The sequence below is a fragment of the Acidovorax sp. ACV02 genome (genome assembly GCF_014851475.1).
Lineage (GTDB): Bacteria > Pseudomonadota > Gammaproteobacteria > Burkholderiales > Burkholderiaceae_C > Acidovorax > Acidovorax delafieldii.
Map to the genome: position 1 here is coordinate 1 of NZ_JACUZU010000002.1, position 113,773 is coordinate 113,773.

The 113,773-nt window shown below is 65.8% G+C and carries 104 protein-coding genes and 1 pseudogene (1 of these 105 cut by a window edge); 41 read left to right on the forward strand and 64 right to left on the reverse strand.

Translation table 11 applies throughout. From position 1 onward, the window contains the following. Positions 1-214: 214 nt before the first annotated feature. From gshB to IB236_RS03950, 7 genes are all read right to left on the reverse strand, one after another. Positions 215-1,171 (reverse strand): glutathione synthase, encoded by a 957-nt coding sequence (gshB, locus tag IB236_RS03920; protein ID WP_192418988.1) that lies wholly within the window; start codon positions 1,169-1,171, stop codon positions 215-217. A gap of 52 nt (positions 1,172-1,223) precedes the next feature. Beyond that, the gene (locus tag IB236_RS03925; protein ID WP_192418990.1) at positions 1,224-2,411 is read right to left on the reverse strand and encodes a benzoate/H(+) symporter BenE family transporter; all 1,188 of its coding nucleotides are present in this window, start codon (positions 2,409-2,411) and stop codon (positions 1,224-1,226) included. A gap of 172 nt (positions 2,412-2,583) precedes the next feature. Further along, positions 2,584-4,452, reverse strand: a complete 1,869-nt coding sequence (locus IB236_RS03930; RefSeq protein WP_056068096.1) for a potassium transporter Kup — start codon at positions 4,450-4,452, stop codon at positions 2,584-2,586. 256 nt (positions 4,453-4,708) lie between these two features. Next, on the reverse strand, positions 4,709-6,004 hold the full coding sequence (gshA, locus tag IB236_RS03935) for a glutamate--cysteine ligase (RefSeq protein ID WP_015016114.1): 1,296 nt from the start codon (positions 6,002-6,004) through the stop codon (positions 4,709-4,711). A gap of 96 nt (positions 6,005-6,100) precedes the next feature. Beyond that, a complete protein-coding gene (locus IB236_RS03940; RefSeq protein WP_121941250.1) occupies positions 6,101-7,567 on the reverse strand; it encodes a TrkH family potassium uptake protein in 1,467 nt (488 codons plus the stop codon). A 27-nt stretch (positions 7,568-7,594) separates the two neighbouring features. Beyond that, positions 7,595-9,058: a Trk system potassium transporter TrkA gene (gene trkA, locus IB236_RS03945; protein WP_192418992.1), complete on the reverse strand. Its 1,464-nt coding sequence runs from the start codon at positions 9,056-9,058 to the stop codon at positions 7,595-7,597. A gap of 60 nt (positions 9,059-9,118) precedes the next feature. Next, positions 9,119-10,399, reverse strand: coding sequence for a glutamate-5-semialdehyde dehydrogenase (locus tag IB236_RS03950; protein ID WP_192418994.1), 1,281 nt, complete (start codon positions 10,397-10,399; stop codon positions 9,119-9,121). Between the two features lie 100 nt (positions 10,400-10,499). Between IB236_RS03950 and IB236_RS03955 the strand changes: the two genes are divergently transcribed. Continuing rightward, on the forward strand, positions 10,500-10,784 hold the full coding sequence (locus IB236_RS03955) for a hypothetical protein (RefSeq protein ID WP_192418996.1): 285 nt from the start codon (positions 10,500-10,502) through the stop codon (positions 10,782-10,784). 411 nt (positions 10,785-11,195) lie between these two features. On the opposite strand, the gene IB236_RS03960 is transcribed toward IB236_RS03955, so the two are convergent. Together IB236_RS03960 and holA are read right to left on the reverse strand one after the other, a co-directional pair. After that, a complete protein-coding gene (locus IB236_RS03960) occupies positions 11,196-12,569 on the reverse strand; it encodes an NAD(P)/FAD-dependent oxidoreductase (protein WP_370539878.1) in 1,374 nt (457 codons plus the stop codon). Then, positions 12,542-13,597, reverse strand: coding sequence for a DNA polymerase III subunit delta (gene holA / locus IB236_RS03965; RefSeq protein ID WP_192418998.1), 1,056 nt, complete (start codon positions 13,595-13,597; stop codon positions 12,542-12,544). The genes IB236_RS03960 and holA overlap by 28 nt, the downstream gene beginning before the upstream one ends. Positions 13,598-13,785: 188 nt before the next feature. Here holA and rocF point away from each other — a divergent pair, with 188 nt between their 5' ends. Then, positions 13,786-14,763 (forward strand): arginase, encoded by a 978-nt coding sequence (rocF, locus tag IB236_RS03970; protein ID WP_056743083.1) that lies wholly within the window; start codon positions 13,786-13,788, stop codon positions 14,761-14,763. Positions 14,764-14,898: 135 nt separating this feature from the next. On the opposite strand, the gene lptE is transcribed toward rocF, so the two are convergent. The 6 genes from lptE to IB236_RS04000 form a co-directional block, all read right to left on the reverse strand. After that, entirely contained in the window at positions 14,899-15,396 is a 498-nt protein-coding gene (gene lptE / locus IB236_RS03975; protein WP_056068079.1) for an LPS assembly lipoprotein LptE, read from the reverse strand. A 4-nt stretch (positions 15,397-15,400) separates the two neighbouring features. Beyond that, positions 15,401-18,094, reverse strand: a complete 2,694-nt coding sequence (gene leuS, locus IB236_RS03980) for a leucine--tRNA ligase (protein ID WP_192419000.1) — start codon at positions 18,092-18,094, stop codon at positions 15,401-15,403. Positions 18,095-18,193: 99 nt separating this feature from the next. Beyond that, on the reverse strand, positions 18,194-18,646 hold the full coding sequence (locus IB236_RS03985; protein ID WP_056068075.1) for a biopolymer transporter ExbD: 453 nt from the start codon (positions 18,644-18,646) through the stop codon (positions 18,194-18,196). A gap of 82 nt (positions 18,647-18,728) precedes the next feature. Further along, positions 18,729-19,517, reverse strand: coding sequence for a MotA/TolQ/ExbB proton channel family protein (locus tag IB236_RS03990; RefSeq protein WP_370539879.1), 789 nt, complete (start codon positions 19,515-19,517; stop codon positions 18,729-18,731). Between the two features lie 13 nt (positions 19,518-19,530). After that, positions 19,531-20,370: a 4-hydroxy-tetrahydrodipicolinate reductase gene (dapB, locus tag IB236_RS03995; RefSeq protein WP_146870695.1), complete on the reverse strand. Its 840-nt coding sequence runs from the start codon at positions 20,368-20,370 to the stop codon at positions 19,531-19,533. A gap of 63 nt (positions 20,371-20,433) precedes the next feature. After that, entirely contained in the window at positions 20,434-20,997 is a 564-nt protein-coding gene (locus IB236_RS04000; RefSeq protein WP_192419002.1) for an outer membrane protein assembly factor BamE, read from the reverse strand. Positions 20,998-21,086: 89 nt separating this feature from the next. On the opposite strand from IB236_RS04000, the gene fur reads away from it, so the two are divergent. After that, entirely contained in the window at positions 21,087-21,503 is a 417-nt protein-coding gene (fur, locus tag IB236_RS04005; protein WP_056068069.1) for a ferric iron uptake transcriptional regulator, read from the forward strand. Between the two features lie 118 nt (positions 21,504-21,621). Here fur and hprK read toward each other — a convergent pair whose 3' ends face one another. From hprK to IB236_RS04025, 4 genes are all read right to left on the reverse strand, one after another. Then, entirely contained in the window at positions 21,622-22,578 is a 957-nt protein-coding gene (gene hprK, locus IB236_RS04010) for an HPr(Ser) kinase/phosphatase (protein WP_056068067.1), read from the reverse strand. A gap of 44 nt (positions 22,579-22,622) precedes the next feature. Then, entirely contained in the window at positions 22,623-23,090 is a 468-nt protein-coding gene (locus tag IB236_RS04015) for a PTS sugar transporter subunit IIA (RefSeq protein ID WP_056068066.1), read from the reverse strand. Between the two features lie 113 nt (positions 23,091-23,203). Beyond that, positions 23,204-23,539: a ribosome hibernation-promoting factor, HPF/YfiA family gene (hpf, locus tag IB236_RS04020; RefSeq protein WP_015016131.1), complete on the reverse strand. Its 336-nt coding sequence runs from the start codon at positions 23,537-23,539 to the stop codon at positions 23,204-23,206. Positions 23,540-23,782: 243 nt separating this feature from the next. Continuing rightward, entirely contained in the window at positions 23,783-25,012 is a 1,230-nt protein-coding gene (locus IB236_RS04025; protein WP_192419004.1) for an MFS transporter, read from the reverse strand. Between the two features lie 220 nt (positions 25,013-25,232). Here IB236_RS04025 and IB236_RS04030 point away from each other — a divergent pair, with 220 nt between their 5' ends. Further along, positions 25,233-26,156: a phosphoribosylaminoimidazolesuccinocarboxamide synthase gene (locus IB236_RS04030; protein ID WP_192419005.1), complete on the forward strand. Its 924-nt coding sequence runs from the start codon at positions 25,233-25,235 to the stop codon at positions 26,154-26,156. Positions 26,157-26,198: 42 nt separating this feature from the next. Here the strand turns inward: IB236_RS04030 and IB236_RS04035 are convergent, their stop codons facing one another. Both IB236_RS04035 and trxA read right to left on the reverse strand, forming a co-directional pair. Then, entirely contained in the window at positions 26,199-26,873 is a 675-nt protein-coding gene (locus IB236_RS04035; RefSeq protein WP_192419006.1) for an META domain-containing protein, read from the reverse strand. Between the two features lie 209 nt (positions 26,874-27,082). After that, a complete protein-coding gene (gene trxA, locus IB236_RS04040) occupies positions 27,083-27,991 on the reverse strand; it encodes a thioredoxin (protein WP_192419007.1) in 909 nt (302 codons plus the stop codon). A 156-nt stretch (positions 27,992-28,147) separates the two neighbouring features. Here trxA and purE point away from each other — a divergent pair, with 156 nt between their 5' ends. The 4 genes from purE (at position 28,148) to IB236_RS04060 (ending at position 31,868) form a co-directional block, all read left to right on the forward strand. Continuing rightward, on the forward strand, positions 28,148-28,642 hold the full coding sequence (gene purE / locus IB236_RS04045; RefSeq protein WP_086913670.1) for a 5-(carboxyamino)imidazole ribonucleotide mutase: 495 nt from the start codon (positions 28,148-28,150) through the stop codon (positions 28,640-28,642). Next, complete coding sequence (locus tag IB236_RS04050; protein ID WP_192419008.1) at positions 28,639-29,808, forward strand: 5-(carboxyamino)imidazole ribonucleotide synthase; 1,170 nt, start codon at positions 28,639-28,641, stop codon at positions 29,806-29,808. Before purE ends, IB236_RS04050 begins: the two co-directional genes overlap by 4 nt. A 14-nt stretch (positions 29,809-29,822) precedes the next feature. Continuing rightward, positions 29,823-30,839 (forward strand): L-threonylcarbamoyladenylate synthase, encoded by a 1,017-nt coding sequence (locus IB236_RS04055; RefSeq protein ID WP_192419009.1) that lies wholly within the window; start codon positions 29,823-29,825, stop codon positions 30,837-30,839. A 75-nt stretch (positions 30,840-30,914) separates the two neighbouring features. Continuing rightward, on the forward strand, positions 30,915-31,868 hold the full coding sequence (locus tag IB236_RS04060; RefSeq protein ID WP_192419010.1) for an SGNH/GDSL hydrolase family protein: 954 nt from the start codon (positions 30,915-30,917) through the stop codon (positions 31,866-31,868). 88 nt (positions 31,869-31,956) lie between these two features. Here IB236_RS04060 and IB236_RS04065 read toward each other — a convergent pair whose 3' ends face one another. The 5 genes from IB236_RS04065 to dacB all read right to left on the reverse strand — a co-directional run bounded on the left by IB236_RS04065 (position 31,957) and on the right by dacB (position 37,185). After that, the gene (locus tag IB236_RS04065; protein ID WP_192419013.1) at positions 31,957-32,643 is read right to left on the reverse strand and encodes an OmpW family protein; all 687 of its coding nucleotides are present in this window, start codon (positions 32,641-32,643) and stop codon (positions 31,957-31,959) included. Positions 32,644-32,668: 25 nt separating this feature from the next. Further along, positions 32,669-33,811 (reverse strand): SGNH/GDSL hydrolase family protein, encoded by a 1,143-nt coding sequence (locus IB236_RS04070; protein WP_192419015.1) that lies wholly within the window; start codon positions 33,809-33,811, stop codon positions 32,669-32,671. Between the two features lie 165 nt (positions 33,812-33,976). Beyond that, positions 33,977-35,275: a lipase family protein gene (locus IB236_RS04075; protein WP_192419016.1), complete on the reverse strand. Its 1,299-nt coding sequence runs from the start codon at positions 35,273-35,275 to the stop codon at positions 33,977-33,979. Between the two features lie 133 nt (positions 35,276-35,408). Continuing rightward, complete coding sequence (locus tag IB236_RS04080) at positions 35,409-35,678, reverse strand: SemiSWEET transporter (protein ID WP_015016142.1); 270 nt, start codon at positions 35,676-35,678, stop codon at positions 35,409-35,411. 31 nt (positions 35,679-35,709) lie between these two features. Further along, a complete protein-coding gene (gene dacB, locus IB236_RS04085; RefSeq protein WP_192419018.1) occupies positions 35,710-37,185 on the reverse strand; it encodes a D-alanyl-D-alanine carboxypeptidase/D-alanyl-D-alanine-endopeptidase in 1,476 nt (491 codons plus the stop codon). 78 nt (positions 37,186-37,263) lie between these two features. Here dacB and IB236_RS04090 point away from each other — a divergent pair, with 78 nt between their 5' ends. From IB236_RS04090 to corA, 5 genes are all read left to right on the forward strand, one after another. Further along, entirely contained in the window at positions 37,264-38,244 is a 981-nt protein-coding gene (locus IB236_RS04090) for a DMT family transporter (protein ID WP_192419020.1), read from the forward strand. A gap of 46 nt (positions 38,245-38,290) precedes the next feature. Further along, positions 38,291-39,004 carry a tRNA (adenosine(37)-N6)-threonylcarbamoyltransferase complex dimerization subunit type 1 TsaB gene (tsaB, locus tag IB236_RS04095; protein WP_192419022.1) on the forward strand — a complete coding sequence of 238 codons (714 nt, stop codon included), beginning with the start codon at positions 38,291-38,293 and terminating at the stop codon, positions 39,002-39,004. 22 nt (positions 39,005-39,026) lie between these two features. After that, a complete protein-coding gene (gene rimI, locus IB236_RS04100) occupies positions 39,027-39,527 on the forward strand; it encodes a ribosomal protein S18-alanine N-acetyltransferase (protein WP_056068154.1) in 501 nt (166 codons plus the stop codon). 54 nt (positions 39,528-39,581) lie between these two features. Beyond that, the gene (locus IB236_RS04105) at positions 39,582-40,382 is read left to right on the forward strand and encodes a uracil-DNA glycosylase family protein (RefSeq protein WP_225580968.1); all 801 of its coding nucleotides are present in this window, start codon (positions 39,582-39,584) and stop codon (positions 40,380-40,382) included. Positions 40,383-40,604: 222 nt separating this feature from the next. Beyond that, positions 40,605-41,591 (forward strand): magnesium/cobalt transporter CorA, encoded by a 987-nt coding sequence (gene corA / locus IB236_RS04110; RefSeq protein WP_015016148.1) that lies wholly within the window; start codon positions 40,605-40,607, stop codon positions 41,589-41,591. Positions 41,592-41,793: 202 nt separating this feature from the next. Here the strand turns inward: corA and IB236_RS04115 are convergent, their stop codons facing one another. The 8 genes from IB236_RS04115 to IB236_RS04150 form a co-directional block, all read right to left on the reverse strand. Beyond that, entirely contained in the window at positions 41,794-42,546 is a 753-nt protein-coding gene (locus IB236_RS04115) for a 5'-methylthioadenosine/adenosylhomocysteine nucleosidase (protein WP_110960882.1), read from the reverse strand. 118 nt (positions 42,547-42,664) lie between these two features. Continuing rightward, positions 42,665-44,344: a long-chain-fatty-acid--CoA ligase gene (locus IB236_RS04120; protein WP_056068036.1), complete on the reverse strand. Its 1,680-nt coding sequence runs from the start codon at positions 44,342-44,344 to the stop codon at positions 42,665-42,667. Positions 44,345-44,438: 94 nt separating this feature from the next. Next, positions 44,439-45,851 carry a Re/Si-specific NAD(P)(+) transhydrogenase subunit beta gene (pntB, locus tag IB236_RS04125; protein ID WP_099731870.1) on the reverse strand — a complete coding sequence of 471 codons (1,413 nt, stop codon included), beginning with the start codon at positions 45,849-45,851 and terminating at the stop codon, positions 44,439-44,441. Between the two features lie 35 nt (positions 45,852-45,886). After that, on the reverse strand, positions 45,887-47,485 hold the full coding sequence (locus IB236_RS04130) for a Re/Si-specific NAD(P)(+) transhydrogenase subunit alpha (RefSeq protein WP_192419024.1): 1,599 nt from the start codon (positions 47,483-47,485) through the stop codon (positions 45,887-45,889). Positions 47,486-47,548: 63 nt separating this feature from the next. Beyond that, entirely contained in the window at positions 47,549-48,274 is a 726-nt protein-coding gene (locus IB236_RS04135) for a hypothetical protein (RefSeq protein WP_192419026.1), read from the reverse strand. Between the two features lie 317 nt (positions 48,275-48,591). Further along, positions 48,592-49,656, reverse strand: coding sequence for a class II fructose-bisphosphate aldolase (gene fba, locus IB236_RS04140; protein ID WP_192419028.1), 1,065 nt, complete (start codon positions 49,654-49,656; stop codon positions 48,592-48,594). A gap of 91 nt (positions 49,657-49,747) precedes the next feature. After that, positions 49,748-51,139, reverse strand: coding sequence for a histidine kinase dimerization/phospho-acceptor domain-containing protein (locus tag IB236_RS04145; RefSeq protein ID WP_192419030.1), 1,392 nt, complete (start codon positions 51,137-51,139; stop codon positions 49,748-49,750). Continuing rightward, a complete protein-coding gene (locus tag IB236_RS04150) occupies positions 51,136-51,840 on the reverse strand; it encodes a response regulator transcription factor (RefSeq protein WP_056743258.1) in 705 nt (234 codons plus the stop codon). The genes IB236_RS04145 and IB236_RS04150 overlap by 4 nt, the downstream gene beginning before the upstream one ends. 92 nt (positions 51,841-51,932) lie before the next feature. Between IB236_RS04150 and IB236_RS04155 the strand changes: the two genes are divergently transcribed. Together IB236_RS04155 and IB236_RS04160 are read left to right on the forward strand one after the other, a co-directional pair. Next, positions 51,933-52,694, forward strand: coding sequence for a phosphatase PAP2 family protein (locus tag IB236_RS04155; RefSeq protein WP_192419032.1), 762 nt, complete (start codon positions 51,933-51,935; stop codon positions 52,692-52,694). Beyond that, a complete protein-coding gene (locus IB236_RS04160) occupies positions 52,687-53,250 on the forward strand; it encodes a phosphatase PAP2 family protein (RefSeq protein ID WP_192419034.1) in 564 nt (187 codons plus the stop codon). The genes IB236_RS04155 and IB236_RS04160 overlap by 8 nt, the downstream gene beginning before the upstream one ends. A 73-nt stretch (positions 53,251-53,323) precedes the next feature. Here IB236_RS04160 and pyk read toward each other — a convergent pair whose 3' ends face one another. The 3 genes from pyk to IB236_RS04175 all read right to left on the reverse strand — a co-directional run bounded on the left by pyk (position 53,324) and on the right by IB236_RS04175 (position 57,066). Then, positions 53,324-54,760, reverse strand: a complete 1,437-nt coding sequence (pyk, locus tag IB236_RS04165; RefSeq protein ID WP_056743254.1) for a pyruvate kinase — start codon at positions 54,758-54,760, stop codon at positions 53,324-53,326. Positions 54,761-54,868: 108 nt separating this feature from the next. Next, positions 54,869-55,666: a type II CAAX prenyl endopeptidase Rce1 family protein gene (locus IB236_RS04170; RefSeq protein WP_370539880.1), complete on the reverse strand. Its 798-nt coding sequence runs from the start codon at positions 55,664-55,666 to the stop codon at positions 54,869-54,871. Between the two features lie 2 nt (positions 55,667-55,668). Further along, complete coding sequence (locus IB236_RS04175) at positions 55,669-57,066, reverse strand: aminopeptidase P N-terminal domain-containing protein (protein ID WP_192419038.1); 1,398 nt, start codon at positions 57,064-57,066, stop codon at positions 55,669-55,671. 148 nt (positions 57,067-57,214) lie between these two features. Here IB236_RS04175 and IB236_RS04180 point away from each other — a divergent pair, with 148 nt between their 5' ends. Genes IB236_RS04180 through IB236_RS04195 form a run of 4 tightly spaced genes read left to right on the forward strand, consistent with a single transcriptional unit; the run spans position 57,215 to position 60,794 of the window. Then, positions 57,215-57,724, forward strand: a complete 510-nt coding sequence (locus IB236_RS04180) for a hypothetical protein (RefSeq protein ID WP_192419039.1) — start codon at positions 57,215-57,217, stop codon at positions 57,722-57,724. 1 nt (position 57,725) lies between these two features. Then, on the forward strand, positions 57,726-58,397 hold the full coding sequence (locus IB236_RS04185) for a PspA/IM30 family protein (protein WP_192419041.1): 672 nt from the start codon (positions 57,726-57,728) through the stop codon (positions 58,395-58,397). Next, positions 58,394-59,026 carry a YqiJ family protein gene (locus IB236_RS04190; RefSeq protein ID WP_192419043.1) on the forward strand — a complete coding sequence of 211 codons (633 nt, stop codon included), beginning with the start codon at positions 58,394-58,396 and terminating at the stop codon, positions 59,024-59,026. Before IB236_RS04185 ends, IB236_RS04190 begins: the two co-directional genes overlap by 4 nt. Positions 59,027-59,081: 55 nt before the next feature. Continuing rightward, entirely contained in the window at positions 59,082-60,794 is a 1,713-nt protein-coding gene (locus tag IB236_RS04195) for a flotillin family protein (RefSeq protein ID WP_192419045.1), read from the forward strand. 25 nt (positions 60,795-60,819) lie between these two features. Here the strand turns inward: IB236_RS04195 and IB236_RS04200 are convergent, their stop codons facing one another. Then, positions 60,820-61,593, reverse strand: coding sequence for a nucleotidyltransferase family protein (locus tag IB236_RS04200; protein ID WP_192419046.1), 774 nt, complete (start codon positions 61,591-61,593; stop codon positions 60,820-60,822). Next, complete coding sequence (locus tag IB236_RS04205) at positions 61,590-61,982, reverse strand: S-adenosylmethionine decarboxylase family protein (protein WP_192419048.1); 393 nt, start codon at positions 61,980-61,982, stop codon at positions 61,590-61,592. The genes IB236_RS04200 and IB236_RS04205 overlap by 4 nt, the downstream gene beginning before the upstream one ends. Positions 61,983-62,138: 156 nt before the next feature. Here IB236_RS04205 and IB236_RS04210 point away from each other — a divergent pair, with 156 nt between their 5' ends. From IB236_RS04210 to gap, 6 genes are all read left to right on the forward strand, one after another. Further along, complete coding sequence (locus IB236_RS04210; protein WP_192419050.1) at positions 62,139-63,227, forward strand: hypothetical protein; 1,089 nt, start codon at positions 62,139-62,141, stop codon at positions 63,225-63,227. A 118-nt stretch (positions 63,228-63,345) separates the two neighbouring features. Then, the gene (locus IB236_RS04215; RefSeq protein WP_225580969.1) at positions 63,346-64,407 is read left to right on the forward strand and encodes an AraC family transcriptional regulator; all 1,062 of its coding nucleotides are present in this window, start codon (positions 63,346-63,348) and stop codon (positions 64,405-64,407) included. A gap of 396 nt (positions 64,408-64,803) precedes the next feature. Then, positions 64,804-67,425 (forward strand): IPTL-CTERM sorting domain-containing protein, encoded by a 2,622-nt coding sequence (locus tag IB236_RS04220; RefSeq protein WP_192419052.1) that lies wholly within the window; start codon positions 64,804-64,806, stop codon positions 67,423-67,425. A 151-nt stretch (positions 67,426-67,576) separates the two neighbouring features. Then, positions 67,577-69,955, forward strand: coding sequence for a glycosyl hydrolase family 18 protein (locus IB236_RS04225; protein ID WP_225580970.1), 2,379 nt, complete (start codon positions 67,577-67,579; stop codon positions 69,953-69,955). A 231-nt stretch (positions 69,956-70,186) separates the two neighbouring features. Next, on the forward strand, positions 70,187-72,268 hold the full coding sequence (gene tkt, locus IB236_RS04230; RefSeq protein ID WP_192419054.1) for a transketolase: 2,082 nt from the start codon (positions 70,187-70,189) through the stop codon (positions 72,266-72,268). Between the two features lie 88 nt (positions 72,269-72,356). Next, on the forward strand, positions 72,357-73,355 hold the full coding sequence (gene gap, locus IB236_RS04235; RefSeq protein WP_192419056.1) for a type I glyceraldehyde-3-phosphate dehydrogenase: 999 nt from the start codon (positions 72,357-72,359) through the stop codon (positions 73,353-73,355). 113 nt (positions 73,356-73,468) lie between these two features. Here gap and IB236_RS04240 read toward each other — a convergent pair whose 3' ends face one another. Then, entirely contained in the window at positions 73,469-74,572 is a 1,104-nt protein-coding gene (locus tag IB236_RS04240) for a mechanosensitive ion channel family protein (RefSeq protein WP_192419756.1), read from the reverse strand. A gap of 374 nt (positions 74,573-74,946) precedes the next feature. Here IB236_RS04240 and IB236_RS04245 point away from each other — a divergent pair, with 374 nt between their 5' ends. Beyond that, positions 74,947-75,324, forward strand: coding sequence for a DUF4398 domain-containing protein (locus IB236_RS04245; protein ID WP_056743014.1), 378 nt, complete (start codon positions 74,947-74,949; stop codon positions 75,322-75,324). A gap of 104 nt (positions 75,325-75,428) precedes the next feature. Continuing rightward, a complete protein-coding gene (locus tag IB236_RS04250) occupies positions 75,429-76,349 on the forward strand; it encodes an OmpA family protein (RefSeq protein ID WP_056743012.1) in 921 nt (306 codons plus the stop codon). 79 nt (positions 76,350-76,428) lie between these two features. Here the strand turns inward: IB236_RS04250 and IB236_RS04255 are convergent, their stop codons facing one another. From IB236_RS04255 to IB236_RS04265, 3 genes are all read right to left on the reverse strand, one after another. Then, positions 76,429-77,448, reverse strand: a complete 1,020-nt coding sequence (locus IB236_RS04255; protein WP_192419058.1) for an aldo/keto reductase — start codon at positions 77,446-77,448, stop codon at positions 76,429-76,431. Positions 77,449-77,506: 58 nt separating this feature from the next. Then, on the reverse strand, positions 77,507-78,115 hold the full coding sequence (locus tag IB236_RS04260; RefSeq protein ID WP_056743009.1) for a YdeI family protein: 609 nt from the start codon (positions 78,113-78,115) through the stop codon (positions 77,507-77,509). A 62-nt stretch (positions 78,116-78,177) separates the two neighbouring features. Next, positions 78,178-78,975, reverse strand: a complete 798-nt coding sequence (locus IB236_RS04265; RefSeq protein ID WP_370539881.1) for an RNA polymerase sigma factor — start codon at positions 78,973-78,975, stop codon at positions 78,178-78,180. A 78-nt stretch (positions 78,976-79,053) separates the two neighbouring features. On the opposite strand from IB236_RS04265, the gene IB236_RS24455 reads away from it, so the two are divergent. Both IB236_RS24455 and IB236_RS04270 read left to right on the forward strand, forming a co-directional pair. Continuing rightward, positions 79,054-79,176 (forward strand): hypothetical protein, encoded by a 123-nt coding sequence (locus IB236_RS24455; protein ID WP_255505327.1) that lies wholly within the window; start codon positions 79,054-79,056, stop codon positions 79,174-79,176. A 160-nt stretch (positions 79,177-79,336) separates the two neighbouring features. Continuing rightward, entirely contained in the window at positions 79,337-79,960 is a 624-nt protein-coding gene (locus tag IB236_RS04270) for a hypothetical protein (RefSeq protein WP_192419062.1), read from the forward strand. A 164-nt stretch (positions 79,961-80,124) separates the two neighbouring features. Here IB236_RS04270 and IB236_RS24275 read toward each other — a convergent pair whose 3' ends face one another. Continuing rightward, the gene (locus IB236_RS24275; protein ID WP_225580971.1) at positions 80,125-80,430 is read right to left on the reverse strand and encodes a hypothetical protein; all 306 of its coding nucleotides are present in this window, start codon (positions 80,428-80,430) and stop codon (positions 80,125-80,127) included. Between the two features lie 244 nt (positions 80,431-80,674). On the opposite strand from IB236_RS24275, the gene IB236_RS04275 reads away from it, so the two are divergent. Together IB236_RS04275 and IB236_RS04280 are read left to right on the forward strand one after the other, a co-directional pair. Next, on the forward strand, positions 80,675-81,994 hold the full coding sequence (locus IB236_RS04275; RefSeq protein ID WP_192419064.1) for a flavin-dependent oxidoreductase: 1,320 nt from the start codon (positions 80,675-80,677) through the stop codon (positions 81,992-81,994). A 134-nt stretch (positions 81,995-82,128) separates the two neighbouring features. Further along, positions 82,129-82,734 carry an ATP-dependent Clp protease proteolytic subunit gene (locus IB236_RS04280; protein ID WP_192419066.1) on the forward strand — a complete coding sequence of 202 codons (606 nt, stop codon included), beginning with the start codon at positions 82,129-82,131 and terminating at the stop codon, positions 82,732-82,734. Positions 82,735-82,812: 78 nt separating this feature from the next. On the opposite strand, the gene IB236_RS04285 is transcribed toward IB236_RS04280, so the two are convergent. The 8 genes from IB236_RS04285 to IB236_RS04320 all read right to left on the reverse strand — a co-directional run bounded on the left by IB236_RS04285 (position 82,813) and on the right by IB236_RS04320 (position 89,606). Further along, positions 82,813-83,766 carry a Gfo/Idh/MocA family oxidoreductase gene (locus IB236_RS04285; RefSeq protein ID WP_108498508.1) on the reverse strand — a complete coding sequence of 318 codons (954 nt, stop codon included), beginning with the start codon at positions 83,764-83,766 and terminating at the stop codon, positions 82,813-82,815. A gap of 24 nt (positions 83,767-83,790) precedes the next feature. Then, positions 83,791-84,657, reverse strand: coding sequence for a class III extradiol dioxygenase subunit beta (locus IB236_RS04290; RefSeq protein ID WP_192419067.1), 867 nt, complete (start codon positions 84,655-84,657; stop codon positions 83,791-83,793). Between the two features lie 2 nt (positions 84,658-84,659). Continuing rightward, positions 84,660-85,100, reverse strand: a complete 441-nt coding sequence (gene ligA / locus IB236_RS04295; RefSeq protein ID WP_056067994.1) for a protocatechuate 4,5-dioxygenase subunit alpha — start codon at positions 85,098-85,100, stop codon at positions 84,660-84,662. A 4-nt stretch (positions 85,101-85,104) separates the two neighbouring features. Next, the gene (locus tag IB236_RS04300) at positions 85,105-86,034 is read right to left on the reverse strand and encodes an amidohydrolase family protein (RefSeq protein ID WP_108498511.1); all 930 of its coding nucleotides are present in this window, start codon (positions 86,032-86,034) and stop codon (positions 85,105-85,107) included. Between the two features lie 33 nt (positions 86,035-86,067). Further along, complete coding sequence (locus IB236_RS04305) at positions 86,068-87,072, reverse strand: tripartite tricarboxylate transporter substrate binding protein (protein ID WP_192419069.1); 1,005 nt, start codon at positions 87,070-87,072, stop codon at positions 86,068-86,070. Positions 87,073-87,158: 86 nt separating this feature from the next. Then, the gene (gene ligK / locus IB236_RS04310; RefSeq protein ID WP_056067987.1) at positions 87,159-87,842 is read right to left on the reverse strand and encodes a 4-carboxy-4-hydroxy-2-oxoadipate aldolase/oxaloacetate decarboxylase; all 684 of its coding nucleotides are present in this window, start codon (positions 87,840-87,842) and stop codon (positions 87,159-87,161) included. A 1-nt stretch (position 87,843) separates the two neighbouring features. After that, positions 87,844-88,878: an amidohydrolase family protein gene (locus tag IB236_RS04315; protein ID WP_192419071.1), complete on the reverse strand. Its 1,035-nt coding sequence runs from the start codon at positions 88,876-88,878 to the stop codon at positions 87,844-87,846. Positions 88,879-88,913: 35 nt separating this feature from the next. Further along, positions 88,914-89,606, reverse strand: coding sequence for a substrate-binding domain-containing protein (locus IB236_RS04320; protein ID WP_192419073.1), 693 nt, complete (start codon positions 89,604-89,606; stop codon positions 88,914-88,916). A 163-nt stretch (positions 89,607-89,769) separates the two neighbouring features. On the opposite strand from IB236_RS04320, the gene IB236_RS04325 reads away from it, so the two are divergent. Continuing rightward, a complete protein-coding gene (locus tag IB236_RS04325; RefSeq protein ID WP_056067984.1) occupies positions 89,770-90,735 on the forward strand; it encodes a LysR substrate-binding domain-containing protein in 966 nt (321 codons plus the stop codon). A gap of 116 nt (positions 90,736-90,851) precedes the next feature. On the opposite strand, the gene IB236_RS04330 is transcribed toward IB236_RS04325, so the two are convergent. The 8 genes and pseudogenes from IB236_RS04330 to IB236_RS04365 all read right to left on the reverse strand — a co-directional run bounded on the left by IB236_RS04330 (position 90,852) and on the right by IB236_RS04365 (position 98,512). Further along, on the reverse strand, positions 90,852-91,766 hold the full coding sequence (locus tag IB236_RS04330) for an NAD(P)-dependent oxidoreductase (RefSeq protein WP_192419075.1): 915 nt from the start codon (positions 91,764-91,766) through the stop codon (positions 90,852-90,854). 42 nt (positions 91,767-91,808) lie between these two features. Beyond that, complete coding sequence (locus tag IB236_RS04335) at positions 91,809-92,786, reverse strand: tripartite tricarboxylate transporter substrate binding protein (protein WP_192419077.1); 978 nt, start codon at positions 92,784-92,786, stop codon at positions 91,809-91,811. Positions 92,787-92,794: 8 nt separating this feature from the next. Beyond that, on the reverse strand, positions 92,795-93,526 hold the full coding sequence (locus tag IB236_RS04340; protein ID WP_192419084.1) for an ABC transporter ATP-binding protein: 732 nt from the start codon (positions 93,524-93,526) through the stop codon (positions 92,795-92,797). Beyond that, positions 93,519-94,292 carry an ABC transporter ATP-binding protein gene (locus IB236_RS04345; RefSeq protein WP_192419086.1) on the reverse strand — a complete coding sequence of 258 codons (774 nt, stop codon included), beginning with the start codon at positions 94,290-94,292 and terminating at the stop codon, positions 93,519-93,521. The genes IB236_RS04340 and IB236_RS04345 overlap by 8 nt, the downstream gene beginning before the upstream one ends. A gap of 1 nt (position 94,293) precedes the next feature. Further along, positions 94,294-95,289 carry a branched-chain amino acid ABC transporter permease gene (locus tag IB236_RS04350; RefSeq protein ID WP_056067974.1) on the reverse strand — a complete coding sequence of 332 codons (996 nt, stop codon included), beginning with the start codon at positions 95,287-95,289 and terminating at the stop codon, positions 94,294-94,296. Then, positions 95,289-96,161, reverse strand: coding sequence for a branched-chain amino acid ABC transporter permease (locus IB236_RS04355; protein ID WP_056067972.1), 873 nt, complete (start codon positions 96,159-96,161; stop codon positions 95,289-95,291). The genes IB236_RS04350 and IB236_RS04355 overlap by 1 nt, the downstream gene beginning before the upstream one ends. 244 nt (positions 96,162-96,405) lie before the next feature. Next, positions 96,406-97,593: pseudogene (locus IB236_RS04360) on the reverse strand (ABC transporter substrate-binding protein); the annotation flags it as partial. A gap of 142 nt (positions 97,594-97,735) precedes the next feature. Continuing rightward, the gene (locus tag IB236_RS04365) at positions 97,736-98,512 is read right to left on the reverse strand and encodes a GntR family transcriptional regulator (RefSeq protein WP_056742974.1); all 777 of its coding nucleotides are present in this window, start codon (positions 98,510-98,512) and stop codon (positions 97,736-97,738) included. Positions 98,513-98,782: 270 nt separating this feature from the next. Between IB236_RS04365 and IB236_RS04370 the strand changes: the two genes are divergently transcribed. Further along, complete coding sequence (locus IB236_RS04370; RefSeq protein ID WP_056742972.1) at positions 98,783-99,838, forward strand: aromatic ring-hydroxylating dioxygenase subunit alpha; 1,056 nt, start codon at positions 98,783-98,785, stop codon at positions 99,836-99,838. Then, entirely contained in the window at positions 99,835-100,800 is a 966-nt protein-coding gene (locus IB236_RS04375; protein WP_099731842.1) for a PDR/VanB family oxidoreductase, read from the forward strand. The genes IB236_RS04370 and IB236_RS04375 overlap by 4 nt, the downstream gene beginning before the upstream one ends. A gap of 122 nt (positions 100,801-100,922) precedes the next feature. On the opposite strand, the gene IB236_RS04380 is transcribed toward IB236_RS04375, so the two are convergent. From IB236_RS04380 to IB236_RS04390, 3 genes are all read right to left on the reverse strand, one after another. Further along, complete coding sequence (locus IB236_RS04380; RefSeq protein WP_056742968.1) at positions 100,923-101,279, reverse strand: HPF/RaiA family ribosome-associated protein; 357 nt, start codon at positions 101,277-101,279, stop codon at positions 100,923-100,925. Positions 101,280-101,407: 128 nt separating this feature from the next. Then, positions 101,408-103,429, reverse strand: a complete 2,022-nt coding sequence (locus IB236_RS04385) for a CHASE2 domain-containing protein (RefSeq protein WP_099731841.1) — start codon at positions 103,427-103,429, stop codon at positions 101,408-101,410. Further along, a complete protein-coding gene (locus IB236_RS04390) occupies positions 103,401-106,970 on the reverse strand; it encodes a TonB-dependent receptor domain-containing protein (RefSeq protein ID WP_192419088.1) in 3,570 nt (1,189 codons plus the stop codon). The genes IB236_RS04385 and IB236_RS04390 overlap by 29 nt, the downstream gene beginning before the upstream one ends. A 293-nt stretch (positions 106,971-107,263) precedes the next feature. On the opposite strand from IB236_RS04390, the gene IB236_RS04395 reads away from it, so the two are divergent. The 3 genes from IB236_RS04395 to IB236_RS04405 all read left to right on the forward strand — a co-directional run bounded on the left by IB236_RS04395 (position 107,264) and on the right by IB236_RS04405 (position 109,505). After that, on the forward strand, positions 107,264-108,145 hold the full coding sequence (locus tag IB236_RS04395) for a gamma-glutamyl-gamma-aminobutyrate hydrolase family protein (RefSeq protein WP_192419090.1): 882 nt from the start codon (positions 107,264-107,266) through the stop codon (positions 108,143-108,145). Positions 108,146-108,231: 86 nt separating this feature from the next. After that, a complete protein-coding gene (locus tag IB236_RS04400) occupies positions 108,232-108,954 on the forward strand; it encodes a metallophosphoesterase (RefSeq protein WP_192419092.1) in 723 nt (240 codons plus the stop codon). Beyond that, positions 108,951-109,505, forward strand: coding sequence for a cysteine hydrolase family protein (locus IB236_RS04405; protein WP_192419094.1), 555 nt, complete (start codon positions 108,951-108,953; stop codon positions 109,503-109,505). The genes IB236_RS04400 and IB236_RS04405 overlap by 4 nt, the downstream gene beginning before the upstream one ends. Before the next feature lie 92 nt (positions 109,506-109,597). Here the strand turns inward: IB236_RS04405 and IB236_RS04410 are convergent, their stop codons facing one another. After that, the gene (locus IB236_RS04410) at positions 109,598-110,545 is read right to left on the reverse strand and encodes a LysR family transcriptional regulator (RefSeq protein WP_370539889.1); all 948 of its coding nucleotides are present in this window, start codon (positions 110,543-110,545) and stop codon (positions 109,598-109,600) included. Positions 110,546-110,621: 76 nt separating this feature from the next. Here IB236_RS04410 and IB236_RS04415 point away from each other — a divergent pair, with 76 nt between their 5' ends. The 4 genes from IB236_RS04415 to IB236_RS04430 form a co-directional block, all read left to right on the forward strand. Then, positions 110,622-110,972: a protocatechuate 4,5-dioxygenase subunit alpha gene (locus IB236_RS04415; protein WP_192419098.1), complete on the forward strand. Its 351-nt coding sequence runs from the start codon at positions 110,622-110,624 to the stop codon at positions 110,970-110,972. Between the two features lie 119 nt (positions 110,973-111,091). After that, the gene (locus IB236_RS04420; RefSeq protein WP_192419100.1) at positions 111,092-111,937 is read left to right on the forward strand and encodes a class III extradiol dioxygenase family protein; all 846 of its coding nucleotides are present in this window, start codon (positions 111,092-111,094) and stop codon (positions 111,935-111,937) included. A gap of 136 nt (positions 111,938-112,073) precedes the next feature. Next, positions 112,074-113,348 (forward strand): putative DNA modification/repair radical SAM protein, encoded by a 1,275-nt coding sequence (locus IB236_RS04425; protein WP_056742956.1) that lies wholly within the window; start codon positions 112,074-112,076, stop codon positions 113,346-113,348. A 15-nt stretch (positions 113,349-113,363) separates the two neighbouring features. Further along, positions 113,364-113,773, forward strand: the beginning of a protein-coding gene (locus IB236_RS04430; RefSeq protein WP_225580973.1) for a TIGR03915 family putative DNA repair protein. Its footprint extends 580 nt past the window's final position; 410 of the gene's 990 nt are visible here — the first part of the coding sequence; the start codon lies at positions 113,364-113,366; its stop codon lies off the right edge, out of view.

A 113,773-nucleotide genomic window follows, 5' to 3' on the forward strand; every position in this document is an offset into this window, starting at 1 on the left:
TTTAACCACCAAGAAGACAAAACCAAACTTTCTTCGCCAACCTTCCGGGCCATCTGCCGCAGCACCTAAGCACCACCACAAACCACCCCATCGACCCCAACACTTTTGCGCTCAGGTCTCAGTAGCGAAGCCCTCGACTATAGCACGGTTTACAACAGGCAGCAGAGTAAACCCAGGGATCGATCTAACAGTCCGCATACACGAGACAAGCCCATCAACCACCAGCGCCCGCAACCGCAGACTCCAAAGCGTCTATGAATAGAAAGGCCACATCGCAGCCTGTCTGATCAAAGATTTCCTGAAAGCAGGTCGGGCTGGTGACATTGATCTCTGTGACGCAGTCGCCAATCACATCTACCCCTGCCAGCAGCAAGCCACGCGACTGCAGCACCGGGCCCAGCGCTTCGCCAATCTCACGATCCCGCGCAGACAGAGGGCGCGCCACGCCCTTGCCGCCAGCGGCCAGATTGCCGCGCACTTCGCTGCCCTGGGGAATACGCGCCAGGCAGAACGGCACAGGCTTGCCGCCGATGATGAGGACCCGTTTGTCGCCATCGACGATTTCGGGCAAAAACTTTTGCACCATCACGCTTTGCGCGCCGTGGCGGTTCAGGGTTTCGGTGATGCTGCCCAGATTGAGGCCATCGGGACCCACACGGAAGATGCCCATCCCACCCATGCCATCCAGAGGCTTGAGGATGATGTCCTGGTGCTCCGCATGAAAGCGGCGAATGTCGTCCGCATCCCGGGTGACCAGCGTCGGTCCGATGAACTGTGGAAACTCCATGATGGCCAGCTTTTCCGGATGGTCCCGCAGAGCGCTGGGTTTGTTGAACACCCGGGCGCCATCGCGCTCCGCCTGCTCCAGCAGGTGGGTGGCGTAAAAGTACTCGCTGTCGAAGGGCGGGTCCTTGCGCATGAGCACCGCGTCGAAGTCGGCCAATGCGGCGCTGCGCTGCGGCTGGGCCTCGTACCAATGGGCGGCATCCCCCGTGAGACGGACGTCCTGCACCCGTGCGGTGACCTTGCTGCCGCGCTGCCAGGTGATGTGCTGCGGTTCGCAGACCGTGAGGGTATGACCACGCCGCTGTGCCTCGCGCATCATGGCGAAGGTGGTGTCCTTGTAGATCTTGAAGCTTTGCAGCGGGTCGGCGATGAAGAGCAGTTTCATGGTGTCGGGTCAAGGAATGGAGGAGGCCAGGGGCCCAGGCAACCAAGGCGACTTACGCGCCGCTGGCCTGCGAACGCCTGTACTGTTGCACAAATAGCGCAATGCTGCCGGCCACCACGCCCCAGAAGGCCGAGCCCACCCCAACGATGACCACACCGCTGAGGGTGACGAGAAAGGTGATGAGTGCCGCCTCGCGGTGCGCCTCGTCCCGCAGCGCCGCCGCCAGGCCGTTGCCAATGGTGCCCAGAAGCGCCAAACCCGCAATGGCCACCACCAGCTCTTTGGGAAAGGCGGTAAGCAGCCCGGTGATGACTGCGCCAAACAGACCGATCGCCACATAGATGGCGCCGCATGCCACCGCGGCCGTGTAGCGCCGGCGGCGATCGGCGTGTGCCTCGGGGCCCATGCACATCGCGGCGGTGATGGCGCTGAAGTTGAGCGCAAACGCCCCGAAGGGCGCCAGCACCAGGGTGGCCAGACCCGTGAGCGTGATGAGCCGGGAGATGGGCAAGTTGTAGCCCGACGCCCGGATCACCGCCACCCCGGGCAGGTTCTGCGACGCCATGGTGACCACAAACAAAGGAATCGCCAGGCTGACGGCAGCCGCTACGCTGAACTGGGGCGCCGTGAAAACGGGCAGGGCCAGCTCCAGCTGCACCGCCGACCAGGCCATCTGCCCCTGGGTGGCCACGAACACCACCGCTACGGCGAGGGTGATGACCACCGCATACCGGGCAGCCAAACGGCGGCTGACCAGATACACCATCAACATCAGCAGCACCAAGGGCAATGCGGTCTGGGCTGCCGCAAACGCCTGCAGGCCAAAGCGGGCCAGCACGCCGGCCAGCAGGGCAGCGGCGATTTCCATGGGGATGCGGTTCATCACGCGCTCGAACCAGCCGGTGACGCCCGCCAGGGTGATGAGCAACGCGCTGATCATGAAGGCGCCGATGGCCTCGCCCATGCTGAAGCCGCCCGCCAACCCCGCCGTGGCCAGCACGGCGGCGCCCGGCGTGGACCAAGCCACCATGACGGGCTGGCGCAAGATCAGCGAGGGCACCAGCGAACACAGGCCCATGCCCAGACCCAGCGCCCACATCCAGGACGTGATCTGCGCGGGTGTGGCCCCAAATGCCTGGGCGGCCTGGAAAACGATGGCCACCGAGCTGGTAAAGCCCACCAGCACCGCCACGAAGCCCGCCACCGCCGTGGAAAGGCTCAGGTCTTTGAAAAATTGCATGGGCGCGATTCTGGCACCGCGCGCGCCTGGCGCTCAGGCAAGCGGTCAGCCCACTCCAAAAGCTACAGTATTGATAGCATCTCAGACAATAGGCACTAGCGCCACAAGGCAAAAACAGCGCAAAACCAGCCCAAGGCACCCGTCCCAGGCCAGGGGGAGCCCCCCCAGCCCGTCAGATCTCGATCTTGGAGCCCAGCTCGACCACCGCGTTATTGGGCAGGTGCAGAAAGTCGGCCGCGCCACTGGCGTTATGGTGCATTTGGGCAAACAGCTTTTCGCGCCAAGGCGCCATGCCGCTGCCGATGGTGGGAATGACGGTGTCCCGCGACAGGAAATAGCTGGTGGTCATCGACTCCAACTCGCAGCCACGCCCACGCAGCAGCTCCAGCGCGCGGGGCAGGTCGGGGTCGTTCTTGAAACCGTAATGCACCACCACCTGCCAGCAGTCGTGCCCCAGCGATTCGACTTGCAGCCGCTTGTCCAGACCAATCCAGGGCGTCTCGTGGTTGTGCACGGTGACAAACAGGTTTTGCTGGTGCAGCACCTTGTTGTGCTTGAGGTTGTGCAGCAGGGCATTGGGCACCGCGCCGGTTTCGGCCGTCAGGAAGACGGCCGTTCCATCCACCCGCGTGGGCGGGCTGATGAAGATCGACTCCAGAAAGTCCTTGAGGTCGATGGCGTCGGCACGCAGCTTGTCATTGAGCAGGCGGCGCCCTTCCTTCCAGGTCATCATGAGCGAGAACACGATGCCGCCGATCATCAGCGGGAACCAGCCACCCTGGAACAGCTTGAGCAGGTTGGAGGCGAAGAACGCCAGGTCCACCACAAAGAAGCAGCCCGTGGCCGCAACGCACAGCGCCAGCGGATACCGCCAGCCGTAGCGGATCACGAAGAAGGTCAGCGTGGTGGTGATCAGCATGTCCAGCGTCACCGCGATGCCGTAGGCAGCTGCCAGATTGCTCGACGAGCGGAACATCACCACCGCCAGCACGATGGCCACGAACAGCCCCCAGTTGACCAGCGGCATGTAGATCTGGCCCGTGTCACGCACGCTGGTGTGCTGGATGTTCAGACGCGGCAGGTAGCCCAGCTGGATGACCTGCTTGGTCACGCTGAATGCGCCGGTGATCAGCGCCTGCGAGGCAATCACGGTGGCCATGGTGGCCAGGATCACCAAAGGCACCAGCGCCCAGTCGGGGGCCATCAGATAGAACGGGTTCTTGACGGCCTCGGGCTCAGCCAGCAGCAGCGCGCCCTGGCCAAAATAATTGAGGGTGAGCGCCGGCATGGCCACACCAAACCAGGCCATGCGGATCGGGCGCTTGCCGAAGTGGCCCAGGTCGGCATACAAGGCCTCGGCGCCCGTCACGCACAGCACCACCGCGCCCAGAATGATGAAACTGGTGCCCGGGTTGGCCCACATGAAGCCCAGCGCGTGGTGCGGACTCAGCGCCCACAAGATCTCCGGATGCCCCACGATATGCGACACACCCAGCAGCGCGATGGTGACAAACCACACCAGCGTGATGGGACCAAAAAACTTGCCGATGCCGCCCGTGCCGCGCTTTTGCACGGCAAACAGGCAAAACAGCACCACCAGCGTGATCGGTATCACGTAGTGCTTGAAGTGGTCCGACACCACTTCCAGCCCCTCCACCGCCGACAACACCGAGATGGCCGGGGTGATGACGCCATCGCCGTAAAACAGCGAGGTGCCAAAAATGCCCACGGCCAGCAACACGCTGCGCAGCTGGGGCTTGTCTTTGACCGCCTGGGAGGCCAGGGCAAGCATGGCGATGAGGCCCCCCTCACCGTGGTTGTCAGCGCGCAGCACCAGCACCACGTACTTCAGGGAGACGATGACCGTGAGGGTCCAGAAAAAGATGGAGAGGATGCCGTAGATGTTTGCGGGCGTGAACGGCACATGGCCGGACCCGAACACCTCCTTGACGGCATACAGCACGCTGGTGCCGATATCGCCATACACAACACCGATGGCGCCCAGCGTGAGCGCTGCGAGCGATGACTTGGAGCTTTGCACTGACCACCCCCGCGCACTGGGCCTGACGGGGTTCCGTTACTTTTGGGAACGCTATTGTGCGCCTGAGCCAGATCAAGCGTTTGGAGGCGAAACCCCATGTTGCAACGCAGCAACTTGCCCTTGGCAACCGGGCGCGGGCGTGGCATGCGGGCCACTGCCCTCCCCCGCAGGCCCGCTGCGCAGGCTCGCGGGGAGGGTGCTGGCGCTGAAACCCGGTATCCCCAAGACCCGCAAGGGGCCCCAAAGACTCTGGTTTTCAGTCGTACACCTCGGCGTCGGGGTTGGTGGCCTCCAGCTCGTAGCTGGCCGCCAGCATCGCCAGCCGGGCCACCACGCCATACATATAGAAGCGGTTGGGCGCGCTCACACCCGGGCGCACGCCAGGCTGGGGCATGTGGGTGCTGTGTTCAAAGGCCAGGGGCACAAAGCTCGCGCCGGGGGCGTTGAGGTTTTCATCCACACCCCGCTCGGCGTGCATGCGGTAGAAGCCCCCCACCACGTAGCGGTCCATCATGTAGACCACAGGCTCGGCCACGGCGTCGTTCACGCGCTCTTGCGTCAGCACCCCTTCCTGGATGATGACTTCGCTCACCGGCTGGCCGTCCTTGATCACGGCCATCTTGTTGCGCGTCTTGCGGTTGACCGCGTCCAGCTCCTTGGCGTCGCGCACAGTCATGATGCCCATGCCGTAGGTGCCGTTGTTGGCCTTGACGATCACGAAGGGCTTTTCGTTGATGCCGTATTCCTTGTACTTGCGGCGCACCTTGGTCAGCAGTGCGTCCACGCTGGTCTGCAGCTGGTCCATGCCCGTGCCCTCGGCAAAGTCCACCTCGCCGCACTGGCTGTACATGGGGTTGACCAGCCAGGGGTCGATGCCCAGCATCTTGCCAAAACGCTTGGCCACCTCTTCGTAGTTCTTGAAGTGGGTGCTCTTCTTGCGCACGCTCCAGCCGGCGTGCAGCGGGGGCAGCAGGTACTGCTCGTGGATGTCTTCCAGAATGCCGGGGGCGCCTGCGGTGAGGTCGTTGTTCAGCAGGATGGTGCAGGGGTCAAAGTCCTTGAGCCCCAGCCGGCGCTTGGTGCGCACCACGGGTTCCAGGGTCACGGTGTCGCCGTTGGGCAGCTCGATCAGCGTGGACTTCTTGATCTCGGGGCTGATGGAGCCCACCCGCACGTTCAGGCCCGCCATGTTGAAGATGCGCTGCAGCTGCACCACGTTGGACAGGTAGAACGTGTTGCGCGTGTGGTTCTCCGGAATGATCAGCAGGTTGCGCGCTTCGGGGCAGATCTTCTCGATGGCAGCCATCGCAGCCTGCACGGCCAGGGGCAGCATCTCCTTGGTCAGGTTGTTCCAACCGCCCGGGAACAGGTTGGTGTCGACCGGGGCCAGCTTGAAACCCGCATTGCGGATGTCTACCGACGTGTAGAACGGCGGGGTGTGCTCCATCCACTCCAGCCGGAACCAGCGTTCGATGGCGGGCATCGAGTCGAGAATGCGCTGTTCGAGTTCGTTGATCGGCCCGGTGAGGGCCGTGATGAGATGCGGAACCATGGAAAGCCCTCGGGAAGCGATTGCGGTGAATTGTAGGATGTGGGGTCAGGCCAGGTTTTCGCAAGTCACCCCCGGCGCAGCCACGGCCCTGCCCCCTTACCGGCGCCAGAACGCCGGGGTGAGCAAGGCCATGAAGCTCAGAATCTCCAGCCGCCCCAGCAGCATGGCCAGGGTGCATACCCAGATCTGGAAATCGGTGAGCACCGCATAGTTGGACGCGGGCCCCACGCTGCCCAGGCCTGGGCCCGCACAGTTGACGCTGGCCAGCACCACCGAAAACGCCGTCACCGGGTCCAGGTCTGTCAGCAACATGACCATGCTCAGCCCAAAGACCGTGCCACCATAGACCAGCATGAAGGCCAGCACCGAGAAGATCACCCGGTTGTCCACCACGGCATCGCCCAGCTGCACCGGCTGCACCGCGCGCGGGTGCACCAGGCGGTTCATCTCGCGGCGCGCCTGCTTGACCAGAATGAGCATGCGCACCATCTTGATGCCACCGCCCGTCGATCCGGCACTGGTGGCCACGCCCGACAGCAGCAGCATGAACACCGGCGCAAACACGGGCCAGGCCAGGTAGTCCACCGTGGCAAAGCCAGTGGTGGTGGCCAGCGACACCAGGTTGAACATGCCATGGCGCAGCGCGTCCAGCGGCGCGTACACGCCCTTGGCCCACAGCAGCAGCGCCACCAGCAGGCCGCCGCCAATCAACGTCACCAGCGTGGCCCGCAGCTCCGGGTCGCGCCAGAAGCCGCCCCACTGGCCCTTGCGAATGGCGACGAAGTACAACGCAAAATTGCAGCTGGCCACGAGCATGAAGAAGATGCAGATCGCCTCCAGCAACGGGGACTGGAAGTAGCCAAAGCTCAGGTCGTGCGACGACAGCCCCCCCAGGCTCACGGTGGTGAACATGTGCATCAACGCATCCAGCGGGGCCATGCCCCCGGCCCAGTAGGCCAGGCCACACAGCACGGAGAACAGCGCATACACCCCCCAGAGCCCCTTGGCTGTACCGGTCATGCGTGGCGTCAGCTTGGTGTCCTTCAGCGGCCCGGCCGCCTCGGCCTTGAACAGCTGGCTGCCCCCCACGCCCAGCAGCGGCAGCACGGCCACGGCCAAAATCAGGATGCCCATGCCACCCATCCACTGCAAAAAGGTGCGCCACACATTCACCGACACCGGCAACGCATCCAGGCCCGCCAGCACGGTGGAGCCCGTGGTCGTCAGCCCCGACACCGCCTCGAAGTAGGCGTGCGTGAACGACAGCGGGTGTCCGGTGTAGTGCCCGGCCAGCATCAGCGGCAGCGCGGCCGACAGGGGCAACAGCATCCACACCAGAGAGACCAGCATCACGCCGTGGCGCGGCTGCAGCTCCTGCCGGAACAACCGCAGCCGCCACCACAGCCACGCGCCGGCCAGCATCGTGGCGCCCATGGACAGCGGGTACACAAACCAGACGCCGTCGCGCGTCCACAGCGAGACTACCAGCGGCAGGCCCATGGACAGCGAGAAGATCATCACCAGAATGCCCAGCACGCGCAGAACGGGAAACATGTCCGTCATGGGGGTCTCGCGCAGCTCGGTGCCAGGTCAGAAAAAAGTCGCGCTCACGCGGAAGAGCTTTTCCACATCGCGCACCAGCCGCTTGTTGGGCAGGAAGAACACCACGTGGTCATTGCTCTCGATCACCGTGGCGCTGCGCGGGATGATGACCTCGGGCTCGCGCAGATCGGCAGCGGGTGCACCCGTGGTTTCCGAAGCGTCAGGCAGACCGCGCACGATCAGGCCGATGTGCACATCGCGCGGCAGTTGCAGATCGCTGACCTTGCGGCCGACCACGCGCGAACTCTTGCGGTCGCCGCGCGCCACGATCTCCAGCGCCTCGGCCACCCCACGTCGCAGGCTGTGCACGGCCTGCACGTCGCCCTGGCGCACATAGGCCAGCAGCTCGCCCAGCATGGCCTGCGCGGGCGACAGCGCGATGTCGATCTGCGTGCCGTGCATCAGGTCGGCATAGCTGCGCCGGTTGATGAGGGCCAGCACCCGGCTTGCGCCCATGCGCTTGGCCAGCAGGCACGACATGATGTTGTCCTCGTCGTCGTCGGTGAGCGCGAGGAACAGGTCCACCTCCTCGATGCCTTCGTCACCCAGCAGGTCTTCGTCGGTGGTGTCGCCCTGCAGCACCAGCACCTCAGGCGGCAGGGCAGATGCCAGCTCCACGCAGCGGTCCGCATGGTCCTCGATGATCTTGATGTGAAAACGCCCGCCCGCCTGGCTGAGCTGCCGCGCCAGCCGCAGACCCAGCCGGCCGCCGCCCGCAATCATGATGCGGCGCACAGGCTGGAGCTGCTGGGAGGCTGGGCGGTGCAGAGCGGCCAGCACGTTGGCGATGTGCTCGTGCGCGGCCAGCACGAACACCTCGTCCCCCGGCTCGACGCGCGTGCGGCCGTCGCAGGCGATGAATCGGTCAGGCTCGTCGGGGAAGCGCCGGTAGATGGCCACCATGCGCATCGCCAGCTCCGGCGCACTCTCGCGCAGCGCGCCAATGGAGTGCCCCACCATCGGGGCCCCCGCACGCGCCCGCACTGACACCAGGCATGCGCGGCCTCCGGCAAATTCGCGCACCTGCATGGCCTCGGGGTACTCGATGAGCTTGCCGATGTAGCGGGTCAGCGATTCTTCCGGGCAGATGATGCGGTCCACCGCAAACCCCTCGGGGCCCACCAGCCGCTCATGGGCCTCGAAGCCTGTGGTCCGCACCCGCGCAATGCGCTTGGGGATGTTGAACAGCAGCTGCGCGATCTTGCAGCACACCAGGTTGGTTTCGTCCTGCGCGGCGCAGGCAATCAGCAGGTCGGTGTCCTCGGCCCCCGCCTCGGCCAGCACGGCAGGCTCGATGCCGTTGCCCACCACCCCGCGCAGATCAAACCGCGACTCCAGGTCGCGCAGGCGCGCGGCGTCGGTGTCGATGACGGTGATGTCGTTGCGCTCGGACACCAGGCTGTCTGCCACGCTCTGGCCCACGCGGCCGGCGCCGAGGATGATGATTTTCATATGAAATGGGCTGCAAGCGCTAGTCGAACATGCGCCAGCAGCTATCGTTTCAGGAGCACATCAGGCCCGCACCTCACCTTCGCCCAGCACCACGTACTTGAGCGAAGTGAGGCCTTCGATGCCCACCGGGCCCCGCGCATGGAACTTGTCGGTGCTGATGCCGATTTCGGCGCCCAGGCCGTACTCGAAACCGTCGGCAAACCGCGTGCTCGCGTTCACCATCACGCTGGCCGAATCCACCTCGCGCAGGAACTGCTGGGCGTGCATGTGGTCGCGCGTCAGGATGGCATCGGTGTGGTGGCTGGAATAGCGGTTGATGTGTGCGATGGCTTCATCCACCCCCGCCACGATCTTCACGCTGATGATCGGGGCCAGGTATTCCTCGCTCCAGTCCTGCTCCGTCGCGGGCACCAGCTTGGCACCCGCCACCGATTGCAAGATGGCCAGCGACTCGGGGCAGCCGCGCATCTCCACGCCCTTGGCGGCATACACCGCGCCGATCTTCGGCAAAAACTCTGCCGCCACGCCGCGTGCCACCAACAGACCTTCGCTCGCGTTGCAGGGGCTGTACTTGTTGGTCTTGGCGTTGTCGGCCACCTTGACGGCCATCGCGATGTCGCAGGGGTCGTCCACATAGGTGTGGCAGTTGCCGTCCAGGTGCTTGATCACGGGCACCTTGGCATCGCGGCTGATGCGCTCGATCAGGCCCTTGCCGCCGCGCGGGATGATCACGTCCACAAACTGCGGCATGGCGATCAGCTGACCCACGGCCTCGCGGTCGGTGGTCTGCACCAGCTGCACCGCGTCCTGTGGCAGACCCGCCTCGGCCAGCGCCTGCTGCACCAGCTTGGCCAGCGCCTTGTTCGAATCAATGGCCTCGGAGCCACCGCGCAGGATGCAGGCATTGCCGCTCTTGATGCTGAGGCTGGCCGCCTCGATGGTGACGTTGGGACGGCTCTCGTAAATCATGCCGAACACGCCAATGGGGACACGCATCTGCCCCACGCGGATGCCGCTGGGCTGCTGCTTCATGCCGAGGATCTCGCCAATGATGTCGGGCATGGCGGCCAGCTGCTCGCAACCCTCGGCGCAGGTCTCCAGCACCTTGGGGGTGAGCTTGAGCCGGTCCACCATCGGGCCCGCCAGCCCATTGGCCAGGGCGCGCTCCAGGTCTTTGGCATTGTCGACCTGCAGCGCCGTCACGTTCTCGCGCAGCAACCGGGCCAGCGCCTTGAGCGCTTTGTTTTTGATAGCTGCTGGCGCTTTGGCCATCAGCGCAGAGGCCGTTTTTGCCTGGAGACCGAGAGAGTGCGTGTATTCAGCGACGTTGAGGGCGTTCATCCGGCGATTTTGCCGCACTTGGTATCGGCCCGGTGGGCGCGGGCCCATGGCTGCTTTACCCTCGGGCCTGTCACTCTCCATCGACCCGCCCGGCTAAGCCATGACCGACACCGCCCACACCCAGCTCACCACCTTCACCCAGGCCCTGCAAGCCTTTGAACGCGGCGACCACACCGCCGCCACCCTGAGCACCCTGGCCCGCGAGCAAACCACCCTGCTGGCCGCCCTGCCCCCGCGCTACAGCGATGTGCTGCTGAACCTGCTGGACCGGCTGGAATCGAGCGCGCTTTTCTCGGAAGAAAGCTGCTCGTTCAGCCAGAAGGATCTGGTAGCGAACCTGGCGATGTGGACAGAAAAAGCACAGGGCATATTGAACGCCAGCTGACACGCCCAAGGGCCGAGCGCAGCGATGGCCCAAAGGGTTGTTGGCTGTTTGAATGTTCGGCTCCCCCCCTGCTGGCTGCGCCTGTGGCGGGGCGGTTGTGGGGTGGCATGGGCGTCGAAGCGCCCATGCTTCGTGAACTGGCTCGCCGTGGCCGTCCGAGTGGCGCGCGCAGCGCAAAGCGAGTTCCACGGCGCACCCCGCAGCCGCACCGCTGCAGGTTTGCCCCCACGCACCGCGTGAGGGTCGCAGACTGGGGGTCGCCTTTTCTTTGCTTACTTTCTTTTGGCGAAGCAAAAGAAAGTGAGCCGCCCGCCGGGGCGATAACCCGGCTCCTGCCCTAGGCCGAGGCACTAACTCCAAATTTCATAGCTACTAGCGTACGTCCACAAAGCGCCAGACGCCAGAAACCCCTCAAACCTCCGCCCGCCCCAACCACTTCTCACGCGCAATATAACCCCGCACCCCCAGCCCCATGAACGGCTGCGGCGGCATGCGCGTCGGCCCACCCAAGGCCAAGGCATGCGCCAGCAACGGATGGTCCTGCCCCAGCGCCAAATCCGCTGCCAGAGCCCCCAGGGCCGTGAACTTGACCACCCCCGCCCCATTGCACCCCGCAACGCCAAGCACCTGCGGGGCCAGTCGCCCCCAGCGCGGTGCGCCATTGCGGGTGATGGCAATCGAGCCTTCCCAGAAATGCTCCAGCGCCACATCACCCAGTTGCGGAAAACGCGCCGCAAACACGGCCGCGTGCTCACGCCGCACCCGCTCGCGCACCGCAGGGCTGACGCGGAACTCCGGCGCATATTCAAAGCCCTGGCGCACCAGAATGCGGTGGTCGTCCGTGTAGCGCAGCGTGGCCCCGGTGACGGCGCTGGCGGGCGTCACGCCCCAGCCCTCGGGCGCGCCCAGGCGGCTGCGCTGCTCGGGCGTGAGCGGCGCCGTGAGCGAACCAAAGGTGACCAGCGGAAACGTCTCTGCCCCCCAGGCGCTGCCGAACAGCCCCAGCTGCTGCGCAAACCCATTGGCCGCCAGCAACAGTTGCGGCGCACGCACACGGCCCTGCGGGGTGTGCGCCACCACCTTGCTGCCTGACAGGTCCAGCCGCTGCACCGGCGTTTGCTCGTGCAGGGTGACGTTGGCGGGCAGCGCATCGGCCAGGCCCCGGCACAGCGCGGCGGGGTTGAGCAGCACGGTGCCCGGCGTGTAGAGCCCGGCGGCAAAGTAGCGAGTGCCCAAGCGCGCGGCCAGGGCGTTGCGGTCCAGCAGCTCGTGCGCAGCCCCCAGGGCGCGCAGCTCATCCACATGGTGCTGCAGCGTGCGCTCGGCCGCGGGTGACACGGCACAGTGGTACTTGCCTGCGCGGCGCCATTGGCAGTCGATGCGGTGCTGCGCCACCAGCCGCTCCAGGTCGTTCATGCCTGCCGTGAGCAAGGCCTGGTAGTGCGCGGCCTGTCGCAGTTCTTCGAGCGAGCTGCCGATGTTGTGCGGCACATCAATAGCAAAGCCCGAGTTGCGGCCCGATGCGTTGTTGCCCACGGAGCCCGCGTCCACCACCACGATGTGGGCGTGGGGGCGCAGCTCGGCCAGGCGGCGCGCGGCGGCCAGGCCCGCAAAGCCCGCGCCCAGCACCAGCCAGTCGGCCAGCACATCGCCCAACAGCGCAGGGCACGGCGTGCGTGGGGGCAGGATCGCGGACCAGCCGTTGGTGGCGTCGTCGTTGGGCAGGCGCAAAGGCTGGGAGGCAGCAGCGGCCGCCATCACCGCGCCGCGCTGGTCAGGCGGCACAGCTGCAAGGCCAGGCGCTGCAGGGCCTGCCAGCCGTCTTGCGGCCAGTCGGGCTGCTTGAGGCCTTTGACGATGCCATCCACCGTGTGGGCCGACTGCAGCAAGCGCGCCAGGGCGGCGTCGCTGGCCTTGGGCAGGATGCGTTCAAACAGCCGCTCCTTGAGGCCCCAGATGCGGTTCTCGCGCAGCGCCATGGGCAAGGGGCGGCCGGCGTTCATCGCGTCTTTCACGCGCTTGAGGGCGCGGATGTCTTCGGCCAGCGCCCAGTGCACCAGCACCTCGGCCTCACCCTCGGCCTGCAGGCCGTCGAGCATGCGCTGCACGCGGGCCGTCTGCCCGGCCAGCACCGATTCGGACAGCTTGAACACGTCATAGCGGGCCACGTTGAGCACGGCGGCTTCGACCTGAGCTTGCGTCAGCTCTCCGGCGGGGTGCAGCAGGGCGAGCTTCTGGATCTCCTGGTGCGCGGCCAGCAGGTTGCCTTCCACGCGGTCGGCAAAAAACTGCAGGGTGCGCTGGCCTTCCTCCCCCGCGACCACACGCTGGCCCTGCGCGGCCAGGCGCGCTGCGATCCACTGCGGCAGTTGGCCGCGCTCGATGGGGTCGATCTGAATCGACGTGCCGTTACCCTCCAGCGCGGCAAACCAGGCACCTGTTTTGGTGGCTTTGTCGAGGCGCGGCAGCATGACCATGGTGAGGGTGCTGTCGTTACCCCGGGCCAATTCGGCGATCTGCTGCAGCGCCACGCTGCCGTCCTTGCCGGGCTTGCCCGACGGAATGCGGATCTCGACGATCTGCTTGTCGGCAAACAGGCTGAGTGACCCGCCGGCCGCCAGCACCGCACTCCAGTCGAAATGGGCACCGGCCACGGTGTAGCTGCTGCGCTCGGTGTAGCCCTGGGTGCGGGCGGTGGCGCGGATGGCGTCAGCCGCCTCTTGCTGGAGCAAGGGCTCATCGCCATGCAGGACATAAAGCGGCGAAAGGCCCCGTTGAAGATGCTGAGAGAGTTGGGCCAGGGCGACTTGCATGCGGCAAAGTTTATCGCCTGGGCAGGCCCGGCATTGCGCAAATTGCCAGCGTATGCCCTCACAGTGCACAAAGGAGGTCACGAACCGATCAGCTGCGGCGCTGTTCATTGGCGCCCAAAGCCCTGAGAATTCCCCCGGGCGCCCGCGCCCTTCCCGCTCACTGCCATACCCCAGAAAGTCAGACCGCCATGCCCCCCACCGCCCTGCGCAGCGCCCAGCCCACCAGCCTGATCGGCGCCCCCACCGACATCGGCGCCGGCGCGCGCGGCGCCTCCATGGGGCCCGAGGCCTTGCGTGTGGCCGGCCTGCAGGCGGCGCTGGAGTCCCACGGGCTGCAGGTGTTTGACCGGGGCAACCTGAGTGGCCCCGCCAACCCCTGGCAGCCACCCGTGGACGGCTACCGCCACCTGCCCGAGGTGGTGGAATGGAACCAGCGCGTGTTCGACGCCATGTATGCAGAACTGCAGCTGGGCCACCTGCCCATCCTGCTGGGTGGCGACCACTGCCTGGGCCTGGGCAGCATCAGCGCCGTGGCCCGCCATTGCGCGGAGGTGGGCAAAAAACTGCGGGTGCTGTGGCTCGATGCACATGCCGACTTCAACACCAGTGCACTGACCCCCAGCGGCAATGTGCATGGCATGCCCGTGGCCTGCCTGTGCGGGTTTGGCCCCGAGGCGCTGACCGGGCTGGCCCGCATGCCGGGCGGTGGCCCGGCTCTGCACCCGTCGCAGATCCGGCAGATCGGCATCCGCAGTGTGGACGCGGGCGAAAAGCGCTTTGTGCACGAGCAGGGCCTGGAGGTGTTCGACATGCGCTACATCGACGAGGTGGGCATGCGCCAGACCATGCAGCAGGCGTTGGCCGGGCTGGATGCGCACACCCACCTGCATGTGAGCTTTGATGTGGACTTTCTGGACCCCGACATTGCCCCCGGGGTGGGCACCACGGTGCCCGGTGGCCCCACTTACCGCGAGGCGCAGTTGTGCATGGAGATGATTGCCGACAGCGGGCGTTTGGCCTCGCTGGACATTGTGGAGCTCAACCCCGCGCTGGATGTGCGCAACCGCACGGCCGTGCTGGCGGTGGACCTGGTGGAGTCGCTGTTTGGCAAGAGCACGCTCATGCGCGTGCCCTCGCACGGCCAGGGGCCGACGCTGAGCGCGTGAGCGCCTGAGCGCGCACATTCTTAGAGCAGCTCACAAAACTCAGCGAAGCGGCCATGGCCAGGCGTTTCGCCGCAGGCAGCACGACTAGTACGACAAGGCGAGACAACGACGCCAGGGGAGTTCTGTGAACGGCTCTTAGCGCTTGGCTGCTGCGAGCCGGCGCATGAGCTGCTGCACCAGGTCGGTCCGCATGTCGCGGTAGAGCAGCGCCTCTTCGGCCTCCTTGGCCAGCGCAATGGTTTCGTTGTAGCTGATGTCGCGCTGCTGCAGCAGCTCGGTGTCCGGGATCAGCTCCACGCCGGTGGGCGTGCGCAGGCGGAACTTGATGCGCAGGCGCAGTTGCAGCTCGCGCACCTGTCCCGACGCATTGAGGCCCACCACCACACGCTCCTGCTGCTCCTGCAGCAGATCGAAGATGGCCTCTGCCGTCGGCATGCTGGCCGGGTCGCGCAGCAGCTTGAGCTGGCTGCCCGATCCGTCGAGTGTGCGCTGCAGCTCACGCGCCAGTGGCGAGCTGGCAGGGGCCGCGATGTAGAGCGAGCCAAACCCGAACTCCGGCACACCACGCAGCCGGAATCCGCAGGCAGACAACAGGGCCACCGGGGCCAGACTGAGCAGTGTGCGTTTGTTCATGGGGTCAGACCACCACGTTCACCAGACGACCTGGCACCACGATCACGCGCTTCGGATGAGCACCTGCGGCCTGGGCCACAAAGGCCTCGCTGGCCAGCGCAATGCGCTCGATCTCGGCCTTGTCGGCCTGGGCGGGTACATGGATGGATCCGCGCAGCTTGCCGTTGACCTGCAGCATGAGTTCGATCTCGTCCTGCACCAGCGCGCCGGCATCCACCTGCGGCCAGGGCGCATCGAGCAGGTCGCCCAGCGCACCAGCGTAGCCCAGGCCCGTCCACAGGCTGTGGGCGATGTGGGGCGTGGCGGGGTACAGGCAGCGCAGCAGGATGCCAAAGCCTTCGATCAGCGCCACCTGGGCACCGGCCGAGTCCATGGCCTTGAAATCTTCGAGCGCGTTGATCATCTTCATCGCGCCGGAGACCACGGTGTTGTACTGCATGCGCTGGTAGTCGTAGTCCACCTGCTTGAGCACGTTGTGAATCTCCAGGCGCAGGGCCTTGGCCTCCTTGCCAAACTGCACGTCCTGCAGGCTGCTGGCACCGGCCACGCTGGCCATGGCAGCCTCGCGGTCGATGGCCGAGAGCTTGAGGCCGAAGTTCCACACGCGGCGCAGGAAGCGGTAGCTGCCTTCCACCGCAGCGTCGTTCCACTCCAGAGTGGCTTCGGGCGGCGCGGTGAACATGGTGTACAGGCGGGCCGTGTCGGCGCCGTACTTCTCGATCAGGTCCTGCGGGTCCACTCCGTTGTTCTTGGACTTGGACATGGTGCCCACGCCCTCGTAGTCGATGGGCGTGCCCACTGGCAACATGCCGACGCCGCTGGTGGCTTCGTTCTTGAGCTTGGCACCGATGATCTTGCCGCCTTCATCGAGCACATGCTCCACGTCGTGCGGCCAGAAGTAGTCCTTGCCGCCCTTGGCGGTGCGGCGGCTGTAGATGTGGTTGAGCACCATGCCCTGCGTGAGCAGCTTGGTAAAGGGCTCATCGACCTTGACCAGGCCCAGGTCGCGCATGACCTTGGTCCAGAAGCGGGCGTACAGCAGGTGCAGGATGGCGTGTTCGATACCACCGATGTACTGGTCCATCGGCATCCAGTAATCGGCGCCGCCAGCGACCATGGCGTCACTGTTCTTGGGGTCGCAATAGCGCATGAAGTACCACGAGCTGTCCACGAAGGTGTCCATGGTGTCCGTCTCGCGGCGCGCAGGCTTGCCGCACACGGGACAGGTCACGCCCGCGTGGAAGCCTTCGTGCTTGTGCAGCGGGTTGCCCGAGCCGTCGGGGATGCAGTCTTGCGGCAGCACCACGGGCAGGTCTTTTTCGGGCACAGGCACGGCGCCGTGCTCGTCGCAGTGAATGATCGGGATCGGCGTGCCCCAGTAGCGCTGGCGGCTCACGCCCCAGTCGCGCAGGCGCCAGGTGGTCTTCTTCTCGCCCAGGCCCTTTTGCTCCAGTGCATGGGCCACGGCGTTCACGGCTTCCTTGTACGACAGGCCGCTGAAGCTGTCGGAGTTGATGGTGACGCCGCGCTGCTTGTCGCCGTACCAGTCGTTCCACTGGTGGTAGTCAAAGTGTTCGCCATCGACCAGCACAACCTGCTTGATCTCGATGCCGTACTTGAGGGCGAACGCGAAGTCGCGCTCATCATGGGCGGGCACGCCCATCACGGCGCCGTCGCCATAGCCCATCAGCACGTAGTTGCCGACCCAGACCTCGACCTTTTCGTCGGTGAGCGGGTGCGTGACGAACAGGCCCGTGGGCACGCCCTTTTTCTCTTGCGTGGCCAGCTCGGCTTCGGTGGTGCCGCCGCTCTTGCATTCTTCGATGAAGGCCTTGAGCGTAGGATTGGTCTTGGCGGCATGGGCGGCCAGCGGGTGCTCAGGCGCCACGGCGCAGAAGGTCACACCCATGATGGTGTCGGCGCGCGTGGTGAACACGTACATCTTGCCGTCGCCGATCAGCGCGCCGTCATCACCCCGGATGTCGTGCGGGAAGGCGAAGCGCACGCCTTCGCTCTTGCCGATCCAGTTCTCCTGCATCAGCTTCACGCGCTCGGGCCAGCCGGGCAGCTTGTCGCCCGTCACAAAGCCCAGCAGCTCTTCGGCGTAGTCGGTGATCTTGAGGTAGTAGCCAGGGATTTCGCGCTTTTCCACGGTGGCGCCGGTGCGCCAGCCCTTGCCGTCAATCACCTGCTCGTTGGCCAGCACGGTCTGGTCCACCGGGTCCCAGTTCACGACCTGGGTCTTGCGGTAGGCAATGCCCTTTTCCAGCATCTTCAAAAACAGCCACTGGTTCCACTTGTAGTACTCGGGGTCGCAGGTGGCCACCTCGCGGCTCCAGTCGATGGCCAGGCCCATGGCCTGCATCTGCTTTTTCATGTACGCGATGTTTTCGTACGTCCACTGGGCCGGTGGCACGCCGTTCTTCAGCGCCGCGTTTTCAGCGGGCAGGCCGAACGCGTCCCAGCCCATAGGCATCAAGACGTTGTGGCCGTTCATGCGCAGGTAGCGCGTGAGCATGTCGTTGATGGTGTAGTTGCGCACGTGGCCCATGTGCAGCTTGCCGCTGGGGTAGGGCAGCATGGAGCAGGCGTAGAACTTCTTCTTGCTCGTGTCTTCCGTCACGCGGTAGGCGTCGGTGGCGGTCCAGTGGTCGTGCGCCGCGCGTTCGACGTCTTGGGGAGAGTATTTGTCTTGCATGGGAGCTCGGGGGTGAGAGAAGAGTGCAGCCGCAGGGCCGCGCTACAGGGATTTTAGGCGGTCAGGGGCTGGCACTGGCGTGCCAGCAGCCGGGGTGGGTCAGCGGGACGGGGCTGGAGACGCAGGCGACACAGGATTCGCTGCAGGTTCGGCCACAAATCCGATGCGCTGCAGCCCAGCCAGGTGGGCCGCACCCATGACTTCGACCACGCGGCCATAGGGCACGGCAGCATCGGCGCGCAATTGCACCTCGGTGTCGGGGCGCTCGGCGCCGATGCGGCGCAGGCGCTCTGCCAGCGCGGTTTGCGACAGGGGCTGGTCATCCAGAAAGGCCTGGCCCGAGGCGTCGACCACCAGCGTGACAAATTGCGGGGCCGTGCCGGGCGTGGCGCCCTCGGTGCGCGGCAGGTCCAGCCGGATGGAGCTGGCCAGCAGCGGTGCCGTGAGGATGAAGATGACCACCAGCACCAGCATCACGTCCACCAGCGGCGTCATGTTGATGTCGCTCATGGGCTGCGGCCCGGTGGTGCGTTCGAGTCGTCCGAAACTCATGCCCCCACGCTCCCCGCTGCGCGTGGTTCGCTGCCCCCCAAGGGGGCTGACCTGCCTTGGGGCGGCCCGGCGGCGGGTCGGCTCATGCCCCCACGCTCCCCGCTGCGCGTAATTCGCTGCCCCCCAAGGGGGCTGACCCGCCTTGGAGCGGCCCGGCGGCGAGTCTGCTCGCATTGCTCAGATCTTCTGTGGTGCCAGCCAAACTGTGGAAGGGCGCCGTGTCGATGAGCAGTTCGCGCAGATCGCGCGCAAATCCTTCCAGGTCGGCCTCGATGCGGCCGATCAGGCGGCCAAACACGTTGTAGGCCAGCACGGCAGGGATGGCCACAGCCAGTCCGGCCGCCGTCATGACCAGGGCCTCGCCCACCGGGCCGGAAACGCGATCAATGGTGATCTGCCCCGCGCCTGCCATGGCGGTGAGCGCGTGGTAGATGCCCCACACGGTGCCCAGCAGCCCAACAAAAGGCGCCGTGGAGCCCACCGTGGCCAGCAGCACCTGGCCAAACTGCAGGCGTCCCAGTACATCGTGCAGCGCATCGCGCAGCACCCGCGTGAGCCGCTGCGACAGGCTGCCTGCCGTGGCCAGCGTGGGCTGGGCCATGCTATCGTAATTTGCTATCAAATTTGCAGCAACCACCAAAGGAAGCACTAGCGCATCCCGGTCAAAAGACTGCAAACGTTGCTGCGCGAGGGCCAGCGAGGGCGCCTGCCAGAACGCGGCCGTGCAGCGGGCCACGTCGGCACTGGCGCGGCGCATGAGCCGCAGCTTCCACACAATGACCACCCAGCTTGCCACCGACATGGCCAGCAAGACCAGTGCCGCACTTTGCGTCACGGCATCGCCCTGGCGCCACCAGTGGAGCGCGTCCATGGGAGTCGGCGGATCAGTGCAAGCCCAGCACGTCGAACATGTCGAACATGCCAGTCTTGTGGGCCGCCAGGAAGCGCACAGCGCGCAAGGCGCCCTGCGCGTACGTGGCGCGGCTGGAGGACTTGTGCGTGACCTCGATGCGCTCGCCGATGCCCGCAAACAGCACGGTGTGGTCGCCCACGATGTCGCCACCACGGATGGCAGCAAAGCCGATGCTGGAGGGGTCGCGCTCGCCCGTCACGCCTTCGCGGGCGTACACGGCGCAGTCCTTGAGGTCGCGGCCCAGGGCCTCGGCAATCACCTCGCCCATCTTGAGCGCGGTGCCCGAGGGTGCATCGACCTTGTGGCGGTGGTGGGCTTCGATGATTTCGATGTCGTACCCCGTGGCCATGGCCTTGGCGGCCATTTGCAGCAGCTTGAGCGTGACGTTCACACCCACGCTCATGTTGGGCGAGAACATGATGGCGGTGCGCTGTGCGTAGGCGTCGAGTTCGGCCTTTTGTGCATCGGTGAAACCGGTGGTGCCGATGACGGCCTTCACGCCCAGCTGGCTGCACACGGCCATGTGGGCCAGCGTGCCCTCGGGGCGGGTGAAGTCAATGAGCACCTCGGCGTTCTTCAGGCCGGCCGCCAAGTCGGCCGTGATGGCCACACCGCTGGCATAGCCCAGAAAGGCCGTGGCGTCCGAACCGATGGCCGGGCTGGCGGCCACATCCAGTGCACCGGCCAGCACGCAGTCGTCGCTGGCGCGGATGGCCTCGATCAGCATGCGGCCCATGCGGCCCGAAGCCCCGGCGACGGCTACACGGAGGGGGGATGCCGCGGGAGCCGCAGGCGAAGAAGTCGCGGTCATGAAAAGGTCCTGTTCATAGATAGGGCAGCCAGCGCACCGGGCTCACTGCCAGGGCCGCAAGGTTCAGCGCGCGGGCGCTTCGAGCGGCGGGTAACTGGTGGCGGCAGGCAATGTCGGCGGTGTGGCAGCTGCTGGCGCGGGGCGCTCCTTGACCGGGTACTTGGCCAGTTGCTCCGGCGTGGCTTCCAACGCCGGCACCTTGCCCTTGGCACCGTCGCGCGCACCCAGCGTGGCGACGAACTCGGTCTCGGTCGGCATTTCATCGCCTTCGGAGCGCTCCAGGGCATCGCCCTTGAAGAACACGGTCAGCTTGCGGGTCTGAATCTCTTCGCCAGGGCGTTTGAGCGTGAACACGTACTCCCAGCGGTCCGCATGGAACAGGCTGGTGACCAGCGGCGTCCCGAGAATCTCACGCACTTGCTGGCGGCTCATGCCGGGCTGCAGGGCTTCGACCTGCTCGCGGGACACGAAATTGCCCTGCACCACGTCCACCCGGTAGGGCTTGACGATGTTGGCGATGCGGCTGCTGGCGCCATCCAGACTGCCGCAACCGGTCAGGGCGGCCATGCTGGCACCGATCAACACAACCAGGCCCAGACGGGCGCTGTAACGGGCTTGGACGGGCATGGGTAAAAGGCCAAAGGATATGATCGTCCCATTGTAGCGGCAGCCCCTCCAGACCCTGAGCCGGTTGCCCGCCCCCGAAAGAGCCAGCCATGACCAATATCGACGAACTCAAAAGCACGGGACTCAAGGCCACACTGCCCCGCCTGAAGATTCTGGAGATTTTCCAGAAGGGGGCGCAGCGCCACATGACGGCCGAAGACGTGTTCCGCGTGCTGCTGGAAGAGCGCTCGGACATCGGCCTGGCCACCGTGTACCGGGTGCTCACACAGTTCGAGCAGGCTGGCATCCTGATCCGAAGCAATTTCGAGAGCGGCAAGGCGGTGTACGAGCTCAACGAAGGGCAGCACCACGACCACTTCATCTGCACTTCGTGTGGCAAGGTGGAAGAGTTTTACGACCCCGAGATCGAAAAGCGGCAGCATGCGGTGGCCAAGGCCAAGGGCTGGCTGGTGCAGGACCATACCATGGCGCTGTACGGGCAGTGCGCCGACTGCGCTAAGAAATGACTACCCCCTGAGCCACCTTCGGCGTCTCCCCCCAAGGGGGACGCTCCCGGCGCGGCGGGGCGGCCCTTGCGCGACGGCGCTGGTATGGGCCGCGCCAGTTTCGATGGCCTGAGCGCGACTAGCCGCCCGTATCGCGCTCCATGGCGCGGCGATGGCGTTCGACAAACTCTTGATAGGTGTCGATGCCGCGCAGTTGCAGGATGGTGTTGCGCACGGCGGCCTCGACCAGCACGGCGATGTTGCGGCCGGCGACCACCTGGATCACCACCTTGAGCACCGGCACGCCCAACACATCCTGCGTGAGCGGCTCGTAGGGCAGACGCTCGTAGTCACGCTCCAGCGTCTCCTTGCGCACCAGGTGCACGATGAGCTTGAGGCGCATCTTGCGGCGCACCGCCGTCTCGCCAAAGATGGCGCGGATATCGAGCAGGCCGATGCCGCGCACTTCCAGCAGGTTTTGCAGCAGCTCGGGGCACTTGCCTTCGATGGTGGTCTGGTTGATTCGGAACAAATCCACGGCATCGTCGGCCACCAGGCCGTTGCCGCGCGAGATCAGCTCCAGACCCAGCTCGCTCTTGCCCAGGCCAGACTCGCCGGTAATCATCACGCCCAGGCCCAGAATATCCATGAACACGCCATGCATGGTGGTGCGATCGGCGAAGTGCTTGGACAGGTAGGCGCGCAGCACGTCGATGACAAACGCCGACGACTCGTGCGTGGAAAACATCGGAATCTGCGCGCGCTCGCACATCGACACCAGCGCGTCGGGTGCGGTCTGGTTGTCGGCCAGCACCAGCACGGGAGGTTCCAGCGTCACTATACGGGCGATGCGGCGCTTGCAATCGTCAGGGGAGGCGTTGCTCAGGTACGCAATCTCGCGCTCGCCGAGGATCTGGACCCGGTACGGATGGATGTAGTTGAGATAGCCGACCAAATCGGCGCCGGAACGTGCGGAGCGCACGGCCACTTCGTCAAAACGGCGCTCGGACGCTCCGAGACCTGCCACCCACTCCCACTTCAGGGGGCCGCGAAATTCCTCGAAAAGAACATCGGCGCTGACAACATTGGGCTTCACGGCAGGTCAGTCAGGGTGATCAGCGCAGGCGGCGGCGAAAGCACTCAGGCCGTTTGGGTGGATTGCCAGCCCGCGATCATGCCGTGCAGTTCGGCGGCATCAGCGCAGGCCTTGAGTTTTTCGCGCAAGGCAGAGTCGCTGAGCAACTCGGCAATCTCGGAGAGGATTTCCAGGTGCTTTTGCGTGGCCGCCTCGGGCACCAGCAAAAAGATCAGCAGACCCACCGGCAACTCGTCCGGCGCATCGAACCCAATGGGATTGAGCAACTGAAACACGGCCGCCATCGGGGCCTTGAGGCCTTTGATGCGCCCATGGGGAATGGCCACGCCATGACCGAGCCCGGTGGAGCCCAGGCGTTCGCGTGCAAACAGACTGTCGGTGATCAGCGCCCGGGAGAGGCCGTGCTGGCTCTCAAACAGCAGACCCGCTTCTTCAAAAGCACGCTTCTTGCTGGTGGCGTCCACGCTCACAAGCACTTGAGCGGAGGGCAGGATGGAGGCGAGTCGGTTCATGGTCAAGGGTAACAATTATGCACATATTGGCGAAAACCCTGAGCGCCGCGCGTCAGGCAACAAAAAAACCGCCCGAGAGGGGCGGCTGCTGTGCCAGGCTCAGGGCTGGCGCATCAAGCGTGCAGTTCGCGCTTGGCGGCTTCGTGGTGGTGATCTTGCAAACGGTCCTTGTGGCGGACCACCTGACGGTCCATCTTATCGACCAGTTCGTCCACAGCCGCATACAGGTCGGCGTGGGAGCTTTCGGCAAACAGGTCGCTGCCCTTGACGTGGATGTTGCATTCCGCTCGCTGTCTCTTTTCCTTTTCCTTTTGCTTCTCTACCGTCAGCAGTACCTTAACATCGACAACTTGGTCAAAATGGCGGGTGATCCGGTCCAGCTTGGTGGTGACGTAGTTGCGCAAGGCGGGAGTAACTTCGAGGTGGTGACCGCTGATCGTCAAGTTCATAAATAAGTCTCCTGTGGCTCTCGGTGGAAAAACGCCGTCCTGGATCAGAGGAGCGGCTCGGCGAACTTGGATGCATCTGTTGTTGACGTCGTGGGTTCACTATGCCCCTGCCCTCCCTGAAATGCAATCCCATACCGCCGCAGGCCGCTGGGTTATGCCCGGCAAGGTGCCAAGCACCCGAAAAGCGCGCACAATGGGTGGATTGAAGGGACTGGCCAAAGTGCAGCGCAAGCCCCTCCCTTGTCACCGTGCCGACGGCGTCGCGCCATGCAGCGTGAGGCGCCCCACCACCAGCATCGACAGCAGGCTGGCGCCGATGCCCACCAGCGCAGCCACCCAGTAGTTCTGTACCAGCCCCTGCGCATCGCGGCTGATCAGCACCCCTCCCACAAAAGACGCAACACCCATCGCCGCCGATTGCACGGAGGCGTTCAGCGTCATGAAGGTCCCCCGCAAAGGCGCGTGCGCCGCAGAGGCAATGATGGCCATGCCCGGAATCATGCGGCCACTGACAAAAGTGAACATCAGCGTGGACACCATCAACACGCCCCACAGCGGCAACCCCTGCACCAGCGTGATACCCAGGATGCAGGGAAGGCCTGCGAGGGCCAGCCACCGGAAGGTGGGCACCTTGCCATGCCGGTCTGTCATGCGCCCGAACAGCCGTGCCGTGAACAAGGTCACCACCCCGCCACACAGGTACACCAGCGGCACCTGATCGGCGCGCACACCCGCATTGGTCTGCATGTAAATGGTGATGTAGGGAATCACCGTAAAACCTGTAAACATCAGCAACGCCGAGAACAGAAATGCCCAACGGTGGTTGCCATCCGCCAGCACCTGGGTGATACCGCTCAGCACAGACCGCCCGTTGGCAGCCTGAACATGGCCCGCCATGGTCGGTAGCGTGCGGGCCGCCTGCACGGCCAGCACTCCCACCATGGCGGCAATGCCAATGAACGGCAGGTTCCAGCCCCCGTACTGCGCGAGGATCAGCCCCAGGGGCACGCCAGCCACCGTGGACACGGAAAACGACGTCATCACGATGCCCATGGCACGCCCTCGCCGCTCAAAGGGCACCACGTCCGCCACGATGGTCTGCGACAAGGCCGACAGCACGCCGCCAAAAGTCCCCGCGAGAATGCGTGCCACCATCAGCGTGCCGTACGTGGGCGCGAGGCCACACGCCAGCGTCGCCAGCCCAAACAGGCCATAGAGCACCAGCAGAAGCCGCTTGCGACCGAAGCGATCGATGTAAGTCGAAGCCAGCAGGCCTGACGCCCCCGCCGACAGCGTGTAGGCAGACACCAGCAAACCAAACTGCGCGTCGGTGATCGCAAACAGCTGCGTGAGCTGCGGGCCCAGCGGCATCATGATCATGAAATCCAGGATGTGGGTGAACTGGATGCCTGCCAGTGTCAGCAGCAGCCACAGTTCGCGGCGGGGAGAAAGCTCAGGCGTAGAAGAAGACACAGCAGACGGCCGCAGGGGCCCAGGCAGGTTCAGGGCCGCCCAGTGTGCCGCATGGCTGCCCGGGACACACCCTTCTCGGCGCATTCCCCGCGGAAACCGCCGCCCTTCAGAGCGGCGCGTAAAATCCATCGGTTGCGTCCAGGCCTCCCCTGCCGCGCGCCCCTTTCCCCTACGTTCTTCGGACTGCCCGCAGCGGACACCCACCGCCCACACCGACACCATGACCCAGCCCAGCTCCACCGCCCTGCACACTTCGGCCCTGACTTCGCTGCCCCTGCTGGCACGCGGCAAGGTGCGTGACAACTACGCCGTGGGCGACGACCGCATCCTGATGGTGGCCAGCGACCGCCTGTCGGCCTTCGACGTCATCATGGGCGAACCCATTCCAGGCAAGGGCGAGCTGCTCACGCAGATGGCCCTGTTCTGGTTCGACAAGCTCGGCCACATCTGCCCCAATCACCTCACAGGCGACGCACCCGAGAGCGTGGTGAGCCCCGAGGAAGCCCCTCAAATCCGTGGCCGCTCGATGCTGGTCCAGCGCCTCCAACCCATCCCGGTCGAAGCCGTGGTGCGCGGCTACCTGGCTGGCAGCGGCTGGAAGGAATACCAGGAATCGCGCTCGGTCTGCGGCGTGCCCCTGCCCGACGGCCTGACCAACGCCGCCAAGCTGCCCGAACCCATCTACACGCCCGCCGCCAAGGCCGCCATGGGCGAGCACGATGAGAACATCACCTTCGAGCGCACGGTGGAGATGATTGGCCTGGACCTGGCCACCCGCATCCGCGATCTGAGCATTGCCATCTACAAGGCCGCGGCCGACATCGCGCTCACCAAGGGCATGATCATTGCCGACACGAAATTCGAGTTTGGCCTGGCCCCTGACGGCACGCTGGTGCTGATGGACGAGGTGCTGACCCCCGACAGCTCCCGCTACTGGCCAGTGGAGGGCTACGCTGAAGCCCTAGCCAAGGGGGAGAACCCGCCCAGCTACGACAAGCAGTTTGTGCGCGACTGGCTGGAGCAGGCCCAGGTCAACGGCAAGCCCTGGGACAAGACAGCGCCTTCACCCCGCCTGCCCCAGGCGGTGATTGAAAAGACGGCGGCCAAGTACCGTGAGGCACTGGAGCGGCTGACATCGGCATAAACCTGCTGTGGGAGTGGCACCCGCCAAAAGCCCGTTAGGCGCCTAGCCCAGCGGCGTCTCGACGGCTTCAAAACGCAGCAATTGCTCGCCTTCGGCCCCCCGTAGCAAGAGCTGCGTGCCGACCTGGCGAAAGCCCCGCACCGCCAGCAGCGCCTCAAAATACTGGGCCTCTAGCCCACTGCTTTGCAGGCACAAGCTGATGTTGGACACGAGCTGCCCCATGCGTAGGTGTCCGCTTTGAGGTTGCCACTCATAGTCAGCGAGAAAGCGGTTGCAGCCGCCCGAGCCTGTCACACGTGGCTCATCTGCCTGGAAAACCAGATGGGGCACCGCCGCACCATCGGCAGGACGGGATAAAGCCTCCCCAGCCATTTCGACGAGCCGCCAATGGGTCAGAAGCAGGGGCACGGACGCCTCCACGGTGGCAGCCAGCGGCAGCAGCCGCTGCATTTGAACATCAACATGGCGGTAGGCCGTGTCCTGCGGCACTGGATAGCGCCTGTCGCTGGCCAGCAGCAACCGCCCCTCCAAGGTGACGGTGGTCCGCACCTCATAACGCCCCTTGGGCACAAACCGCGCAGAGGGGTAGGGAATCCACAGCGCGTAAGGGGGCTGACCTGCAGGTTGGCGGCGCTGGCGCCCCAAAACGACAGGCGGCTGGTCTGGCTGGGTCACATCCAGCAAAGTGGCCTCAAAAACAGCCTCGGGCGGCAGCATGACACGCTCTCGCGAAAGCGCCACCCCCGTAACCACGGCGTCTGGAGCAGGGGGACGCGTCACGCAACCAGTCACCCCCAGTATCCACACCACAACGCCGCCATAGAGCCGGCGGCGTAGGCAGCCTAGACGTGACCCATTGCGCCTGGGTGGCAATTGGATGGAGAGCGCCTGCGTCGCGCCGTTCACCACTGCAACCTCTTGAGCCCTCAGCTCAGCACGACACTCGACAACCGCCGGCGGTAGGTGACCACCACCGGGTCTTCGGGCGGGATCTGGCCCTCGGCGACCTTGGGCTTGGGCGCCTCGATCAGTTCGAGGATGGCGACGTAGGTCTTTCGGGCGATCTCTTCGCTCCACGCCTTGTCGCGCATGAGGATTTCGAGCAGTTCGTCCATGGCGTCGGTCCAGCGCTGCTGGGTGATGAGCCAGCGGGCCCGGGCATAGCGGGTGTCGAAATCCCGCTTGTTCGCAGCGATTTTTGCCTCAAATTCGGCCTCAGCGCTAGCGTCATATGCGTCAGACGCTACAAAATCAAGAGCATCCATCCAGGTCTTGAGGGCCCCCAGCTTGCGCGACATGGCGGCCTTGGCAATCACGGGAGCAAAAGCCACCTTGGCATCGTCCTCGCGCCCCAGCTGCAGCAGCAGCTTGACGTAGTCAAAGCGCGCGTCATCGTTGGCGGGGTCGGTCACGACGGCATGCTGCAGCTTCTCCAATGCGGTGCCGGTATCGCCTCCGGCGAGAGCTTCCTGCGCCTCTTCTTCCTCGGCCTCGGCCACCATCTCTTCAGCGGTGGGGACGTGCTTGTCGAGGAAGGCGCGCACCTGGCCTTCGGGCAAAGCGCCCATGAAACCATCGACAGGCTGACCGTTCATCAGCAGCACGCAGGTAGGAATGCTGCGGATTCCGAACATGCCCGCCAGCTGCTGTTCCTGGTCGGAGTCGATCTTGGCGAGCTTGAAGCGGCCCGCGTATTCCGTCTCCAGCTTCTCCAGCACCGGCCCCAAGGACTTGCAGGGGCCACACCAGGGCGCCCAGAAGTCCACCAGCACGGGCACGTTCATCGAGGCGGCAACCACCTCGGCTTCAAAGTTCTCTACGGTGACGTCAATCATGATGGTGTGGGGCCCGGGGCCTATGGAGCGGTTTGCGCGCTATTTTGGCCCATCGAAACAGCCCCACACCCGCCAGGGAGGCGCAAAAAGTAAAATCGCGGGTTCTACCTATAGCGGCTGGGCAGGCAAGGCCTGCCGGCCAGCACCTTCCACACCATGAAACCCATCCAGATCGGCGTGGTCATGGGTTCCAGCAGCGACTGGGACACCATGCAGCATGCAGTGCAAATCCTTGAACAGTTCGGCATCGCGCACGAGGCCCGCGTGGTGTCGGCCCACCGCATGCCCGACGACATGTTTGCCTACGCCGAGGCCGCCGCAGGCCGGGGGCTGAAGGCCATCATCGCCGGGGCCGGCGGTGCTGCCCACCTGCCCGGCATGATCGCCGCCAAGACCCCCGTGCCCGTGCTGGGCGTGCCCGTGGCCAGCCGCCACCTGCAAGGCGTGGATTCGCTGCACTCCATCGTACAAATGCCCAAAGGCATCCCCGTGGCGACGTTTGCCATCGGCACCGCCGGCGCGGCCAACGCCGCCCTGTTTGCCGTGGCCCTGCTGGCCAATGAGAGCCCCGAGCTGCGCCAGCGCCTGGAAGCCTTCCGCGCCGAGCAGACGGAAGTGGCCCGCAACATGACCCTGCCGCCCGCCGCATGAGCGCCGCCATGCAACCCTTGCTCCCCGGATCGACGTTGGGTGTTCTGGGTGGCGGCCAGCTGGGCCGCATGTTCGTCCACCAGGCCCAGGCCATGGGCTACTTCACGGCCGTGCTCGATGCCGACCCCACCAGCCCTGCCGGGCTGGTGAGCCACCACCACATCCAGACAGGTTACGAAGACCCGCAGGGCCTGGCCGAGCTGGCCCGTCTGTCGGATGCGGTGACCACCGAGTTCGAGAACGTACCCGCTGCCGCACTGGCCACCCTGGCCGCGCAACGCCCCGTGTCGCCCGCCGCCAGCGCTGTGTCGGTGGCGCAGGACCGTGCACGCGAGAAGGCGCACTTTGTGGCCTGCGGCGTGCCCTGCGCGCCGTATGCGGTGATCGAAACGGCAGAACAAGTGACCGCTGTATCGACCGACCTGCTGCCAGGCATTCTGAAAACGGCCCGCATGGGCTACGACGGCAAGGGCCAGGTGCGCGTGAAGACGCCCGCCGATCTGGCCGCCGCCTGGGATTCGGTCGGCCAAGTGGCCTGCGTGCTGGAGAAGATGCTGCCGCTGCAGCTGGAATGCTCCGTCATCGTGGCGCGTGGTGCCGATGGGACGATGGTGCACCTGCCGGTGCAGCGCAACCTGCACCGCGACGGCATCCTGGCCGTGACCGAGGTTTATGAAGGAAATCTGCCGCAAGCGCTAGTGGATCAAGCGGTAGCCGCTGCAAAATCTGTAGCAGAAGGCCTGCAGTATGTGGGCGTGCTGTGCGTGGAGTTCTTCGTGCTGCAGGACGGCAGCCTGGCGGTCAACGAGATCGCACCGCGCCCACACAACAGCGGTCACTACAGCCAGAACGCCTGCGATGTGTCGCAGTTCGAGCTGCAGGTGCGCACCATGGCCCGCCTGCCGCTGACGCAGCCGCGCCAGCACAGCGCTGCCGTCATGCTGAACCTGCTCGGCGACCTGTGGTTTGCCCACGGCGACGCGGCGCAGACCCCGCCCTGGGCCCAGGTACTGGCCCTGCCCGGCACCCACCTGCACCTGTATGGCAAGCGCGACGCCAAGCGCGGCCGCAAGATGGGGCACCTGAACATCACCGCCGCCACCCCCGAGGCTGCGCGCGCCACGGCCCTGCAGGCCGCAGCGCTGCTGGGCATCGAGCCCTTCTGAGCCAGGCTGTTTCCATGATTCTCGACGGCAACGACCCCCAGGCCATCGCCACCGCTGCACGCGCAGTGCGCAGCGGCGCCCTGCTGGGTCTCCCCACCGAAACGGTGTATGGCCTCGCAGCCGATGCCAGCAGCGATACCGCCGTGGCGCAGATCTTCGCGGCCAAGGGGCGGCCCAGCGACCACCCGCTGATCGTGCACGTGGCCAATGCCGAGGGCATTGCGCATTTCGCCAGTGAAGTGCCCGGCTTTGCACAAAAGCTCGTGGATGCCTTCTGGCCCGGCCCGCTCACGCTCATCCTGCCGCGCTTGCCCGGCGTAGCCACCGCCGCCACCGGCGGGCAGGACAGCGTGGGATTGCGCTGCCCCGCGCACCCCGTGGCCCACGCCCTGCTGGTGGCCTGCGCGGCCGCTGGCGACAGCAATGAGGCCGGCGGCCCTCCCGTGTGGGGCGTTGCAGCCCCCAGCGCCAACCGTTTTGGCCGCGTGAGCCCCACCACCGCCCAGCATGTGCAGGACGAGCTGGGCGACGACCTGCTGGTGCTGGACGGCGGGCCCTGCGATGTGGGCATTGAAAGCACCATCGTGGACTGCACGCGTGGTGTGCCGGTGCTGCTGCGGCCCGGCGCCATCACCCGGGCGCAGATTGCGGCCGCTTGCGGCATGGCCCCGCTGTCCAAGGAAGACCTCCCCACGGCCACACCCCGCGCCTCGGGCACGCTGGAGGCCCACTATGCCCCCAGCGCCAAGGTGCGGCTGATGGACGCGAAGGCACTGCAGACCAGCCTGGACCTGCTGGGTACCGATGCCGCCCACATTGCGATCTATGCCCGCGCTGCGTTGCGCAGTCGGTCCTCCAAGCTGGTCATGCGGCGCATGCCCGATGACGCGGCTGCCACGGCGCAGCAGCTGTTCGCCGTGCTGCGCGGTTTTGACGACGAGGGCGTGAAGCTGATCTGGATCGAGACCCCGCCGGCGAGCCCCGACTGGGAGGGCGTGCGCGACCGCCTGCAGCGCGCCTCCGCCGCCTGACCCGGCACGATGGCGCCGCTTTACATCCGTTGACTTTGCGTCGTTAAACTACCCCCCACTTTTCTGGAGAAATACATGGCAGCAAATTGGATGCGCCGCACCATCATGGTCGCCGCATGTGCGTCGGCCGCGTTGCTCGCGGCCTGCGGTTCCAGCACCACCGAATCGGCCATCTCGCCCCAGCGCTTTATTGCGTTCGGCGACGCCATGAACGATGTGGGGCAAAACGGCTCGCGTTACACGGTCAATGACGGCAGCGTCAACAACTGGACCCTGCAACTGGTGGCCAACTACGGCAAGTCGCTCGCCCCGGTCTCCGCAGGCGGCCTGAGCTACGCCACTGGCAACGCCCGCGTCAGCGCCAAGCCCGACGCCGCAGGCAATGCCAGCACCCGGACCGTCACCGAACAAATCGATACCTTTCTGGCCAGTGGCAGCTTTGCGGCCACCGACGTGGTGATCGTGAGCGGCGGTATCAGCGACGTGATCGCCGGCATGGCCGCTGTGAACGCAGGCACCCAGACCCAGGACGCCATGGTGGCCGCCGCCCGCAAGGCTGGAGAGGACCTGGCTGCACAGGTGCGCCGCTTGGTGACGGCGGGCGCCAAGTATGTGGTGGTGACCGGCACCTACGACCTGAGCAAGACCCCCTGGGCCAAGACCATCGGCCGCGAAGCCCTGCTGAGCAACGCCAGCAGCCGCTTCAACGAAGGCCTGCTGGTGGGCATCGTGGACCTGGGCGCCAACGTGCTGTACGTGGACTCGGCCTACTACGTGAACCTGTACACCAGCGTGCCTGGCAACTACGGTTTCAACAACTCCACGGCGGCAGTGTGCACGTCGGTGGATGCAACCAACGGTATCGGCATTGGCGCAGGCCAGGTCAACTCGGCCCTGTGCACGTCCTCCACGCTGCTGTCGGGTGCCAATGCCACCTCGTTCGTGTTTGCTGACACCGTGTACCTCACGCCGTCGGCCCAGCGCCAGTTTGGCACCTACGCCTACGACCGCCTGCGCGCGCGCTGGTAAGACGGAGCGCTGCAGGCGCCCCGAAACAAAAAGGCCGCCCCGAGGGCGGCCTTTTTTTGTGGGCAGCTGGTCTGCCACCTTGTGCGGATCAGAACCGATACACCACGCCCAATGCCACCACGTTGGGGTTGAGCTTGACGTCAATGGTCTGCCCTGTGGACAGGGTGTTGCGGGTCTTCACAAAAGTCTTGTAGTACGCCACGTCCAGCGACCACTGGTCGTTGAGCGCAACGCTCACCCCCACCTGAGGCGTGAGGCCAAACCGCGATTCAGCGCTCAGCGTGGTGGGACGGGAGGGGCTGCCGCCGGTCAGACCGGTCAGCGCGGCGGTACCCCGCTCCTTGAAGAACTTGGCGTAGGTCACGCCCAGGCCCACGTAGGGGCGCACCCGCGCATTGGCCTCCAGAAAACGGTACTGCGCGAACACGGTCATGGGCAGCACCTTGACCTCGCCGATCTTGCCCACGCCGCCGATGGCTCCGGCGCCCATGATGTCGTGCTTGAAAGGCAGCGCCAGAGGCACGTCCACCGCCCAGTGGTCGGTGAGCATGTAGGTGATGCCGCCAGCCAGCTGGGTGTCGGCATGCACGTCCACCTTGGTGCCCGTGAAGCTGGGCGCCGACAGGTCGCCACTGGTGACCTGGGGCGCGATTTGCGTGGCGCCCACGCGCACCAGCCAGCTGCCAGCGGTCTGGGCCTGCGCGCCGCCGGACAGGATGAGCGCCAGTGCGGCCACAACGCCAGCCAGGGAAGGGGTGATGGTTTTGTTTTGCATGGTGTTTGAACCCTTCAACAGCCGATTACAGCCAACCCGCACGGGCCAGCGAACGCGAGACCAGCTGGCTGACCAGCTGGTGGCCATACGGCGTGGGGTGGAAGCTGTCGGAGAACGCATAGGTCTTCCACCAGTCCGCGCCGCCCGTGGCGCCTGCGGGCGGCGTCTGTGCCGACAAAGCTGCCGCCGTGCACGTAGGGAAGGTATAGGTGGGCAGGCCGTCAGCACCTTGGCCGGTCATGGGGCACGCGGTGTTCTTGGCATTGGTCAGCCCGAACTGCGCGGGGTTGGCCACCTGGTCGTTGAACGAGGTGTAGAAGTCCACCACCACCACCTTGCTGTTGCCCGCAAAACGTTTGGCCAGCTGGGCGTTGAAGGCTTCAAGCCAGGCCTTGAGTAGCCCCTGCACTTGCGCGCTCGCGGCGGCGCCGGCCGACGCCGTGATGCCGCCGAGCACCTGTTGCAGACGCGGCGTCTTGTCGATGGCGGGCATGTTGAGCACCGCCACACGCTGCGCGCCCTTGCTCAAGGCATTGGCTTCGATCGCGTCGTGGAACTTGTCGGCCAGCGCCACCATGTAGGCGCCGCCCACCTGGGCCTGGCCCGTAGCACCGCCCGCCAGGCCGGCGTTCACCGTAGCCGCTGGCAGCAAGGTGGATAGCAGGGCACCGAAGGCCTTGCCGCCATCCTTGGAGGCCGACAGGTAGGCACCGATGAGGTCCGCAGCGTCGTTGCCACCGCCGTCGATCAGCAACAGGTCCCCCGCGCTGAAGCCGTCGGCCCCTGCATCGGTCAGTTGCTTGACGATGGAGACAGGCGACGCGGGGGCCGTGAAGTTGTTGATGCGCCCGCCGCCAATGGCGTAGTTGGTACAACCCGCCGCTGTGTTGAACGCGCTGCCAGTGGACACATAGCGGGGGCAGAGCGTGTTTGCGTAGCTGCTAGCCACCAGCTCGGGCCAGATGGGTGTGGACGCTGGGCCTGTGGGCGCACTGCCCTGCACCGTGAACTTGAAGCCAAACGTGCCGCTGTCTGCAATGCTGTCGCCCATGACCTTGACCGTCTTGATGGGCGCCACCGGAGAGGTGTCGGCACCGCCGCCCCCACACGCCACCAGCAGCGATGCTGCCGCCAGAGAAACCCACAAAGCCTTGCGCTGAAAAACCATCGGTATCACTCCTGTTATCGTAAAAATAGAACGACCGTGCTATTCCTCGCAAATCATATTCGCCAACAAAAAAAAGCCCCACCGGGTAAACACCGGTGGGGCTTAGGTGGCGGGTTCTAAAAGCCTGTGGGGCCCGTTCAGCGCTTCACACAGGCATCACGGCTGTCATTTGACGGTGTCGAACACGGCCTTGGCCTGCGCATGGCAGAACGGCGGCTCGTAGGTGCCGTGGTAGCTGCCGTAGTAGGTGGCAAAGGCTGCCGAGTTAGGGTCGGTGGGCGCCTTGCCGCCAGGGCCGTAGGTGGCCTGGATGGCAGCGTCCACATCGACTGTGTTGACGTTCGTCACACCCCGGCTGTCAAAGTCGGCTTTCATGACGACCATGTGAACGGCCGGCGGCACGGTGGGGTCGCCAGCACCGCCACACAGCATCACACGCGCCTTGGGGGTCCAGCCCAGCAGGTCGTTCTTTTTGGCGGCCAGGTACAGCGGGTGGGTGGTGCTGGTCTGGGAGCCGGTGATGAACGCCGACTGGAACAGCGCGTCGCGCGCCTGGTTCGGTGTGCCCGACGGCAGCGTGCCCGTGGTCACCAGGGTGGTGTAGTTGAGCGTGGGGTTGGGCAGCAGGTTCTCGATGTAGCCGGAGTACGGCGCCTTGAACACATCCTTCACGTCGGTATAGACGTTGCCATAGACCTTCTGCCAGGACGTCACGAGGTAGGGCACAAAGAACTGCACGCCCGCGATCGCGTCCGGAATGCGCAGCGAGCCCGACAGGTTGTAGGGGCCTGCCAGGTGCGCGCCTGCGACCACATTGAATTCGTTGCCGTAGTCCCGCTCGGCTGCGCGCTGCGCTGCCATGGACGAGTGGCCGCCCTGCGAGTACCCGGTGAACATCACCTTGCCCGACAGCGTGGCCCCCACAGTGCCCGCCGCATTGCGTGCAGCACGCACCGAGTCGATGACCGATGTGGCTTCCGAGTCGGCATGCAGGTAGGGGTGATAGCTGTAGCCCGACTTGGCAAAGCCCAGGTAGTCGGTGGCCACCACGGCATAACCCTGCGCGGCGTACATGGCCGCCAGCAGGAAGGTTTCGTTGTCCTGCGGGTTGGCCAGGGTGCGGGGCTTTTGCACATCGGTGCCCTTGGCATAGGCCACCAGGGGCGCTGCGGTGGTGCAGGCGCCGGCAGGCACCAGCATCACGCCCGAGGCGTTGGTGTTTTCGCCGCTCTTGGCACCCACGGTCGCATAGTTCAGCGACACCACCTTCACATCGCACTTGGCCTTGCCGCTGATCGCCTGCAGGCCGCTGCTGGCCGTGGCCGCGTCGATCTGCGCCACGGTGAGCGTCGTGAGCGTGGCGGGGGGGTCGATCAGTGCGCCGCGCGCCGGGTCGTCAGAGCCACCGCAGGCGACAAGCAGGACCGCTGCAGCGGCCACACAGGTAAGGCGGAAATAGGTCATGGATGGATACCTCGGTCAGTGAAGAACGACGCATCGTGCGCGCACCTGCGCTGCAGCATCCATAGGGGATAACGCGGGAGGACGGGCGCCGCCAGACACCTAGGCGACAGCGCGCGCAGGCCTGTTAGACCAGTCAGTCGGGACGGCGCACGCCGTACAAAACCTTCATGCCCAGGATGGTGCCCGCGAGGGCCAGGGTGATGGCATTGGCCACCACGATGGGCCAGGCCGCCAGCGCCAGGCCGTAGGCCAGCCACAGCGCGACCCCCACGGTAAAGACGCTGTACATGCCCAGCGAGATACCGCTCACGTCCCGCGTGCGAAAGGTGTGCAGGGCCTGCGGCACGAAGCTGCAGGTGGTCAGGCAGGCGGCCAGGTAGCCGATCAGTTCATGGAGTTGCATGGTGGGGAAAACGCAGGGCAGCAGCAATTATTCACTGCTCGCGCGCCGTCCAGTCGATGAGGCTGTCGAGCACGGGCCGCGCTGCCCCTGCATTGGCGTGGTTGACCACCGCCACCAGCACATAGCGGCGCCCGCTGGCGGCATGCACATAGCCTGCAACGGCCATCACGTCGCGCAGGCTGCCCGTCTTGAGGTGGGCGGTGCCAGCACGGCTCTGGCTGCGGCGCAGCGTGCCGTCCACACCCGTGATCGGCAGCGACGCCACCAGCTCGGGCATCACGGGCGATACCCAGGCCACCTGCAGCATGCGGGCCAGGGCCTGTGCGGTCAGGCGTGCGTCGCGGCTGAGCCCGGCGCCGTTGTCCACCTGCGGCAGGTCGGCATCGCCCATGCGGGCCTGCCACCACTGGCGCAGCACCTCGCGGGCGCCGTCGAATGTGGCCACGCCATTTTTTTGCAGCGCCAGGGTCAGAAAGACCTGCTGCGCCATCACGTTGTTGCTGTACTTGTTCACGTCGCGCACCACCTCGGCCAGTGCAGGGGACGGGACCACAAACGCGGGCTTGAGGCCCGGGGGCACCTTGCCGTCGCGCACGCTGCCCGTGAGCTTGCCACCCAGTTCGCGCCACATGCCCTCCACCGCCCTCGCCGCAAAGCCACGCGGGTCGGCCGCCGCCACCGGCCACACCCGCTCGCCACACGCAGCGGGGTACACGCCCTGGAACGACACCTTCGAGGGGTCCGACAACTCCGCACGCAGAGCGGTCCGCCAGTCACCACAGTCGGCGCCCGGCGCCGCCAGCGCCACGGTGGGCTGGCGCTGCATCCCGGCCAGGGGCGGGTCGTACTGGACGCGCGCCAGGCCAGCGGCAGCATCGGGCACAAAGGTCATCACCGACGATTTGTAGTTGAGCAGCAGGGCGTCGGGTGAGGCGTTGTAGGGCCGCAGCGGCTCGCCATCAAACCGTGCCGGGTCCTGGTCCGGCACGTCGAACGCCGTGCGGTCCAGCACGATATCGCCCACGATGACCTGGATGCCCTGGCCCTGCAGCCGCCGCATCAGCAGCCACAACCGCTCCATGACCAGCTTGGGGTCGCCCTGGCCCTGGATGTAGACATTGCCCCGCAGGCTGCCGTCCTGCACCGTGCCTTGCACATACACCGGCGTGTTCCAGACATAGGCAGGGCCCAGCTGCTCCAGCGCCGCATAGGTGGTCACCAGTTTCATCACCGACGCGGGGTTCACAGGCACCTGGGCACGGTGTGCAAGGCGCGGGCTGGCCTTGCCTGCAGCTTGCGCGTCCACCACCACCACCGACAGGGACTCGCGCGGCAGCTTGGCGCGCGCCAGGGTGGCCTCCACCTCGGGCGGCAGCGAGCCAGCAGGCGACCCGCCCGTCTGCGCCCCCGCCAGGCCCGCCCCGCCTGCGGCCACTAGCCACGCAGCCGCACAACCCACCACACCACGCAGCACACGGCGGCGCCAAAGAGCAGAAACAGACAACATGGCGGGGAGTCTATCGCCCGCGCACCCGCACCAGGCCCCGCGCCAGCACGGCATGCGGCGGGCGCCGATAATCGCGCGATGCGTTTTTCTCCCCGCACCATCGGCCTGCTGGCGGCCGTGGTCACCGTCACCATCTGGACGGGCTTCATCATCATCGCCCGCGCCTCGGCCCAGCGCACGCTCACCCCGTTCGACATCGCACTGCTGCGCATTGTGGGCGCCAGCCTGGTGCTGCTGCCCTGGGGCTGGTGGATGGTGCGACGGCGCCAGACAGCATTGGAGGCCTCGGCACCGCCATCCAGCCTCGCGGGTATCTCCCCCTTGCCCTTGCGCACCACGGCGCTGCTGGGCAGCTTTGGCGGGCTGCTGTACGCGCTGCTGGCCTATTCAGGGTTCTTCCATGCACCGGCCACCCATGCGGCGGTGCTCATGCCGGGCAGCTTGCCGCTGTGGACGGCGCTGCTGGCCGCCTGGTTGCTGCGCGACCACATCACGCCGCTGCGCGCTGCAGGCCTGGCGCTGATCGTGGCGGGCGACCTGCTGGTGGGTGGGCGCAGCCTGCTGGCGGCGTTTTCGGGCGGGGACGTCTGGAAGGGCGACCTGCTGTTCATGCTGGCCGCGTCGTCCTGGGCCACCTACAGCGTGCTGGCGCGGCGCCACGCGGTCGATGCGGTGCAGGCCACCATCGCCATCACCGCGTTTGCCTGCGTGGTGTACCTGCCCAGCTATGCGCTGCTGGTCTGGCTGGGCGCGGTCACCAGCCACCTGGCCCAGGCGCCATGGAGCGAGATCGCGTTCCAGATGCTGTTCCAGGGTGGTGGCTCCGTGGTGGTCTCCGGCATTGGTTTCACGCGCATGATCCAGCACTACGGCCCCGTGCGCTCGACCATGATCACGGCCCTGGTGCCCGGTCTGTCCGCCATGGGGGCGGTGATTTTCCTGGAAGAGCCGATGCACTGGAATCTGGTGGTCGGCCTGCTGCTGGTCACCACCGGTATCCTCCTGGGCGTGCTGCGCAAAAGCCAAGCCCCGTCCACCCCAGCCACAGCCACCTCCTGACCGCCCGCTCACCGACCGGGCCACCCAAGATCTTCCAACCCTGCCCATGAATCTGCTCGCCTTTGACACCAGCACCGACACCCTCTCCATCGCCGTGCAGCATGGCGATGGGGTCTGGCAGCACCAGGGGCCGGGGGGCGCACAGGCCTCGGCGGCGCTGATCCCCGCCGTGCGTGCGCTGATGGCGCAGGCGGGCCTGACTTTCGACATGCTGGATGCGGTGGTGTTCGGGCGCGGCCCTGGCTCTTTCACCGGACTGCGCACCGCCTGCGCCGTGGCCCAGGGGCTGGCCTTTGGCGCCAAGGGCGGTCAGGGCGTGCCGGTATTGCCCGTGGACACCCTGCTGGCCGTGGCTGAGGAAGCACGCCAGCAACACGGCTGTACCCACGTGGTGGCGGTGCTGGATGCCCGCATGGACGAGGTCTACCACGCGCGTTGCGAATGGTTGCCCGCCGAAGCCCGCTGGCACGCAGACGAAGACTTTGGCCTGGGGGCGCCCGAGTCGGTGCAGCCGCCCGATGGCTGGACGTTAGCCGGCAATGCCCGCGCAGCCTATGGCGACCGGCTGGCACCGACCGCCACGCACATCACTGCTTTACCCACCGCCACGGCCCTGCTGCGCTTGGCGCCCGCGCTGATTGCCGCGGGCCATGCCGTGGCCGCTGGTGACGCCCTGCCGCGCTATATCCGCGATAAAGTGGCGCAAACCACCGCTGAACGCGCCGCACTGCGCGCCGCCCAGGCGGCTGTGACGCCCTGAAAAAAGGGTGAACGAATCCAGCATGAGCGCACTGCCTACCTCCTCCACATCGCCGTCCGATGCCAGCCAAAACCGCCCCGAGGCGCGCTTTGAGGCCCTGACCCTGGCCCGGCTCGATGCCGTGCTGGCCGTGGAGCAGCGCGCCTATTCGCACCCCTGGACCCGTGGCAACTTCACCGACGCCATGGCGTCTGGCTACGAGACGCAGCTCCTGATGGCGGACGACCATCTGCTGGGCTACTTTGTGGCCATGATGGGGGTGGATGAGGTGCACCTGCTCAACATCACCGTCACCCCCGAATACCAGCGCCAGGGCTGGGCCCGCGTGCTGCTGGACGCCCTGGCCTTGTGGTCACGCGGGCGCGGTGCACAATGGCTGTGGCTGGAGGTGCGGGCGAGCAACCTGCGCGCCCAGCAGATCTACCAGACCCACGGATTCCGCCGCGTGGGCGACCGCAAGCGTTACTACCCCGCAGCACACGGACAGCGCGAAGATGCCGTGGTCATGAGCCTGGCGCTCTGACCCCGCACCGCACCCCGTACCTGCTGAACCACCGATGGCCTGCTTTCTTTCCGTATGAGCCTCCACCTCGATGCGCGCCAGCGCGCCATGCTGCAAGAAATGGGCGTCACCGTGTGGGGCCCATCCCCCGCCCAGGAGGCCATCGCCCAGCCCCCGGCAATCGCTTCTGCGGCTCCTGCGGCCGTGGCAGCACCTGCCATGGCGCCGCCGCGCGCACAAACACAGACACCGTCCCCTGCGCTCGCCGAGCGCCCCCAAGCGCCGCCGGCCCACACCACCAGCCGCAGCGCACCGCCGGCTCCGACTCCTGCACCTGCCACCACAGGCGCGGCCACGCCCGCCCTGCGGCTGCACCCACCCCAGACGCTCTACCCCACCGCCGACCCGGCGCAAACGCCCGCCGGGTTGGGCAGGGGCTGGCTCATCGTGGCCGAGAGCTTGACCCCCGCCGAGCCCCTGGGTGGCGATGCGGGCCGCTTGCTCGACAACATGCTGCGGGCCATGCAATTGCACCGCCACCCGCGCGTGTTCCTGGCCGCGCTGGAGCGGTCTGCGCCTGGCACGGAAGCCAGCACCGACATCCCGGCCACCCTGGCCGACACCGTGGCCCACCTGCAGCCCGCCATGGTGCTGGTGCTGGGCCATGTGGCGGCACGCGCGGCGCTGGGCCGCACCGAGCCCCTGGGCCGCCTGCGCGCAGGTCCGCATGTGCTGGCCGGGTGCCCGGCGGTGGTGACCTACGACCCCGCCTTTTTGCTGCGCTCGCAGGACAACAAGGCCGCCGCCTGGGCCGACCTGTGCCGGGCGCTGGCCATGGTGCGCAGTGCCGAGGCCGAGGCCGAGGCCGAGGGCTGAGAGCCTGTTGGCAGGGCCCCAGCCCCCTTCCATGCCCCCCGCCGGACCGGCGAGATCATCGCCCGGTGCCATAATCCGCCGCTTGCCTAATTTTTACGGAGACAGCTCCTTGGAAACCTACCCGAGTTGGTAGCTTTCAGCTCCCGGCGCATTTGACTGCTGTGGGGTTGAAAGCACCCCTACCCCTACACCGCAGACGCCAAAAAACAAGGGAGTGAGCCCATGCTCAACATCTTTACGCTCGCCAATGGCCGGCTGTTCCAGGAAGAAATCGAGTCCCTGGAAGAGCTGACCAAGTTCCAGCCGATCTGGGTGGACCTGGAAGCCCCGACGCTCGAAGAGAAGCGCTGGATCAAGCAGCACTACGGCCTGTCCATCCCCGAGGATGCGATGGACGAGGACATCGAGGAATCCGCCCGCTTCTACGAGGAAGACAACGGCGAGCTGCACATCCGCAGCGACTTCTTGATCGATGACGACGAAGACCCCCGTTCGGTGCGCGTGGCCTTCATTCTGAACCAGCACAACACCAACCTCAAGAGCCGGGGCGTGCTGTTTTCCATCCACGATGAAGACGTGCCCGTGTTCCGCCTGCTGCGCATGCGCGCGCGCCGCGCGCCCGGGCTGATTGAAGACGCCAAGGAAGTGCTGCTCAAGCTGTTCGACGCCGACGCCGAATACTCGGCCGACACGCTGGAGAACATCTACGACGAGCTGGAGGCCGTGAGCAAGCAGGTGCTGGCCGGCGACGTGACCGACACCCGCGCCGGCGAGGTGCTGGCCGCCATCGCCCGCCAGGAAGACTTGAACGGTCGTATCCGCCGCAACGTGATGGACACGCGCCGCGCCGTGAGCTTCATGATGCGCTCCAAGATGCTCAACTCCGAGCAGTTCGAGGAAGCCCGCCAGATCCTGCGCGACATCGAGTCGCTGGACAACCACACGGCGTTCCTGTTCGACAAGATCAACTTTTTGATGGACGCCACGGTCGGTTTCATCAACATCAACCAGAACAAGATCATCAAGATCTTCTCGGTGGCCAGCGTCGCCTTGCTGCCACCCACACTGATCGCCAGCGTGTACGGCATGAACTTCAAGTTCATGCCCGAGCTGGACTGGTCGCTGGGCTACCCGTATGCGCTGGGCCTGATGCTGGCGAGCGCGCTCGGGCCCATGTGGTACTTCCGCAAGCGGGGCTGGTTGAAGTAGCCCCCTATGGCGCTGCGCGCCTTCCCCCCGAGGGGGGACGCCTCCAGCGGCCCGGCAAAGCCGGTTCCGCGGTGGCGCTGGTAGATACATTGCGCCGGTTTCAGCGCATCGTATCGAACGGCAAATGGGATGCGGTGGAGTGCTCTTTAGAGGGAAAATCTGCCGCAAGCGCTAGTGCAACATGCCTTAGCCGCTATCAATTTCATAGTTTCTGTAAAAACGACAGCACCATGTGCTCGGCATACCGGCTGGCCACGGTCTGCACGAATTGGGCGAAGTCGCCGTGTGCGTCGTCGTCGGCGCGGTCGGAGATGGTGCGCACCGCGGCAAAGGGCAGGCTGTAGTCATGGCACACCTGGGCGACGGCGGCACCCTCCATCTCCACGGCCAGCACATCGTGCCCGGCCGCGCGCAGGGCGGTGCACAGGCGCTCGGACTCTTGTGCGGTGGCCACAAAACGATCGCCGCTGGCCACCAGGCCCTGGTGCGCCCGATGGGCATCCCCATAGATATTTTTCAAGCCCCAGAGACCGCTTGCGCTAGTGACGCATAGGTTGGCAGCTTCCAAAAGCATAGCAGTCAGTGCCGGATCGCACGCTAGGCGGGTGCGTGCGTATCCCGGCAGCTCCCACCGAGGGAACAGCGGCGAGGCATCCATGTCGTGCTGCACATAGTCTTGCGCCACCACCACATCGCCCCGGTGAACCCCATCGCCGACACCACCCGCGACGCCCGTGAAGACGATGCGCGCTACCCCAAAATGTTCGATCAAGGCCGTGGCCGTGGTGGCAGCGGCCACCTTGCCGATGCCCGACAGCGCCAGCACCACCGGGCGGTCGTGCAGCTCTCCGCGCCAGAACGCGCGGCCGGCGTGCATCAGCCGCTGCGGGTGCGCCAGCTGTTGCACCAGCGAGCTCTGTTCTTCGGGCAGCGCGCTCAGAATGGCAGTGCTCATGCAAAAGTCCTTGGGGTCATGTCATGGGGCCACAAAACACCCACGCCAGCATCGCAGCGCGGTCGCAAAAAAAGGCGGCCGAAGCCGCCTGGGGATTGTGACGTGCCAGCAGGCCGAGTCACTTCTTGTCGCGCAGTTCGCGACGCAGGATTTTGCCCACGGGGGTCTTGGGCAGCTCGGTGCGGAACTCGATCACCTTGGGCTGCTTGTAACCCGTGAGCTCGTGGCGGCAGAACTCCTTGACCTGCGCTTCGGTGAGCGCCGGGTCCTTCTTCACGATCACAAGCTTCACGGCCTCGCCGGTCTTTTCGTCGGGCACGCCCACCACGGCGCATTCGAGCACGCCAGGGCAGTTGGCCACCACTTCTTCGACCTCGTTGGGGTACACGTTGAAGCCGCTGACCAGCACCATGTCCTTCTTGCGGTCCACGATCTTGAAGAAGCCGCGCGCATCCATCACGCCGATATCGCCCGACTTGAAGTAGCCGTCTTCGGTCATGACCTTGGCGGTTTCATCGGGGCGCTGCCAGTAGCCGGCCATCACCTGAGGGCCCTTGATGGCGATTTCGCCCGGCTCGCCCAGCGTGGTGACCTCGCGGCCTTCATCGTCCAGCAGCTTCATGGAGGTGCTGGGCAGCGGCACGCCGATGGTGCCGGTGTATTCGGTGCTGGTGGTGGGGTTGCAGCTGGCCGAAGGGCTGGTCTCCGAAAGGCCATACCCTTCGCAGATGGGGCAACCCGTCTTTTCGAGCCAGAGCTTGGCCACAGCGCCCTGCACCGCCATGCCGCCGCCCACCGAGACCTTGAGGTTCTTCCAGTTGACAGTGTTGAAATCGGGGTGGTTGGCCAGGCCGTTGAACAGCGTGTTGACCGCCGGGAAGCTGTGGAAGGTGTGCTTGGACAGCTCCTTGAGCACCGCAGGCAGGTCGCGCGGGTTGGGGATCAGGATGGTCTTGCCGCCCGTGCGCATGCTCAGCATCATGTTCACGGTGAACGCGAAGATGTGATACAGCGGCAGCGCGCAGATGCTGGTGGGCTGCTCACCTGCGGGCACCTTCTTCATCACGGGCTCGTTCCAGGCCTCGGACTGCAGCACGTTGGCGATCACGTTGCGGTGCAGCAGCACCGCGCCCTTGCTCACCCCCGTGGTGCCGCCGGTGTACTGCAGCAGCGCGATGTCGTCCGGCTTGATGTCGGGCTTCTTGAGCGTGCCGCGTGTGCCCTGCGCCACGGCGTCGTTGAAGCGCACCGCACCCGGCAGGTTGTAGGCGGGCACCATCTTCTTGACGTTGCGCACCACGTAGTTGACCAGGGTCCCTTTGAGCAGACCGAGCTGGTCGCCCATGGCGCACAGCACTACATGCTTGACGGGCGTGTGCGCAATGCACTGCTCCAGCGTGGTGGCGAAGTTCTCGATGATGACGATGGCCTTGGCGCCCGAATCCTTGAGTTGGTGCTCCAGCTCGCGCGGCGTGTACAGCGGGTTCACGTTGACGACCACGAAGCCCGCGCGCAGCACGGCCGCCACGGTCACGGGGTACTGGGGCACGTTGGGCATCATGATGGCCACGCGGTCGCCCTTGACCAGCCCCAGGCCCTGCAGATAGGCCGCAAACGCGCTGGAGAGCGAATCGGTCTGGGCGTAGGTCACGTCCTTGCCCATGAAGCTGTAGGCCACGCGGTTGGCGTACTTCTTGAACGCCTCGTCCATCAGCGCCACAAGGGAGCTGTACTGCGTGGTGTCGATGTCTGCGGGAACACCTTGTGGATAGGCGGCCAGCCACGGGCGGTCGGTCATTGGGATTGTCTCCTGGTAGGTTTTATGGGGGTCCTGCAAGCACGCCGATGTTTTTCAGCACGATCGTGCTTTTATTGTGGAGGAATTATGCCCGTCAGCTCTTGAGCGCGGTCAGTACCTCATCCAGCATTTTCTTGGCATCGCCAAACAGCATGCGGTTGTTGTCCTTGTAGAACAAGGGGTTGTCCACTCCGGCATAGCCCGAGGCCATCGAGCGCTTCATCACGATGGAGGTCTTGGCCTTCCACACTTCGAGCACCGGCATGCCAGCGATGGGGCTGGACGGATCGTCCAGCGCGCTGGGGTTCACGATGTCGTTGGCGCCAATGACCATGGCCACGTCGGCATCGGGGAAGTCCTCGTTGATCTCGTCCATCTCCATCACGATGTCGTAGGGCACCTTGGCCTCGGCCAGCAGCACGTTCATGTGGCCGGGCATGCGGCCCGCCACGGGGTGGATGGCAAAGCGCACATCCACGCCCTTCTCGCGCAGGGTCTTGGTGATCTCGTACACCGTGTGCTGCGCCTGGGCTACGGCCATGCCGTAACCGGGCACGATGATGACGCTCTTGGCGTCGCGCAGCAGCTCGGCCGTCTCAGCGGAGCTGACGGGTACGGCCTCGCCCTGCGGCTCGGCAGCTTCGCCCTTTTTGGCGGGCGTGCCCGCGCCCGAACCAAAGCCCCCCGCAATCACGCTGATGAAATTGCGGTTCATCGCATTGCACATGATGTAGGACAGGATGGCGCCCGAAGAACCCACGAGCGCGCCGGTCACGATGAGCAGGTCGTTGGACAGCATGAAGCCCGTGGCCGCCGCCGCCCAGCCCGAGTAGCTGTTGAGCATGGACACCACCACCGGCATGTCGGCACCACCAATGGCCATGACCATGTGGATGCCGAACAGCAGCGCGATCACCGTCATCACCATGAGCGGCACCATGCCTTGCTCGACGGTCTCGGCGCGCAGGAACTCACGGCCAAACCAGATCACGATCAGCAGCGCGGCCAGGTTGAGCCAGTGGCGGCCGGGCAGCAGCAGCGGCTTGCCGCCGATCTTGCCGTTGAGCTTGCCAAAGGCAATCAGCGAGCCGCTGAACGTGACGGCACCAATCAGGATGCCCACATAAATCTCCACCTCGTGGATGATCTTCTCGGCACCCTGCAGCTGAATCGAGGTATCGACATAGCTGGCAAACCCCACCAGGCAAGCCGCAAGGCCCACCAGGCTGTGCATGAGCGCGACCAGTTCGGGCATCTGGGTCATCTTGACGACCTTGGCCGCATACAGGCCGATGCCGCCGCCAATGACCAGAGCGCCGACGATCCAGGCCACACCTGCGGGGCTCACGCGCGGGCCGAACACCGTGGCCAGCACGGCCAGCGCCATGCCGACCATGCCGAACAGGTTGCCCCGGCGCGAGGTTTCAGGGTTGGAGAGCCCACCCAGGCTCAGGATGAACAAAATGGCCGCGCCCAGGTAGGCCACGGTAGCGAGACTTTGGGACATGTTCTGTGCTCCTCGTTGTTCTTGTCGTTATCGGATTACTTGCGGAACATGGCGAGCATGCGGCGCGTGACCGCAAAGCCGCCGAACATGTTGATGGCCGTGAGCACCAGGGCCGCAAAGGCCAGCCACAGGATCAGCCCGTCCGGGCGCCCGTTGATGCCCGCATCGGGCGGCGCAATCTGCACCAGCGCGCCGATGGCGATGATGCTGGAGATGGCGTTGGTCACGCTCATCAGCGGCGTGTGCAGTGCGGGTGTAACGTTCCACACCACCATGTAGCCGATGAAGCAAGCCAGCACGAACACCGTGAAGTGCCCCAGGAAGGCCACGGGCGCGTAGGCACCGATGGCCCAGAACAGCACAGCCAGCACGGCAAAAACGATGGTCAGCGTCTTGGCGGACATGGGTGCGCCTGTGCCGTGGCTCGATTTCTTCTCGGCCACCGGGGCGGCCGCCTTGGGCACGGGTGCCAGCGCCTGCTTGAGCGGCGGCGCAGGCCAGGTGATCGAGCCTTCCTTGACCACAGTGAGGCCGCGGATCGCGTCGTCCTCCATGTTGACCACGGCCACGCCGTCCTTGGCCTTGCACAGCTCTTCCGTCAGGCGCAACAGGTTGGTGGCGTACAGCGTGGAAGACTGCTTGGCCAGGCGCGAGGCCAGGTCGGTGTAGCCGACGATGGTCACACCATGGCGCACCACGGCCTGGCCGGGCACGGTCAGCTCGCAGTTGCCGCCCTGCTCGGCCGCCATGTCCACGATCACGCTGCCGGGCTTCATGCTCTGCACCATCTCGGCGGTGATGAGCTTGGGCGCGGGCTTGCCCGGGATCAGCGCGGTAGTGATGATGATGTCGGCGTCCTTGGCCTGCTCGGCGTACATCTTGCGCTGCGCAGCCTGAAAGCCCTCGCTCATGACCTTGGCATAGCCGCCGCCGCCCGAGCCTTCTTCCTCGTAGTCCACCTTGACGAACTCGCCGCCCAGTGACTTGACCTGGTCGGCCACCTCGGCACGGGTGTCATTGGCGCGCACGATGGCGCCCAGGTTGGCTGCGGTGCCAATAGCGGCAAGACCGGCCACGCCAGCGCCTGCAATGAACACCTTGGCGGGCGGCACTTTGCCTGCGGCCGTGATCTGGCCGTTGAAGAAGCGGCCGAAGGCATTGGCCGCCTCGATGACGGCGCGGTAGCCGCTGACGCCTGCGGTAGAAGTGAGCGCGTCCATCTTCTGGGCGCGCGAGAGCGTGCGCGGCAGGCAGTCGATGGCCAGCACCGTCGCCTTGCGGGCCGCCAGCTGCTGCATCAGTTCGGGGTTCTGGGCGGGCCAGATGAAGTCGATGAGCGTCGTGCCCTCGCGCACAAGCGCCACTTCATCGCTGCTGGGCGGGCGGACCTTGAAGACGATATCGGATGCAGCCCACAGCGCGGCAGCGTCGCCCACGATCTCGGCGCCCGCAGCGCGGTAGGCGTCGTCACTGAAGTTGGCGGCATCCCCTGCCCCCGACTCCACCGTGACAGTGAAGCCCAGCTTAATCAGCTTCTCCACCACATCGGGCACGGTGGCCACGCGCTTTTCACCGGGAAAGGTTTCCCTTGGCACGCCGATACGCTGCGGCTGCGGGACGGGGCTTGTCTGCATCAGAGGTCTCCTCGAGTTTCGTAATCGTTATGCAAGGCCGCCAGGCAGGGGAGGACTGGCGCGCTAGGGTTTGGATGTGGGCGCAGGGAACGGGAAGGGCGGAATGGCCAGGTGGCCGTCCACCATGCCGGAGCTCAGGCGCACGGCCTGGGCCAGGTCATAGGCCCACTGCTGTGCGGGCCGGCCCGCCACCAGGAATTCTTCGTTGTTGCGCGGACGGGAGCTCAACAACCGCTGATCGACCAAGGCATCCACCACCACCCAGACACCCGCTTCAGTGACGTAACCATAGGCAACATGGGAATAGGGTGCTTTCAACGCGATCTGGCGGCTGGCCATCCATTGAACGAGGTCGGGCCGGTTCTTTTCAAGCCACTTGGGGCTGCTCGCCCAAAGCTTGAAGCGCAGGCAATCGGCCCGCACAGGGCTGCCATTGGCGGAATCCTTCACCATGACGTCCTGTTGCGCCGGGCAATACCCCACCCCTTGCGGAGACCCAAGCAGGTCGCTGGTGCGGTTGGTCTGCACGCGCAGCGCAGCCAGCCATTCGCCTTGCGCACCACGCAGCCCCACGTCACGTGTTTGAAGTGAGGTACGGCCTCCAGAACCCGCAACGGCTTCCTCCGAAGTGCCCAGGTCCTGCCAGGCCCCCGCCGGCAGTACAAGGCGGGCACGCCCGACTGGATATTCGGACTTGGGAGGAACAGTCAGGGGCGCGCACGCCACAGTGAACACCGTCACAGCCAACACAGGCAACAGCCGCCGGAACTTTGAAATGGTCAGAGTCATAGTGAAAGGTTCATACGAATTCGCCTTCAATCATCCCACGGCACCCAAGTCCGTCCCTCGACGGCTTCTGCCATGCAACAACCAGCTCGGTGTAGCTGGTGAAAAATGTGTTGAAAGCGCCCTGGTATCGGACACTTCTTGCGGCGCTGCCGGTGGGCAAGCTGACCGCGAGCTTACATGAAGAAAATCTTGTCGCTGTCGCCTTTGTCTGCAGTAGAGGGAACTCCCCAGTCTCCCTCCGCAAACAGGCAAAAAAAAGCCTGGCAGCACAAAGCAGCCAGGCTGGGCAGCGGCCCCGCAGGGCCTGGTGCCAACGATCAGTTCACCACTTGGGCCAGCGCACCCGAGGCGTACTGGGCGGCCACGGCCTGCAGGCTCAGGCCCTTGATCTTGCTGCCCTGGCCTTCGCAGCCGAACTCCAGGTAACGCTGCTTGCACACCTGCTTGGCCGCTTCGCGGGCGGGCTTGAGCCATTCGCGGGCGTCGAACTTGTCGGGGTTTTCAGCCAGGAACTTGCGCACCGCGCCCGTCATCGCCAGGCGGATGTCGGTGTCGATGTTGATCTTGCGCACGCCGTGCTTGATGGCTTCCTGGATTTCCTCGACGGGCACGCCGTAGGTTTCCTTCATCTTGCCGCCGTACTGGTTGATGATGGCCAGCAACTCGGCAGGCACCGACGAGGAGCCATGCATCACCAGGTGGGTGTTGGGGATGCGCTGGTGGATTTCCTTCACGCGGCTGATGGCCAGTATGTCGCCCGTGGGCTTGCGGCTGAACTTGTAGGCGCCATGGCTGGTGCCGATGGCAATGGCCAGGGCGTCCAGCTGGGTGGCCTTCACAAACACGGCGGCTTCTTCGGGATCGGTCAGCATCTGGCTGTGGTCGAGCTTGCCGACGGCACCAATGCCGTCTTCTTCGCCCGCGTCCCCGGTTTCGAGGTTGCCCAGGCAGCCCAGTTCGCCTTCGACCGTAACGCCCACCTTGTGCGCCATGTCCACCACCTTGCGCGTCACTTCAACGTTGTAGTCGAAGGACGAAGGGGTCTTGCCGTCTTCCATCAGCGAGCCGTCCATCATCACCGATCCAAAGCCCAGGTCGATGGCACCCTGGCAAATCTTGGGCGAGGTGCCGTGGTCCTGGTGCATCACCAGCGGGATGTGGGGGAAGGCCTCGACCGCCGCCTGGATCAGGTGCTTGATGAAGGGCTCGCCCGCGTACTTGCGTGCGCCAGCGCTGGCCTGCAGGATGACGGGAGCGCCCACTTCGTCCGCAGCAGCCATCACGGCCTGCACCTGCTCCAGGTTGTTGACGTTGAAGGCAGGGATGCCATAGCTGTTGACAGCGGCATGGTCGAGCAGTTCGCGCATCGAAACGAGGGGCATGGTCGTGGGGTCCGTGGTGGGTTGAAGAAGGAGGGCGCGAGGCGCTGTAGCACCTGGCAATGCGGCGGTAACCGCTTGGTAACTCGTAATTTTAACCGGGGGAAAATACGGTGGGCGATGGCAAATCCAACCGGTAGCAGGTGGTAAACGGCGCCGGTGCAGGTGCTGCGCCAAAGTGCCCCCCGTGGATGTCCGCCACGCGGCGCAGGATTTCATGCCCCAGATGCAGGCTGTCCACCGGCACCGCTGCTGTGCGACCCGCCCCGCTCCCCACCTGGTGGCGTGCCCCGTCGTCACACACCTGCAGCCACGCGCCACCAGCGTCGGCGGAGCCCAGTTGGACCGCAATCTGCGTGCCTTCGGGCGTGTGCTTGAGCGCGTTTTCCACCAGATTGCGCACTGCGATGTCCAGCAACACCGCATGGCCGGGCACGGTGAGCGCGGGCGGGGCCGACAGGGCCAGGTCGTCGCCGCGTTTCCACGCCGCCTGGGCATAGTCGGCGCACACCGACCGCGCCAGTGCGCTCAGGTCCACAGGCGCCTTGGCTTCGTGCAGCTCGGCCCGGCTGGCGCGTGCCAGGGCCAGCAGCTGGTTGAGAACGTGACCCGCACGCAGAGCATCCTGGCCGATGCGCGCCAGCGACTGGGCCCGGGCCTCTTCCGTCAGCTCCCCCGCCAGGGCGCTGGCCTGCAGCGCGATGGAGGACAGCGGGGTGCGCAATTCATGGGCCACCTCATTGGCCAGGCGGCGCTCGCGCACCATGGCGACCTGCTGGCGGTCCAGCAAGGTATTGATCGATGCCACGACCGACTCGAACTCGCTCCAGGCATGGCGCGATGCCAGCCGCTGCGTACTGGTCGGGTCCAGCGCTGCCACGTCGGCCGACAGCGCGTACAAAGGCCGCAAGCCGCGCCACAGCGCGAGCCCCAGAGCCAGAGACACCACAGGCAGCAACCACAGACCAGGCTCGATGAGCTGTCCGGCAATGTCATCCGCCAGCTCGTCCCGCTCGCGCAGCTCCAGCATCACCATGATCTTGCGGGTGCGCTCCGCATCCCATTGCGAGAAGCTGCGCCAGGCCACCTTGTCCGGGCCCAGCGTGAGGTCGGCAAACCCCTCGGCATCGCTGAAAGGCGGCTCGGGCACCGAACCCGTGAGGGATAGCACCCGCCCCTGCGCATCCCACTGCACCACGCTGATGGTCTGCTGGTAATCGTGCGATTTGAGCCAGGGCGTGGGGGTGCGCTCGGTCCGCTGTGGGCCTTGCATCGCCTCGGTGGCACGCAGGTTGAGCAGCAGCGCGGCCACGCTCGCCAGGTGTCCATCGGTCAGCTCGTCGGCCTCATGCACACCGGTCTGGTAGCCAATGAAGACGAAGCTGCCCCAGACAACGGCCAGAGCCCCCAGCGACCATAGCAACAGTTGCCGGGTCAGCGATGGGCGACGCGCTGGCGCCGGGCGAGGAGCGGTGGGTGCGTTCACGCCGGCTTCTCCTGCGGCATGAAATAACCCACCCCGCGCATGGTCTGGATACAGGCACTGCCCAGCTTGCGGCGCAGGTGGTGGATGTGGACCTCGACCGCATTGCTCTCCACAGCGGCATCCCAGCTGTACAGGCGTTCCTCGATCTGCTGTCGCGACAGCACCCGCCCCCGCGCCTCCAGCAGCACCAACAACACGGAAAACTCGCGCGGAGACATTTCCACGGGTTTGCCTTGCTGGCGCACCGTGCGGGTCGCAGGGTCCAGCTCGATATCGCCCAGACGGATGGTGGGCGACGTCCGTCCCGCCGCGCGCCGCAGCAGCGCCCGCAAACGCGCGTCCAACTCATCCACATCAAAGGGCTTGGTCAGGTAGTCATCGGCGCCCTGGTCCAGCCCCGCGATGCGCTGATGCACCTGGTCACGCGCGGTGACGATGAGGACCGGCGTAGCAGGGTCCGGCAGAGCTGCCGATGCAGCCCCGGTGGCGGGCGGGCTCAGGCGCAGACGCCGTAGCAGTTCGCTACCGTCACCGTCCACCAACCCCAGGTCCAGCAGCACAGCGTCAAAACGCTCGGCGCGCAGGGCACTCCAGGCACTGGCGACGCCGTCACTGACATCCACCGCATAGCCGCGTTGCTGCAGATTGCTGCGCAGGCCACTGGCTATGCCCGCATCGTCTTCGACCACGAGTATTCGCATGCAGGCATTGTCGCAGCCCATCGGACAGGGGCGAGACAAGGGCGGCACCGGCTTTAAGACGGCGTTAAGTACGCCCGCCTATCTTCCGGCACATGCAGCCTTCGCCCGTCACGCCCTCCATCGCGCCCATCACACCCCACGCCCCCTCTCACCGCCACACGCTGCTTTTCTGGACCCTGGGCGCTCTGGCCTGTGTGGTGGCCTGGGATGCCGCAGGGCAGGACTTGGCGTTTGCGCAGGTGTTTGGATCGTCCAACGGGTTTCCGATGCGGGACCAGTGGCTTTTTGTGCAGGTGCTGCATGAAGGCGCCCGCCGTCTGGGCTGGCTGCTGGTGCTCCTGCTGGCGCTGAGCGTGTGGTGGCCGCGCGGCTTTCTGCGCAAGCTGGACGCCAGCGAGCGCCTGCAGATGGCCGTGAGCGCTCTGCTCTCGCTGGCCGTGGTCAGCATCACCAAGAACCTCAGCGCCACCAGTTGCCCGTGGGACCTCGCGCAGTTTGGCGGCGTAGCGCGCCATGTGTCGCACTGGGCGCTGGGCGTGCTCGATGGCGGCAGCGGCCGCTGTTTTCCGGCGGGCCATGCGTCGGCCGGATTCGCCTTTTTGGGAGGCTACTTCGCATTGCGCCACAAGCTACCGTCGGCCGCACGCTGGTGGTTGGCGGGTGCGTTGCTGGCGGGGTTCGTCTTGGGTGCAGCCCAGCAGGTGCGGGGCGCCCATTTCATGAGCCACACACTGTGGACGGGCTGGCTGTGCTGGGTCACCGGCTGGCTTTGCGACCTGGCGGCCACGGCTCTGCGTCCACGCTTCCCGCATTTCGCCAGCACCACCACGCCACCGGACAGCTCCCATGCTTGAACTCGATCTGGCCCTGTTTCAGGCCCTCAATGCCGACGCCGCGACCTTGCCTGCCGTGGTGACGATGGCGCGGTGGGTGTCACAGCAACTACCCACCGCCATGGGCGGCCTGCTGCTCGGCAGCTTTGTGCTGGGCAACGCAGCGCAGCGGCGCGCCCTGGCGCTGGCGCTCGCGTCCATGGCCCTGGCGTGGGTAGGAGTACAGCTGTTGCGACTGGCGGTGCCGGCGCCGCGGCCTGCGCAGCTGGGCATTGGCGTCCAGTGGATCGAGCACGCCGCGCGCGCAGGCTTTCCCAGCATGCATGTGGCGGGAGCCGCCGCGCTGGCGGCCAGTCTTGCCCTGCGGCCGGTTCGCGGGCTGACCTGGCTGGCCGCAGCGGTCACAGCCGCCATGGTGTGGAGCCGCGTCTGCCTGGGAGTGCACTTCCCGTCTGATGTGCTGGCGGGCCTGGTCACCGGGGGGCTGGCAGCGGCGGCCATCCACGCACTGGCCGCGCGCGCACCGCGCTGGCAAGCAGCCCTGCAGCACAAGTCGCCACAAGGCAACGCGCACTGACCGCCGCCCAGCGCCGCCGGACTCCTGCCCGGGACTCTGCCCCGCAGCGGTGAGGGTGCAACCCCTCGATCGGTCAGCTGGCCACGCAGATCTTCAGCATGTTCGTGCCGCCAGGTGCGCCCATGGGCTCACCGCAGGTGATGGCGTACACGTCGCCCTTTTGCACGATGTTACGGCTCTTGAGGTGGCGCTCTGCCTGATCCAGCGCGGTGTCGCGGTCGGCACTGGTGTCCATCAGCAAAGGGCGCACGTTGCGGTACATGGCCATCTTGCGTTGCGTGGCCACCTTGGGGGTGAGCGCATAGATGGGAATGCGGATGCTGTGCCGGCTCATCCACAGCGCCGTCGCGCCACTGTCGGTCATGGCGACAATGGCCTTGGCGCCCAGGTGGTGGGCCGTGAACAACGCGCCCATGGCAATGGACTGGTCGATGCGGCCAAAGGTCTGGCCGGTGAAGTCGGCATCGAGCTGGTGGTCTTCCGCCGCTTCGGCCGCGGCGCAGATGGTGGCCATCTCTTCCACGGTCTCGAGCGGGTAGCGGCCTGCGGCCGTCTCGGCACTCAGCATCACGGCGTCGGTGCCATCCAGCACGGCGTTGGCCACGTCACTCACCTCGGCGCGCGTGGGCACGGGGTTGGTGATCATGCTTTCCATCATCTGCGTGGCGGTGATCACGACCTTGTCCAGCTCGCGCGCCATGCGAATCATCTTCTTTTGCAGCGCGGGCACGGCCGCGTTGCCCACTTCCACGGCCAGGTCGCCACGCGCCACCATAATGCCGTCGGAGACGCGCAAGATGGCCTCCAGGTGCGGGATGGCCTCGGCGCGTTCGATCTTGGCGATCAGGCCCGGCTTATGGCGGTACTCGGAAGCAGCCACATTGCACAGCTGGCGCGCCATTTCCATGTCGGTCGCGTTCTTGGGAAAGCTCACCGCTACATAGTCGGCCTGGAAGCTCATTGCCGTGCGGATGTCTTCCATGTCCTTGGCCGTCAAGGCCGGTGCCGTGAGGCCGCCGCCCTTCTTGTTGATGCCCTTGTTGTTCGACAGCTCGCCGCCCACCTTGACGGTGGTGTGTACTTCTTCACCGCGCACCGCATCCACGGTGAGCACGATCAGGCCATCGTTGAGCAGCAGCAGGTCACCCGCTTTCACGTCACGCGGCAACTCCTTGTAGTCCAGCCCCACGCCTTCGATGTCGCCCAGCTCGGTGCGCGAGGCGTCGAGCACGAATTTGGCACCCGATTCCAGCTGCACCTTGCCTTCGGCAAACTTGCCCACACGGATCTTGGGCCCCTGCAGGTCGGCCATGATGGCCACCTCGCGGCCTGCGCGCTGGGCGGCGGCACGCACGGTGGCGGCGCGGTCGATGTGGTCCTGCGCCTTGCCGTGGCTGAAGTTCAGCCGCACCACGTTCACACCCGCTCGGATCATCGCCTCCAGAAGTGCCGGGTCGCTCGATGCAGGACCCAGGGTGGCAACAATCTTGGTGGCGCGGCGGGTAGGCATGGACATGTCTCTTTTCTCTCGGTCGTTGAGGATGTAATCGAGTTTCAATTCTCACACGAAGCGGTTACATGCGAGTTACCCCGTGCAGCGGCTCCGCGACTCAGCCTCTCAAAGCAGCGGAGATGACAGCAGATGTGCCAGCACGTGCGCAATGATCGCCGCCTCCAGGCCGTGGCGCGCATAGAGCCAGCCCGCCACCAGACCAAAGGCCGTGTTGCCCACCAGCACGAACACCACCACGGGCACGGTCAACACCCCGGCCAGCGCCTGCGCGGCAGGCAGATGCCCCACAGCAAACAACACAGCGCTGAGCACCACCGCCGCAGCCACCAGCCCCTTGCCGGGCCGCCCCTGACCGCGCTGAAGCAAGCGCCAGCCCAGCCACAGCAGCAGGGTCATCACACCCCAGCGCACCAGCAGCTCTTCGGTGATGCCGCCATACAGCAGCTTGACCGCCAATGGCATGGCACTGGCAGGATCGGAGGGCTGCAGCGCCGTGGGCGCCAGCCGGGACAGCACCCATAGCCACGCAGCGCCCGCCACACCACCGCAGACTCCGGGCAGGAGTTGGCCCCGCAGCGCGGGCCCTACGGGCCGGCTGGCCAGCCAGGAAGACATGGCGGGCGCCTGCAGGCCCACGCGAGGCGCCAGCCAGACCCCGAGCGCCACGGCCAGCGCCAGGAGCACCGCCGTCTGCAACCCGCTGAGCACCAGCACGACCTCCGGTGGCAGCGGCAGCAGGGCTTCATTGGCCTTCAGGGTGGGCAGCAGCGCCCAGACCACCGCCACCACGCCGGGCATGCCCAGCAGCCACAGCGCACCGCCCAGCCGCCACTTGTCGGGTTGCGCCGGAGCGCGAGCCGCGTCTGCCCCGGCAGTGTTGTCCACGGCCATGGTTTTGCCCACGCTCAGGCGCGCATCAGCGCTTCGATCTCGTCGGCCTTCACCGGGACACCGCGCGTGATCAGCTCACAACCCGTCTCGGTGACGATGGCATCGTCTTCGATGCGGATGCCGATGTTGTGGAACTGCTCGGGCACGCCGTCGGCGGGGCGCACGTAGATGCCGGGCTCGATGGTCAGCACCATGCCGGGCCGCAGGATGCGGCTGGGGCGATTGGTGATCGTTTCGCCCGAGAGAGGGTCTTTGCGTTCGCTGGTCTGACCCACCTCGCCGGGCTCCACATAGCTGCCGCAGTCGTGCACGTCCATGCCCAGCCAGTGGCTGGTGCGGTGCATGTAGAACTGGAAGTAGGCGCGCTTGTCGATCACGTCCTGTGCAGTGCCCGCCTTGTTCTTGTCGAGCAGGCCCAGGTCCAGCATGCCCTGCGCCAGCACGGCCACCGTGGCGTCGTGCGGGTCGTTGAAGCGCGCACCCGCCTTGGTGGCAGCCACGGCCGCGTCCTGGCTGGCCAGCACCAGGTCGTACAGCGCGCGCTGCGGGCCCGTGAACTTGCCGTTGGCGGGAAAGGTGCGGGTGATGTCGCTGGCGTAGCTGTCCAGCTCGCAGCCCGCGTCGATCAGCACGAGCTCACCATCGCGCACCGGGGCCGCATCGGCGCGGTAGTGCAGCACGCAGGCGTTCGCGCCCGCCGCCACGATGGAGCTGTAGGCCGGGTACTGCGAGCCCGCATCGCGGAACGCATGCAGCAGTTCGGCATCCAGGTGGTATTCACGCACATCCTCCCCGGCGCGCAGCATGCGGGCCGAGCGCTGCATGGCGCGGATGTGAGCCCGCGCACTGATGGCGCTGGCACGGCGCATGATGTCCTGCTCGTGCGCGTCCTTGAACAGGCGCATCTCATCAAGCAAAGTGCACAAATCGTTCTGCTTGGCGGGACAGATGGCGCCGTAGCGCACGCGCCCCCGCACCACATTGAGCCAGCCCTCCACGCGCGCGGCCAAGCCGCTGTGCGTGGCAAACGGGTACCAGACGCAGGCCGTGTTTTCGAGCAGGCGCGGCAGTTTGCTGTCCAGTTCGGCCATCGAATGCGCAGCGTCCACGCCCAAGGCCGCAAGCGCAGCAGCCGGGCCCAGGCGGTAGCCGTCCCAGATCTCACGCTCCAGGTCCTTGGGCTGGCAGAACAGCGTACTTCGGCCATCGTGCGCCAGCACCAGGCAGGCGCCAGGCTCGGTAAAGCCTGTCAGGTAATAGAAGTAGCTGTCGTGGCGGAACAGAAAGTCGCTGTCCCTGTTGCGCGGGCGCTCCAGCGCCGTAGGAATGATGGCAATGCCCCCGGGGCCCAACTGGGCAGCAAGGCGCGCACGGCGCTGGACATAAATGGATTGCGAGGACGTTGAGCTCATCCGCTATTTTTATCGCGAATCCATGGCCAGACACTGGGCAGTGACATCCTGTGACCCAACAATTCCAGAAAATCTACTGCGCCAATGGCTTGTTGACAAACGTATTCATATGAATACCATCGCATTCATCACCATCTGAGGTTCACACATGTCTGTCACGCCCACCACGATGGAGCCCCTCTCCGCCCGGATACCGAGCGATCTCTACCTTTGGCTGGCCCAGCTGCAAGTCGAAGGCGCCACGACCAACAGCGACAAACTACGTGTGTTGCTGGGCCAACTCAAGCGCCACCATGACGGTGCGCTGGACTATGTCGCTGCACATGCCTGGGCGCGGGACATTACGGGGCGGCTGCGCGAATCGTTGGTGCGCACCGAAGGTCAGACGGGGCGGCATTCCGACGTGCTCAACGCCATGCTGGACCACGTCACCACCTGCCTGGCGATCATTGTGAGCAACGCCCCCGCCTCCGAGCAAGAGGCCGCCCGGCTGGAAGACCTGCTGGTGCGCCGGGGCTTCGCGCTCAGTGAGATGCTGCTGCGCCAGGCGACCACGAGCCAGGCCAGCGCCTACGATCCGGCCGTCGTGCAGCGGCATGCGACTGCGACACTGGAGCTGGCCCACACCATTCACCCCCCTGTTTCAAAAGGAGCCTGAGATGGCAGATTCCCTGAAGACCCGCGTTGGACGCGTGATCACCGGCAGCGTCCACGCACTGGTGGACCACCTGGAGAACCAGGCCCCCGTGGCCGTGATGGAGCAGTCGCTGCGCGAGGCCAATGCCGTCATCGACGATGTCCGCCACGAACTGGGCCTGGCCAGCGCCAACCGGCATCTGGCCCAGCAGCAACACGCCAATCTCAATGGCCAGCACGGCAAGCTCGGCGAGCAGATCGAGCAGGCCCTGGCCGCCGGCCGCGAGGACCTGGCGCGCGCCGCGGTGGCTCGCCAGCTCGACATCGAGGCGCAGATCCCGGTGCTGGAGACCACGCTGGCAGAGCTGGCGCGGCAGGAGAGCGAGCTCACCGGCTACGTGGCCGCGCTGCTGGCCAAGCAGCGCGAGATGACGGAAGCGCTCGAAGCCTTCCGCAAGAGTCGCGCCAGCGCCGTGCCATCCGCTGCTGTGCAGCCCGGCAGTACCAACCCGGCGCAGCGCATGGAGGCCGTGGCTGGCGCGTTCGACCGCGTCTACGCCCGCCAGACCGGCCTGTCGGGCACGGACCGCAGCAACACGCTCGACCAAGCCGCCAAGCTCAAGGAGCTCGATGACCTGGTGCGTGACAACAAGATCGCCGAGCGCATGGCACAACTGAGGGCAGTCAAGCCGTGATCGTTGGCCTGTTCACCGCCCCGGAGACCTGGCCCTTCGGCGTGGCCTTTGCGCTCATCGTCGGCATTGCGCTGATCGAGGGCCTGGGCATGCTGATCTCGCTGAGCCCCAGCAACTGGATCGACGACCTGCTGCCCGACGTGCACGGAGAAAGCGGCCTGGACCGGGTGCTCGGCTGGCTGCACCTGGGCAAGGTGCCTTCGCTGGTGCTGATGGTGCTGTTCCTCGCGGGCTACGCCGTGTTCGGCTACAGCCTGCAGAAGGTCGCGCACGGCCTGCTGGGCTTTTACCTGCCGGTGTGGGTTGCAGGCCTTGCGGCCGTGGCCCCGGGCATGGCCACGGTGCGCAGCCTGGGGGCGCTCGTCGCCCACATCATCCCGCGCGACGAGACCTCGGCCGTGAGCGAGATGTCGCTCATCGGCCGCCCGGGCGTCGTCTCTGCGGGCGCCGCGCGCCGGGGCCTGGCCGCGCAGGCCCGCGTGCGTGACACACACGGTCGCACCCACTACCTGATGGTGGAGCCCGATGTGGATGACGAGATCTTCGACGAAGGCGCGCAGATCCTCATCGTGCGCAAGGTGGGCGCCTTCTACCGCTGCATCGCCAACCCGCATCCCGCGCTGATGTAGGCCCCCATTGCCACACCCCCATCCAACAGACAACCAAAGAGGGAGAACCTAGAAAATGACCAACCTGATCGAAATGGGCACCATCGCGGGCATTGCCCTGCTGGCCCTGCTGACCATTGGCATCGTGTTTTCGCGCCTTTACAAGCGCTCCACCAAGGAAACCGCCTTCGTCCGCACGGGTCTGGGCGGCCAGAAGGTGATCATGGATGGCGGCGCCATCCTGCTGCCGGTGTTCCACGAGCGCGTGCTGGTGAACATGAACACCTTGAAGCTTGAGGTAGTGCGCCGCGCCAAGGAAAGCCTTATCACCAAGGACCGCATGCGGGTAGACGTGACAGCCGCCTTCTTCGTCCGCGTCAAGCAAACCGAAGAGGCCGTGAGCATCGCCGCCCAGACGCTGGGCGCGCGCACTATGAGTCCCGAGGAGCTCAAGGCTCTGGTGGAAGACAAGTTCGTCGACTCGCTGCGCGCCACCGCGGCCACCATGACCATCCAGGAGCTGCAAGACAAGCGCCGCGACTTCGTGCAGGCCGTGCAGAACGCCGTAGCCGAAGACCTGGAGAAGAACGGCCTGGAGCTTGAATCCGTCTCGCTGACCAGCCTGGATCAGACCGAAAAGCAGTTCTTCAACCCCAACAATGCCTTCGACGCCGAGGGCCTGACGCGCCTGACCGAGCAGACCGAAGCGCGCCGCAAGCAGCGCAACGACGTGGAGCAGGACACCGAGGTGCAGGTGCGCACCAAGGACCTGGAAGCCACGCGCCAGAAGCTCACCATTGAGAAGGACCAGGAGTTCGCCTCGCTGTCGCAAAAACGCGAGATCGAAAACTCCCGCGCCGAGCAGGCCGCCCTCATTGCCACGCAACAGGCCGAGCGCAACCGCGAGGCGGAGGCCGCCAAGATCGAAGCCGAGCGCCAGGTGAGCCAAAAGCGCATCGAGGCCGAGCGCGAGATCAAGGCTGCCGAGATCGAAAAGAACCTGGTCATCCAGACGCGTGAGATCGAACTGGAGCGCCACACTGAGACCAAGCGCGCCGAGCAGCGCAAGCAGGTGGAAATCGCCCGTCAGGACACGCAGATCGCCATTGCCACCAAGTCGCGCGAACAGTCGGATGCGGACGCCGCTGCCAACCTGGCACGCGCTGAGGCTGTGAAGGCCGAAGAAGCCGTAAACACCGCACGCCAGGTGGCCGTCGCCGAGCGCGACAAGAGCATCCAGTTGATCGAGGCCTCTAAGGACGCCGAGCAGAACGCCATCGCGATCCGGGTCTCCGCATCGGCTGAAAAGGAAGCCGCCCTCGACCGTGCCGAGGCCATCACCATCGAAGCCCGTGCCCGCCAAGCCGCGGCTCTGGCCGAGGCAGAAGGCAAGCGAGCGCTGAACGAGGCCCTCAACACCTTGTCAGCCGCGCAGGTGGACCTGCAGGTGCGCAGTCTGCTGCTGCAGCAACTGCCCCAAATCATCGAACAGGCCGTGCGTCCCATGGAGAAGATCGACTCGATCCGCATCGTGCAGGTGGGCGGCATGCCCGGCAGCCAAGGTAGCCAGAGCACAATGGCAGGCGGCAACGGTGTGCAGGGTACCTTCCCGGAGCAGGTCATGAACTCGGCCCTGCAATACCAGATCGCCAAGCCCATCGTAGATGCTGTGATGAAGGATGCGGGCCTTTCCAACGAAGGTATCACCAGCATGGCGCAGAGCCTGGCGGGCATGCTGGGCGGGCAGCCGACAGCCGTACCGACGCCAGCCGCCCAGCCTGCGGATTGAAGATCAGAAGATGAGCAGCCCGGCCTCAGCCGGGTTGGTTCAGTTGCGCCAGCCGCTCGGGCGTGCCCACATCAGTCCAGCGGCCGGTGTAGAGCTGCGCACTGACGCGGCCATTGTCCATCGCCCGGCGCAGCAGCGGCGCCAGCGGGGCTTTGATGCCGCCCGGATTGCCAGGCGGAATGTCACACCAGGGCCCTGCAAACAGCTCGGCGCGCAGCAGCGCGATGGTGCTGTAGGTGTAACGCGGTGCAGGGTCGTCGGCGGGCAGGTTCAGCGCCAGGCCGTCGGCCGACAGGCCAAAGTCGCCACGCGGGTTGTGGGTGGGGTTGGGCACCAGCCACAGGTGGGCCAGGTGGTCGCTGGCCTCGAAGGCCGCCACCGCTGCGCTGTCGAACACGAAATCGGGCGCAAACACATCGCCTGCGGCCAGCCAGAACACCGGGCCGAGCTGCGGCAATGCACGGGCGATACCGCCAGCGGTTTCCAGCGCGCCGCCAAAGTCCACCCCTTCGTGGGAGTATGAAATTGATAGCTTCCCAGGCATATTATTCCTGCGCTTGGAGGCAAAAATGCTGGAAAAATGCGCGCTGATCTGTCCACCCAGCCATGCGGTGTTGACCACCGCCCGCTCCACACCTGCGTCCAGCAAAGCCTGCAGGTGCCACTGCAGCAGTGGCTGGCCCTGCACCTGCAGCAGCGGCTTGGGCATGCTGTCGGTCAACGGGCGCATGCGCTCGCCCCGGCCTGCGGCCAGCAGCAATGCGGGGACTTGGGAAGATACGTGTACCCCAGGATTCATGGCGTACGTTCTTGCACAACGGCGCCGCGCTGCAGCGCGTGGCGCTCGGCGGCAACAGGGTCAAAAAGTGCCAGCAAAGCATTCATCAGCGCATGCGCTTTTCCCGAGTGGTCCGCACCAAAATTGCAGACATAGACGTCGAGGGTGACCGCCCGCCGCTCCGGCCAAGTGTGGACACACAAGTGGGACTCTGCCAATAACACCGTGGCAGTGACTCCTCCAGGCCCATGCCCCGTGGAAGGAAACGCATGAACAAGCTGGGCGACCGCCTGCAGCCCCGATGCCTGCACCGCCACGGTGCAGGCGCGGCCCAGTGCGTCCGCGTCCAGCAGCCAGTGGGGCGCGCATCGGCAGCCATGAAGATCGGCAGTGAGGTGCAATCCGTGCATGGGGGTGCACTGTAGTGCATCGGCGGGCGGGTCGCGGCCGGCTTGGCGCAAGCGCGCAACCGCACAAAGAGCTTCAATTTTCTGCCAACCGGATCGCGCCAACCGTTTTCGTGCTGCCGATAATGCCCGCTTAGCCTTTGCACAGATCCCAACCCAATGCGCCCGCAGGCCATCAGCACTCCCAAAACCGTCGCCTCGCAGCAGCGGCTCTGGCAACAGCTCGACATGCTCTGCGACCTGGGCCTAGGGCTTGCGCCGGTCGCACCTGACGTCTGCGCGGTGTTGCGCACGCTGGTCGGAGCCGACGCCGCAGCGCTTTTCTGGCTGGACGAAGACGGCCTTCCTGCAGGGTTTCACCACGAGGACTCACCCGCATCCACGCAGGATCTGTTTCTCAACGAATACCTGCGTCTGTTTAACGGCCCCGGGGAAACGAACGTGCTGGAACTTGCCAAGACCGACGGCCCTCGGGTCGGTCGACTCCTGGCCCCGGGGGCAAGGTACTTTCGGTCCAACAGCTACAACCTTCTGGTGCGCGCCAGCGGCCACCAACATACGCTGGATCTTCGCGTCGAGGTGGAGGGCCGCACACGCGCCATTGCGGCGCTGTTTCTGGAGCCTGGCCCCGGTTTTAGCGATGCCCAGGCCAGGATGCTGGAGCGTGCCTGCATCAGCCTGTCACGGGCTTTTAAGCCCACCTCGCTCATCACCCGCTGGGAAACCGGGCGGTTCGGTGCCACAGGCCATATCCTCCTGGATGCTGCCGATCAGCGCCCCCTGCTGATGGATGCGGCCGCCACCGAGCTGCTGCGTCAAGCCAACCTGGCCGGACTCGGCGTGCGCGATGACTCGCGATCAAGCCGGCCGCAAAACTTGCCGCAGGATCTGTTGCAGCGTTTGGGCTTGCCACAGGAGGGCACATCGCGCGTGCCCGTTCCACATGGCTGGCTGGTGGCCAAAGCGCACGAACTGCACTCTCTGGCAGGGGGGCCCGGCCAGGTCATGCTGACGCTTCAACTGGAGCACTCCCGCTGCATTGATGTGGTGCGTCGCGTCCTTGCTTTGCCACTCAGTCCGTTGCAACGCGAAATCGCACTATTGGCGGGTATCGGCCACGCGCGCAGCGAGTGCATGGAACGTACAGGCGTAGGCGCGGCAGCGCTCAAGAAGCATCTGCGGGCCATCTTCGAAGTCACCGGCGCCGCCGACTGGGAGAGCCTGGGCCGGATTCTGCAGCAGCACTAGCAGCAGTTGGGTCGCAACGCCATTCCCCCCCGGGGGACTGGTACACACCGCCACCGCCCCACACAATCGCGCTCCCTGGGGTGCATGCACGCACCCAATCCTATTCAATGGAGCCCCCATGAGAGATGCCGCATGGCCCCTTCAGGCGCGTGCAGAATCCCCCGCCCCCATCGTCGGCAATCCGACCCACAACGTCACCGACCAGACACGCCCAGCCTTGGCGCCCACGAACCGATCCCATGAGGCGATGGTCAACAGCCTCACGTTCGAACCCTTTCTGCATTTTCAGTTTCAATGTGACTCGCCTCTTCACGTGGAGATCACCAGCCGCAGCCGCTCGCCGCTGTACATCGTGGGTAGCGAGGGTTGCCGGCTGTGTTGGGAGAACAACGCCCCGCTGGCCCTGAATGCGGGAGACGTCGTGTTTTTGCCGCACGCAGGGCGCCACCGCATCTATACCGATGAGCGTGCACCACTGCAGCAATTTTCTGACCTGGTGGGCCAGGGTTTAAAGCGACGCGGCAAATCCTTTGACATCGTGATGGGGCACGCGGCGAACGCACCACCATCGGCGGACGAGCGCTGGAGCGGCAGTTTCTACTGGCGCTCTGATCTCTCAGCCCATCCACTGATGGCCTCGTTGCCGCCCGTCCTCGTATTGGCAAAGGCGGATGCGATGACCTGGCTCCCCACCATGACGCAACTGGTCGCATGGATGGCCGACATTCGGGGAGGTGGCAATGGCGTCGGGGTCACGCATGTCATGAATTCACTCATGCAGCGGCTGGTGCTCGCGTGGTTGAACGATCCTCGGCGTGCAGTGCAGAGCCCGGCCAAAGACGTCACCCCCCTGCGGGACGAGCGCCTTCTGGTCGCGCTGGAGAGCATCCATACCCGCTGCGCCCAGCCCTGGACAGCCAGCTCGCTGGCCGCGCTGTGCCACATGAGCAGAACGCAGTTCACCCAGCGATTTCAGGCGCAGACGGGGCTTCCGCCCATGCGCTACCTGGCGCGGTGGCGACTGCACCTGGCGGAGCGCTTGCTCAAAGAGCAGCGCCTCACCTTGCAGCAAGTGGCCGATGCCGTGGGGTATTCCACAGGCGCGATCCTCGCGCGCGCCTACAAGCGAGAGCGCGGTGTCACGCCCTGTGCCGACGCCCCACCGAACAGCCGGCTGTGAATTTGCGCTGAACGGCTGTCGCCGCCATGGCCTCTTTTCTAAAGAATTCACCACGGGCCCGTAGCGGGCCCATTTTGTTTTCTTTGGAAGGGATTTCGCATGACAGATACCGCACTGGCCGCGAATACGCGGCGCGTGCTGAGGGCCGCAGCCCTTTGGCTGGGAGTGACCAGCGCGGCCGTGGCCAGCGCTGCAGGGTGGCAACCAGCGGTCAGCTTCGCCACCGCACGCTATGAGCACACCGCCACCGAGATGAATGATGGCCGCGTGCTCGTGGCCGGAGGGCGCAGTGGCAGCGCCACCAACGCGAGCACCCAGATCTATGACACGGGCACCGGCAAATGGACTGCCGGGCCGGCACTGCTCGGTGGGGCCCGCTCTCGCCACACAGCAACGTTGCTGCGCAACGGTACGGTATTGCTTGCGGGCGGAAGCAACGGAAACGTTTCGCAGACATCGGCCGCAATTTTCGATTCACAAGCGGGCCAGTTCACCACGGTAGGCTCCCTGGGCGTAGAACGTGAGTACCACACCGCCACGCTGCTCAAGGATGGGCGCGTGCTCATCGTCGGCGGCCGAGGGAAATCTGGCGCTGAAGCGCGGCGATCGGCGGAGATCTATGACCCCGAGACGCAGAGCTGGGATTCCATCGCACAAATGCCGGGCCAAGGCGCGCGCCAGCACACAGCCACGCTGCTGAATGACGGACGCGTGCTCGTGGTCGGAGGTATCGACAACGGCCAGTCCTCCACCAAAGCGGTGGCAATCTGGAACCCATCGACCGGCACGTGGGCCTCCGTGGCAGCGCTGCCGTCACCTCGCTTTGACCACACTGCGACCCTGCTCCCCGATGGAAAAGTGTTTTTAGCCGGTGGCAATGATGCAAGCGGTGCGCTGGCCAGCACCTTGCTGTACGACCCCGCCGCCGACACGTGGACTCCCTCGGCAACGCTGAACGCTTCTCGCACCCGGCATACCGCGGCCCTGCTGCCCGACGGACGAGTACTGCTCAGCGGGGGCGAGGCGGGAGGAATACCCATCGATACGGCTGAGATTTACAACCCACCATCGGGTTCGATCAACGTTTTTGCACCCATGATCGCAGCGCGCAGCATGCATACCGCATTGGTGCTGCATACCGGCGATGTGCTCGTGATCGGCGGCCAGGGTGGTGCCGGGGCTCTCGACAGCGCTGAGTTGTTTAGCGCAGATACGCTGGCGCCCGCCGCGACTGGCCCGTTGCCCGCACTGCGGGCTTATCACAAAGCCACTGCACTGCCCGACGGCACTGTACTTATCGCTGGTGGTCTCATTCCCAACGGTGGTTCCAACCAGCCCTCCAACACTGCGCTGCGTTACCACTTCGCCAGTGGCCAGTTTCAAGCGGCTGCACCGATGGCAAAGGCACGGCAGTACCACACGCAAACCCTGCTGACCGATGGTCGCGTATTGGTGGTGGGGGGCGCATATTCCCTCGACGATGTCGAACTGTACGACCCTACATCCAATCGGTGGTCCACGGCTCCTTCGCTCACCCACGGACGGTATGTGCACACGTCCACTTTGCTGCCAGGTGGCGACGTTTTTGTGGCAGGAGGAACCAACAACGGCGGTGTGGGAGAGGCGGAAATTTACAGCGTAGCGACCAACCAATGGCTGTCCGCAGGGTCCATGTTGACGCCGCGCAATGGGCACACGGCGACCCTGCTGCGCGACGGACGCGTCATGCTGGTGGGCGGAGACGCGGTGAACGGGCAAACCACCGCTACGGTGGAGTTCTACACCCCCCGCACGGGTGCCTGGACATCAGGCCCAAGTATGCAAGGTGCGCGGAGCCAGCACACGGCAACGCTGCTATCGGACGGCCGGGTTTTGGTGGCAGGAGGCACAGCCAACTTCACCTACCTGAACAGCGCTGAAATATTTGACCCCGCGACGAACGCCTGGCAACCCACCAGCGACCTACAGCAAAAGCGCGTTGTCCACACGGCAACGCTCCTGAGCGATGGCCGCGTTCTGGTCACCGGCGGTATGTACAACGGGGCTGGCATAGGGTCAGCGGAGGTTTACGACCCAGGTGCCGGAACCTGGCAGACTGCTGGCCCATTGCCCCAGGGGAGAAACCACCACACCGCGACTGTGCTGGCGAATGGACAGGTACTGATCGCAGGCGGTCTGGCCAACGGCGCTGCCACAGCACTGCTCTACGGTGGAAAACTGGGTGTTTCGGATGCGCGTCGCCCGCGCATCACAACGGCGCCGGCACAGGTCGCGCATGGCTCCGCGCTGCAATTGGGCGGACTGCGTTTTACGGGCGATAGCGAAGGCAGCGGCGGCGGATTCAGTCAATCTGCCACCAACGTGCCCCTGGTGCGCATGCAGCGCGTAGACAACGGGGACGTCCGTTGGCTCGCAGCAGAGAACTCCAACGCCACCACCTTCACTGGGCGCCCCATGCCGTCGGGGGCCACTGCGGGCTCGTATCAGCTCACGCTGTTCGCCAACGGCATGGCATCCGATGCGGTCACCCTGCGCGTGCTGGCCGAGGGAGCGCCCAACGCACCCACCAATGTCAGCGCCACCCCTGGCGATGGCCGGGTTACGGTGTCCTGGCAACCCCCCGTGGGGGGCACCCCGCCCACGTCATACACAGTGACCGCCCAACCTGGCGGCGCGAGTTGCACCGTGCAGGCACCTGCCACCTCGTGCACCGTAACGGGCCTGACCAACGGCACGGCGTACACCTTCACGGTGACCGCCAACACCGCAGGCGGCAACGCATCAGCACCTCCGTCGGCCGCCGTCACGCCAGTACCCGGCGCGGTGGGTGGTGTGCAAAACATTCCCACATTGTCTGAATGGGGCTTGATTCTGCTGTCAGTGCTGATCGCCGGTATGGCGCTGCTTCAGAGTGGTCGCATGCGCTTTTTGTTGGACGGCTCGGCACCACTGTGCCCCGCAGTGCGAGCAAGGATCGCAGGGCGCACTGCGGGCGGCGTCAGGAACGACTTGCCATGACTGGCTGACGCATGCTCATACATCTATAGAAATGGCTCTCAGCGCTTGTCAATCAAGCGCTGGTTGCTCACTTTTTTACTCCAAAACGGCTGCGAGCCACTGCCGCGGCGATGTCTCCACATATTTCACGCACCAAGACAACAGGACAACCATGCCACACGACGCTGCAGCCAGACCACACTTCGCACCTCGGGTGCGTGCCATAGCAGCTGGTCTGCTCCTGGCGAGCACCCAGGCGCTCGCGCTCGATTGCGCGCCCGGCCAGTGGCTGGCGGAATACTTCCCCAACACCAGCCTGTCCGGGGCCGCCGTGCTGACCCGGTGCGAAAAGGGCCCCATCGACTACTACTGGATGACCAACAGTCCCGACGCACGTCTGCCGGTGGACGCGTTCTCAGCCCGCTGGACGGCAAGCCTGCCGTTCGCCGCTGGAGCCGCCAAGTTCACCACCTTCACAGACGACGGAGTGCGCCTGTACGTCGATGGGAAACGGATCATCAACCACTGGGCTCGGCACAGCATCGCGATGGACTCCGCATCCCTGCGGCTGACGGAAGGCCATCACACCGTGCGCATGGAGTATTTTGAGGCCGGGGGCGAAGGGCTGGCGCAGCTCTTCATTGAGGGGTTGACGCCCACCACAACGCCCCCGCCCCCACCAGAACCCCCACGCATCCGCGCATTCACGGCCCAGCCAGAAGCCATTGATATGGGGGGCAGCAGCATCCTGACATGGACCACCGAAAACACTGTCGCATGCGCCGCCAGCGGCGGCTGGACCGGCGAACAGGCCACCAACGGCGGTGCCTCCGTGCGGCCTGCCACCACCACCACCTATGGTCTGAGTTGCCGCAATGCGGCGGGTGCCACGACCAGCACATCCACCACCGTCACGGTGCGCAAGACGCCACCACCGCCCGTCACGATCAGCTTGACGGCCACGCCGCCCCGCATTACCGCAGGCCAGAGCGCGCGACTGGCCTGGCAGGCGAGCCACGCAGCGGGCTGCGCCGCGTCGGGCGGATGGAGCGGCCCGCGCGCCACCGAAGGCAGCGAACTGGTAGGTCCCACCACCAACACCGCCTACACCCTGACCTGTACCGACAGCGCCGGCAAGAGCACCACGGCCACCGCGCAGGTTGCGGTAGAGGCGAGTAACCCGCTTCCCCCGGTCAGCGGGATAAGTACGACAGTTTCCGCCCGCGGGGTGAGCCTGGCTTGGGACCCGGTGGCCCGCAGCGGCAAGTGGGTCAACGGCTACTACGCAGGTTGGTTCTGGGAGACCTATCCGCCCGAAGCCGTGGACATGAGCACGATGACACACTTCGTTTTCGGACGCTACGCACCCGCGCTCGGGTCCCTCCCAGGCGGCCGGGCGGGTGATCTGCTCGAAGGAGCGGGCGGAGGGCACTCGCCAGAGGTGGAGGGTGCGCTGATCGCCAAGGCCCATGCTGCGGGGGTCAAGGCGGTGATGATGGTAGGGGGCGATAGTGACGGCCCCGGATTTCTGGCCGCCACCGCCGACCCCACAGTTCGTGCACGTTTCATCCAGAACATTCTGAACAAGGCCGTACAGAAAAACTACGACGGCGTGGACATCGACTGGGAAGAAAACCTGGACACCGCCACCTCACGCGCCCAGGCCCTGGCACTTCTGCGTGAATTACGCGTCGCATCCGCGCAAAGGGCCCGATACCAAGCACCCAACGCGCCACTGGAACTAAGCTGGCCTGGTTTCTGGGTCAACCAGAACCAGTCCGACATCACGCCCTGGCACGTCGAAGTGGCAGCCGCAGTCGATCGCTTCAATTTGATGACTTACAGCATGGCGGGCGACTGGGGCTGGCTGTCATGGCACCACTCCCCTTTGTTCGGAGCAGGTGAACTACATCCAACGTCGATCCAATCGACGGTCCAGGCCTACCTTGACGCAGGCGTGCCACGCTCCAAGCTGGGCATCGGCATCGGTTTGTATGGCGCCTACTACAACAAGCCTGTCACCGGACCGCGCCAGAGCATGAATGGCATGCAGGGCTGGATGAACAATGGCGACTGGGAAAACAACTACCAGCGCCTGGTTCAAGACAACGCCTTCGGCCGGACGGGCGCCACCTACCATTGGGATGACGTGGCAAAACAGAGCTACATCACCTACTCCCCGCCGTGGAATCGCGGCCCTAACACGCCAGTGTCCTACCTGAGCTTCGAAGACGAGCGCTCCATCGCTGCCAAAGGCCAGTGGGTGCGTGAGCAAGGCTTGGGCGGCACCCTGGTGTGGACCATCAACTACGGGTATTTGCCGCAATCCAGCAGCAATCCGCAGATGCAGGCGGTCAAGCAGGCGTTCATCGCGTCCGGGGCTGCAGGCTATCGGGTCTACAGAGATGGCGTACTGATCGCCACCGTCAGCGGAATCACCTTTACAGACACCGCCGCTCCGCGTGGTCATCGGGGTTACCAGGTCAGCATGCTGGACGCGGCAGGCAACGAAGGCCCGCTGTCTGCGCCAGTGTTTGTGCAGGTCCCCTGAAGAGCCGCACAGAGCCGTTGTACCGTACCTGTATCCACAGCGTCAACCCCGCAGCCATGAAGTGCGGTGGGCGACGCCACATCTGGCGCGCCATGCCCCGAACCCAGGGGCCGCGTACAGCATTCCAGAAGCCACCTTGGAGCAGCCCGGGCGAAGCACGCTGGGTGAGTGCAGCGCGCCCCGGTAAAATACCGGGTTTCCCCTGCACCACCCCTCTTGAACCCTCCCCCCATGGCCAACACCCAGCAATCCCAACAGATGGCAAATGCGATCCGCGCATTGGCCATGGACGCCGTTCAACAAGCCAACTCCGGCCACCCCGGCGCTCCCATGGGCATGGCCGACATGGCCGTGGCACTGTGGAGCCGCCACCTCAAGCACAACCCCACCAACCCCCAGTGGTTTGACCGCGACCGGTTTGTGCTGTCCAACGGCCACGGCTCGATGCTGCTGTACGCATTGCTGCACCTCACCGGCTACGACCTGCCCATCGGCGAGCTGAAGAACTTCCGCCAATTGCACAGCAAGACCGCCGGCCACCCCGAAGTGGGCATCACCCCCGGCGTGGAAACCACCACAGGCCCGCTGGGCCAGGGGATCACCAACGCCGTGGGCTTTGCGCTGGCCGAAAAGCTGCTGGCTGCCGAGTTCAACCGCGAAGGCCATGCCGTGGTGGACCACCACACCTACGCCTTCCTGGGCGATGGCTGCCTGATGGAAGGCATCAGCCACGAAGCCGTGTCGCTGGCGGGCGCCTGGAAACTCAATAAGCTGATCGCCCTGTACGATGACAACGGCATCAGCATCGACGGTCAGGTTGCTCCCTGGTTTGCCGACAACACCCCCCTGCGCTTCGTGGCCAGCGGCTGGAACGTGATCGGCCCCATCGATGGCCACGACGCCGACAAGGTGGCCGCAGCCATCGTCGAAGCCAAGAAGCAGACCGAGCGCCCCACGCTCATCGTGTGCAAGACACACATCGGCAAGGGCAGCCCCAACCGCGTGAACACCGCCAAGGCCCACGGCGAGCCCCTGGGCGCCGAAGAAATCACGCTCACGCGCGAAGCCCTGGGCTGGACCAGCGAGCCCTTCATGATCCCCGAAGACGTGTACGCCGGCTGGGACGCCAAGGCCGCTGGCGCTGCCGCTGAAGCCACCTGGAACGAACGGTTTGCCGCCTACAGCAAGGCTTTCCCCGAGCTGGCTGCCGAATACACCCGCCGCATGCAGGGCGACCTGCCCGCCAACTTTGCGCAAGTGGCCGTGGACACCGTGGTGGCAGCGCACACCAAGGGCGAGACTGTGGCCAGCCGCAAGGCCAGCCAGCTGGCGCTGGAAGCCTTCACCGCCGCGCTGCCCGAACTGCTGGGCGGCAGCGCCGACTTGACAGGCTCCAACCTCACCAACACCAAGAGCACACCCAATCTGCGCTTTGACATGCAGGGCAACGTGGTGCAGACCGCGCTCGAAAACGGCCAAAAAATCGGTGGCCGCCACATCAACTACGGCGTGCGCGAATTCGGCATGGCCGCCATCATGAACGGCGTGGCGCTGCACGGCGGCTTCATCCCCTACGGCGGCACCTTCCTCACGTTCAGCGACTACAGCCGCAACGCCATCCGCATGGCTGCGCTGATGAAGCAACGCGTGATCCACGTGTTCACGCACGACTCCATCGGCCTGGGCGAAGACGGCCCGACGCACCAGTCCATCGAGCACGTGGCCAGCCTGCGCCTGATTCCCAACCTGGATGTCTGGCGCCCCGCCGATACGGCAGAAACCGCCGTGGCGTGGAGCGTGGCCCTGTCCAACCGCAACAAGCCCACCGTGCTGGCCCTGTCGCGCCAGAACCTGCCCTATGCGCCCAAGCGCGACCTGGGCGACATCTCGCGCGGCGCCTACGTGCTGAGCGAGCCTGCCGACGTGGGCCTCAAGAAGAAGCCCGTGGCCGTGATCATTGCCACCGGCTCTGAAGTGCAGCTGGCCCTGAAGGCCCAGCGCCTGCTGGCCGACAAGAAGATCGGCGTGCGCGTGGTCTCCATGCCCAGCACAACCACCTTCGACCGCGAAGACGCCAAGTACAAGAGCAGTGTGCTGCCTGCGGGCGTGCCGCGCGTGGCCGTGGAAATGGGCGTGACCGACGGCTGGTGGAAGTACGGCTGCGCCGCCGTGGTGGGCATCGACACCTACGGTGAATCGGCCCCCGCGCCTGTGCTGTTAAAGCATTTCGGATTCACCGAAGAGAACGTGGCCGACGCAGTGCTGGTGGCCATCGGCGCGGCCCGCCTGAAGCCCTCCAAGAAGGCCCGTTAAAACGCCCTTTGCCCGCTGCGCACCGCTGCCAGCGGGCGCGCGGCGGCCAATTCATGATTTCGACTTTGCAACTTTGAAGAGGCTCCCTATGACGATCAAGATTGGTATCAACGGCTTCGGCCGCATCGGCCGCAACGTGCTGCGCTCGGCCATCCAGAACTTCAGCGACATCGAAGTCGTGGGCATCAACGACCTGCTGGAGCCTGAGTACTTGGCGTACATGCTGCAGTACGACTCGGTGCACGGCCGCTTCAAGGGCACCGTGGCGGTCGAGGGCAACACCCTGATCGTCAATGGCAAGAAGATCCGCCTCACGCAAGAGCGCGACCCCGCCAACCTGAAGTGGAACGAAGTCGGCGCCGACGTGGTGATCGAATCCACCGGCCTGTTCCTGGACAAGGTCACCGCGCAGAAGCACCTGGACGCTGGTGCCAAAAAGGTCATCCTGTCGGCTCCGTCGAAAGACGACACCCCCATGTTCGTGTTCGGCGTGAACCACGACACCTACGCAGGCCAGGCCATCATCTCCAACGCATCGTGCACCACCAACTGCCTGGCCCCCGTGGCCAAGGTGCTGAACGACAAGTGGGGCATCAAGCGCGGCCTGATGACCACCGTGCACGCAGCCACCGCCACGCAAAAGACCGTGGACGGCCCCTCGAACAAGGACTGGCGCGGCGGCCGTGGCATTCTGGAAAACATCATCCCCTCCAGCACCGGTGCTGCCAAGGCGGTGGGCGTGGTGATCCCTGCGCTGAACAAGAAGCTGACCGGCATGTCCTTCCGCGTGCCCACCTCCGACGTGTCGGTGGTGGACCTGACCGTGGAACTCGACAAGGCCGCCACGTACGATGAAATCAAGGCCGAAATGAAGGCCCAGTCCGAAGGCGCCCTGAAGGGCGTGCTGGGTTACACCGAAGACAAGGTGGTGGCCACCGACTTCCGTGGCGACACCCGCACGTCCATCTTTGACGCTGACGCCGGCATCGCGCTGGACGGCACCTTCGTCAAGGTCGTGAGCTGGTACGACAACGAATGGGGCTACTCGAACAAGTGCCTGGAAATGGTGCGCGTGGTCGCCAAGTAAGCTTTTTTGAGAAGTTGAAAAAGCGCTAGAGGTAACTACCCTGTTCAAGCCGGCCGCCTGCAAAGGCTGCCGGCTTTTTTTTCGTCTGCGCGTTTGTGGTGGCTTGCCCCGCCTCAGAGCATGGCCGCGGCAGGTGCCTGCGGCGGCGCGCTGGCAATGTGCACCGTGCGGGTAGGAAACGCAAATTCCACCCCCATGGCTTTGAACTCGCGCAGCAGCCCCAGGTTGATGGACTGCTGCAGGTCCATGTAGAGGTTGTAGGCCGGGTCTTCGACGATATAGACCACCTCATAGTCCAGCGAGTTGGTGCCCAGCGCCTTGAAATGTGCACGGTCAAAGCGCAGCTCCGGGTGCGCCTCGATAAGCTTGCGCACAACGCCTGGAATGGCCTCGGCCTGCTCGGGGGTGGTGCCATAGGCTACGCCAAAGGTGAACACGATGCGCCGCCGCTCCAGCATGCGGAAGTTGCTGATGGTCTGTTTGAGCAGGTCGGTGTTGGACATCACGATCTGCTCGCCCTGCAGACTGCGGATGCGGGTGGTCTTGAGACCAATCACCTGCACGGTGCCCGACACATTGCCCACCACGATGAAGTCGCCCACCTCGAAAGGCTTGTCCACCGCAATCGCCAGCGATGCGAACAGGTCGCCCAAAATGTTCTGTACCGCCAACGCCACGGCAATACCGCCCACCCCCAGGCTGGCGATGAAGGCCGTGATGTTCACACCCACGTTGGACAAGATGGCCAGCAGCACCACGCTCCACAGCAGCGTGCGCAGCCCCCACGACATCAGCGTGGCCGAGGCGCTGACCTGCGTCATGCCGCTGGACGAGTGCCGCTCCACATAGCGGCGTACGCCAATGCCAATCGCGCGCATGCCCCACAGGCCCATCTGCAGCGCCACGGCCACAAACCATAGCTGGCTCAGGCGGCTCTCCCAGCGGCCCGGCAGGTCGAGCAGGCTTGCGCCCACCAGCAGTGCCACCACCAGCATCAGCGTGCGGCTCGTGCCTTCCAGCACGTCCACCAGGGTCAGCGCCATGCCACTGTGCGACTGCGTGGCCCACACCTTGGTGCGCCGGGTCAGCAGGTGCAGCACCACGAGGATGGCTGCGTAGGTGGCCAAAGCCGCCGCCAGGGCCACACACAGGCTCCATAGCGGCACGCCCGCAAAGGTGGTCTCCTGGACCCAGGCAAAAAAGGTGGATGGCGGCATGCAGTAACTCTCCTCTTCGTTGTGTTGCGGTGATGGAGCAGGCGTGCGCAGCGCCCGCGCAGAGGCCACGGCCATGGGAGGTGGCGTACGGGTGAAGGGCACCCGCAACAACACGCTGCGTGCGCGTGCTGTCATTGATCGAGACCTGGGGGAGATGAGAGTTCCCGAACGCAACAAGCCACTCTCTTTCACGCAAATGGTGGGCACCTTGTTTGCAAGTGTTCGTAAGACATGCCCCACAGCAATACAGAGGCAGGGCCTACGCCTGCTTGCCGGGCGGGCCCCAACAATGCATCAACACCAGAACCCCCTGGTGGCCCGCCCGATACGTCGGCACGGCCTACCCAACCACCTCCAGAGGAGTCCACCACACCATGCATTCATCCGCATTGATCCGTACCGCCACCGCGGCACTCGCACTGGGCGCACTGGCCGCCTGTTCTTCCACCCCGGCGCCCACCGAACAGATGGCGGTCACCCGCACCACCGTCAACCGCGTGGCGGCTGCTCCAGCTGTGGCCGCCAGCGCCCCCGTGCAGCTGCAGCAAGCACGCGAGAAGCTGATGCAGGCCGAAAAAGCGATGGCAGAAAAGGACTATGTGGCAGCACGCCGCCTGGCCGCTGAGGCCGAGGTAGATGCCCGTGTCGCTGAAACCCGCGCAGACGCGGCCAGCAATGCCGCCAACCTCGCCCAAGTGCAAGACGGTATCCGCGCACTGCAAGAAGAAATCAACCGCCGATCGCCCCGCTGAGCCAGCGCCAACCATGGGGCCACCGCGCCCCCTGGCTTCGCCTCAGGCACCACACCGTTGAGGCCCCCGCGATTGCCCCACCCCATTTCAAGGAACACCTGACCATGCACCGCTTTTTTCATCGCAACACCGCCCTGTGCACCAGCCTGATTGCCGTTGGCCTGCTGGCCGCGTGCGCAAGCACCACGCCATCGCCGGCACTGGAAGAGGCCCGCACCGCAGTGGGCACCGCAGCCGGAGACCCCACTGTGAACCAGTACGCGCAGCTCGAACTGAAGCAGGCCACCGATGCGCTCGCCCAGGCCGACCGCGTGTGGGCCGACGACCACGATACATCCGAGACCAACCACCTGGCGTACATCGCCCGCCAACGCGCTGAGATCGCCACCAACGCAGCCCGCGCACGCCAGCTCGATGCCAACATCAAACAGGCAGGCAGCGAAGCCGACCGCATCCGTCTGCAGGCCCGCACCCAAGAGGCTGACGCGGCCCGCCTGCGCGCCCAGCAAGCCCAGCAGCAGGCGATGAGCGCCGAGCAACGCGCCGCACAACAGCAGGCGCAAGCCACCGCTGCCATGGCCCAGGCCAATACGGCACAAGACCGCGTGCGCGCACTCGAAGCGCAATTGCGCGAACTCGAAGCCCAGCAGACCGAACGCGGCTTACTGGTGACCCTGGGCGATGTGCTGTTTGCCTTCAACAAGGCCGAGCTCTCGGCCCAGGCCGGCCCGCGCCTGGACAAGCTGGCGAACTTTCTCAAACAGTTCCCGGACCGCAAGCTGTTGATCGAGGGCTACACCGACAGCGTGGGTGGCGACAGCTACAACCAGGACCTGTCAGACCGCCGCGCGCAGGCCGTGCGCGATGCGTTGGTGCAGCGCGGCGTGGACAGCAGCCGCATCGCCGCACGCGGCTACGGCAAGGCCCACCCGGTGGCTGACAACGCGTCGCCCGAAGGCCGCGCCATGAACCGCCGTGTGGAGATCGTGATTGCCGATGACAAGGGCAATTTGCGAGGCCGTTGAGGCTCCACAAAAAGCCCCACCGTCAAGCCGTATCGAAACTGCAGTGAACCTGCACTGAAGCCCACAAAGACCGCGCCGCCTACGCTGCGCGGTCTTCAAACGTTTCGGTATCGACTTCGCTCGCGGCTTGTGCGTTGTAGCGGTGGCCCGCGACCGTGCGCTCGTTGATCAGCGCATCCAGCCGCGCCATGGTGGCGGCGTCCAGCCGCACGTTGGCAGCACCCAGGTCGTCCTGCAAATGCTCCACACTGGTGGTGCCTGGGATGGGAATGATGTGCTCCGCCTTGTGCAGCAGCCACGCGAGCGCCAGCTGGGCGGGGGTGCAACCCACATCGTGCGCAATGGCTTGGTAGCCATCGAGCAGCTTCAGATTGGCGGCATAGGCGTCGGGCGCAAAACGGGGCATGGCGCGGCGGATATCCTTGGCATCCAGCGTGCTCACATCGCGCAGATCGCCACACAGAAAGCCACGGGCCACGGGGCTGAACGCCACAAAGGAGGCGCCCAGTTCTCGGCAGGCGTCCAGCACAGCAATCTCGGGGTTGCGCGTCCAGAGCGAATACTCGGTCTGCACCGCAGCAATGGGGTGCACCGCGTGCGCCTTGCGCAGCGTGGCGGCCGACACCTCCGACAGGCCGATGCTGCGGATCTTGCCCGCGCGCACCAGGTCGGCCAGTGCGCCCATGCTGTCTTCAATGGGCACCGTCTTGTCCCAGCGGTGCAGGTAGTACAGGTCGATCACGTCGGTCTGCAGGCGGCGCAGGCTGTCTTCGCAGGTGTGGCGCAGCGTGGTGGGGCGGCCGTCGATCACGCGCACCAGCTTGCCGTCGCCATTCACATCCACGCCCTGCATGCCGCATTTGCTGGCCAGGGTGAAACGGCTGCGGTGCTGCTTCAGCACACGGCCCACCAGGGTTTCGTTGGCGCCAAAGCCGTACAGCGTGGCGGTGTCAAACAGCGTCACGCCCGCATCCAGCGCGGCCAGCAGCACGCGTTCGCCCTGCTCGGCAGACACCGGGGCGCCATAGGCGTGCGACAGGTTCATGCAGCCCAGGCCGATGGCCGAGACGGAGAAAGGTCCAAGGTTTCTTTGTTGCATGCCGCGAGCTTACGGCAAGCGCGGCAACCCACCGGGTGGCTCGGGCTTGGAGGCTGGGCTAAGCCTTTGCAACGGGTGGCCGCTTCGCCCACAGCTCAATGCGCTCGCCCGCAGCACAGGCGGCCACCAGCTGCGCAAACCGCGCCTCCCGGGTCGCGTCACGTTTGGCGGATGTGACCCAGTGCAGCATCACCTTGCGGTAGCTGGGCGGTGTGGACTCCTGAAAGTACCGCCACGCGGCCTTGTTGCGCTGGAACGTGCGTTGCAGCGCCACCGGCAACTCGGCCACCCCCGCCTGCTCGTGCGAGTAGATGGCCGACTTGTCTGCCTTGCGGTGCGCGAAGGCGGCCAGCCCCGCAGGCATCATGCGGCCTGCCGCCTGCAGCTGCTCCACCTTGGCGATGTTGACCGCACTCCAGATCGACGACGGCTTGCGCGGCGTGAAGCGGATCGAATACGTGTGCTCGTCAATACGCCGCCGAATGCCATCGATCCACCCAAAGCACAGCGCTTCGTCCACCGACTCCGGCCAGCCCATGCTGGGGCGGCCCGAGCCCACCTTGTGAAAACCCACCAGCAGCTCCGTCGCGCTGGCGGCGTGGCGCTCCAGCCAATCGCGGAACGCCTGCGGGGTGGCAAAGAAGGTGGGCGCGGGCTGCTGGATCATGGTGCTGCAAACGTCCTTCCGTCTTGCCTTCTTCCTACCAGTTGCAGCTGCAGGTGCGCGGGTCAGGCCACCACGGCGTCATGCACTTGCTCGGCGTGTGGTCCCAGCGGCACCACGCACAGCGTCACACCATCAAGCGTGAGCACCAGCCCCAACTGCCCGCCTACCTGCACCACCCCACCCACCGTGGCGCTTGCGTGCTGGGCACGCGGTGGCACAAGCTGCATCGCCTGGGCTGCGGCATGCACCGCCCCCGCGCTGACGGGCGGCTGGCGCAGCAGCGCCCACAGTGTCTGTGGGTCTCGCGATTGCAGCGACTGCAGATACAGGCGCAGCGCTGCTGCGGTGGCGCCCTTGGGCTCATCGCTGGATTCGTCGCCCTCCTGCGCCTGCCGCAGCCGCTGCAAGGCGCGGCGCAGTTGCTGGCGGCTGGCTGCTTCAGACCGACCGCTGGCCTGCGCCAGCTCGGCATGGCTGGCGTCGAACACCGCATGCAACAGCACCGCAGCGCCCTCCGCGGGCGTCACACACTCTGCCAGTCGCCGCAGCGCCAGCGTGGCCTGCTGCGCAAGAGCAGCATCGGCTTCCGCAGAGGGAGCGACCGCGCCAGCGACATCGGCGTGCGCGCTCTGCACGGCTTCAGCCAGCCATTGCGCCATCCACTGGCGCCGCCGCAAATGGTCGATGGCCAGATTGCGCACCACTGTCAGCAGCCAGGCCTGGGCAGCATTGAGCGCAGGGACATTGGCCTCCAGCGCGCGCACATAGGCGTCCTGCACCGCGTCTTCAGCATCGGCCGGGCCTAGAAGGCGCGTGGCGGCGCGCACCAAGGCACTGCGGCTGGCGCCTACGAGCGCCACGGTGTGTTCGTCTTTTAGCATCGGAGCATGGTGCCACAGGCTGACTGGACGCGCACCAGGGCAGAAGATGGAGACCCAATGCAGAACGAGCACGCCTCGACCTCGCCACGGGATGCAGAGCTCGGGCAAAGCCGCATCGTCCCAAGCGAACTCTTCGGTCTGCAAACGATTGGCATCGGTTCCATGGAGGCCACGCCATGAGGGGGATCAACACTTTATTCAGGCATAGCGCAGGCTATAGTGCACCTCGCCGCGGGTCCGTCGGGTGCGCTCTCCGTGCCGGAACCATAGCCGTTACTACCTCCACCGCTCCAGTTGTCGCCGGGGCAAACAACGCCCCTTCTACCCGTTGACTGCCACGATGACGAACGTTCTTAGCGAAAAGAAGCGGGCCTCACTGGCTGCGCTGTACCACGACATGCCCATCGAGGAGCTGGAAGGCCGAATCGCCAAAGGTCAACTTGCGGCACCAACGATGGCCATCGCACGGGAGGTTTTGCACAACAGGCTGGAGCATGGTGACTCGACGCCAGAGTCGGCCAGCGCCACACAACGCGGCGGCAACCAGAGCTCGGTTGTGGGAACGGCGATGGTGCAGGTGCTAGTGGCGTGTTTGAGCTGGGTGGTCCTCCCTGGACACTTGGCCGCACTGGTCACGATGGTGGCAGTTTGCTGGGTAGTGGTCGGTCTGGGCAAGGCGTTACCTCGTGTGGGGCTCGCCGTTGGAGTTGTTTTTGCCCTGGCGCCCCTGGGTCTGTTGCTATGGGCATGGCGTACCGGGACGCTGGTGATGCGGGGCGGTGACTACAAACCCCTGGAGGCCTTACTGACATGGGCGGGGTTAGTGATTGCGTTCGGGCTGTTTTGGTCACTCGCCAGCTTGCTCATCTTCGGCTCTCGCCACAAGGGCTCGTGGCGTGACTTGCACGACAAGCTTGAGAAGATGAGCGATGAACAGAGAGAAGCCATCACCAGGCGACGCTGAGGGGCTTGGAAACGCCGCCTGTACGTCCGATCCTGCGGCAGGAGACCTTACGTGGAGCGGCATTTTGCGCCCGATTGAATGTATTGCGGTTCTTTGAAGCAGGCGGCTGCTCAGGGCCCATAGCGGCCTCTGGGTTACTACGGACCATTCCTTGGGCCAGTTGTCTATGGAAACAACTCTTGCAGTGCAATTTCCTCGTCAGGGCTGGGCCAATACAACTTGCCACCCTCTTCGACAAAGTATCCAAGTAGTTTCCGGATGAATTGCGCTGCCAACTGAAGCGCCTGCCAGGAATCTGCCGCATGTATGTCGTGCAGATTCTCGTGCAGTCCACTGAGGCCAACAGCGCATGCCCATTCGTCTTGCGAGATCTGATACGGAGCGCCGATGGACAGACAAACCATTCTCGATCCCCCGTCCTGCGAGACAGCGTAGATTGAGCGATAGGCAATGAAGCTAGAAGTGGCCATTACTGAACTCTAACAATCCATGCTGAGTCGCCAAACAACAGCGCCTGGCCGGTAGTACTCACTCCAATGCCCCCAGCAGTTGCAATGCAGCCTAACCCTTTGGTCTGGGAGCAACATAGGTACCTGCGCCTGACAAGGCTGGCTGAACGGGCACAACCCGCAGCAAAAAGCCACCCGCTATTCCCCCGATTCGCCTGCGGCGTCCGCGACAAGCTCCACCCTCCGTTGCATGGACAATCTCGGCATGTCTGGCGCACCTACTCCTACTTCACACCCCTCCTCGCCCCGCCCCGTGCTGATCGCTGGCGGCGGTATCGGTGGCATGGCCACTGCCCTGACCCTGCACCAGATCGGCGTGCCCTGCATCGTCTTTGAAACGGTGCCCGAGCTGCAGCCACTGGGCGTGGGCATCAACCTGCAGCCCAACGCCGTGCGAGAACTGCACGACCTGGGGTTTGGCAACGAGGTGCTGGACACGATTGGCCTGCAGGCGCGCGAATGGGCGCTGGTGGGTCGCAACGGCAACGAGGTGTACGCCGAGCCACGCGGGCTGGAGGCGGGCTACCACTGGCCCCAGTATTCGGTGCACCGGGGGCAGCTGCAGATGATGCTGTTCAACGCCGTGCGAGAGCGCCTGGGAACCGACGCCGTGCAGCTGGGGCAGCGGGTGGTGGGCTACCGGCAGGATGCGAACGGCGTCACCGCCATTGTCGAGACACGCGACGGAGAGAAGCGTGAAGTAGCCGGCTCGCTGCTGATTGCCGCCGATGGCCTGCACTCGGCCGTGCGGGCGCAGATGCACCCCACGCAGCCGCCCATCCAGTGGGGCGGTGCCATCATGTGGCGCGGCACCACGCCGGGGGTGCCGGTGCGCACGGGCGCGTCGTTTGTGGGCGTGGGCTCGCTGCGGCACCGTGTGGTGTTCTACCCCATCACCCCGCCCGACCCGGCCACAGGCCTGGCCACCATCAACTGGATCGCCGAGATCACGGTCGACAACCAGGGCGGCTGGCAGCAGGGCGACTGGAACCGGCGCGTGGCACTGGAGGAGTTCATCCATCATTTCGAGGGCTGGAACTACAGCTGGCTGGACGTGCCTGCCATGCTGCGCGGCGCCAAGGACATTTTTGAGTACCCCATGATCGACCGCGACCCCGTGCCCACCTGGGTAGACGGCCGCGTGGCGCTGCTGGGCGACGCGGCGCATGTGATGTACCCCGTGGGCTCCAACGGTGCCAGCCAGGCCATCGTGGATGCGCGCGTGCTGGGGGCGCAGCTCATCACGCACGGTGTGGGCCCGCAGGCGCTGCGTGCCTATGACGACAAGCTGTGCAAGGACATCTCTGCGCTGGTGCTGCGCAACCGGGGCTCCGGCCCGTTTGGTCTGCTGGGGCTGGTGGACGAGCGCTGCGGCGGGGTGTTCGACCACATCGACGACGTGCTGCCGCGTGAGGAGCGCGAGGGCTTCATGGCCCGCTACAAGGCGGCGGCGGGCTTTGCGATCGAGACGCTGAATGCGGCGCCCCCCACCATCGCGCCGGGGCAACGCGTGACCGCAGGCTGAACAGTCCGAGGGGCGCAGTGCGGGCCAGTGGGTCCGCCATGCAGCGCTGGCCTGAATATGCAAGCGCAGAGAAATGTCACGCCCGGCGTCTCTCGTTCGTCAAGGCAGTCCTATCACTCACAAGGACTTGCCCCATGGACACGCCAGATACCACCACACCCGCTTCAGCCCCTACCCAAGGCGCCGAACCGCGCACGTCTTACCTGGAAGAAAAAGCCTTCAAGGCCCGCACCCTGCTGGTCTTTGGCACCATCACCGACACCCTGGCCGCCGATGTGGCGCGGCGGCTGATTGCGCTGGATGCCGAGAGTGCCGAGCCCATCGACATGCTGGTGAGCTCGCCCGGCGGGCACCTGGAGTCGGGCGACACGATCCATGACCTGGTGCGCTTCATTTCTGCGCCGGTGAACATGATTGGCACCGGCTGGGTGGGCAGCGCGGCCACGCACCTGTACCTGGCGGCACCCCGCGAGCGGCGGTTCTGCCTGCCCAACACGCGCTTTCTGATCCACCAGCCCAGCGGTGGCGCCGGCGGCCCGGCCAGTGACATCGCCATCCAGGCGCGCGAGATGGTGAAAGCGCGTGAGCGGATTGCAGCCACCATCGCTCGGCAGACCGGCAAGCCGCTGGAGGTGGTGCTGGCAGACATCGAGCGCGACCGCTGGCTGTCGGCCGAAGAGGCCGTGGACTATGGTCTGGTCTCGCGCATCATCGAGCACAAGGCGGCATTGAAGGAGTGATGCCAGGCACCCCTAACTATCAAATGCATAGCTGCTGGCGCTTGATATAAAAGCGCCAGCAGCCAATTGGGCTTGCAATCAGCCTGCGTTGAGCTGCAGCTCCAGGTCGTGCAGCACCTGGTAGCACGGCAGCACCTGTGCCACGCTGGCGTTGGGCTCGCGGCCTTCGCGGATGGCGGCGAAGAACTCGCGGTCCTGCAGCTCGATGCCGTTCATGCTCACATCGACCTTGCTCACGTCGATCTTCTCTTCCTTGCCATTCACCAGGTCGTCGTAGCGCGCGATGTACGTGGCCGAGTCGCCGATGTAGCGGAAGAAGGTGCCGAGCGGGCCGTCGTTGTTGAACGAGAGCGACAGCGTGCAGATGGCACCGTTGGCGGCCTTGAGCTGGATGCTCATGTCCATCGCAATGCCCAGCGTGGGGTGGATAGGGCCCTGGATGGCGTTGGCCTTCACGATGGGGCTGCCGGCCTGGTAGGCGAACAGGTCCACCGTGTGGGCAGCGTGGTGCCACAGCAGGTGGTCCGTCCAGCTGCGGGCCTGGCCCAGCGCGTTCATGTTGGTGCGGCGGAAGAAGTAGGTCTGCACATCCATCTGCTGGATGTTGAACTCGCCTGCCGTGATCTTCTTGTGCACGTACTGGTGGCTGGGGTTGAAGCGGCGGGTGTGGCCACACATGGCCACCAGGCCGGTCTGCTTTTGCAGGGCGATGACCTTCTCGCCATCGGCCAGCACGTCGCACAGCGGGATCTCGACCTGTACATGCTTGCCCGCTTCCAGGCAGGCGAGGGTCTGGCTGGCGTGCATCTGCGTGGGCGTGCACAGGATCACGGCGTCCACTTCCTTGATCGCCAGGCTGTCGGCCAGGTCGGTGGTGACATGCTTGATGCCGTACTTGTCGGCCACTTCCTGGGTCTTGGCCAGGTCGCGGCTGATGAGGGAGACGACTTCGACGCCGTCAATGTTCTTGATGCCGTCCAGGTGCTTGATGCCGAAGGCGCCAGCGCCGGCGAGTGCGACTTTGATGGTCATGGTGTGTGTCCTTTGGCGTGTTTTTTAGGTGTTCTCAAGAATCAGGTGGCCCACGGCGGTGTTGGACGCGGGCACATGGTAGAAGCGGTGCGCCAGCTTCGGTGGCTTGCCTCCGGCCACGTCGGCCATCGCGCCACGTGCGATGAGCCACATCACGAGTTCAATGCCTTCGCTGCCGGCTTCGCGTACATAGTCGATGTGCGGGATGCTGGCGGCGGCCTCGGGGTCGTTGATGAGCTTGTCGAGGAAGGCGTTGTCGAACTCCTTGTTGATGAGGCCGGCACGCGGGCCCTGCAGCTGGTGGCTCATGCCGCCCGTGCCCCAGATGTGCACGTTCAGGTCTTCGTCGTAGCTCTCCACCGCCTTGCGGATGGCCTGGCCCAGGTTGTAGCAGCGGCGGCCGCTGGGCACGGGGTACTGCACCACGTTGACGGCGAACGGGATCACCGGGCAGGGCCAGGCTCCCGTCTTGGGGTCTTGCTCGCCGCACATCAGCGACAGCGGCACGGTGAGGCCGTGGTCTACATCCATCTTGTTGACGATGGTGAGGTCAAAGTCCTGCTGGATGACCGACTGCGCAATGTGCGCGGCCAGGTCCGGGTGGCCCTGCACCACAGGCACAGGGCGGGGGCCCCAGCCCTCGTCGGCGGGCTGAAACTGCGTGGCCGTGCCGATGGCGAACGTAGGGATCATCTCCAGGCTGAAGGCCGTGGCATGGTCGTTGTAGACTAGGAAGATCACGTCGGGCTTGTTGTCCTTCATCCATTGCTTGGAGAAGTCGTAGCCCGCGAACAGCGGCTTCCAGTAGTCTTCCTGCGTCTTGCCCAGGTCCAGCGCAGCGCCAATGGCAGGCACGTGCGACGTGAACACGGAGGCGGTGATCTTGGCCATGGTCAGTTTCCTTTCTTGCCGGCAGCGCCTTGTGGCTGGCGGTGTGCCTGTGCGTCGCCGTCTTCGCCGATCACGCGGTTGCCATTGGCCGAGCGGCCGCCGCTGATCATCATGTTGCGGTATTCCTCTTCGGTCATGCCGGTCATGCTGCCCGCCATCTGCTGGAAGCTCTTGCCATCGGTGGCGCCGATCTTGGCTAGAAAGTAGATGTTGCCGCCCAGGCGGATGCACCAGTTCAGGTCGCGTGCCAGCACGGCCTGCTTCTGCTCTTCGGTCATCGCCCATTCATCGAGGTAGGCGCGTTCGTTGGCCTTGAAACGCTCGCGGTTGCCGGCCTTCATCAGGCTCATGCAGAACTGGTTGAGCCAGTAGCCCTTGCGGCTTTGCTCGGCGTCGAAGATGGTCGTGCCGGGCACGTCCAGGTAGGGTTTGTCGAGTGGCATGGCATCAGCCTTTCTTTGTCACTTCTTCAGGCCAGTAGAGGCGCATGGGGTTATCCACCAGCAGCTTTTGCTGCAGCTCGGCCGTGGGGGCGATGTGCGGAATGAAGTCCACCAGCAGGCCGTCGTCGGGCATGTGGTCCTTGAGATTGGGGTGCGGCCAGTCGGTGCCCCAGAGCACGCGGTCGGGGAACTCTGCGACCACCTTGCGGGCGAACGGGATCACGTCGGTGTAGGCATTTTGCTCGCCGTTCAGGGCCTTGGGGCCAGTCACGGAGAGGCGCTCGGGGCAGCTCACCTTGCTCCACACATTGGGGTGCTGGCGCATGAACTTCAGGAACAGCTCAAACTCCGGTCCGTCCACTGGCTTGTTCACATCGGGGCGGCCCATGTGGTCCACCACCACGGTGGTGGGCAGTGCAGTGAAGAAGTCCCACAGCTCGGGAAGGTCCACGGCCTCGAAGTAGATCACCACGTGCCAGCCGAGCTTGGCGATGCGCGCAGCAATCTCCATCAGCTCGTCCTTGGGCGTGAAGTCCACCAGGCGCTTGACGAAGTTGAAGCGCACGCCGCGCACGCCAGCGTCGTGCATGGCCTGCAGCTCTTGGTCGGTGACCGAGCGCTTGACGGTGGCCACGCCCCGCGCCTTGCCGCCAGAGTGCACCAGCGCATCGACCATCGCACGGTTGTCCGCACCGTGGCAGGTGGCCTGCACCACCACGTTGCGCGCAAAGCCCAGGTGGTCGCGCAGCGCGTACAGCTGGTGTTTGCTGGCGTCGCAGGGCGTGTACTTGCGCTCGGGCGCGTAGGGGAACTCGGCCCCGGGGCCGAACACGTGGCAGTGCGCGTCCACAGCGCCTGCGGGCACCTGGAAGCGGGGTTTGCTGGGGCCGGCGTACCAGTCCAGCCAGCCGGGGGTCTTGGTGAATTCGCTCATGGGCGTGGGTCCTTGGTTGCTGGGTGGGGCAGGTCAGTCGAGGGACACGTTGGCCTTCTTGATCACGTCGCCAAAACGCTGGCTCTCGTCCTTGACGAACTGGGCGAACTGCGCGCGCGTTGTGGGGAAGGGCTCGTAGCCAAAGCTCTTGAACTTCTCCTGCACATCGGCGCCGGACAGGGCCTGCTCGATGTCCTTGCGGATCTTGTCGGTCACGGCAGCGGGCAGGCCGGGCGGCACGGCGATGGCGTTCCAGCCCGTCACCTCAAAGCCCTTGGGGCCACCCGATTCGCCCACGGTGGGCACATCCGGAAAGCTGGCCAGGCGCTGCGGCGCGGTGACGGCCAGAAAGCGCAGCTTGCCCGCGCGCTGCAGTGGCCCTGCGGTGGCAGCGCTGCCCAGCGCAAACGACAGCTCGCCGGTGGAGACCGAGGTGTAAAGCTGCGTGGTCTCTTTGTAGAGCACGTGCTCCATCTGCGTGCCGGTGGCGCTTTCAAACAGCTCGGAGCCCAGGTGCACCGGGTTGCCGATGGACCAGGAGCCGTAGTTGAGCTTGCCGGGGTTGGCCTTGGCGTCGGCCACGATGTCGCTCACGGCCTTGTACTTGCTGTTGGCGGCCACGGTGAAGAAGAAGTAGGTCTTGAACAGCGGCAGCAGTGTGTCGAAGTCCTTGGCCGTGTCGTACGGCAGCTTCTTGAACAGGCTGGGGTAGGCGGCCAGGTGCACGTTGTCGAGCACGATCAGGTCATGCCCGTCCTTGGCGCCGCGCTTGAACGCGTCGATGGCGATGAAGCCGTTGCCACCGGGGCGGTTCTCGACGACCACGGGCTGGCCCCAGCTTTTGGACAACTTGTCGGCCACCAGGCGGGCCACGCCGTCCGGCCCACCACCCACGGGGAAGGGCGTGATGATGCGCACGGGCTTGGACGGAAACGCCTGCGCCGACGCGAACTGGGGCACACAGCCCAGGGCTGTGGCCAGGCCCACGGCCAGGCCCACACGGCGGGAAAGAGAAACAGGAGACACGGAACAACGCATGGAAAAAAGAAGCTGCTTGCTATTAATTACATAGCTGCAAGCGCATGATTGACTAGCGCTTGCAGCCCAAAAGACTGAAAAACCGCTCAATCGATGTACTTGAGGCCCGCCTTCTCCAGGCCGGGGCGCATGTTGTACATGTCCAGGCCCAGCACGCCGCTGGCGAGCTTGGCGCGCTTCTCACCCTCAAAGCTCTCGCGCTTTTGCGCGGCGGCCAGGGTCTCGGCCGCGCGGGCGGCGGGCACGCACACCACACCGTCGTCGTCGGCCACGATCACGTCGCCCGGCGTGACCAGCGCACCGGCACACACCACGGGGATGTTGACCGAGCCCAGCGTGGCCTTGATGGTGCCCTTGCTGCTGATGGCGCGGCTCCACACGGGGAAGTTCATCTCCTGCAGCGTCTTCACGTCGCGCACACCGGCGTCGATGATGAGGGCGCGCGCGCCACGCGCCTGGAAACTGGTGGCCAGCAGGTCGCCAAAGTAGCCGTCGGTGCACTCCGAGGTGACGGCCGCCACCACGATGTCGCCGGGCTGGATCTGCTCGGCCGCCACATGCATCATCCAGTTGTCACCGGGCTGCAGCAGCACGGTGACGGCCGTGCCGCTGACCTGCTGGCCGCTGTAGATGGGACGCATATAGGGCTTGAGCAGGCCCACGCGGCCCATGGCCTCGTGCACGGTGGCCGAGCCGAGTGCAGCCAGGCCGTCAGCGGCTGCGCGGTCAGCGCGGGTGATGTTGCGATAGACAACGCCAAGTTCAAACATGTCAGAGCCCCTTTGCCTTCAGGCGTGAATCGAGTCGGGAGAACACGCGGCGCGTGTTGGCTTCGTAGATCTGGTGCTTGTCTTCCGCGCTCAGGATCGTGGACGCCTCGATATAGCGCTTGGTGTCGTCGTAGTAGTTGCCGGTGGTGGGGTCAATGCCCCGCACCGCGCCGATCATCTCGCTGGCAAACAGCACGTTCTTCACCGGGATCACGGTGTTGAGCAGGTCGATGCCGGGCTGGTGGTACACGCAGGTGTCGAAGTACACGTTGTTCATCAGGTGCTCGTCGAGCAGCGGCTTCTTCATCTCTTGCGCCAGCCCACGGAAGCGGCCCCAGTGGTAGGGCACCGCGCCGCCGCCGTGCGGAATCAAAAACTTGAGCGTGGGGAAGTCCTTGAACAGGTCGCCCTGGATGAGCTGCATGAAGGCCGTGGTGTCGGCGTTCAGGTAGTGCGCGCCCGTGGTGTGAAAGCACGCGTTGCAGCTGGTGCTCACGTGGATCATCGCGGGCAGGTCGTACTCCACCATCTTTTCGTAGATGGGGTACCAGTGCTTGTCGGTCAACGGGGGGCTGGTCCAGTGGCCGCCGGAAGGGTCAGGGTTCAGGTTGATGCCCACGGCGCCGTATTCGTGCACGCACTTTTCCAGCTCGGGAATGCAGGTCGCAGGATCGACACCGGGGCTTTGCGGCAGCATGGCCACGGGCACAAAGTGGTCGGGGAACAGCGTGGAGACCCGATAGCACAGCTCGTTGCAGATGGCGGCCCAGGTGCTGGACACATTGAAGTCGCCGATGTGGTGCGCCATGAAGCTGGCGCGCGGGCTGAACAGCGTGATGTCGCTGCCGCGCTCTTTCATCAGCTTGAGCTGGTTGGTCTCGATGGACTCGCGCAGCTCGTCGTCGCTGATGTGCAGGTCTGCCACTTTGGGCATGGCGGCTGGGTCTTTGATGCCGGCGATCTGCGCATTGCGCCAGTTCTCCAGCGCCTTGGGGGCCGTGGTGTAGTGGCCGTGGCAGTCGATGATGAGGCTCATTTTTGGGTGCTCCTGGAAGGTGTTCTTGTGATCGGTCAGGCGGGGGTCATGCCCTGCTTTTGCTTGGCGTCCGCCGCAGCGGGAGAAGCCAGGTAAGCCAGCAACGCACGTGCTGCATCCGCCTGTTGCGAATGCACGCCAACGCCCGCGGAAAACGTGGTGGTGATCTGGATGGCCGGTGGTAGCGGGCCCACGATCTGGATGCCCTGCACATGCAGCAGCTCGCTCAGTTGCTGAAAGCCCAACGCCACCTCACCCTTGGCCACCAGCGAGCCCACGGGCACGCCGGGGGGCGCCTGCACCATGCGCGGGGCGATCTGATCGGCAATGCCCCAGCGCTCGAACAGCTTGGCCAGTGCCACGCCGCTGGGGCCCGTGGACAGGCTGATGCTGGGCGCTGCCAACACGGCCTGGCGCACCGCGTCTTCGCTGGGCAGATCGGGCAGCGGCGCGCCGGCAGGCACGGCCACGGCCACGCCGGAGTGCACCCAGTCCACCTTGCTGCCGGGCAGCAGGTGGCCCGCAGCCAAAAGCTTGTCGATGGCGTCGGAGGCGAGGATCACCACGTCAAAGGCCTCACCAGCCGCCACGCGTTTGGCAGCGTCGACACCGCCCACCGATTCGATGGCGGCCTGCGTGCCCGACTGCTGCGCAAAACCGGCCACCAGGTCGGCCAGCACCTGGCGCGTGGCCATGGAAGAAATGCCTCGGATCACAGGCGCCGTCATGCGTTGTCTCCTGCCGGGCTGCGGGTGGCCCAGGCGGTGCGTGCAGTTGTATACATGCCGCCGATTGTGGGCAGCGGCGGCCCAAACATGAAGGCGGCACCGGCACTACCAGATATATCATTCCGTGATCGTTGACCTACAGCTATAGCAGAGAGCCTTGCCCATGGACCTGAAGCAGATCGAATACTTTGTGCGGGTGGCCGAGCTGGGCAGCTTTACCCGCGCCTCGGTGGTGCTGGACATTGCCCAGCCCGCACTGAGCCGCCAGGTGCGCCTGCTGGAGGTGGAGCTGCGCCAGAACCTGCTGGTGCGCAACGGCCGGGGCGCCACGCCCACCGAGGCGGGCAAGCTGCTCCTGGAGCACGGGCGCGGCATCCTGCACCAGGTGGAGCGCGCGCGCGAGGAACTGGGCCGCGTGCGCGGCGCCCTGGCCGGGCGCGTGGCCATCGGCCTGCCGCCCAGCATTGCCAAGGTGCTGACGGTGCCGCTGACCCGCGCCTTCCGCGTGAAGATGCCGGACGCGGCGCTGGCCATCAGCGAGGGCCTGTCGGTGGCCATGCGCGAATCGCTGACCACCGGGCTGCTCGACATCGCACTGCTTTACAACACCACGCCCGCGCCGGGCATCGAGACCACGGCGCTGCTGGAGGAAGACCTGTTTCTGGTGCAGCGCCGCGCCCCCGGCCAGAGCGAGGCGGAGGCCGATGCCCTGGCCCGCACGCCCCTGCCGCTGGACGAGCTGCCGCGCTTTCCGCTGGTCATCCCCACGCGCCCCAACTCCATCCGCATGCTGGTGGAATCCGAACTGGCCGCACGCGGCAAGCGCCCGCAGATCAGCCTGGAGATCGACGGCGTGGCCGCCATCCTGGACCTGGTGGCCGATGGCGCGGGCTGCGCGGTGCTGCCCATGAATGCGGTCACCACGTCGGGCAAATCGGAAGTGTTCAGTACCCGGCCCATCCACGGCGCGGGCAGCGATGGGGACGGCGAGGAGGAAGGCGGCAGCACCCGCCTGCGCAGCAAGCTGTTCATGGCTGTCAGCTCGCAACGGCCGGCCACACTCACACAGCAGGCGATGGCAGAGCTGATTCGGACGACGCTGCAGGCGTTGTACAGGTCTCCCCCCTGAGCCGCTGCGCGGCATCCCCCTAAAGGGGGACGGCACCCTTGCTGCGGGGCTGCCCTTGCTCGGTGCCTCTGGCATTGCGCCGCGCAAGTTTCACCGGCGGGTGGCGATTCGCAGGCTCAGTCCTTTGCAGGCACGACGGACAAACGGCCCAACACCCGGTCCGCATAGTCCTGCCAGCGCGCGTCCTTGGGCAGGCCGTGAAAGACGCTTTCGCGCGCCAGGTCGGCCACCCACTGCTGCTTGGCAGCGATGGCCGAGGCCATCAGTGGCTCCATGCCGGCCTCGTGCACCGTGTGGGCCGATTCGCGCATCTCTTCAGCGCGGCGCTGGCCGTGCTGCACGACGCGGCTGAAGAAGTAGCGCCCCTGTTCGTGCCAGTCGATGGAGGGAAAGGTCTCGGCCAAGGTGGGCAGCACATGGTCTTCAACGCCGTAGTGGCGGGCGGTGGCGTAGCTCTCAATCACCAGGGCTTCAAGGCCCTTGATCATGATGCTGCGGCACATCTTGATGGCGCTGGCCACGCCCAGTTGCTCGCTCACGGGTTTGGCATCCATGCCCCAGCTGGTCAGCACAGTGGCCAGCGCGGCAGCCTGCACGCCGCCCAGCAGCATGGGCACGCGGATGCCGTAGGGGGGCACCGAGGTCATCACGCCCGCCTCGATATAGTGCGCACCCCGCGCCTCGATGAGCGCAGCGGCCTGCTGCTTGGTGCCGGGCGATGCCGAGTTGAGGTCCAGGAACAGGGTGCCGGGGCGGATGTGCTGCGCGGTCTCCTGCGCCACGGCCAGCGTGTTCGATGCGGTGACGGCCGAGATGATGCAGTCACAGCGCGCGCACAGTGCCTGCATCCCATCCACGGCCACCACGCCCGCTTGCGCGGCGTGCTTCTGCAGGGCGTCGCGTTGCGCGGGGTCGGCCAGCTTCAGGTCCCAGGCGGCGACAGATGCCACGCCGGGCTGGACACGCAAGCCCGCACTGAAGATCTTGCCGACCTCGCCATAGCCCACTAGGCCGATGTGTGTGATGTTCATCCGATTTGCCTTTCGGTCACAAAAGCCGAAGCGCAGCAACCGTCACTGCCGCGCGATCTTGGCCCGGGCGATCACGTCGCTCCAGCGGCGCACGTCGGCCGCCAGGTGCTCGCCCAGTTGCGCGGGGGTGCTGCCCTGGGCATGGAGGTTCAGTTCCAGCAGGCGCTTTTTCACATCGGGCTGGGCCAGTGCGGTCTGCACTTCGCGCGACAGACGCTCCACCACGGCAGCAGGTGTCCTGGCGGGCACGGCCAGGCCGTTCCACGACGTGACGTTGAAGCCCGCCAGTGGCCCGCCGCTTTCGCGCACCGTGGGCACGTCGGGCAACTGCGGCGCCCGCTGCGCGCCCATCACAGCCAGCGGCCGCAGGGCCTTGGCGCCGATCTGTGGCATGAGACCACCCAGGATGTCGATCATCACGTCGATCTCGCCACCCCGCAGCGCCGTGATGACCGGCGGCGTGCCGTTGAAAGGCACCACCTGCGCGTCGATGCCCGCCGTCACCTTGAACAGCTCGGCCGCCAGGTTCTGTGTGGTGCCGATCTGTGGCGTGCCGATATTGAGCTTGCCCGGGTGGGCACGCGCATAAGCCAGAAGCTCGGCCAGGGTGGCAAAACGCCCGCCTTCTTTCACCACCACGGCCAGATCAAACGTGGCCAGCAACGAGACAGGCGCAAAGTCCTTGAGAGTGTCGAACGGCAGCGACTGGAACAGCGCGGCGCTCACCGCCGTGCCACTGCTCACCAGCAGCAGCGTGTGACCGTCGGGCTCAGCCCGCGCCACCAGGTCTCCCGCTACCACGCCGCCAGCGCTGGGTTTGTTTTCGATGACCACACTTTGCCCCAGCGGGCCGGCGATCTTCTGGCCCACCGTGCGCGCCGTGATGTCGGCCGCACCGCCCGCCGCATTGGGCACGACGATGCGCAGCGGGCGTGAGGGGAAAGCGGCCTGCGCGCTGGCCGCACCGCCGAACGACGCTGCCAGCCAGGCCAGAAGGGTTCTGCGGTGCACGGCTTGCATGGCGCGCGCTACCGTGCCACGCCCAGCAGGCGGTCCAGCAGCTCGGGTTGGGCGCTCAGCTCGGCAGCGCTGCCGGTGTGCACCACAGTGCCCCGGTCCAGCACGGCGGCGTGGTCCGAGATGGCCAGGATGGCCTGCGGATGCTGCTCCACGATGATGGCCGACAGGCCCTCTTCGCGCGTGATGCGGCGGATGGCGCGCAGCAGCTCTTCCACGATGATGGGCGCAAGGCCTTCGAGCGGCTCGTCGAGCAGCAGCAGGCGCGGGTTGAGCACCAGCGCGCGGCCCACGGCCAGCATCTGCTGCTCGCCACCGGACAGCTGCGTGCCCAGGTTGGTCTTGCGCTCGGCCAGGCGCGGGAACATTTCGTACACGCGCTCGGGCGTCCACGGCCGTGCGGTCGATCCTTTGCGGCCCGGGCGCGCCACGGCCATGAGGTTCTCGTGCACCGTGAGCGACTTGAAGATGTTGCGCTCTTGCGGCACCCAGCCGATGCCGGCCGCCGCGCGTTCGTGCGGGGGCAGCTTGTGCAGCGCCACGCCGGCCAGGCTCACCGTGCCGGCATGCTGGCGCGTGGCTCCGGCCAGCGTGTTGATGAGCGTGGTCTTGCCCGTGCCGTTGCGCCCCAGCAGGGCCAGCGTGTCGCCTTCGGGCAGGGCCAGCGAAATGCCTTGCAGCACCACGGCCTCGCCGTAGCCTGCGCTCAGGCCCTCGATGCGCAAGAGTTCTGTCTTAGACATGCGCATCCTCCCCATGACCGAGGTACACCGCCTTCACCTGCGGGTCATTGGCAATCGTGTCCGGGTCGCCCTCGGTGAGCACCGTGCCGTTGACCAGCACCGTCATGCGGTTGGCAAAGCTGAAAACCAGGTCCATATCGTGTTCGATCAACAGCACCGAGACATCGGCGGGCAGGGCCGCCACGGTCTGCAGCAGCTCCTCGCGCTCGCCGGCGGGCACACCGGCCACGGGTTCGTCGAGCAGCAACACGCGCGGCTCGCAGGCAAGCGCAATCGCAATCTCCAGCAGGCGGCGCTTGCCGTAGGCCAGCACGCGCGTTTCCTCGGCCATCACGGACGTGAGGTGGAACTGCTCCAGCAGTTGCTCGCAGCGCTCGGTGACGGCCTTGCGCGCACCCAGCGGTTGCCACCATTTGCCGCCCAGGCCCTGCTGCTGCGACACGGTGAGCGCCAGTGTCTCCAGCGGCGTGAGGGTGTCGAACAGCTGGTTGATCTGGAAGGTGCGCACCATGCCGCGCTGCACACGCTGGTGCGGCGCCAGGCGCGTGATGTCCTGGCCTTCGAGGGTGATTGAACCTTCGGTGGGCTCCAGCACGCCAGTCAGCAGGTTGATGAGCGTGGTCTTGCCCGCGCCATTGGGGCCAATGAGCGCATGGCGCGCGCCCTTTTGCAGGTTCAGCGTGACGTTGTTGGTGGCCGTGATGCCGCCAAAACGCTTGACCAAGCCCTTGGCCGACAGCACGGTGGTGGAGGTTGTCGTGTTCATATCAATGGCCTCCCGCTTTGGAGGCAGCCCCGGCCTTGCGACCGGCGCCAAACCAGGTCCAGGGGCGGAACAGACGGTCGCGCCCGACCAGTACCAGCACCACCAGGAACAAGCCCACCCAGAAGGTCCAGTACTGCGGAGTGATGGACGAGATCACGTCCTGCAGCAGCTTGAAGCCAATGGCGCCAAGGATGCCGCCGTACAGCCAGCCCACGCCGCCGATCACCAGAATCAGCATCACGTCGGCCGAGCGGTGGAACTCGAACAGATCGAGCGAGGCAAAGCCTGTGGTCTGCGTGAGCAGTGCGCCCGCGGCACCGGCCAGCGCAGCGGCCAGCGTGTACACCTGCGCCAGCTTGGCCGTCACGGGGATACCGATGGCCATGGCGCGCAGCCGGTTGTCGCGGATGGCCTTGAGCGTGGCACCAAAAGGCGACTGCACGATGCGGCGCGCGATGAGGAAGAACACCAGCAGCACGGTGAGCGAATACCACGCGGCCGTGCGGCCGTACAGGTCAAATTCGAACTGGCCAAGCACCGGCCCCATCATCACGCCCTGCAGGCCGTCGGCGCCACCGGTCAGCCAGTCGAGCTTGTTGGCCAGCTCCAGCATCACCAGTCCCACGCCCAGCGTGACCATGAGGCGGGTGAGATCGGTGCCGCGCATGATGGTGAGCGACGCCACGGCGCCCAGCACGGTGGCCGCGCCAATGCCCACGGCCAGGCCCACCAGCGGGTCGGGCATCACATGCTTGGCAAACAGCGCGGCCGCGTAGCCGCCCAGCCCGAAGAAAGCCGCATGGCCCAGCGAGACGATGCCGGTGTAGCCCAGGATGAGGTCCAGCGAAATCGCGAACAGCGCCACGATGGCGATCTCGTTGATGATGAGTGCGTGGCTCGGCAGCGCCAGCGGCGCGGCAAAGGCCAGCAGCCACAGCACGGGCTCCCACCAGCGAAAGCGCCGGGCCTGCAGCAAGGTGTTTTGCAGGTTTGACATCACTTGCCCCCCTTGCGCACAAAGAGGCCCTGGGGGCGCCAGATGAGGATCAGGATCATGAGGCTGTACACAATGAAAGCGCCCAGCTTGGGGATGTAGTACTTGCCTGCCACGTCGGCAATGCCGAGCAGCAGCGCGGCCAGCAGCGGGCCGGTGATGGACGAGGTGCCGCCCACCGCCACCACGATCAAAAAGTAGATCATGAACTTGAGCGGGAAGCTCGGGTCGAGACCCAGCACCTCCGCGCCCAGCGCTCCGCCCAGGCCCGCCAGGCCGGACCCAAAAGCGAAGGTGGACAAAAACACGATGTTCACGTTGATGCCCATGCCAGCGGCCACGCGCTGGTCGTCCACACTGGCGCGCAGGCGGCTGCCGAAGCGGGTTTTGGTGAGCACATACTGCAGGCCCACGGTGAGCGCAGCGCACACCGCGATGATGAACAGGCGGTAGTGCCCCATGCCCAGCATGAGGGCACCGGTGCCGATCTCGGTCCGGCCCTTGAGCCATTCAGGCAGCTGCATGATCTGCTGCGTGGAGCCCACAAAGTAGTCCACGCTGGCCACGGCCATGAACACCAGGCCAATGGAGAACAGCACCTGGTCCAGGTGGGCCTTGTGGTACAGCGGGCGGTACAGCGTGCGCTCCAGCACGCCGCCCAGCAAGGCCGTACCGACAAAGGCGATGGGCAGGCAGACGAGGAAGGGCACATCCAGCCGCTGCATGAGCAGCACGGTGATGTAGCCCCCCGCCATGGCAAAGGCCCCGTGCGCGAGGTTGATGAAGTTCATCAGCCCCATGGTCACGGCCAGGCCGACTGCCAGGATGAACAGCAGCATGCCGTAGGCAACGCCGTCGAAAAGAATGGTCAGCATGAAATCACTTCATTGAAGACAAAAGTGCACCACCCTGCTCAGGGCTGTGGAAGTGCGACGAATCACCAAAGCCGGACGTTCAACCTGCGGCCCCCGGTTTCGATAGGCTCAGTCCGAACGGATCGAGAGGGAGCCTGCCCGTAAATACTGGCGCGGCCCAGACCAGCGGCCGCCGCGCAAGGGCCGCCCCGCCGCGCTAGCGGCGTCCCCCTGCGGGGGAAGCCGCGCAGCGGCTCAGGGGGGCTTATTTAGTCTTGCCAGGGTCCTTGACGTCCTTGATCACGTCGAACTCCACGTTGTACAGCTGGCCGTTCACACGCTCCACCTTGCGCAGGTACACGTCCTGCACGATGTCGCGGGTCTGCGCATCGATGAACACCTTGCCGCGCGGGCTTTCGAAGATCTGGCCCTTCATGGCGGCCAGCAGGGCGTCACCGCCGCCGGCACCCTTGGTGGTCTTGAGCGCTTCATAGATCACGCGCATGCCGTCATAGCCGCCCACGGCCATGAAGTTGGGACGCAAGCCCTTGTTAGCCTTCTCGAAGGCTTCCACGAACTTCTTGTTCATGGGCGAGGGGTGCGCAGCCGAGTAGTGGTGCGAGGTGACCACGCCCAGGGCGCCATCGCCCATGTCGTTGAGTTGATCGTCGTCCGTCACGTCGCCGGTGCCGATGAGCTTGATGCCGGCCTTGTCCATGCCGCGCTCCAGGAACTGCTTCATCACCGCAGCGCCCGCGCCCGAGGGCACAAAGACAAACAGCGCGTCGGGTTTGGCGTCGCGCACCTTCTGCAGGAAGGGGGCGAAGTCGGGGTTGCGCAGCGGCACGCGCAGGGCTTCGGTCACCTGGCCGCCGTTGAACGTGAGGCGCTGGTTGAAGAACTTTTCGGCGTCGATGCCGGGGCCGTAGTCGCTCACCAGGGTCACGACCTTCTTGATGCCGTTCTTGGGTGCCCAGTCGGCCAGGGCCACCGACACTTGCGGCAGCGTGAAGCTGGTACGCACCACGTAGGGCGAGGCCTCGGTGATGCTGGACGTGGCGGCAGCCATCACCACCAGGGGGGTTTTGGACTGCGTGGCCAGCGGGGCGGTGGCCATGGCCGAGGGCGTGATGCCCATGCCGGCGAGCACGTTGACCTTTTCGTTGACGACCAGCTCCTGGGCCAGGCGGCGGGTCACATCAGGAAGACTGGTGTCGTCCTTGATGATGAGCTGCACCTTCTTGCCACCCACCATGTCGCCGTTCTGGGCCATGTACAGGCGCGCCGCGGCTTCGATCTGGCGGCCGGTGGTGGCTTGCTGGCCGGTCATGGGCAGAACCAGGCCGATCTTGAACACGTTGTCCTGCGCCACGGCGGGCAACACGGTCAGGCCGGTGGACAGCGCGATGGCGGCGGCAGCCGAGGCACGAAGAAGGTGGCGTTTTTGCATCGTTGTCTCCTGTGGAAAGTCGTTGTATACAGAAAATGCTGGCGGGAGTTTGGCGTGGGCTGCGTTATTTCACAAGCGCAAATTCAAGCATTCAGGTATCGCCAAATGCAATAACCCAAGAAGCCCCGGACGCCTGCACCGGCCGTTATGCCCGCTCGCGGATCAGCTGTACACCGGGCAAGCCCTGCACCTGCGACGCCTGCACCGCCGCCAGCAGGTTCCGCCGGGTGATGCGCGAGTGCTCTCGCAGGATGGCCTCGGCCCGTGCACCCTCGCGCCGCTCGATGGCATCGAGCGCCTGGCGGTGCTGGTCTTGCGCCACCACCAGCATGTCGCGCGCCTGGGCCGAATGCGTCTGCACCACCACAAACGCAGAGGGCGACGCAAACGGCAGGCCCTTGACGCGGTCCAGCTCCCGCGCCACCACATCGCTGCCCACCATGCGGCTGAGCAGCAGGTGAAACCGTGCATTCAGCTCCACATAGCGCGAAAAACCTTCGTCATCCAGCGTGGGCGGGGCCAGGGCACTGTCGATGGCGTCCAGGCAGGCATGGGCCTCGGCCAGCAGGGCGGGGGCCACGCCCCGCTCGGCCGCCAGGCGCGCGGCCAACCCTTCCATGGTGCCGCGCAGTTCAATGGCGTCGGCCACATCGGTTTCAGAGAACGTGCGCACGGCGTAGCCGCCACCGGGCAGTCGGTGCAGCAGGCCCTCCTGCTCCAGCCGCATCAGCGCGGCGCGAATGGGCGTGCGCGATACCCCCAGCTTCTCGACGAGGGTCAGCTCGGCAATGCGGGCGCCGCCGGGCAGCTCGCCCGCCAGGATCATCTCGCGCAGGCGCAATTGCGCCTTGACGGCCTGCGAGGTACCTGCCTCGGCGGCCTCGGCGGGTAGGGCAATGGTCAGGGGTTCGGGAGGGTTCATGGCGATAGGGAGCGATGCGACCAGCGACGGGGAGAGAGTCAGTCAGCGCAATGTATACAGAAACCAAAACAACATCCACTCAAAAACACTTCAACACATTACAAAACAACAAGTTAGAAGATATGCCGGAGTGCAATAGCTGCTTTACGCCTTTACTATGTATACATAAACTCGCCTTTTTCGCACAATCGCCCCACCTAGCCTGCGATCTGCGAGCGGGCTGTATACCAAGCCTGCAACGACACCATCCACCCACGGAGAGAGACAACCATGTATCCCAAGAACGCCTGGTACGTAGCCTGCACGCCCGACGAGATCGCGGACAAGCCCCTGGGCCGCACCATCTGCGGCGAGAAGATCGTGTTCTACCGCCCCGCGCCCGACCAGGTCGCCGCGCTGGACGACTTCTGCCCCCACCGGGGCGCCCCGCTATCGCTGGGCACAGTGTGCGAAGGCCACCTGCAATGCGGCTACCACGGCCTGCGGGTGGAATGCACGGGCAAGTCGGTGTCCATGCCCGGCCAGCGCGTGCAGGGGTTCCCCAAGGCGCGCAGCTTTCCGGTGGTGGAGCGCTATGGCTTCATCTGGGTGTGGCCCGGCGACGCCGACAAGGCCGACCCCGCCACCATCCACCACCTGCCCTGGGCCAACAACCCTGAATGGGCTTACGGCGGCGGGCTGTACCACATCGCCTGCGACTACCGCCTGATGATCGACAACCTGATGGACCTGACGCACGAGACCTATGTGCACTCCACCAGCATCGGCCAGAAGGAAATCGACGAGGTGCCCTGCAAGACCCGCGTGGAGGGCGACGAGGTGATCACCAGCCGCTTCATGGAAGGCATTGAAGCCCCCCCGTTCTGGAAGATGGCGCTGCGCATGAACGGCCTGCCCGACGACCAGCTGGTGGACCGCTGGCAGATCTGCCACTTCACGCCCCCCAGCCATGTGCTGATCGAGGTGGGCGTGGCCCTGGCCGGCAACGGCGGCTACAACGCCCCGGCCGACAAGAAGGCATCGAGCATCGTGGTGGACTTCATCACGCCCGAGACCGAAACGTCGATCCACTACTTCTGGGGCATGGCCCGCAACTTCAAGCCGCAAGACCCGTCGCTCACCACCCAGATCCGCGACGGCCAGGGCAAGATCTTTGCGGAGGACCAGCAGATGCTGGAGCTGCAGCAGGAGAACCTGCTGCGTTACCCCGACCGCAAGCTGCTCATGCTCAACATCGATGCGGGTGGCGTGCAGTCGCGCAAGATTCTGGACCGCCTGCTGGCGGCAGAACACGCGCCTGCCACAGCACAGGCGGTGGCCGCATGACCGCGCAGGAGACCCTGCAGGTCCGCGTCGTCAAGAAGCAGGCCGAAGCCGAGGGCATCGCCAGCTATGAGCTGGCGCGGCTGGACGGCGCCGCACTGCCGCCGTTCAGCGCGGGCTCGCACATCGATGTGCACCTGCCGGGCGGGCTGACTCGGCAGTACTCGCTGTGCAATGCCTCGCACGAGTCGCACCGCTACCGCATCGCCGTGTTGCGTGACCCGGCATCGCGCGGCGGCTCGATCGCCATGCACGACAGCGTGCACGAGGGCGACGTGATCACCATCAGCACGCCGCGCAACCACTTTGCGCTGCACCCTGCACAGCGCACGCTGCTGCTGGCGGGCGGCATTGGTGTGACGCCACTGCTGTGCATGGCCGACCGGCTGGCGCGCACGGGTGCTGACTTTGCGCTGCACTACTGCACCCGCTCTGCCGAACGCACGGCGTTTGCTGCTGAAATTGCCGCATCGGCCATTGCGCCCCACGCCCACTTTCACTTCGATGCAGGCGCCCCCGAGCAGAAGCTGGACACCGCCGCCGTGCTGGCGGCCCCCGGCCCTGACAAGCGGCTGTACGTGTGTGGCCCGGCAGGCTTCATCGACCATGTGGTGACCACCGCCAAGGCCCTGGGCTGGGCGCAGGACCATATCCACCTGGAATACTTTGGCGCCCCGGCGCAGGACACCTCGGGCGACCAGGGGTTTGAGGTGCGCATTGCCAGCACGGGCAAGGTCTACCCCATTGCGCCCGATGTGTCGGTGGTGGAAGCGCTGCGCAAGGAGGGCATCGACATCCTGACCTCGTGCGAACAAGGCGTGTGTGGCACCTGCCTCACGCGCGTGCTGGAAGGCGAGGTGGACCACCGCGACATGTACCTGACCGACGAAGAAAAGGCGGCCAACGAGCAGTTCATGCCCTGCTGCTCCCGCGCGCGCAGCAAGCTGCTGGTGCTCGACCTGTAGGCGACCCCAACAAAAAGGCGCTGCAACCTTCGGGCTGCAGCGCCTTTTTCATTACTCCTGAATTGATAGCTACCAGCACATGAAAATCATGCGCTAGAAGCCCATTTCACTTCGAATTCACTTCAATCCCGTTCGTCGGCGGCCACACGGATGGTGTCGCGGCCATTGCGGTCCTTCACACGGCCCAGGTCAGTGTCGAGGGCGCGGGCCAGCTTGTCGGCCGCGCCGATGAAGGCGTTGGCCATCTTGTCGGCCTCATCAGTCACGGTGATGGGTTGGCGGCCCGTGACACGCGCTTCAATGCGGCAGCGCTTGTCATTGGCACCGGACTTGCCCGCATCCAGATCGGTGAGGAACACCTCCAGCCGCGTCACATGGTCCTGAAAGCGGGACAGCCGGCTCTTGCACTCGTCCGTGATCCAGCGCGCCAGCGAATCGCCGCCGTGGATGTGGTCGTCGGTGTTGACTTGTACTTGCATGGAGAGGGTCCTTCCTGATGAAGTTGCGAAGCCCCCATCATGGCACCTGCATCCATACCCCCGGTGAATACATGTCAAAGGATGTAGAGAGCCTGGTGACGATGTCGCGGGGGATGGTCCACAGGCTCTTACAGTTTGTCGAGCGCCACGGCGGCCTGCCAGGGCGCATCGGCAGGCAACCCCCGCGCTTCATTCACACGCGCCAGCAGGCGGGTAGCGGCCGGGTCTCCGGGCAGCCGTTCCAGCACCATTTCCAGCTGCACCTCGGCGCCGGCCCAGTCACGCGCATGGAAGGCGTTCAACGCGGCCAGGCTGGCATCACGCACCGCCGCATCCTCGCACGGCGTGAATACGCGCACGGGCTCGGTCTTGCCCTTGACGATCACATCGTCCAGCGCGCGCAACGCCGCTGTCGGCGGCAGCTGCGCTGCGGTGGCGGCCGACAGCAGGATGCCGGTGCCAAACGCCTTGTTGGCGCCCTCCAGCCGCGCGGCCAGGTTCACCGCGTCGCCAATGGCCGTGTATGAAAAGCGCTGGTCCGAGCCCACATTGCCCACCACCACACGCCCCGTGTGCAGCCCGATCCGCATGTGGATGGGCGGCAGGCCGCGCGCGCGCAGGTCGGCCACCAGCGCCCGCATGGCCTGCTGCATGGCGATGGCGGCGGCCACGGCGTGTTCGGCATGCCGCGGGTCGTCCAGCGGCGCACCCCAGAAGGCCATCACCGCGTCGCCAATGAACTTGTCCACGGTGCCGCCCGTGGCGTGCACGATCGGCGTCATGGCGTTGAAGTAGCCGGTGAGCACCTCCACCGTCTGCTCGGCACTGAGCTGCTCGGACAGCGTGGTGAAGTTGGCCAGGTCGGTGAACATGAGCGTGACCTCGCGTGCCTCGCCACCCAGGCGCATCAGCTCGGGCTGCGCAATGAGGCGCGAGACCACGGCGGGCGGCACGTACTGCGCAAACATCGCCCGCGTCTGGCGCGCGCGCTGGCGCACCACGGCATAGCCCACCAGCGCAGCCGCCCCATAAATGGCGACTGCCGCCGCCGCAGGCAACAGCGGCGGCCACCACAGGCGCGGGCCGGCAAACAGCCCCCACGACACGGCTCCCACGGCCACCACCAGCGTCGCCGTCAGCGCCGCCGCGCCCGCCGGGTGCAGCCGCCGGCTCGCCCCCAACAGCACCGGCAGCAGCAGCACGGTGATCACCAGGGTCCATGCGTCCGACACGCTGCGCAGCCCACCGCCGGTGAGGTAGTTGTCCAGCAGCGTGGCCTGCAGCTCCACCCCCGGAAAAAGCCGCTCACCGCCCGCCGTGCCAAACGGCGAGTTGAACAGGTCGGCCTGCGAGTGCGCCAGCTCGGTGGCGGTGCGCGCCGAGCGCCCCACCAGCACGATCTTGCCCTTGAAGAAACCTGCAGGCAGCAGCCCCGGCTCCAGCGCCTGGTAGTACGAGCGCGTGTCAAACGTGCCGCGCGGGCCCCGGTAGCCGATCCAGTCGAAATGGTGCAGCGCCGGGGTCTGGCCGCGCGCCTCTGTCACGCGCTGGGCCAGCCGCAGCGCAAAGCCTTCGCGCGCGACGGGGGCGCGGCGCACCACGAAGTCGTCGTCCGGCTCGACCCCGGCATCGCCCGCATCGGCGCCAGCGTCCAGAAACCGCTGCAGCGGCTGGATGTCCATCCACAGCGCGGCATTGGCGCTGTCGATCTTCTCGCGGGTGGAGGCCAGCACCACGGGCAAGCCCTGCCCCACCTGGGCCATCGTGCGGTCCAGAGCGGCGTCTTCAGCCTCGGTGGTGGGGTCGGCAAAAACAATGTCCAGCCCCACGGCCAGGGCACCGTCTGCGCGCAGCCGCTCCAGCAGTGCCGCATGCACGCTGCGCGGAAATGGCCAGGTCTGTTGCAGCTCCTGAAACGTCGGCTCGTCGATCGCAAGAATCACCACCGGCACCGTCGTGCGGTGGGGGGCCGCCAGCGCCGTCAGCACGTCAAAGGTCTTGAACTCCAGCGCATGCCAGGTGCGACTGAGCGTGGCCGCCCCCACCAGCAGCAGCGCCAGCACCCCCGCCGCGAGCGAGAGCCACCGCTGGCGCTGTCGGGCGTGCGGCATCGCCGCCCCATCAGAAGCGATAGCGCGCATCCAGGACATAGCGGGTCTTTTGCCGGTCGGACTTGGGCGCCCACAGGTTCATGGCCGCAACGCCCACCACCCAGCGTTTGTCCTGCGTTTCCCAGAAGCCCATCAGGTCCACGCCCCAGCCCGGCGCACGGCGCGTGAGGTTCTCCTTGTCCTCAAACCGCTCCGAGCGGTACACCGCGCGCGCGCTCAGGTACAGGCGCTGCGCGCTGGCCCAGGTGGCACCCAGCGCCACGGTATGGCGCGGAATGTAGGGAATGCGCCCCACCACCTCGGCACCACCATCGAGCATGCGGCTTTCGCTGTGCTGGTACAGGTACTTGGCGTAGCCCGACCAGCGGCGGCTGAACATGTGGTTGACCGTGCCACCCAAGGTCTGCAGCGTGCCGCGCTCAAAACTCGGCGTGTCCTCCAACAGATCACTGGTGGACAGGTTGACCAGCTGCGCGTTGCGCATCTCTTCGAGGAACGGCAGGCTGGGCGTGCGCAGGTCCACACCAATCGTGCCGGGGTTGTTCACCCGCAGGTGGTCGGCCCGCAGGCCCACAAAGGTGTTGGCACCCACCTCCATGCCCAGCTGTGCCACTGTGCGTTTGTGGCGCCCTCCAGCCTCCACCAGGCGGTCCTCGACAGGGATGCCTGCGGTCTCCACGCTGGCGAGGGTGGAGACGCTGAGAGGCCGCAGCCAGTCCTGATAGGCCACGCGCAGCGTGGTGCCCGCAGCAGGCTGCCACACCGCGCCCAGGCGCGGCGTGACCACGCGCTCGGTGTCCGCGCGGCGGGCCTGGTCTTCGCTCAGGGCATCCAGCCCCACCAGATAGCTCTGCGTGAGGCCGTCCACGCGGTGGCGGATTTGCTGCATCCCCAGGGCTGCGTCCAGGCTCAGCGCCGGGTCCAGGCGTTGCGTGGTGGCCAGGGTGAGGCCGGTGTAACGACGGTCAATGCGGTTGTAGCCTGCCAGGACGAGGTAGTCGCGGTACAGGCCCACGTTTGGAATGTCAGCCACCACGGCGGCCTCGCCCGCCAGCAGGTTGTTCTGGCGCTCGCGCACATGCTCCAGCGTCACGCTCCAGCGGCTGCCGGGGGTGGTGTCCACGGTGTGGCGCAGCTGAATGTCGCTGAAGTCCTTGCGCGGGGCACTGCTCACGCCCATGACGGTCAGGAACGGTGGCTCGATGTAGGCCGTGGGGTAGCGCAGCAATTGCAGGTTGTCCACGCTGCGGCCCAGCTTGATCCAGGTTTGCTCCGTCGGCCCCCACCGGTAGGCCATGCCCAGAGCGCCCTGGGTGACGGTGTCGTCCAGCGAAGTCTCCTGCGCGTTCTGGCCGCGCAGGCGCATGCTGAACTGGTTGGCGTAGGCAAACAGGTTGATGCGCTCGGTGGGCTGCATGCCCACCCCAGCGGTGATGGCATGGGCACGCAGGTCTCCCTCGCCCGCGCGCATGGCAGGAAGTCGGTTGACCTGCAGGTCGAACGGATAGGCACTCACATCCGCCGTCTGCGCCTTGAAGAACCAGGACACCGGCACATGGCTGTTGTCCAGGCCATTGAGCGTGACCGCTGGCGCACGCATGCGGTAGAACTCGCGGTCCAGCGTCACACCCACCGATCCGTGGCTGCCGGGCTGCTGCAGCAGCGGCGAATAACGCTGGCTGCCCCCAAATGCCATGGGGTCGGTCAGAAAGCCCTGGAACAGCGCCGAGTTCTTGTTGAATTCGCCCGCATAGCGGTCTGCCATGAACAGGTGGCTGCCGCCCCAGTAGGGGTAGAAGCTCTGCTGCGCCATCTCCAGCGCCCAGTCTTCCATGCCAAAGAACGCCAGCGATGACCCCAGGTTCGCACTGCCCTTCTGGTCGTTGGCCACCTGGTTGAGCGACTTGAGATATGGCATGCGCGCTACGGCGGCGCGCGCAGCCTCCACCGCTTCGCCGGGCTGGAACAGATCGGTGTGGATCTGTGCCAGCAGCATGTAGGGCACAGGGTCCTTGTCGTCCAGCACGGTCGCCTGTTGCAAGGTGGTCAGCGCATCCTGGTGGCGGCCCAGCTGGTAGTAGGCCACGGCAGTCCAGGTCTTGGCGCGGGCATAGCGCGGCTCCATCACGCCCGCCCGCAAGAACGCATCCAGCGCGGCATCTGGCTGCCCTTGCTTGAGGTGCAGCAGCCCCTGGCCGGTGAGCGCGACGTAGTCTGCCGGGTTGTCACCCAGCGCGGTGGCAAACGCCTGACCCGCCTCGGTGAACTGGTTCACAAAGGTTTCCAGCGTGCCCAGCTCGCCCCAGGCGCCGGGCGATTGCGGCGACAGCTGCAGCGCACGCCGCAGGTTTTCGCGGGCGAGGCGCGGGTCCTCGCGCTCGGCGTGTGCACTTCCCAGGCCTTGCCAGGCACGTGCATCGCCGGGTGCCAGCGTCTGCGCCTCGGCATAGGCCGCCAGCGTGCCGGGCGCATCGCCCCGGCGCCGGGCCAGCTCAGCCCGCACCAGCGCCAGGTCGGCGTGGGCCGTGCCTTGCGCGGGGGCCAGGGTGGCAGCGGCTTCGTCCACCCGGTCGCTCAGGATCTGCACCCGCGCCAGTTGCGCCACGAGCGCCGGATGGGCGGGCCAGCGCCGGAGCGCCGTGCGCAGCGTCCCGGCCGCTGCTGCCCCTTCCCCCTCCATCAGTTGCACGTCGGACTGCATGAGCCACGCGGGCAGCGGCGCGGCGTCCACCGCAGCCACCTGCCGCGCCAGCGACCCGCGTGCGGCCAGCAGGTCGCCCGCCTGCAGGGCCACGGCTGCATCAAACACATCCACCCATACAGGCGCTGCGGCAGTGCGCGCCTGCGCCAGCGCGGCACGGGCTGCCGCGAGGTCGCGCGCCGCCAGGGCATCCCGTACGGGCGCCAGCGCTGCAGGCACGGGCTCGGCCGACAGGTGGGGCACCGGGTCGGCCCGCAGCGCATTGACCCACTGGATGCGGTCTCGCGGCTGGCTCAGCACCAGCTTGACCGGGGCCTTGCCCACTTCGGCCAGCGCCGCTTCGTTGGCGCCCACCGACACCGAGCCCTGCGCGTTGGAAAACTCCACCGTGCCCGACAGCACGGTGATCAGCGTGCGGCCATCGTCCTCCACACTGATGTCCCAATCGGTGCCACGGATCGCAGCGGTCGCGGCCGGTGTCTCCAGGTTCAGGCGGCTGCCGTCGGCACGTTTGGTCTGCGTCCACGCACGGCCAGCGTTGAGCAGCAAGGTGGTCACGGGCTGTGCCGGGGTGGCCACGCCCTTGACCTGCAGCACCGTGTTCTGGTGCAGTCGCAGCTGGGTGTCGTCCGCGAACAGCAGCGCCATCTTGGCGGCCTGGCGCGTGCGCACAAAGTCGCCCTGGGCCAGCGCCTGGGCCAGTCGGGCAGGGCCCCAGTCGGCTGCGGAGGCGGCACGCTGGTCACCTGTGCCTTGCAGGCTGATGATCTCGGCCGCCGCACCGGCGGGCACGGTGGCCTGGGCCACCAGCGGGCAGACGGCAGCTGTCGCGGCCACCAGCGCAGCCAGGGCGGACAAACGGAATTTTGGATGGGACATTTTTTCTGCTTTCGGGGAAGGCGTGCATCGCGCCACCGGGCGCCCCTCCCTGGCACCGGGTGAGCTGAAATTATGGCGATCAGCCCCCCAGATTTCGCCCGCGCCCCGTCGACATGCGGACACATTTCATGAAGAAAGCCACATTTCGTTGCAGGTTGTGACGCTTCAGGCACCCCATCAACCCGTGGCCGCAGCGCGCGGCGCTGCACGGTCCTTTCCTACAGACGCCACAGGGGGTGCGGTGCTACAACTGCAGGAATCACGCGCACAAGCGCTGCCCGGAGCTTTCCCCCATGCCTGCTGCCCCCCGCCTCAAGATTGGCCTGTCCGCCTGCTTTCAACACGCCGACCCTGCACGCCCACTGTTCACGGGCAAGACGCTGCAATACGTCGAACAGTCCATCGCCCACTGGCTCATGTCGGCGGGTGCCATGGTGGTGATGGTGCCCTGCCCCACGGGCGAGACCGCGCGCGGCGACGTCACGCTGGACCACTACGCCGAATGGCTGGACGGCATCGTGATGCACGGTGGCGCCGACGTGTGGCCGGGCAACTATGGCGAGGAGCCTTTGCGCGAGGAGTGGGTGGGCGACCGCGTGCGCGACATCTACGACCTGGCCCTGGTCAAGGCCTTTGCCGAGGTGGGCAAACCCATCTTTGGCGTGTGCCGGGGCCTGCAGCTCATCAACGTGGCCTTTGGCGGCGCGTTGTACCAGGACATCGAAACCCAGCACCCCGGCGCATTGCAGCACCGCAACGCCACCACCTACGACCAGCATTTCCACGACATCCAGATCGTGCCCGGCTCGCGCCTCGCCCAGCTCTACCCCGAAGCACCCCGTGCGCGCGTGAACAGCATCCACCACCAGGGCATCAAGCGCCTGGCCCCGGAGTTCGAGGTCGAAGCGCTGAGCGAACCGGACGGCGTGCCCGAAGCCATTCGCCTCAAGCCCGCCCCTGGGCGCGGCTACATCGCAGCCACGCAATGGCACCCGGAGTTCCACAAGCAGGGCTCGGACACGCTGGACGACACGGCCATCCTGCAGGACTTTCTGGCGGCCTGTGTGCAGGCCAAGGAGCACCCGGTGCGGCCGGGCAAGCCGGTGGGGTTGCGGGACAGGGCTACGCGGTGGTTGCGCGGGTCGCTGCGCAAGGAACGGGCGCAGCCTCAGTGAGCGCTGGCCCGCACTGAACCGCGTGCGCTTTGGAGCACCGATGCACAGCCGACCTCCTGTACGCCTCAGCGCTTAACATGCGCGGCATGCGCATCGCCGTCCTCTCCGACATCCATGGCAACCTGGCCGCCCTGCACGCAGTGGCTGCAGATCTGCGCACGCGGGGTGTAGACACCGTGGTCAACCTGGGCGACAGCGTTTCCGGCCCCCTGCTTCCCCTCGAAACAGCGCAGTACCTGATGGCGCAGGACTGGGTGCACCTCGCGGGCAACCACGAGCGCCAGTTGCTGCACCTGAGCCCCACCGCCAGCTTTTCAGACCAGTACGCCCACGCCCAGCTCAGCCCCCGCGAGCTGGAATGGATGGCCCGCCTGCCCCACACCCATTTCCTGACCGACCAGATCCTGCTGTGCCACGGCGCACCGGGCGTGGACCACATGGCGCTGCTGCAGACGGCAGAGCGCCCCGCCACCGCCAGCGACATCGAAGAGCGACTGGACGGGCACCACGCAGAACTCCTCCTGTGCGGCCACACCCATGTGGCCCGCAGCGTGCGCACCGCCCGGGGCGTGCTGATCGTCAACCCCGGCAGCGTGGGCTTGCAGGCTTTTGCGGACGACCATCCTTACCCCCATGTGGTCGAATCGGGCTCGCCCGATGCGCGCTATGCCATCGTGGAGCGCGGCCCGGCGGGCTGGACCAGCCAGCTGATCACGGTGCCCTACGCACACCAGACCATGGCAGAACTTGCCCGCCAAAGAAACCGCCCGGACTGGGCCCACGCCCTGCTGACCGGATACGCGTCATGACCCATCCAGAAGCCACACCCCACCACGCCGCGCTCGTCATCGTCGACATGCAAAAAGGCATGGCCCGCCCCGCGCAGCGCAACAACCCCCTGGCGGAATCGAACATCGCCCTGCTGTTGCAGCACTGGCGCCAGCGCGACCAGCCCGTGGTGCATGTGCGCCACCTCTCGCTCACGCCAGGGTCACCTTTCTGGCCCGGCCAAAGCGGCGTGGAATTTCAAGAGGCTCTGCGACCCCAAGCCTCAGAGCACGTGGTGGACAAGCACGTGACCGACGCCTTCGCCCACAGCGGGCTGGAGCGCTGGCTGCACCAGCGCGGCATCCGTTCGCTGGTCTTCACGGGCGTGAGCACCAACATGTCGGTGGAAGCCAGCGTGCGCAGCGCCGCCTGCCTGGGTTTGCAATGCACGGTGGTGGCCGATGCCTGCTACACCTTTGACCGCCCCGACCTGGACGGCACACCGCGCAGCGCCGAGGACATCCACCGGATGTCGCTGGCCAATCTGCAGGGGGAGTACGCACGGATCGTGCAGACCGCCGACTTGGTATGAGCGCATAGCGCCATGACGCAATAGCCTCGCCAAGAAAGCTGCCGTCACGTATGTGGATGTCGACGGAAGAGCACCGCATGGTGGTCTCGACATCACCGGGATGGCGCAAGAGACCGCAGCGCTCCGGCCGAACCCAACACCCGCTCCACCACCGCCTCCACCTCTCCACGCAGCCACCGGTGCGCCGCATCCTGCTGATACCGCGCATGCCAGATCAGGTACATCGGCATGTCCGGGCACACCACCGGCACAGGCGCGCTGGTCAGGTCTGCCAGGGCCGTGCGGACCAGCAGCGAGGGCGCGGTGGTGAGCAGCGCCGTGCCACGCACAAAGGCGGGTAGCGCGGCAAAGCCCGGCACGCGCACGGCAAAACGGCGGCGCACGCCACGGGCCTGCAGCTGGCGGTCCAGGTCCAGACCCCGGTGCGCCTCATAGGCCACGGTGGCGTGGTCGGCGGTCAGGTAGTCGGCCTCGGTGGTGGGGGCGCTGCGCACGCTGGCGTCGTAGAACACACGGTACTGGTCTTCAAACAAACGCTTTTGCACGATGTCCGTGCCATCGGGCGGGCGGGGGCTGATGACGAGCTGGCACGCGTCAGACCGCAGCAGTTCGGCGCTGGGCGCGCCGCTGGGCACGATGCGCAGCGTGACGCACGGTGCGGCGCTGCGCAGGCGCGCGGCCAGCGCGGGCAGCAGCAAATCGCGCTGGAAGTCGTTGGCGGCGATGGTCAGCTCGGTCTGCCAGGCGCGCGGGTCAAAGTCGGCCCCTTGGGCAAACCGCTGCATCTGATGCAGCATGTCGCGCGCGGGCTGGGCCAGGGCCTCGGCGCGTGCGGTAGGCACGATGCCGCGCCCGCGCTTCACAAACAACGGGTCGCCGGTGATGGCGCGCAGCTTGTCGAGCAAATGGCTCACCGCCGACTGGGTGACGCCCAGGCGCTCGGCCGCCGCCGTGATGCTGCCCGTCTCCAGCACCGCCAGCAGCAGCTTCAGCAGGTGCCCGTCCAGCTGTGATCCATCGAATTTGCTCATGCATTCGATGATCTTGGGCCCCTTCATCTTTGGCAATGCCGTCGCGACACTGCGGGCTGACTTACATCAAGCCCCGGAGACTTCCATGCCTTCCCGCAACCCCCCGATCCCCGGCACCACGCCGTTCGACGGCGACCAGGCCCGCAAGGGCTATGCGCTGAACAAGATGTGCTTCTCGTTCAACAACGAGGCCAACCGCAAGGCCTTTGTGGCCGACGAAGAAGCGTACATGAAGCAATACGGCCTGAACGAGGAGCAGGCCGCCGCCATCCGCGCCAAGAACGTGCTGCAGCTGATCGCCGCAGGCGGCAACGCCTACTACCTGGCCAAGTTCGCGGGCATCTTCAAGCTGGACATGCAGGACATCGGCGCGCAGCAGACGGGCATGACCAAAGACGCATTCAAGGCCATGCTCGTGGCCGCAGGAAAAGACTAAGCCCCCACGCTCCCCACTGCGTGTGGTTCGCTGCCCCCCAGGGGGGCCTCAGGCGGCTTGGGGCGGCCCGGCGCCGCCTGAACAACACACGCCACAACAACCTTCATCAGGAAAACGAAATGGCACAACTCATCGGCGGCCTCGGCACTTCGCACATCCCGGCCATTGGCAACGCCATACACAAGGGCCTACAAAACGAGCCGTACTGGAAGCCGTTCTTCGACGGTTTTCCCCCCATCCGCCAATGGCTGGGCGAGAAGCAGCCGGACGTGGTGGTGATGTTCTACAACGACCACGGCCTGAACTTCTTTCTCGACAAGATGCCCACCTTTGCCGTGGGCGCAGCGGCGCAATACCACAACGCCGACGAAGGCTGGGGCATCCCCACGTTGCCGCCCTTCCCGGGCGAGGTGGACTTGTCGTGGCACCTCATCAACACGCTGATCGACCAGGAGTTTGACGTGACCACCTGCCAGGAGATGCTGGTGGACCACGCCTGCACGCTGCCGCTCAAGCTCTTCTGGCCCGAGGGCGATTGCCCCGTGACGGTGGTGCCAGTGTGTATCAACACCGTGCAGTTCCCGCTGCCATCGGCCAAGCGCTGCTACGCGCTGGGCAAAGCCGTGGGCCAGGCGATCCAGAGCTGGGACAGCAACAAGAAGGTGGCGGTGATCGCCTCGGGCGGCCTCAGCCACCAGCTCGACGGCGAGCGTGCGGGCTTTATCAACAAGGCGTTTGACCTGCAGTTCATCGAGAGCCTGACCAGCAACCCCGAATGGGCCACGCAGTTCAGCGTGCACGAGTTGGTGGAAAAAACCGGCACCCAGGGCGTGGAACTGCTGATGTGGCTGGCCATGCGCGGGGCGCTGTCCACCGCCAGCGCGGGGGTGCGGCGGGTGCACAGCAACTATCACATCCCCATTTCGAACACGGCCACGGCGGTGATGGCCCTCGAAACGGTGTAGTCCAGCAATTTTTAGATGATTTTGGCTGCAAGCGCATGATTTTCATGCGTTTGCAGCTATCAAATCAGGAGCACGTTGCCGCTATCGCTTGACCCCAGGCTGGCGTCAGACAATCAAAATACTGTAAATTCATCCAGTGAATTTACAGTCCAAACTCGCCATCCTGGCCGACGCCGCCAAGTACGACGCCTCGTGTGCATCGAGCGGTGCTGCGCCGCGCGACTCGGTGGGCGGGCGCGGCATGGGGTCCACCGAGGGCATGGGCATCTGCCACAGCTATGCGCCGGACGGGCGCTGCATCTCGCTGCTCAAGATTCTGCTCACCAACTTCTGCCAGTACGACTGCCTGTACTGCGTGAACCGTGTCACCAGCAACGTGTCCCGCGCGCGCTTCACGGTCGATGAGGTGGTGCGGCTCACGCTGGACTTCTACCGCCGCAATTGCATCGAGGGGCTGTTCCTGTCCAGCGGCATCATCCAGAGCCCCGACTACACCATGGAGCAGGTGGTGGAGGTGGCCCGCGTGCTGCGCGAGGAGCACGACTTTCGCGGCTACATCCACTTGAAAACCATTCCCGACGCATCGCCCGAGCTGATGCAGCGCGCTGGCCGCTATGCCGACCGCCTGTCCATCAACATCGAGCTGCCCACGGCCGAGGGCCTGAAGGCGCTGGCCCCTGAGAAAAACAGCGCCGCCATCGACCGGTCCATGGCCCGCATGGCCGTGCACATTGGCGAATCCCGCGCCGCGCGCAAGGAGCAGGCTGCACAGCCCATCGTGTCCATGCCGCAGTCGCGCACCACACGCCGCGCCAGCGTGCCGCACTTCGCGCCCGGCGGGCAGAGTACGCAGATGATCGTGGGGGCCGATACCACCAGCGACCGCACCATCCTCGCCACCAGCGCGCGGCTGTATGGCGCGCACCAGCTGCGGCGCGTGTACTACTCAGCCTTCAGCCCCATCCCCGACGCCGCCCACGCCCTGCCGCTGGCCGCGCCACCCACGGTGCGCGAGCACCGGCTGTACCAGGCCGACTGGCTGATGCGCTTTTATGGCTTCACCCACGACGAGATCGTGCCGACATCTCAGCAGGGCATGCTGGCGCTGGACATGGACCCCAAGCTGGCCTGGGCGCTGGCGCACCGCGAGCGCTTTCCGGTCAACCTCAACACTGCCCCGCGCGAACTGCTGCTGCGCGTGCCCGGGTTTGGTGTGCAGACGGTGGACCGCCTGCTGGCCGCGCGCCGCGTGCGCCGCCTGCGGCATGCGGACCTGGCGCGGCTGCATGTGCCGCTCAGGAAAGTGCTGCCCTTTGTGGAGGCGGCCGACTACCGCCCCGGCCGTGCGCTGGACGCTGCCGACCTCGCCGCGCAGTTGACGCCGCCGCCGGTGCAGCGCAGCCTGTTCTGAGCTGGAGAGGCCCGCATGCAGCGCCACACCATCACGCTGGACCACGCCACCGACTGGCCCGGTTTTCGCCAAGCGGCACGCGCCCTGGTGCAAGCCAACGTGCCTCCTCAGGCTGTGGACTGGCGCTGCCAGGCGGATGCCGCTGAAGACCTGTTCGCACCCGAGCCTGCAGCCAGCGACACCTGGCCCAGCGCAGCCCCCGATGCGCCGCCGCTGCGCGTACCGCCCGACTTTGTGCACCTGTGCGAGCAGCTCATCCTGCACCGCGACCCGGGCCGCTTTGCGCTGATGTACCGCCTGCTGTGGCGCATGGCGCAGGGCGGCCATGAAGCCGACAGCGCGCGGCACGACCCGCTGGACGCCGACCGCATGTTGGCCCACCACATGGTCCGCAGCGTGCGGCGGGACATCCACAAGATGCACGC

Bases quoted from the DNA above. Each gene is read 5' to 3' on its own strand.
- IB236_RS04075 (WP_192419016.1), bottom strand. From the start codon at position 35,275: ATGACCTATTTCCGCCTTACCTGTGTGGCCGCTGCAGCGGTCCTGCTT.
- IB236_RS04015 (WP_056068066.1), bottom strand. From the start codon at position 23,090: ATGAACCGACTCGCCTCCATCCTGCCCTCCGCTCAAGTGCTTGTGAGC.
- gshA (WP_015016114.1), bottom strand. From the start codon at position 6,004: ATGGTTCCGCATCTCATCACGGCCCTCACCGGGCCGATCAACGAACTC.
- pyk (WP_056743254.1), bottom strand. From the start codon at position 54,760: ATGCCTACCCGCCGCGCCACCAAGATTGTTGCCACCCTGGGTCCTGCA.
- IB236_RS04390 (WP_192419088.1), bottom strand. From the start codon at position 106,970: ATGTCCCATCCAAAATTCCGTTTGTCCGCCCTGGCTGCGCTGGTGGCC.
- IB236_RS04300 (WP_108498511.1), bottom strand. From the start codon at position 86,034: ATGAGCGAATTCACCAAGACCCCCGGCTGGCTGGACTGGTACGCCGGC.
- dapB (WP_146870695.1), bottom strand. From the start codon at position 20,370: ATGACCGCGACTTCTTCGCCTGCGGCTCCCGCGGCATCCCCCCTCCGT.
- tsaB (WP_192419022.1), top strand. From the start codon at position 38,291: ATGAATCTGCTCGCCTTTGACACCAGCACCGACACCCTCTCCATCGCC.
- IB236_RS04350 (WP_056067974.1), bottom strand. From the start codon at position 95,289: ATGTCAAACCTGCAAAACACCTTGCTGCAGGCCCGGCGCTTTCGCTGG.
- IB236_RS04290 (WP_192419067.1), bottom strand. From the start codon at position 84,657: ATGGCCAAGATCACCGCCTCCGTGTTCACGTCGCACGTGCCTGCCATT.
- IB236_RS04355 (WP_056067972.1), bottom strand. From the start codon at position 96,161: ATGCTGACCATTCTTTTCGACGGCGTTGCCTACGGCATGCTGCTGTTC.
- pntB (WP_099731870.1), bottom strand. From the start codon at position 45,851: ATGTCCCAAAGTCTCGCTACCGTGGCCTACCTGGGCGCGGCCATTTTG.
- IB236_RS04070 (WP_192419015.1), bottom strand. From the start codon at position 33,811: ATGGTTTTTCAGCGCAAGGCTTTGTGGGTTTCTCTGGCGGCAGCATCG.
- IB236_RS04185 (WP_192419041.1), top strand. From the start codon at position 57,726: ATGGCAGATTCCCTGAAGACCCGCGTTGGACGCGTGATCACCGGCAGC.
- IB236_RS04400 (WP_192419092.1), top strand. From the start codon at position 108,232: ATGCGCATCGCCGTCCTCTCCGACATCCATGGCAACCTGGCCGCCCTG.
- IB236_RS04180 (WP_192419039.1), top strand. From the start codon at position 57,215: ATGTCTGTCACGCCCACCACGATGGAGCCCCTCTCCGCCCGGATACCG.
- ligA (WP_056067994.1), bottom strand. From the start codon at position 85,100: ATGCCACTCGACAAACCCTACCTGGACGTGCCCGGCACGACCATCTTC.
- fba (WP_192419028.1), bottom strand. From the start codon at position 49,656: ATGCCCCTCGTTTCGATGCGCGAACTGCTCGACCATGCCGCTGTCAAC.
- IB236_RS04270 (WP_192419062.1), top strand. From the start codon at position 79,337: ATGACGAACGTTCTTAGCGAAAAGAAGCGGGCCTCACTGGCTGCGCTG.
- IB236_RS04080 (WP_015016142.1), bottom strand. From the start codon at position 35,678: ATGCAACTCCATGAACTGATCGGCTACCTGGCCGCCTGCCTGACCACC.
- IB236_RS04160 (WP_192419034.1), top strand. From the start codon at position 52,687: ATGCTTGAACTCGATCTGGCCCTGTTTCAGGCCCTCAATGCCGACGCC.
- IB236_RS04175 (WP_192419038.1), bottom strand. From the start codon at position 57,066: ATGAGCTCAACGTCCTCGCAATCCATTTATGTCCAGCGCCGTGCGCGC.
- IB236_RS04260 (WP_056743009.1), bottom strand. From the start codon at position 78,115: ATGATCCAGCAGCCCGCGCCCACCTTCTTTGCCACCCCGCAGGCGTTC.
- IB236_RS04405 (WP_192419094.1), top strand. From the start codon at position 108,951: ATGACCCATCCAGAAGCCACACCCCACCACGCCGCGCTCGTCATCGTC.
- IB236_RS04315 (WP_192419071.1), bottom strand. From the start codon at position 88,878: ATGAGCCTCATCATCGACTGCCACGGCCACTACACCACGGCCCCCAAG.
- IB236_RS04240 (WP_192419756.1), bottom strand. From the start codon at position 74,572: ATGCCGCCATCCACCTTTTTTGCCTGGGTCCAGGAGACCACCTTTGCG.
- IB236_RS04150 (WP_056743258.1), bottom strand. From the start codon at position 51,840: ATGCGAATACTCGTGGTCGAAGACGATGCGGGCATAGCCAGTGGCCTG.
- trkA (WP_192418992.1), bottom strand. From the start codon at position 9,058: ATGAAAATCATCATCCTCGGCGCCGGCCGCGTGGGCCAGAGCGTGGCA.
- IB236_RS04120 (WP_056068036.1), bottom strand. From the start codon at position 44,344: ATGACCGACCGCCCGTGGCTGGCCGCCTATCCACAAGGTGTTCCCGCA.
- IB236_RS04330 (WP_192419075.1), bottom strand. From the start codon at position 91,766: ATGAACATCACACACATCGGCCTAGTGGGCTATGGCGAGGTCGGCAAG.
- IB236_RS04285 (WP_108498508.1), bottom strand. From the start codon at position 83,766: ATGACCATCAAAGTCGCACTCGCCGGCGCTGGCGCCTTCGGCATCAAG.
- IB236_RS04275 (WP_192419064.1), top strand. From the start codon at position 80,675: ATGTCTGGCGCACCTACTCCTACTTCACACCCCTCCTCGCCCCGCCCC.
- IB236_RS04060 (WP_192419010.1), top strand. From the start codon at position 30,915: ATGGCAGCAAATTGGATGCGCCGCACCATCATGGTCGCCGCATGTGCG.
- IB236_RS04305 (WP_192419069.1), bottom strand. From the start codon at position 87,072: ATGCGTTGTTCCGTGTCTCCTGTTTCTCTTTCCCGCCGTGTGGGCCTG.
- IB236_RS04105 (WP_225580968.1), top strand. From the start codon at position 39,582: ATGAGCCTCCACCTCGATGCGCGCCAGCGCGCCATGCTGCAAGAAATG.
- IB236_RS04055 (WP_192419009.1), top strand. From the start codon at position 29,823: ATGATTCTCGACGGCAACGACCCCCAGGCCATCGCCACCGCTGCACGC.
- IB236_RS04065 (WP_192419013.1), bottom strand. From the start codon at position 32,643: ATGCAAAACAAAACCATCACCCCTTCCCTGGCTGGCGTTGTGGCCGCA.
- IB236_RS04320 (WP_192419073.1), bottom strand. From the start codon at position 89,606: ATGACGGCGCCTGTGATCCGAGGCATTTCTTCCATGGCCACGCGCCAG.
- IB236_RS03940 (WP_121941250.1), bottom strand. From the start codon at position 7,567: ATGACGGACATGTTTCCCGTTCTGCGCGTGCTGGGCATTCTGGTGATG.
- IB236_RS04385 (WP_099731841.1), bottom strand. From the start codon at position 103,429: ATGTCCTGGATGCGCGCTATCGCTTCTGATGGGGCGGCGATGCCGCAC.
- IB236_RS04195 (WP_192419045.1), top strand. From the start codon at position 59,082: ATGACCAACCTGATCGAAATGGGCACCATCGCGGGCATTGCCCTGCTG.
- leuS (WP_192419000.1), bottom strand. From the start codon at position 18,094: ATGCAAGACAAATACTCTCCCCAAGACGTCGAACGCGCGGCGCACGAC.
- IB236_RS24455 (WP_255505327.1), top strand. From the start codon at position 79,054: ATGCAGAACGAGCACGCCTCGACCTCGCCACGGGATGCAGAGCTCGGG.
- IB236_RS03955 (WP_192418996.1), top strand. From the start codon at position 10,500: ATGACCGACACCGCCCACACCCAGCTCACCACCTTCACCCAGGCCCTG.
- gshB (WP_192418988.1), bottom strand. From the start codon at position 1,171: ATGAAACTGCTCTTCATCGCCGACCCGCTGCAAAGCTTCAAGATCTAC.
- lptE (WP_056068079.1), bottom strand. From the start codon at position 15,396: ATGAACAAACGCACACTGCTCAGTCTGGCCCCGGTGGCCCTGTTGTCT.
- IB236_RS04255 (WP_192419058.1), bottom strand. From the start codon at position 77,448: ATGCAACAAAGAAACCTTGGACCTTTCTCCGTCTCGGCCATCGGCCTG.
- IB236_RS04155 (WP_192419032.1), top strand. From the start codon at position 51,933: ATGCAGCCTTCGCCCGTCACGCCCTCCATCGCGCCCATCACACCCCAC.
- IB236_RS04050 (WP_192419008.1), top strand. From the start codon at position 28,639: ATGAGCGCCGCCATGCAACCCTTGCTCCCCGGATCGACGTTGGGTGTT.
- rocF (WP_056743083.1), top strand. From the start codon at position 13,786: ATGCCCCCCACCGCCCTGCGCAGCGCCCAGCCCACCAGCCTGATCGGC.
- IB236_RS04415 (WP_192419098.1), top strand. From the start codon at position 110,622: ATGCCTTCCCGCAACCCCCCGATCCCCGGCACCACGCCGTTCGACGGC.
- IB236_RS04280 (WP_192419066.1), top strand. From the start codon at position 82,129: ATGGACACGCCAGATACCACCACACCCGCTTCAGCCCCTACCCAAGGC.
- IB236_RS04340 (WP_192419084.1), bottom strand. From the start codon at position 93,526: ATGTCTAAGACAGAACTCTTGCGCATCGAGGGCCTGAGCGCAGGCTAC.
- purE (WP_086913670.1), top strand. From the start codon at position 28,148: ATGAAACCCATCCAGATCGGCGTGGTCATGGGTTCCAGCAGCGACTGG.
- IB236_RS04335 (WP_192419077.1), bottom strand. From the start codon at position 92,786: ATGCAAGCCGTGCACCGCAGAACCCTTCTGGCCTGGCTGGCAGCGTCG.
- IB236_RS04205 (WP_192419048.1), bottom strand. From the start codon at position 61,982: ATGCACGGATTGCACCTCACTGCCGATCTTCATGGCTGCCGATGCGCG.
- ligK (WP_056067987.1), bottom strand. From the start codon at position 87,842: ATGTTTGAACTTGGCGTTGTCTATCGCAACATCACCCGCGCTGACCGC.
- IB236_RS04210 (WP_192419050.1), top strand. From the start codon at position 62,139: ATGCGCCCGCAGGCCATCAGCACTCCCAAAACCGTCGCCTCGCAGCAG.
- IB236_RS04345 (WP_192419086.1), bottom strand. From the start codon at position 94,292: ATGAACACGACAACCTCCACCACCGTGCTGTCGGCCAAGGGCTTGGTC.
- dacB (WP_192419018.1), bottom strand. From the start codon at position 37,185: ATGTTGTCTGTTTCTGCTCTTTGGCGCCGCCGTGTGCTGCGTGGTGTG.
- IB236_RS04370 (WP_056742972.1), top strand. From the start codon at position 98,783: ATGTATCCCAAGAACGCCTGGTACGTAGCCTGCACGCCCGACGAGATC.
- trxA (WP_192419007.1), bottom strand. From the start codon at position 27,991: ATGATTGACGTCACCGTAGAGAACTTTGAAGCCGAGGTGGTTGCCGCC.
- rimI (WP_056068154.1), top strand. From the start codon at position 39,027: ATGAGCGCACTGCCTACCTCCTCCACATCGCCGTCCGATGCCAGCCAA.
- tkt (WP_192419054.1), top strand. From the start codon at position 70,187: ATGGCCAACACCCAGCAATCCCAACAGATGGCAAATGCGATCCGCGCA.
- IB236_RS04250 (WP_056743012.1), top strand. From the start codon at position 75,429: ATGCACCGCTTTTTTCATCGCAACACCGCCCTGTGCACCAGCCTGATT.
- IB236_RS04030 (WP_192419005.1), top strand. From the start codon at position 25,233: ATGACCCAGCCCAGCTCCACCGCCCTGCACACTTCGGCCCTGACTTCG.
- IB236_RS04200 (WP_192419046.1), bottom strand. From the start codon at position 61,593: ATGAATCCTGGGGTACACGTATCTTCCCAAGTCCCCGCATTGCTGCTG.
- gap (WP_192419056.1), top strand. From the start codon at position 72,357: ATGACGATCAAGATTGGTATCAACGGCTTCGGCCGCATCGGCCGCAAC.
- IB236_RS04130 (WP_192419024.1), bottom strand. From the start codon at position 47,485: ATGCAGACAAGCCCCGTCCCGCAGCCGCAGCGTATCGGCGTGCCAAGG.
- IB236_RS04225 (WP_225580970.1), top strand. From the start codon at position 67,577: ATGCCACACGACGCTGCAGCCAGACCACACTTCGCACCTCGGGTGCGT.
- IB236_RS04420 (WP_192419100.1), top strand. From the start codon at position 111,092: ATGGCACAACTCATCGGCGGCCTCGGCACTTCGCACATCCCGGCCATT.
- IB236_RS04035 (WP_192419006.1), bottom strand. From the start codon at position 26,873: ATGCTGCCGCCCGAGGCTGTTTTTGAGGCCACTTTGCTGGATGTGACC.
- IB236_RS03985 (WP_056068075.1), bottom strand. From the start codon at position 18,646: ATGAGTTTCGGACGACTCGAACGCACCACCGGGCCGCAGCCCATGAGC.
- IB236_RS04380 (WP_056742968.1), bottom strand. From the start codon at position 101,279: ATGCAAGTACAAGTCAACACCGACGACCACATCCACGGCGGCGATTCG.
- IB236_RS04090 (WP_192419020.1), top strand. From the start codon at position 37,264: ATGCGTTTTTCTCCCCGCACCATCGGCCTGCTGGCGGCCGTGGTCACC.
- IB236_RS04395 (WP_192419090.1), top strand. From the start codon at position 107,264: ATGCCTGCTGCCCCCCGCCTCAAGATTGGCCTGTCCGCCTGCTTTCAA.
- IB236_RS24275 (WP_225580971.1), bottom strand. From the start codon at position 80,430: ATGGCCACTTCTAGCTTCATTGCCTATCGCTCAATCTACGCTGTCTCG.
- IB236_RS04135 (WP_192419026.1), bottom strand. From the start codon at position 48,274: ATGACTCTGACCATTTCAAAGTTCCGGCGGCTGTTGCCTGTGTTGGCT.
- fur (WP_056068069.1), top strand. From the start codon at position 21,087: ATGACCAATATCGACGAACTCAAAAGCACGGGACTCAAGGCCACACTG.
- IB236_RS03990 (WP_370539879.1), bottom strand. From the start codon at position 19,517: ATGGACGCGCTCCACTGGTGGCGCCAGGGCGATGCCGTGACGCAAAGT.
- IB236_RS04000 (WP_192419002.1), bottom strand. From the start codon at position 20,997: ATGCCCGTCCAAGCCCGTTACAGCGCCCGTCTGGGCCTGGTTGTGTTG.
- IB236_RS03925 (WP_192418990.1), bottom strand. From the start codon at position 2,411: ATGCAATTTTTCAAAGACCTGAGCCTTTCCACGGCGGTGGCGGGCTTC.
- IB236_RS04325 (WP_056067984.1), top strand. From the start codon at position 89,770: ATGGACCTGAAGCAGATCGAATACTTTGTGCGGGTGGCCGAGCTGGGC.
- holA (WP_192418998.1), bottom strand. From the start codon at position 13,597: ATGCAAGTCGCCCTGGCCCAACTCTCTCAGCATCTTCAACGGGGCCTT.
- corA (WP_015016148.1), top strand. From the start codon at position 40,605: ATGCTCAACATCTTTACGCTCGCCAATGGCCGGCTGTTCCAGGAAGAA.
- IB236_RS04215 (WP_225580969.1), top strand. From the start codon at position 63,346: ATGAGAGATGCCGCATGGCCCCTTCAGGCGCGTGCAGAATCCCCCGCC.
- IB236_RS03950 (WP_192418994.1), bottom strand. From the start codon at position 10,399: ATGAACGCCCTCAACGTCGCTGAATACACGCACTCTCTCGGTCTCCAG.
- IB236_RS04115 (WP_110960882.1), bottom strand. From the start codon at position 42,546: ATGAGCACTGCCATTCTGAGCGCGCTGCCCGAAGAACAGAGCTCGCTG.
- hpf (WP_015016131.1), bottom strand. From the start codon at position 23,539: ATGAACTTGACGATCAGCGGTCACCACCTCGAAGTTACTCCCGCCTTG.
- IB236_RS04245 (WP_056743014.1), top strand. From the start codon at position 74,947: ATGCATTCATCCGCATTGATCCGTACCGCCACCGCGGCACTCGCACTG.
- IB236_RS04365 (WP_056742974.1), bottom strand. From the start codon at position 98,512: ATGAACCCTCCCGAACCCCTGACCATTGCCCTACCCGCCGAGGCCGCC.
- IB236_RS04375 (WP_099731842.1), top strand. From the start codon at position 99,835: ATGACCGCGCAGGAGACCCTGCAGGTCCGCGTCGTCAAGAAGCAGGCC.